Raw genomic sequence first — 115,343 nt, forward strand, 5'->3', positions numbered from 1 at the left:
TCACTTCAAACAGCCGCTTATCAACAAAAAGACTCAAATTAAGGATATCTTCACGCAGCTTTATCGGCAACGGATTCTCTGGATCAGACAGCTCTGCCTGAAAAAAACTCCACACCTTCTGATTAAACTTAATCGCCTCCAACAGTTTTTCATCACGATCTTGTGCTGACCAGCTTTCCTGCACCTGCTTTAACATCAGACCTGCACGAGTAAGAACCGATGCCTCAAGTTCACGTCCGGAAAGGGTCTCTTTCTGCATGGTAGTATAGGCGTTAGCAGGATTCTGGTACATGGGTTAGGAGCTCCTCTTCATACTGGATAAGTTGTTGTGCCTGTTTGAGAGCCTGATAATACTTGCCTTCAAGAATATAACTGGTAATGCCGGAAATCAAGTCTTTCGTGCCTGGTACGGCAACCAGTAAATCTGATGCAAGTTGGCTATACAGCTGTGCAAGATCCACATTCGGCACTTCAGCAAGATACATTAGCTGCACTGCCAGGTAAATTTTTTTACAGTAGGTGTCAGCCTGTGCTTCTGTGAGAATATCCTTCTCTCTCAAAACAGGGACATTATTCTCAACGGTAAATGCAGCTGCCGCAGAACCATTTGAAATGACAGCGCCGCCTATAATTACCCGCTCATTAGGCTTCAGGCTAAGCTTAAGTGCCATTAGGATTGCACCAATGCCTGAGTTACATCCGTACTTAAATCAGACAACTGCTGTATTGTTCTGCCCAGCAGATCAGAAGTGGCCTGAACCTGCTTATCACTACTGCCATTTTCCAGAGGTGGCACTGCCGAAGCCTGAATCTGACCATTTTGTGCAAACATTGCAGCCCACATGGACTTAACTTTGTCATATACCGGCTGCGGGGGCGCAGGCACCATCAAATTTTCAATTTCCTTACGCAGCGACATATAACTCATCAACAAATCTCTGCGTTCCATGCTCTCAATAGGATAGGGAGGATAATTTTTCACAATGGTCATCAGGCTCCCCTGCATTTGAGACACCTGGTCAACAGCCCTGTTCAGCTCTTCGTTGGTTTGTCGAACCCCTTTTACTAAATCATTCAACCTGGCATGCATCTGCTCAATTGCCTTAACCGTATCAAGATTTTTCAGCGTCACGGTTGATTTAATCTGTACCGTATCACCGACAGCAGACCTTTCCAACCCCTGCTGTTTATACGCCTGTAATGCGGCTGATGAGCCTATTTCAGCCTCCCGAGCAACTATTGGCTGCTGCTCAGGTTGTGGCTGTTGCACTTGATCAACTGACTTTGGTTGTTGGTACATTGATGCTGTACTGCCTTGAATTGTAGTGATTTCCATCAAATCGCCCTCCGCACACGCATCAAAACAAAACAGGGGGGAACCGAAATCCCCCCCTGTCACTACTACGTACTGTCAAGATGCGCTGCCTTCCGTTAGAACAGTCTCAGAACAGACTGAGCGGCCTGGGAAGAGAGTGACAGAGCTGTAGTACCCAGGTTCTGACGGGTCTGCAGCATCAGCATGTTGGCACCTTCCTGGTTCATATCAGCCAGAGTCAGGTTATCAGCGCCGGTCTGAAGGGTACCGATCATGTTGTCAGTGAAGTTCTGACGGGTAGAAATGATGTTCAGGTTGTTAGCCAGTGTCTTTGACTGGGAACGCAACTGGTCAGATGCCTTCTTCAGGTCTGACTGGGTTGTGGTGATATCTGCGGAGCCTGCCCAGCTATTAGTGGCATTATTCATGGAAAGGCCTGTTGCAGTAGCATTGAAACCGTTAACGGTCAACGATGCAGTAGCATCTTCGTTAAAGTTAACGGTCAGGTTCTGGCTGTTCAGCAGGTTAGTTCCACGATAGCCTGAATCACTGGCCATACTGGTTACCTGAGCCTGGATGGTGGCATACTGGGTTGCAAAAGATGCGCGGTCTACCGTGCTGGCAGTACCAAGGGCTGCCTCTGCCAAACCTTTAGCGGCATCAACCAGTGCTGAAATTGCGGTAATACCGGCATCTGAAGCCTTAACGGTCTGAATACCTTCTGCCATACCGTCTTTACGTACGGCAAAGTCAGAAGCGCGGTTCATGTGGGCCTGGGCTGCAAAAAAGTTGGTTGGGTTGTCAAGGGCGCTGTTTACCTGCTTACCGGTTGAAAGCCGCTCTTGTGTGCGGTCGATCAGCTTGCTGGTGCCTTGCAATTGAAGCAGGTTGCTGCGCATACCGGCGGTCAAGGAAATGTCGTTTACTGCCATGGTCGTATCCCCCTTCTGGGTTTTTTAATATGGCCTTCTGGCCTTACTGCTCTCATCGTCAGTAGCTGGACAAACTTTAACTCTTTTTTTATGATCGTCAAGCATGAGCGCTAATTTTTCTCTCACCCCGGAAATAACGGCATCCCAATTTCCGGTTTGCGGCTGTCTAAACAACACAGCGCTATGGTACCAAGGAGAATCTGAGCAGCCAAGCGACCACCGCCAGTCTGGCGCGTACTTTAACATAATCCAGACCGGTACCCCAAGAGCCCCGGCAAGATGCGCCACAGCCGTATCAATTGTTAACACCAGATCGAGACACGAAATAATTGCAGCAGTATCACCGAAATGGTTTATCTGACGTCCAAGATCCGTGATCTGCTCCTTATATGCTTCAAGCTGTTTTGCGTCGTCGCCAACCTGAAGACTGTACCAACGAATGCCAGGCAGATCAAACAAACATTCCAGTTGCCTTAGCTGAAGCGAGCGGTTGGCATTCAGGCTGTTTTTGTTCCCCCCCCACACTAGACCGACATTAAGTACCGTTGGATCATCTATTTGCCGTTGCCAGAGTGCCACATCGGCGACTGGCTGTTTCAGGTAGCCTTCAGGACTAGGAATGGTTGAAAGATCTGTTTTAAACAGGCATGGAAGAGATGCTAGCGGGATTTGACAATCAGCTACCGCCAAGGCATCTCCCCTGGCACCGATCTCCACACCGCGAATGCCGTTTAGCGCATGAACAACAGACCGGTTCTGACATTCAAACAAGATCTGCCCTTCTGCCATACCAGCAAGAAGCGGCAAATACCGCACAAACTGAAAGGTATCACCAAAACCCTGTTCAGATTGCACCAGGAGTCTCTTGCCTTTTAACGGTCCCCCATCCCAACGTGCCAGCTGTAGGTTGCCAAGGCGCGGAGGGTTTACCGTACTAAATCGGGCTTCATAGTCTTCCCAGGCTTCCGGCAGTTCATTACGCGTCAAGCGGGCGCAGCCACGGTTAAACCTGACCTGGCCATTACCTGGATCAATAGCAAGGGCTCGATCAAACATCTCAATGGCTTCATCCAGCCGATTTTGGGAGCGAAGGACCGTCCCCAGATTATTTATAGCAGAGACTCGACCGGACTCAATAGCCAGTACTTTACGATAGCACGATTCCGCACGTTCTAGCTCTTCCAGTTCATGTAAAACTGTTCCCAATGTTTCAAGGGCCAGTAAATGCTCTGGCTGCTTACTAAGCACCGCTTCAAAACAGCAAACCGACTCTTGAAAACGACCAAGTTCAGCATACAGTGCACCCAAAGCACAAAAATTTTCTATATCGAACGGCTCAAGTCGGGTCAGATTCTCAAAGCATTCAACAGCCTCCATAGACGCATTCCGGGCAACATATACCATTGCCAGACTTCTCCAAGCCTCCACAAAACTCGGATCCTCCTGTACAACCTGAATCAGATGTTTCTCTGCCTCTGCCTCCCTCGCCAGATGCCTGAGCGAATTGGCAAGATTGTAGCGTACACCGGTCAAGCCAGGCTTGTGGCACAAAGCCTTATGATAGTAGACAACCGCTTCCCCATGGCGTCCCAAGCGATCAAGAGTAGTACCTATCCGATTAAGCAGTTCAGGATTAAGTGGCTGATATTGAAGCAGGGCGGTATAGATAGCATACGCCTCTGTGTAGCGTTCCTCCTTAAAAAGGCCATCTGCATCATCGCAACTTTGTTCACGGCTTATGATGGCTATACTGTCAGCAAGCTTTCGCTCTGTATACAACTTCAACCCCAACTCATAGAACTTGCGGGCAGCAGTCTGCCAACGCAACTGCTGCATACCTGCTGCTGCAGATGCAGCTTTCATCTGCCGTGCCATAGCATCTGCATAGGCACGTTCAAGTTTTTCCACCACATCATCAATCTGTGCTTCCTGCCAGATACCGGTTACCCTGCCATTAGTTAAGGCTTCCACCGGGCAGTAGACTGAAAGAGGCCAGGCATTATCTACGCCAATGACATCCGCCTGTCCCGTACGGTCAGAAGCAATCACAGGTCGCCCGCAGGCCATGTATTCACACATAACCATATTAGTGCCGCCTTCGCAGCGATTCGGAAACAGACCAATATCACTTTCAGCATAAATGAACGGCATCCGGTTATTATCAAAGGCAGGATGTAACAACACACGTCCTGAATCAATCCCGTTACGCTCAACTGCTTCGCGTATCACCTGATCACCATCGCCAGGTCGCCAGTCAAACGCAATCAGTTTACTTTGTTCCATGGTCTTCAGTGACTGCGGCCAACTGTTATGCCAGGCACAGGACAACCAGACATCGTGATGCCGTTGCATAAAGACACGCATAGCAGCAATGACAATATCCTGCCCTTTCCGAAATTCAAATTTTCCACCGGAAAAGACAATAAAACGACCATCAGCAGGACGAAGGGGCTGCATCGTAAAACGCCCGGTATCAACGCCTTGCAGAATAGTACATACACTTGAAACACCACCGCATCTTAATTGCTGCTCACACCAACTGGAACCCGCCACAATATAATTCCAACGCTGAGCAGCAACAGCCATAAACGGTGCCGTACGCAGCTCATGCTCAAAAAAACAGTAACCTATATTGATAGCATCCCAGGCAGATTTATCAAACGGGCTAAGATCATGCCCTGCTATACAGTGCAGGGTGACCCCTTCGAGTTGGGGCAACCTGGCCAGCTCGGCACGAAGGTAGCTGCCGGCTATTCCCCAGCCGTGGCTGGTTCCTGTAGGCATTGAAACTTTCATCAACTCCTCATGAAGTGATTAGCAGTGGCTGCTCGCACAGCCTGCGCCATAAAACGTTCCAAAGCTCGGACAGGAGTCTGATCGCCATAGACCTTACACTTGTTGGCAGCGATTTTTTGAGAAATCATCCTTCGCCACTCCAGGTCATTGGCCAAACGCACGGCAATTCGCACATAATCATCTTTGTCGCTGGCGATCGTTTCATGCACCTCCATCATCGTCAATATGGCTGCAGTATGCCTGCCTCGCATAAAATCACCCGGCAATGTCACAATCGGTTTATCAAAGGGCAACGATTCAAACGTAGTATTTCCTCCTGACCAACCGATGCTATCAAGATAAATAGTGACCTCGGCATTCAATACAGCATACGTCAAGGAATTCACTAACGGATAGAAGACTAGATGTTTTTCCGCCTCAAGCCCGTAACGTAGAAATGCCTCCTTGAGGCGCCCTTGAAAGCAATCAAGATGTGTTTGTGAAAATTTCAGGAAGATGAATTTCGCAGTGGGCACCTGACACGCGATGGCAGGGAAAATATCATCGTATTGCGGCAGATACTTCATCAGGTTTTGACAGCATAAAAACGTGATATCACCCTCATTGATACCTGGCAGTTTGGTAGGAGGTAGAGGGCCGGGTAGTGGTAACGGCTCATAACAGACCGACAGATTTGGCAACCGCACCAGTTTTTCAGTATAATGCTGCTCGCCGTCTGACGGTTCCATCAAATCACTACTGATGTAGTAATCCATTGTCGGCAAACCTGATGTCACGGGATGCCCCCAGGATACGCACTGAACCGGCGCAAGCCTTAGAGCAGCAAGTCGTGAGCTCTGGGGTTCCATACTAAGGCCGGGATAAATCAGAAGGTGTGGTTTGTGCCGGCTAATTATCTCCGCCATGGCACCCACACTGGATTCTTTAATCAACACATCTGAAAACAAACGGACATCGTCGGTAGCAGCGTCGCTGATATCGCCAGTATGGTAGCTAAACAGCATAAATTTGCTGTGATCAAGATACTTACACCAGCCACGTGCAACTATTTTCCAGACTGAATGATTAAACAGATGACCGGAAACCAGGCCAATGCGCAGTTTTTCACCTAGAGCAGGCGGCTGAGCGTACAGTTTTTGGTACTGGGGAAATTTAGCCGCCATAATCCGACACAGCCAGCTACCATATAGTTCTTGAAGTTCCCGGTCATCTCTCCCCTGATAGGGAAGAAAAAATGTTGACATTATACCAACCGCCTCAAAGGCCCGGTCAATGTTTTCCTGAGTATCCAGGATGACACTCTGAGTAAGCTCCCTCAAAGCTGCTTCATAGGCCTTCCGCCCGTTTTCAAGCTCAGCCGTTCCTGAAAACATTTCAAGCCTGCTCATACAAAGACACAGCCGGGCAGACAGATTAGCAGGTTCAATTGCAAGCACCCGGTTGAAAGCCGCCTTCGCCTCGTCCCAAAAGTGAGATTCCAGTGCCGTAATACCGGCCATCAGGTGCACCACCGGCAAGCCGGGGGCCAGGCGTTGCGCCTGCCTGAAGAAATGCAAAGCCTCTTTCGGTTTTTTAAGCCGGTGAAGAGCTCTGCCCAACATGAGCAGTGCTGATGCGTCTACCGGATTTAGCGCCAGCTGCTGCCTGAAACAGTTGGCAGCTTCCTCAATCCGACCTGCATCAAACAGCAAATTCCCGTATTCGTACCGCAGATCCGCATTGTCCGGAGCCTGTTCAAGACAGTCTTTCAAAATAGCAAGCGCCTCATCAAGTGCTCCAGTTGAAGCACGCTCCAGTGCCTGACTGATTCTAGATGCAAAAAAGGGATTAACGTTGGCAGCCATTGGCCGCCTCCTCACCAAGCATATATGGCTCAAGATAGCCGATACGGTTCTGACGGAGTCCCAACCCATACCTGGCTGCTATCTTTTCAAAGTAACTGTTGTCCTTTCGAAAACTGTTCAGTCCAAAATTATCCTGGACAAGCCCCTCTGTGTAGACGGCAAAGCGCCCTTTACCTATTTTGGGCGACTTTAGCTCTGCCAGCCTCTGCAGGTTGCTGTAACTGATGTCGTCAATACCATCGGTATCTTTTCTCGCCTTAAGGTGGTAGGGAGCACCACATCTGACACAAGCACGCTCCATCTGCTCAACATAGTCTTTTGGTGTCTTTTTCCACCAGTCCTGTTCTACCGGCCAGCCCCCCGGCCCCTGAAATTGATTGTCCAATGCTGCTGCAACCTCGCAAAAAAAGGCTCCTTTAGGCGTTATTGAGGCACTCCAGCTGTTCTGTATCCAACAGTGGTCAATGCAGTACCACTGGGTAAATGTATCCAGGCCAAGATCGTCTCCAGAAACCAAAATTGGTCCATGAAACAGGTCCCCATGGGTATGATCGTTTAGCAACACGCTTCCAAAAGTCTGGGCTATAAGCGAGGCAAACCGCTCTCTACCCGCAGGCAATGTTGTCCAGAGTCCGCACCGTTCACGGGGAATTCTGCTACGAAGATAGGCGCAAAATTCTTCAAACTGCGGATGGATTAACGGTTCTCCCCCCATAACGCCAACCATCTTGGGAAAGTCGATTAATGAATCAACAGCATTGCGGAACTGTTCCATGGCCATCATAAACGGCTTTGAATGCCCCACAAGCCGGGTACAATTTGCGCATTCATGGACACAGGCATTGGTTATTTCAATCTGAATAGTATCCATATCAAGAAGCGGTCTCATACATCCTCTCTTTCTTCAAACATCCGCACATATGCCTGCTCAACCTCAGCGGTTACACCACCAGCATCCATCAACGCGGAATGGGCCATCATCATACGCAAATTCTCACGCAGAAAAAGCAATCGCTGTTGGTCATGTGCCAATAAAGCTGCCTTGGCGACGTAATTTCCTGAGGAATCAGCAATCAACTCTTCGCGGCCAACTGCTTGCAACAATGAAACGCCAACACGCGAAACATGCGCCTTGCCAGCCAGAGTAATGACCGGTACTCCCATCCAAAGTGCCTCACAGGTTGTTGTGGTGCCATGGTACGGATAGGTATCAAGCGCAATATCAATCCTACCGTACAGCGCCAGATGTTCGTCACGCGTTCCGGCCAAGCCGAGTAATTCCAGGCGATCCTCAGTAATGCCATGTTGTGCAAAGAGGCCCAACAGCTGCTGTCGAATCTCCAGATCATCAAGTTTTGGACCTTTGATTAAAAACCTGGATCGAGGCACTTTATTCAGAAGGTCTGACCACCACAAAATCAACGGTTCGTTTATTTTTGCTACGCTGTTGAAGCAGCCAAAGGTTATGTAACCCTGCAGCATACATGGTGCCTTTACTACCTGGGGAAACGTAACCGGCGGCAGATAACAACTGAATATGCGTGGCAGGCGCACCAATTTTTCACTATACAGTTGATCCGTCACCCCAGGCGGATCACACCATGCATCTGTCAGATAGTAGTCAATCTGAGACAGCCCCGTGGTATTGGGGTGACCAATCCAGCTAACCTGGACCGGCGCTGGGCGGTAGACACACACGCCAAGACGGTTACCGGCCGTATGGCCGGAAAGATCCACCAGAATATCAATCCCATCAGTAGCAATCATTTCGGCGACATGTTCGTCGGAAATACCAACAATAATTCGCCAGGCAACGCTCAACCCCTTTAGGCGCTCCGTTGTTTCATCCACAACAGTCCCGCTGGAGTAGCAATAAATTGAAAAGCGGGAACGATCATGGCACTGCATAATCGGTTCAAGAAAAAATGCAACTGAATGAGCATACAGATCCGCCGAAAGGTAGCCAATGCGCAATGGATCACCCTGATTTCTGCGCCGCACCTGGCGTTGCCATTTCTTTCGAGGGTAGTAACAGCGAGGAGCATACTCTTTATATTTGCTGGAAATATATTCGGGATCAAGACCGGCTACATAATTCAACTGATAAAGATAATTACTGGTCAAGGACTGGTTTTCAGGGTCGATATCCAGACCACGTTGGTACCATTGCAATGATTCTTCAGCCTTCCCAATGCCACAAATACGGCCAAGATTATTAATCACATTCACTGAATCAGGATCGCGTTCCAGGGCTTGGTGCAGTACCTTGCGCGCCTCACTGATATGACCTGTTGCCGTAAGCAGAACACCGAGGCTGCATAGCACCCCTTGATGCTCCGGCTCAATCCGAAGCACCTCCAGGTATTCTTTATAAGCCTCTTCATAGCAACGCTTATCAGCCAAGAGTAAGCCAATACGATGATGCACTTCTGACAGATCCGGACACTGGGCCAGCACTTCACGTAAACAGCTGATCGCCTCGTCATGTTGACCCAATTCACCATACATCATACCCAGCAGCAGCCAACCTTCCAGGAAATCAGGGGCAAGCCTGACCAATTCCTGAAAATGTCTTAATGCGGCCTGATTATCAAGAAACTCCATACAGAGCATGCCAAGCTCATACTGAAGAGCAGGGTCACCAGATGATCTGTCTGCCAACTCCTGAAGACATTCTCGCGCCAGCAGAACATGTCCATGTTGATAGCTCTCTTTTGCCTTAGCAAAAAGTATGTTGCGGTGCCTATCTTCCATTACGTGACATCTCAAAAAAACCTTCCAGTTCACGTACTGCCTGTACATCATCAAACAGAAGGTGGCTTCTCTGGTTGATTTTTTGTCGCAATGCTTCCCGCCGAGCGGCATCTGTTGCCAGCTGTAAGGCAATCTGAACATACTCTTCCAGACTTTGGGCGATGCAGTCAGTAATCCCGATCCTGCGGTACCAGGCGTAGGTCAAGCGTCCCTTCAGAAACGGCGAAGGCAGTGTTACAACAACGGCCCCTACAGCAAGGGCTTCAACTGTTGAGTTTCCTCCAGAAAAATGCGGCGTATCCAAAACTACATCGGCAAGTTCAAACATTCTTATATAATCGGCAAAAGGCAGTGGGTCTATAAATCTGATTCTATTCTTTTCGGTATTTGGCAGATGTGCCCACCTTTGCCACAGCAATTGCTCAGTTCCCGGAGTAACACCACGCAAAAGAAGCACCAGGCCATTTGGATCTCTTGAAAGAATACCATGCAAAACCTGATCAAAGTCTGGGTGCAGTTTGAATGGCGGCTGAGGACAATAGTAAAGGTTCCAACCGTCTTCAATGCCATAGGCAGCGCGGGTGGAGTCTAGTTTGGGAAGAGTTGGTCTCGCATAGCAGGTGCAGGCAGCTTTAGCACTTAGGCAAAATAGTTTTTCAGTATAGGACGCCCGACTCTCTTCCGTCTCGCAAACAGCATGTGAAATGAAGTAGTCCACCGTATCAATGCCGGTGGTGGCAGGGTGCCCCCAGGTGACACATTGCAAAGGGGCAAGCCGCGAAAATGCAAGGAAATAGCTATAGGGTTCCATGCCGATATCAGTATAGAGCAAGATATCAAGATGTTGTGCTGCAATCTGCTCTCGGACTGAGTGAAACGATCCTTTAAGAAGCAGAAAAGTGTCTGCAGCAGCCTGAAAACGATGGGACATGGCATCAGGCAGAGCTCCGGGGAGAACCAACACGGTTACATGAAAACGGTCACGGTTCAGGTGCTCAACATAGCCTATATTGAGCTTAGCAATGGTGTGGTTATAAAAAAAACGAGAAATAAAACCCACTTTCAGTCTTTTGTCTCGCAGGTTTCGCTTCTCAGGATTAACCAGATGAGGTGCAAGCCATGTCAAATCAGGAGAGGCTTTCCGATATATTTGGGCAATCAGCTCGTGGAACGATCGATCATTTTGCCCATGGTAGGCAAGGTAGAAAAAAACACGCCCACGCTCCCACGGGGTTTCTATAGCCAGGCCTTTACGCTGTAAAACCTGTAGTGCATTCCAAAGGCTGTTTCTTGAAAGCTGTATAGACTCCCGTGATTGCTGGACTACAGGCAACACGGTTTCCATTTTAAGGGCGACCGCATCATCAGGTTTCAGGGCAAGCGCCATCTTGTATTCCAGACAGGCATTCAGACTATCTGCTGCCTGCTCCAAAAGTTCAGCCAGACGACAGTGCACATCAAACTGATAAGGATTCAAGTCTATAGACTTCTTAAACCACTTGATGGCATCGCACAAGTGCTGCTGCCGCTTATAGCAAAGGGCCAGACTATTACAGATATCAATTCTTTCGGGAGCAATAGATAAGGCTTTTTGATAACAATCCACAGCTTTTGCAGGATCAACCGTATCCCATGCTGTTCCTAAATTATTCCAGGCATCTGCAAAATCCGGGGAGATTTCAAGTGCACGATTAAAACAGCGTAGTGCTTCTTGGACATCACCCAGCGCTAAACATACTACGCCGTAGTTTGACCATATAACATGATGAGCCGGGTTTGATTCAAGCAGCTGTTGGTAAATAGCGCGCGCAGCATGTCGGTTGCCTGCTTGATATGTAATAACACCCAGAAGATGCAAGGCATCCTGATCACCAGGACGCAGCATAAGGACCTTCTTGCACAGGATCTCGGCCTGGGCAGAACGCCCCAATGCCATCATGTTCCGGGCGACATCAATCATACATTCAAGCAAACACCTACCTCGATCCTCTGACAAATCCCCTGCATTGCGACAAGTCAGCCGGGCTGTCGGTTAGCTTCCAACCCTGAACATCCTCAAAACCGGCTGATTTAACCATATAGCCAAGACACGCCAGAGTTGGTACCCACCAATTTGTTTCATTATTGCCGTACTGGCGTCCCGGGTAAAACTCCATAACCATCTGCCCCCCGGCATACCCGGCGCCTGCGCCCCCTCTGTAAGGGCTAAAATCGTCCAGTATGGCAGACTCCACATACAGCTGTTCCTTGCAGACAGCAGCAAGGCGGTCCAGCGCCAGCAAGGGATGACGCAGATGATAAATTGTGCCAAAGAAAAAAATAATGTCGAAATGCCCAAACAGCTCTGGCCGCAGATCATATACCGACATATCAAAACGAGGACACTGCCACTCGCTGTAGCCCAGTACTTCACGGCACAGGTCAAAACTCTCCCAGGCACGCCGATCCCTACCATCCAAACTGCCCAGATAGTCAGAAAAGTCATCAATAGCAACAACCTGAGAGGCGCCCCGCTTAAGGGCCTCAAAAGTCCAAAACCCATCCCAGGCACCTACATCCAGCACCCTCTTTCCGTCAAGACGTTCCGGGATCCCATACGCCTCTTGATTTATCGGAGCCCATCCAGGGGTCACAATCCCTTCTTGCAGCTCAATTTTGTGATACCAGAACGGAAATGCGGCAATCCGTGCCTTTACCTCATCTGTAGTCATTATTCGCTCCTACCACTCATCAACCTACCAGTTCAGCAACACAGGTGTGCAAAGCACTACCTCTTCTAAGATCATACTGCTTGAAGCAGCAGTACGAGACATCCGGGCTGTCATACAAGAAGGCCAGCACCCCCATTTTCAACACCATTTCATCTGACATTTTTTCCAACCCGGCCTGATCACGCAGGTACATCGCATCTGCCCACAAATGCTGCGTAGCAAACGTACTATCATCATTAATGACAAGTGGTTCAAGTGTTCTCCCTGCCAGATTTAAAAACTTGTGAAAGGTTATTTTTTGCTCAGACAGAAATGAACAGACATCCCCAAATAGTGGTTGATTAACATAAAGCGGTAAAAACTCCACCTCGCTGACAACGCCTACAACGCTACGTAACGTTTCAATCCCTCCCCTGAACACCTCCAGCTCTGCGCCCTGAATGTCAATCTTAATAAAATCAGGCACAAACTGCTGTAAGCGGACAAACTCATCCAGTCCGCTGGTTTGAATGGTGGAAACCGACACAGGCATGGCCACCTCCAACCCGTTAAAACGTTGCAATAATTCCGTATCAGGACGCAGCAGAGAGCTGCACATAGGATGCTTGGTTTCAAATAAAATGCGCTTTTCATTTTTCAAACCAAGAGCAACAGGGAAATAGTGAATCCCCGGTTTTGCCTGCTGGTTAAGGCGTTTACACAGCTCTGCATCCAGTTCAAAAGCGACAACCCGGGAACCTGAAAAAATACTGGGGAAATCATGGAACGGCTCTCCGGCTTCACCAAGTGGCACAGCACCTATTTCAAAAATGGTAAACACCAAAGGGCCATAAGACTCACAAATCAAACCTGCAATTTTTTCAAGCTTCTGACTTTTGTTCATGAAGGCCACCGTCAGCGCAAGCCGCTACCTAACATTAGAATACCTTCCGAGACTATCCTGGCGCGTTCAAATGCCCCTATCTTTTCCAACAGATGTATCCGGGCCATGACATAGTCTTTAACGGCGTAGTTACTGCTCTTTAATTTCTCAAGATAGACAAACGCACTTTCAGCATGCCCTGCGGCAAGATACAGCACCAGCAAAACAGCCGTCAATAACGGGTAGTCGCTGTATTTTTCTGCCAGCGATACGAGCTTCTTAATAGCTTCCTGCGGATCTCCCACATACAATTCACAGGTACCGTAGTTAAAGGCTGCCTCCTTATGATCAGGATCCAACTCTAGGGCCCGGTACGAATGCGCAAGAGCTTCGTCATACTGCTGCAGCCCCATCAGGCAATAGCCCTTATTGAACAGTGCCTCAACATAGTCGGGATAATGCTGTAGCACCCGGTCCCATAAGCCTACTGCCTCTTCAAAACGTCCCAATTCACCGGCCTGTACTGCCAGTTCGCAGATTGCTGCCATATCGTCAGGATATTGGTCAAGCTTCTGCATACCGATTTCAAAATAGTGTTGTTTCTTATCGATCAACTTGACAGGATCCTGATCCAACTCACCATAATGGTGTACCACAAAAGACGCATGCTGAATATTGACACTGGCTTCACGTAACGACGCTTCTACCATTTCATGCACGTCACCACGAAAACGAAATCTGGCGTCATTGGAGAACAATCGAACCTTCCAACTGGGCCGCCAACCGTCAGCCCGTTCTTCTTCTGGATAACTGCCATCGTTGGCGGTCCAACCCTGAGCCTGCACCATTGTGGTATAGTTCCGCGTAACAACGCTAAATGCAGATGGCTTCTCAACAGCAGATGTCGCCGCCAAAAGCGCTTTATGGTCTTGCAAGGAGATCACTTCGTCAGCATCCAGCACCAGTATCCATGCCCCTTTTGCCTGCTCCAGACCATAATTGCGGGCATCTGAAAAGCTGCCGTTCCAGGAAAAATGCAGCAGCCGCGCACCAAAGGCCGTGGCAATGGCTACAGTTCTGTCACTGGAACCGGTATCCACAACCACCAGTTCATGCACCACCGACTTGACGCTAGCCAGACAGCGAACCAGGCAGCCCTCTTCATTCTTGACGATCATGCACAGCGAAACAGATGCTGCACCACCTTCGGCCAAACGGTCGTAGGTGCCGACCCGACTGCTGAACTGTTGAGTTAAACTCAGCAGTTCAGCATCAACGCCGAAACGGACAAAAAACCGCTCACAGGCCTTAAGTACCTCTGCATTCCGGTTGCATTGAACCAGCAATTTCGCATGATTTAATGCCAGATGACGGGCATCGGGATACGACTGAACCGTTGTTGAAAGAATTTGTAAAGCAGTTGACTGGCAATCCATGCGCTCTGCCATATCCCCCAAAATACTCACTGCCTCAGTATTCAGTGGATCAACCACCACAGCCTGCTTCACCGCCTGCCAAGCATCTTCCTGCTTTCCTTGCCCCCACAGCAGCATCCCCAGTGACAGCCAACCGTTACCACAGTTGGGGGCTGCAGTTATCACCTGCCGAAAGTACGACTCTGCCAGTTGCAGATCACCTTGCCTGGCAGCTAACGTACCCAGTACTACCTGAGCACGAGGCTGCTTAACTATCTGATCAGCAGCATTACGAGCAGCTCTATCTTCACCCAGGGCACAGTAGCAAACCGCTTCAAATTCTTTTTTAGTTTCTTCAACAACTGTTGCAGGCATCTCCGACAGCACTTCAAGGGCATCCAGATAGCGTCCGGCACGGATCAAAATTTCAGTCAACTCAACATAGAGCAGCGGGTTATCAGGATTCGCTCTGATCCCCTGATTCAGCAGTAGCTGTATTGCCTGATCAACCTTCCCGGATTGCGCCAAACGATCTGCCTGATCACAGACAAGTATCAAAGCGTTCTTTTTTGCCTCTATGACCCTCACTCCGCCGTACGAATCCGTCGCATTGACGGCAAAACGACGAACCGGCCGCTTCGCCACGGCCCTCAACCGTTCATCAGCAATCCTGGCCGCATGTTCCCAGGTATAGTTTTCACGAATAAAAGCAGCTGCAGCCTTTCCGCGCCTGTGAACTTCTTCCGGATTATTCGCAACATGCCGAAGCATCGACACCAGCAGATCAAAATCCGGCTCTGCCAGCCAAGGGTAATCCACCGTTTCGAGCTGCCCGACCTTCTTGACCGGTAGCTTCTCCACTATGGCTGGAAGTAACCAGGCGATCTCAGGCGGACAGAAATCAAGAGCAGCGCCATAACCGGTAACGATCGGCGCCAGACCGCAGGCCATGGTCTCGGCAATCGGCAGTCCAAACCCTTCCCCACGGTAAGGGTGTACCAGACAGTGGCAGGCAGTGTACAAACCCGCCATATCGTTGGTACTAAAATCCGTATCAATATATTCAATCTCTGGCGCCTGCGGATCAGATTGGAACCGCCCAATCAGTTCCTGCGCGGTCTGCCCCTGGTAAAATGAATTGCCCCCCATATCCTTGATCACCAGGCAGACGTCATCGGCTACGCTGAAAGCGGTGCGATAGGCCCCCAGCAGCAGATCAATCCCCTTGCGGTGGATGGTGCCACCTACAAACAGGAAGCGGAAGCCTTTAGCCGTTTTCAAGTACAGCGGAGGTGCTTCAGGTGATAAGGTCGAGGTATCAACACCGTTGGGCACCACCTGTATCCGCGCTGCCTCAACACCGCTGGTAATGTAGCACTCTTTAACGTAGTTGGACGGCACCCATACCTCGTCCACCACCGTATTCATCGGTTCAATCCAATTTTTAGGTAGGCTGCCGAACTCCCAGGGCTGGATCATAATAAAATGACCTGACATGGGTGGCGTAAAGTCAGGTGGCCACTGGTGGCGGATGGTGATGTCAACCAATTTCAGAACGAGATTTTCAATCGCTTTCAATCGGTTGAAGCGGGGATCGTCGGATGGGTTGAGGCTGTCAGGCTCTGTGGGATCAAAAGTGATAGCAAACCCTTTATCTATAAGTCGCAGAGCAAGTTCACGGTTGACATGGGCCAATGAATGATTGGCAAAGAGGTCGCCCTGCCAGGAAATCGTTACATTCTTTTCAACCATTTCGGTAAGCCCGTTTTTGGTAGTTTGCAATGAAGCGCCGCAAACCTTCGGCAAGGTCAGGCACACCGTTTATTTCAGCTATTTCGATCTCCAATGCCAATAAGCCTTGACCGGCCTCAAGGTTGATGAGCGTCTCAAAAACATCCAATGCCTTCTTTTTATCTTTCTCTGTTGTAAACATTTTATACAGCACATCTGCGGCTATAAACTCCCGTACCGAAATAGGCTTACCTATTCTAGCACTGATCCATCCAACAAACTCTTCCACCATATCACCAATAAAATATGGATGAAGTGTCATTACCGGAGGAGATCCCTCTAACGCGTCGACGCGAAAGAAGCCATGGCGAACGTATGTGCTGGTCGGGGTGAGGGCACATCCGAACAGGCTCTGAACGTATTGATCGAACCAAGTATTGTGACAACCGACAAAAATAAACGGGCGCAGCAGTACGCCTTTTTGCAGAGCTTGCTGCTCACGTTCAGCATAGTGCTTGATTGTACGGCTGATCATACGGGCAAACTCACCAACAATCCTGCAATGTTCCGGCACCCGAAACCCGTCGTAATTAATTCTGGAAGGGAAGTTTTTCATTCCAAAATCAAACACAAAGGTCTCGCACGTACGATAGATGTCCTCTTCATTGAGAGGACAACAGGTTTCAGGCACATGAAGATTGCGATTCGTCCCTTCCAAAAGCAGCAAATCCTCCATGTAGCTTATTATGCCTAGGTGACCCAAGCCTTTTCGGAAGTCTGCAAGCATCTGAAGCATGGCCAGATTGTTGCCAAGGTAACCGACATTTGACGACGGGGGGGAGTTAACTATAATATCAGCAAGATAGGGAAACACATGTTGATCGTCGTAATAAAGGCTGGCGTCAAACGCATTACCTGCAATCGCGATGTGCGACAAAGGCTGTTGCATACCAGGCAGTATCCCCTCAAGGACTATTGCCATCCGTTTCGTATAGCTATCTAGCAACCGGAACTCTTCAACCGGCTCTTCCGGCATGCCCCAACAAAAAGCCTGCTCAGGAATATACGGTGTCTTCACATTGGTGAAAAAATCATCGATACTGTTGGCAGTCGATTTACCAGCCACATGATATACGGTCTGGATACGTGTATGGTCGCAGTGGAATGCGTACATCCGATCAAGAATAGTTCGGGTCTCGCCATTCAAAAGCCACATCCGCTTACAAAGATTGCTGTCCACATGCCAGCCCAGCACCATCTGCTCATTCATGCCGTGAATATCTATAAGCTGACTACGCAGGCAGAGTTGAAAATCTCCAGGGCCGTCAAACAGAATCTCCTTGCCGGCCGTGATTACTTCGTTGATATGGAGCCGCAAGCCCCACAGTCTGAAATGGTCAATAGTTTCAGCTGGGTTCATGCGGTCTGTGGACTCCCACAGGGATTCAGGCATCTCAAATCGGGGCAGTTCGTAAAAACCATCTGACAGATCGGCGACTAGCCGCGAGAGGGAGGTATTGGGCTGAAGCGGGGTAAACACCATATCTGTGTTGGTGTTCAAAATCCAGCGATTGGCGGGGTTGCTCCTGCGAATGGCGATGTTGCGGCACAGGGGTTCCAGCACCTTGAATTTCGAGCCGTTCTTGCCTCGCTCGTATTGGTCCGGCCGAACTCGCAACACCCGCAACAGCTGTTTTGCCTTTGTTGTCAGAGTATCAGCTATTGACTCAGGGAATGTCGGTATGTCGTTGGGGGTATTGCAGTCGACAAAAATAATCTCGTCATCGCGATCATCAAGTAGGTGGGCAATACAGTTGATGCTGAGTGCAGCCCGTTTTGCCAGGTTGTACCCATAGGAATCATTGCGACCGTAAGTAATTACAGACACCATATTAACCCGTCCCCCGACTTGCTAAGATTTTATTTTCTTATATATACTCATCATACGTTGTAAAATCGATGTGTTAATAACGCTATCCCGTTCACACACACGGACTTCCGAATGGGTTTCCAGGTATTTGGCAATAAAATAGTCAAGCCGCTCAGGTGGAGGGTTAAAATGGCAAGCGGCTATGATCATTTCACCGGCTTCAGTGCATCTACCAATAGCGAGGAAATTCTCCGCCATCCATAGATATTGCCCGGCAATAAATTGCCTTTTGGCCTCTGTTTTACTGCCCCTGAAATCTTCACTATTCAAGAATGCATCCAGCACCTCCAATCTACCGGGTAAATTCACAATGAAATCAGATACAGTTGATGTATTGGAACCAGGATGCCTCCTGAAATTTGCTATGAACTCCTGCATATATACGATTTTATAGCGTCCACCCAATCGTAGCCATATATCGAACTCGCCACATTCGTTGTAATGATCGTATCCAATGGTATTGAAATATTTTGACTGGAAAAACGTCGCGCAGAAAGGGGGTACAACCTCGCAGCGAAGATATTTTTCAAGACTCCATGTATTTGAACGAGTTGACTGAATAATAGCACTATGTTCGTCAATTACATAGGCGTCACCATAAATTACAGCGGCATCGGGGTGGTGATTGAATCCATTGACAGCCCATGAAATGGCATGTGGCAACAGCTCTTCATCAGAAAGACAACTACCCCAAATGCTCCCTTGAATTCGCTTGATTACCTTGACAAAAGCCTCTCCTGGGCCAGAATCAGCCTCAGAAACCAGCTTAATACGGTCATCCTGATATTCACGTATAATTTCAGTAGTGCCATCGGTTGATGCACCATCCTGAATCAAGAATTCAAAATTTGTGTAGTCTTGTCTAAGCACACTCTCAATACATTGTCTGATAAAAATTTTTCTGTTTTTACAGATGCAAATAATTGATACCAAAGGATTATCCATTTTCAATCCTGTTATCTCTGTCTGTATTGACAAAATACATGGTAATCTTCAGGAATGCCAATATCAGTGAAAAAGCCATGCTGTTTTAACCCAAACAACCTCAAACCGACCATACCTTGCAGTACATCAGTCTCAAATGAGCAAGCATCTTTAGAGAAGAAATTCATGGTTTCCCGTTCCAGCACATATACACCGGCGTTTACTGCTCCACGGCCTGTCACTCCCTTTTCTGTGAAATGAGTAATCATACCGTCCGCATCAAGTTTAACAGCGCCGTACCTGTCAGTATCAGAAACCTCTGCCAACGCCATTGTAATCAGAGCTTTTTTTGCTTGATGATATAATACAAGCTCCGGCAAATCATTTTCAAAAAAAGAGTCCCCATTCATAATCAGGTAACGTTCAGCATAGAAGCGCTCCATAGCCAGTTTAATGGCACCACCTGTACCAAGCTGTGTCGCCTCAATCGAATAGTTAATGGTCACGCCCCAGTTGGCTCCATTGCCGAAATAATCTTGTATACATTCTCGCCTATAGCCCACAGCAAGAACTATATCGGTAATACTGGATTGCTTCAATTTGTTAACAAGAATCTCAAGAAAGGGACGGCCATTTATTGGGGCCATCGGTTTTGGCAAATCTTTTACAACGCCTTGCAGGCGTGTGCCTAAACCACCTGCAAGAATAATTGCCTTCATTTTGTTGCCCCACAAGATGTTAACTGGCCAAAAGTGATTGTAACATAAGAAAGAAGCGTAATATCTGGCAGAAGTGGAATTTTCTGGGAGTTTATAGCTTGAAAAGCCTCTTCCCTGCTCAAAGCCACAAGTTCGCACTCTTCCATATCATTTACCAGCGGCTCGGCTGTGCCAGTCAGGCCATCAGCATAAAAGAGATGTGCCGTACAAATTCCACGCGTACCATCAACTGTAAACGCCCCCACCTGTATCCAAACTGAAGCAGTATATCCTGTTTCCTCAAGTAGCTCCCGTTTTGCGGCTTCCAGCGGCTCTTCATCGGCATTAATGCCACCTGAAGGCGCTGTCAGGATGAAGCGCTTCAAACACTGCTTATACTGGCGCTCAAACAGAATCTTGCCATCTGGCAAAACAGCATGAATAAGTACATAGTCAGGCGACTCAATCCGATAATAGTCGTTAACAATCCTGGAGCTCGGCAACTTGAGGGTATCCTTAACTACCGAAAACCACGGTTTAAACTCTGCACATTTTTCGGTTGTTATGGTCACCCATGGTTTTAATGGCATCTGTATCATTCCTCAGTAAAGTAGATAACCTGGCTGCCAAGTGTATCAAACCTGAACGGCACATACAGAAGGGATGAAAGATCGCTGACAAGTTTTTCCCTATGCTCAGGCAGCACAAAAAAAAGGATAAATCCGCCGCCGCCAGCCCCAAGTATTTTTCCGCCAAGTGCCCCTGATCGAAGTCCCTGTTCATATACATCATCAATAAATTGTGTTGTAACCTTGCTCGAAAGCCGTTTCTTCAGCATCCAGCTCTCATGCATAAGTTTACCGAATTCATTATATTGTTCGATATCCCCATCTAAAACAGAACTCGCCACATCAACAATCGATTGCATCAGCGACAATTCATGTTTTTTATTATCCAGTTGCCTCAACTTATCTTCTTCAATCTGTGCAGCAAACCTCGCGAATCCGGTAAAAAAGAGCACCAGACAACTCTGAAGGTAGCTTGATTTTTCTGCTGCTATGGTAAACGGGCGTACTTCTATATTCTGGGGTGAAAACTCAATCCTGTTTAAGCCTCCGAATGCAGAGGCAACTTGGTCCTGTGACCCAACCGCCTCTTTTATCATATCCTGCTCTATATGAATTGCCTCAAGAGCTAACCGCTTTTTTGAGGCCATTTTCCCCTGAAGAGCATACAGAGCATGTAACAACCCAACCGTGAACGCAGAACTGGAGCCTAGCCCGGAATGAGATGGCAGGTCACCATCATGCTGCATAACCAAACCCTCTTGTACCTCCATAAAACGATAAGTCTCACGCACCGATGGGTGCTGAATCTCATCAATATTGTTAAAGGCTTCCTGCTTGGAAAAAAAAACCGTCTTGTGTCTATAGTCAAAAAAGGGGGGCAGTTTGCGCAAGCTTACATAGCAGAACTTGTCAATGGAAGTGGAAAGTACCGATCCTCCGTTCTCCCGATACCAGAGTGGAAAATCAGTACCCCCACCGAAAAATGAAATTCGGAAAGGTGTTCGTGTAATAATCATGGTATAGATCCTACCTCAGTGTATATTATGAGTGTAGCCTGAATATCTTATTCTCAATGTAATACCGATAAATTATCTGCCGTATTTTTTTGAAAATAACATTTGAGGGAATCACCTTGATCATTCGTATAGCCAACACATCCAAAGGAAAAGGTAATTTACACATCAAAGCTCCAAGTAGAAAGATATTAAATCTGACATCCTTCTCCCTTGCCGAAAAACAGGTTAGTGCCGATCGCTCTGAACAACCTTTCAGATCAGAACTGTGGCTGCTAATATCAAGCAGGCCATGTGCTACACAATAGTCATAAAGTTCTGTTCCGTACATAGGAACTGTAGTGGAATAGCTCGGGTAGGTCACCTTACCTTTTTTACACATTTGAATACTGGCTAGTTCATCTTCAAGTGTCGATTCAGGCGCTGCAAGCATGAAGTTTACCCATGTATTTATGCCGTATGAGTGTATTTTTTTTAAAGTTGCTTCAATATCAATATCACGCATATTTCGCTTGAGAATTTTCTCGCGCACATGCTTTGACGTACTATCTACTGATAGATGAACAGAATAACAGCCCGCCTTCTTGAGTAACCTCAACAAATCATCATCAACTGTGTCAAGCCGGAGATAACAATTAAAAGGAATAGCAATACGTTTAGAATATTTGTCAGCAAACTCTTCGACCCATGAGTCTGCTTTAAGGGAAAAACAGTCATCACCAAACTTTACAAAATCTGTTCGATATCTTGATTTTACATATTCAATCTCGGCGATAACCCGTTCCACAGAAAACCTACGGACAAATTGCCCTTTGCCACGATAGAGCTCGTGATAATGGTTGTTACAGCAATATGTGCATTTGTATGGACAGCCCCGTGTTGCATAAAAGGTTTTTTTGGGAGTGTCCTTAAGGTATGAATGTGACAGGGTAATATCGCGGTCGGGCAATGGGAGGGCATCCAGATTGCTTATTAACGAACGGACAGGATTTGTCGTATTTTTTGTAATCAGATTGGGGATGTCATCATACGATCGTCCACTTTTAATTCTATCGAGCAACTCTCCAAAAGCCTCTTCACCCTCTCCAACGCAGTATACATCCATTTTACTTTGATTGAATGTCTCAGGTGAAAATGTTGCTTGTGGCCCCCCTAGGATGGATATGAAATCAAAGTGTCTGCTGGCGGTTTCGTGTGCCGATATGATTGAATTAAAGCCAACAACATTCGCAGAATAAGCGACAACTTCTGGCATCAAAATATTTAAGATTGATTCAAAATTATCACTATCCAGAACGCAGAGAGATGTTTGCCAGCCGCGTTGTTTAGCTATTGCTGAAAGAAAAGGTACTGCTATATGGTCTGCGTAGTCTAGCTGCGCAATAACAAAGAGAACATTCATTTCAGCCAAGGGAAACCCCATCTATCATACAAAACGTCCTTCCTCGTCACGGCGGGATATGATCGGATTTTTGACAGGCCACCATATATTAAGTTTCGGATCATTCCAGGTGTAGGTAAATTGCCCCTTGGGATTATAGTAGGTAGTCTGTTTGTAATGGAATATTGTTGATTCACTAATAACAAGATGTCCATTGCCATGTTTGGGGGGGACAAGAATTTGCCAGCGGTTTTTGTCAGAGAGGGTAAATGATTGCCACTTGCCGAAATCCGATGACTCTGTATCGCAATTAACTACGACAAAATAGAATTTCCCATGCAAACACGAAATCAATTTCCAGGTCTCGGCATCACCGTGGATACCTCTAATTACGTTTTGAGTTGAAATAGAGATATCGTCCTGAATGAATTTACATGTAATCCCCTTGGAAATATATTCGCTTTCATTGTAGGTTTCCACGTATTCGCCGCGAAAGTCTTCAAAAAACTGTGGTTTAATCAACATAACGCCAGCCAATTGAGTTGTTTCGACTTCCATTGCTAGCTCCTGAAATAGTTTTTCTTTTTTTGATATTCGTTTTGATTGGATAAAAACCACTCCCATGTCTCTTTTAATCCATCTACAAGTGACGTTTTTGGAGCATATCCGATTGAAAGCTTTGCTAACGATATGTCCATTACCCGAACAGGCGCGCCGGATGGTTTCGTAATATCAAATTCATAATTAAAATTGATGAAGCTGCGGAGAGCTTCCACAAGCTCTTTTACAGAATACCCTTTCCCGCTGCCAAGGTTGACAAACCCTCCTTTAGTCCCATGATATAAGGCAAGGATTACACCTTCAGCAACATCACGGCTGTATGCAAAATCTCTGATTGCAGTCCCATCTCCCCAAATTTTGACAGGGTTCTCGCCGTTATGAATTCGACACATGATTGAGGGGATTACCATAGCGTTTTCCGGGTCGAAATTGTCACCTGGACCATAGACATTGCAAGGGCGGACAATCGCAAAATTCTCCATGTCATACTGAACCTTGTATGCATAAACCTGTAGTTCAGCCACTCTCTTTGCCCATCCGGCAAAATCCATCGGTTCACTGTCAAGACGATAATCAGATTCTCGAAATACCTCCGCATTCGAGTAAGCTCCAATCGAGCTTGTATATACAAGTTTTGATACGTTGTTAATTCTCGATGCTTCCAACATATTGGTATTCATCATCAAGGTTGGGACAAAATGGCTCGCCAATTGTGTGCGCGAAACCTCAATAGAACCCTTTATGCCGGCGAGGTGGAAAACGAAATCAACTCCATTTGTTATCTCCTTGCAAAAGTTATAATCGGTAATGTCACCTAGAATGTGTTCAGCATGATCATGAACTATCACTTTGTCGAGCGAGACAATTTTTACTCTAGCACCAGCATCACACAGAATGCCTACAACCTGTCTACCGATTAAGCCTGTGCCACCAGTTACAAGAATTTTTTTCCCTATAAATTCTTCTGATACTGTTTTATCTAACATTATCAATCACCCTAACGAAAAAGGAATTAACTAACCGACACAAATCTCACAAGACGTTTTTGAATCTTATTCAAAAATACAATATGACGTTCTTGATGTGTAAGGATACCTCTTTAATTTTATATTATTGAGACCGATAACTTCGTTGAGAGCAACCGTTTCACCAGGGCAATCATGGTCATTTAATTCATCAAAAGCCAGTAAGCTTCCTTTAACAAGATGTGGTTTGATCGCCTCAAGACAATTTTTTGTTGGCTCATATAAATCAACATCAAAAAAAGCCATTGCTACAATTGTCTCGGGATTTTCTTTCAGATATTTTACTATTTCTTCAGAAGCATCTCCTACCCTGATGTCATATTTTTTTATGTGTGAGAGAGGATTATCATTTTCTTGGTACTGCATAATACGGTCTAAATATTCATAATAATTGTCCGTACACGATAAACTTCCTTCACTAATCAGTGCACATCCACGATTGTCCTTGTCGCTTACAGTTGGAAATCCTGTAAAAGTGTCAAATCCGACAACTTTACGCATTCTATTGAACGGCTCATAAATCCCACGTAATGCAGAAAAAAGTGAGAGATTCTGACCCCATCGCGTACCAAATTCTATAACAATACCTTGTACATCAACAATTTGTTTGTAGATGTGATCCATAAAAAGAATCCTGGAAAGGTTTTTAGAGCTAAGGAATAAACCTAAATTAGATAATATTGCGCTGTCTGGGATAGGACAATCATAGAATTGTTTCACAAAGTTATTGCGAATTTCATCTTCAGATGGACTTCTATAAAGTTCCTGAGCACCAATATTCTTTTCCATTCCATTCTCCTTGTTTGTTTGTTGACTATATATCTATTACTCTCGGATCAATGCCCTCACAGCTACATTGCCATTATACGCAATTTGCCAGGCCCAATATCTTAGTTTACCTTCAAACAGTTCATATTCAAAAACAGGATCATCTATCTTAACAACTCGTATTGGTTTTATCGGTACACCCTTCGCGATTAACTTGGCTAAATCATTCGCCGAAGGTACGAAACCATCTAGCCCTTTTGTGTCAACTTTGATTCTGCCTGTTGGAATTTCTAAAATCTCTGTAAGAAAAGTAGTAGTAATAAAGTCATAATCAGCCGTATTTAGCTCTAAATCCGTTGAGGCTGAGTTAGATAGTAGATGAGATGCGTTGCGGCTCATCGGGATTGCCACAATATTGTTATTCTCTGTGAGCCACTTGAGAGCTAATTGTGAAACGTTTGTATTGTATTTATGAGCAATTCTGAGCAGATCATCTTGTTTTGATTTATCATAAGTAATCTTTCCTGAACACAATGGAGTGTACGCTAAAACAGTTATTTTGTTCTGAGTGCAAAATGGAATCAGATCCTGTTCTGCTGTTCTATCAAAAAGATTGTATTCAACCTGGACGGAGGCAATATTGCCGACAGATAGTAAAGCTTCTTCAAGTTCCGGTACTGAAAAGTTACTCACGCCAATAGCTCTGATTTTTCCATCTGCTTGTAATTTAATCATAGCTTCTAATGTTTCAGAAACCGGAATAGTTGGGTTTGGCCAATGGATCTGATATAAGTCAATGTAATCAGTTCTCAGGCGTTTCAAACTATTCTCTGCAGAAGCGATAACATTGTCGTAGTGAAGATGTTCCGGCGATACTTTGGTCGCAATAACGACTTTGTCTCTCTGCCCCTTGGTCGCAATACCCACGAGCTCCTCAGAATGTCCTTTTCCATATGCTTCTGCAGTATCGATAAAACTCATGCCAAGCTCAATCCCTTGTTTTAACACTTTGATGGCTTGATTATCGTTAGTGTCATCACGGGAAAAATAGCCCCCAATACCCATGGTCCCCATGCCGATTGCAGGAATAAGGGTATTTGTATTACCAAGCTGCTTATACTGCATGATCAATAGCACTCATTATTTCTGATACAACGGTGTCCACATCAGTACCGTCAAGTCGACGCATAAACTCTCTTGATCCAACATCACGACGAGACACATCTGGAATTCCAAACATTTTTACAGGAATCATAATGTTATTTGTTACAAGAGTTTCAGCTATAATTGATCCAATCCCACCAATTATCGTGTGCTCTTCAAGCGTAAAAACACCTTTGAATTTCCTAAGCATTTCTACCAGCCCCTTCGTATTTACAGGTTTTAAACGGTAGAGGTCGATGACAGCTATGGCAATCCCTCGTTTTTCGCATTCTTTTGCAATGAATTGTGCCTGATTTACCATAATACCTGTGGCAATAATTGCGTAATCTATACCCGCCGTTATTTCGGAAACGCCAGAAGAAAAATCAGTGTCCGGTTGATATATTTGATCGAATGGACCTTTATCAAAGCGGATATAGCAGGGACCTTGACTGTTATAGGCAATGTGGATTGATGCCGCACATAGAGAACAGTCGGATGGACTCAGGATGGTAATCCCCGGAATGGCCCGCATAACTGCAACATCTTCGGTAATATGGTGTGTGGGGCCATCTGAGCTATACACGTAACCTGTTCCCATACCAATTATGGTAACAGGACGCTGCATGCAGCAGATGTCGATTTTGATCTGCTCCAGGCAACGCAAGGTGACAAAGTTTGAAATGCCATACACAAATACTTTTTTCCCGCTCATAGATAAGCCAGCAGCAACACTCATCATGTTTTGTTCAGCGATTCCAACATTATAAAACTGCTCTGGAATATTTTTCTTGAATAGAGTGAGCATATATGCGCCGGTATCAGCACTTAGAACAATGACATCTTTGTCCTTGAGAGCAAGCTCATAGAGCTCTTCGAATATGGCATCTCTTGCATCTTCGTAAATTTTCATCGTCCAAGCTCCTCTATCGCCTGCGCTATAAACTCACCTTTAGGCAATGTATGATGAGCTTGGGGGGTGTTTTCAAGCGAAGATATTCCCTTGCCTTTTATCGTCTGGGCAATAATCATTCGAGGCTTCCCTGTCTGCTCAAGATTACGTAAAATATTTATTACTTGTTCGATAGAATGTCCGTCCTGAATGATTGTTACTTCCCAACCAAATGCTTTCCACTTGTCAGCAAGAGGCTCGAGTCCGGCATTGTTTTCGGTAAACTCTTCAGACCCGAGAAGATTGCGGTCGGTAATGGCAATCAGATTGCTCAACTTGTGGTGTGCAGCGAACATGGCCGCTTCCCAAACAGAGCCTTCCTGAGATTCACCATCGCCAATTATGACATATATCCGATATTCCTTACTGTCCAGCTTGGCACCTAAAGCAATTCCAGCAGCGACACCGAGTCCATGTCCGAGCGAACCTGAAATAATTTCTATTCCAGACACATGACTGTCACAATGCCCTCCAAGCAAGCTGCCATCCTGAGTATAAGAATCCAGATCGGATTCTTTTATTAAGCCAAGATCTGCAAGAATTACATAGAGCGTATTATTGGAATGCCCTTTACTCATGATGAATCGGTCTCTATCTGGGTGCATGGGATTATTAGGATCAAAATTTAATATCCCGCCATAATAGAGGGCAACCAGCAGCTCTGTGCTTGAGAGGGAACCTCCGAGGTGCCCCTTACCTGCATGCAGTACAACCTCAAAGGCTCGTTTACGGATGTATTTTGCTTTTTGTACGAGTTGTTCGCTAGTCATGTGTTGTCCCTTCAAGACAGTGTACTCTTGTACCAGTTAATCGTCTTTTCAAGTCCTTCTCTAAACGATATTTTCGAAGAAAAATTGAGTACATTCAGCGCTTTTGTATTATCTATTTTCCTTTGCTTGATCGTCATTGGTTTTGTTGAATTGAAAGAGTATTTTCCGTCATAGTGTGTTAATTCACTGATATTTTCGACCGCTTCTCCAATTGTTTGCAATGATCCGGCAGCAATGTTGTAAACTTCAAAACCGGAAGTTTTTTCGAAGGCTAGCAATACTCCCCTGACAAAATCATCAATATAAATAAAATCCCGTACAACGTCCGGAGTACCCCAAACTTCAATTGGATTTTGTTTTTCAACAAACTTTCGTATAAGAGCAGGTAGCACATGAGATGCAATGAGGTCAAAACTGCTGTAAGGGCCATATGCATTAGATGGCCTAATAATAAGGATCTCCATTCCATACCACTTATAATAGAACTCTGCGAGTTTTTCGGAATATCTCTTCATCCAGGCCGGACCGAAATAGTTGCCCGGGGGATCATCAAGGAATGCATCTTCTTCTTTCAAAGGACGCTCATACTCAGGGTATACGGCAGAGCTACTAATAAAAACGAATTTTTTGACTTTTGCTTTTGCAGCAGCATCTAAAACATGTGAGTTTATAAATACGTTTTCTGTAATTTGTGCTACCGGATTTGTTGCCATTTCATGTGCACCTGATGTGTGTGCAGCGCAGTGGAAAAAATAATCGATTCCTTCAGGAAGTTCGGCGCTTTTGCTAAAATCACATATTATCTCGGTAACATTTTCAGTATTTGCTTTCCAAAAGCTCTGCTTATCTTTATGCAGGGATTGGACATAAACCTTTGCACCTCTGCTCAATAATTCTTTGGCAAAATTTGTTCCTAAGAAACCAGTTCTACCGCCTGAAATATATACATTCTTGCCATTAAACATTTGCTGTCTCCCCCTATGGCTATAGCCTCTCTATGAGATAAGTATCACTTTATCTTGTCAAAAAGGTTTTTTCAGACATAACTTTTCCACGCCAGTAATCGAGAAGATCCTGCATGGTCTTCTCGAACGATATCTCAGGTTTCCACCCGGTGTGGGTCCAAAATTTAGTAGTATCAGGCACCTGGAGATCCGCATCAAGCGGGCGCAGTCGAGCCTGTTCAGTCTCTACACGGATGCTGTCCCGACAAGTTGATATAGAAATAAGATGCTTTAACATATCCTCCACAGTACATGAAAATGCCCCTCCGACATTGTAGTACGCGCCGGGAACAGGATTAACAGTCACAAGCATATAGTAGGCTCGTACAGCATCGCGCACATCCGCCCATGTCCTCATGGACTGAAGATTACCGGTCTTTACTATCGGCGGGATCAGCCCCCTCTCGATCATGGCTACCTGTTTTGCAAAGGTGGATTCGGCAAATACATCCCCTCGTCGTGGTCCGGTATGGGTAAACATGCGTGTAACAAGTACTTTCTGTCCATAGGCCTCGGCATGAAACCGCCCTACCAGATCGGTGCCAGTTTTGGAAATGGCATAAGGCGAAGCCGGGTGAAACGAGCACTCCTCATCAATAGGTAGTTTATCTTGCGAGACACGCCCAAAAACTTCTGAAGAGGAACAAACATGAATAATAGGGTCTATCCCTGGGCAACGGCGTAGCGCCTCTAAGAGGCGTTCCGTTCCAAGGATATTAGTGTCAAGCGTTTGGATCGGGGCAGTAAAGCTTGTGGATGGATAACTTTGGGCTGCTAGATGAAATACGTAATCAGGCCGGGTTTCCTCAACTGCATTGACCAGTGAAACGTAGTCACAAAGATCGCCATTGATAAAGTGTACCCGCTCTTTACGGTTGGCCCGGTCAAGCAGATGCTCGACGTTATCCAGCGGACTGCGCCATCGGCACATTCCGTAAATGATCCAGTCAGTGTTTTCGAGGAGAAAATCAGCCAGGTGTGATCCGACCATGCCGGTTATGCCGGTTATCAGGACATTCATGATGTTTGCTCCCTGTTTACCATAACAAAAGCAGTACCAAGTTATCGAAATCTCCGGAGTGCTTCAAAGATTAATATTGTTTTGAACTAAATCAATGAAAATCCTATTTGCCCCAATCCCTCGAATACCTGAAATCCCGATCAATGGTCCGGTTAGACACTTTTGCGATGACCGGTAGCCGCCGCTTGAAGTGGGAGTTTTGGACCTTTTTGTAGATATCGTCAACAAAGTCCACTTCGAGGCCTTCCGCCAGCAGCTCCTCTGTGATCTTTCGCTGATCCACCATACGGTAGAGCAGTTCATCAACCTGACGGTACGAGAATCCCAGTTCTTCCTCGTCGGTCTGACCGGCCCAGAGATCGGCCGAGGGGTTCTTCTCGATCACTTCTTTGGGGACTCCCATTGCCTCTGACAACTGCCAGACCTGACTCTTGTAGAGGTCGCCGATCGGGTTGAGGGCTGAAGCCATGTCGCCGTAGAGGGTGCCGTAGCCGAGCAACAGTTCGGTTTTGTTGCTGGTGCCCAGCACCAGGGCCGAGAGCAGGGCCGAGTGGTCGAACAGGATGGTCATGCGTTCGCGGGCCATCTTGTTGCCGCGCCGCATGTTGTTTGCCTCCGGGAACATATCGAAGTAGGAGTCAACCATCGGGGTGATTGGCACAACGCTGAAGTTAACACCGCAAGCCTGAGCCACCAGTCGTGCGTGGGTCTCGCTTTCCGGGTTGCTGGACTTGTAGGGCATGCAGATGGCGTGGACATTCTCCGGACCCAGGGCCTCGGCGGCTATGAAGACCACCAGGGCCGAGTCGATACCGCCCGACAACCCCAGGACGGCTTTCTGTACCCCTACCTTATGCACCTCATCCTTGACAAAGCCGACCAGAATCTTTCGTAACAGGTCTGTGTTGGCTGAAAGTCCTCCCATTACTGCCCCCTTTTAGATTCGATGCGCCGCAGTTCCTGCATAGTGACGAACAGGTTCTCATCCCGCAGCATTGGGAAGAAAATCCTTTCGCGACGCAAGGCCCCTTCATCGAGAGTAGCCCTGACAGAATCCTCTTCAAGGATTTTTCCGCGAATTACGGATTCTCCCGAGGGTGCGATGTATTCCGACCCGCCCCAGAAGTTGACACCGTCTTCGTAGCCGACCCGGTTACAGTAGAGTACTCGGCAGTTCAGGAACATGGCAGTGGTGGAGGTCAACTGCTGCCAGGCGCGGGCCGACCCAAGGATTTCGCCTTCAATCCCCCGGCCGGGACTGCTGGAGAGGCAGATCAGTATTGAGGCGCCATCCATGGCCAGGATGTAAGAGCTGGAGAGATGCCACATGTCTTCGCAGATGAGCAGTCCCATGCGGCCAAACTTGGTATCGAAGGCGCGGAACCGCTCCCCCCGGGCCAGGTAGCGCTGTTCGTCGAACAGGCCGTAGGTGGGGAGGTAGACCTTACGGTGCAGATGTCTGATTTCGCCGTCTTCAAGATAGAGGGCCGTGTTGTAAAAACGGTAATCGTCAGTTACTTCCACTAGGCCGATTGCAATGGAGATTTGTCGGGAGAGTTCTTTGAGGTGTGTGATCTCGGAAGAGTCGATCCTGAGTGCCACTTCAGGTACTAGATCTTTAAGGAAATAGCCGGTGACGGCCAGTTCAGGAAAGACAATCAGGTCAACCTTATCAGCAGCAGCTTTCTTGATTCGTTCTTCAATGAGCACCAGGTTTTCTGCAACGCAACCGAGCTTAGGTTTGAGTTGTGCAAGAGTTACGCTGATACCGGTCATCGCCTAGGCCTTTCGTGCTGTCACGCACAGATGCCAACCCCAGCGCTGTTCCATCCAACGGAAAAGTGAGTGTGGCAGGCAACTGAAATACCAGACCATCTTGTACTGGTAGTTTCTGTATTCGGGGATGCTATAAGGGAATATATGATCGATGCGGGTGTCTATGATTTTGAAACCTTTGAGGAAGTCTTTCACAGTCTCTGTTGTATAGGAGTAGGTGACCGGACAACCTGTTTCCGCTTCGGAATAGCGTGCGATCAGTTCGTCCAGGGTCTCGCCCGGTTTTTTACCGTATTTCAGTTGCATCCAGAAGACCTTCCAGGAGGTGCGGTAGTAGACCATGATCTTGAAGATGCTGTCCTTGTCCATGTATTTGTGGATCTGCTCGATGACTCGTTCTGGATGAGGCGTGTGGTGAATGACGCCGAAGGAATAGACTAGGTCGTAGCGCTCGACCGGGACGTAATCACTCAGTTGTTCCGCATTGGCCTGATAGAAGGTTATGTTGTTCAGCCCGAATACCTCGGCCCGTTTCTTTGCCAAGGCAAGTGATTCGGTTGAGAGATCGACTGCCGTAACCTGGGCACCGGCCCGGGCAAAGTTGATGGTATCGGTTCCCAATCCGCAGCCGATCTCCAGCACTTTTTTACCCCTCCACTTTTCGAATTCGGCGAAGAGCGGTATGTGCGGCTCAACATAATACTTGCGGGCCTCTACCTCATCGAAATACTGCTGTGTGCCGACCGGGCTGGGCGAATGCCTGACATTGCAGGGACGTGCATTCCAGTAGCTCTGGACTTTTTCCAGCTCAATGTTGCTGAAAGGGTTGTTGGTGCTCATATCGGATCATTCCTTTGAGGGGATGCCGACACCAAGAGGAATATAGGTGAAGGCTGAAAGATTCTTATCCAGAGCGATGCGCCAGCTGTCGATGACGATGCTGTAGGCCGGAACGAGCGCGGCAATCCGGCTCCAGTCCAGTTCCCGATACTCTGGCCAGTCGGTCAGTAGGGCAATCGCCGATGCTCCCGACAGGCAGTCATAGGGGCTGAGTGTGCATGTCACATGGTCTCCCAGCACAGCGCGGGCTGCATCGAGTGCCCTGGGGTCGTGCAGGGTTACCTGGTAGCCGACTGTGGAGAGGAGCTTTGCCAGCATGATGGAGTGTGATTCCTCGATAATATGGGTGTCGGCCTTGTAGGAGAGGCCCAGCAGGGCAACCTTGGCCGGAGGTGCGCAGTGGGTGGAGATCTTTTGGAAGATCCGCTCCGGGATGCTGTTATTGACCGCTACGACCGCCTTGCCCAGCAGTGCTTCGCCGCCGAACTCCTCGGCAAAGGATTGGAAGGCGAGGTTGTCCCGGGGAAAGCAGGGTCCGCCGAAACCGAGCCCGCCTTTGAGGTACTTGTTCCCCACCCGGCTGTCGGCCCCAATGGCTGCGGTGATGGTATCCACATCAGCACCCGGCACCTGTTCGCAGATGGCCGCCAGACCGTTGGCGTAGCTGATCTTCATAGTGACGTAGCAGTTGAGGCTGATCTTAGTGATCTCGGCATTGACCAGCGACATGACCGCCATGGTTGGCTTCGTCTTGCAGGTGGATGCATAAAGTTCTCGCACGGTGGAGCCGGAGCGTTCATCAGATGCGCCGATCAGGACCATGTCCGGGTTGAGGAAATTGCGGACGACTGAGCCGAGGGCGATGAACTCGGGATTATAGACCAGTCCAAAATCCCTGCCGCACAGTTTGCCGGTGGCTTGTTCCAATAGTGGCTTGAAGATGCCGTCGCAGGAACCGGGCATGACCGTTGACACCACATCAACAATATGAAAGCTGTCCTTGGCCTTGATTGCCGGTGCCAGCCCTTCCAATACCGTGATCAAGTATTCATTGGTAAATCTACCGTCTGAAAGGCTTGGTGTGGGGACAATGATAAGGGTCGCATCAGATGCCTGGACGGCAGCATCGTAACTATCGACAATATGCAAGGTGTCCCACCCTGACATTAGAAGTTCAGACAGTCCGGTTTCGTCAATGGGGTTGCGATGGGCCTTCAGCTCGTTTCTGAAATAATCGCTGAGATCGTAGCCATAGACATGGTGGCCCGCTGCGGCGAAGCAGGCAGCCGTGCAAAGCCCCAGCTTGCCGAGGCCGATGACGGAAATATTCATGTGTTTCCTCGCGGAGTCAGATAAATTTATAGGTCATGCTGTCATTAAGGATAACCTGTTCGTAGATCTCATTGTGCGGCTGGTAGGTACAGCGGGGACACTCACCTCGAATCTTGATCCGGTCGTGAATCTTCCAGTGATCTTCGCTGCCCCATAATCTGTTAATCTGATTGACGTCGGTCAGATTACTGCCAAGTTCTAACTTGGCATCACCACGCCGGTCGCAGCAGAGACCGAGGGTGAAGGCGTCTTTGTCGGCAGCCTTACCAAGTGGTGGCATAATAACTGCTGTCATAAAAACGGCGTAGCATTTTTGAAAATGGTTTGAAGCGTCGAACTGTGAGTTAAACTTATGGGTAATGCCATACACGTTAAAAGTTTCATCGTCGAGCTCAAGCGTTTTAGATATCTGCTCATTGAAAAGCTGGATATCTTCTTGAGTAAATTTAATTGTGTTTGTAGAATTTCCTACATTGTCCCAAGTCGTACCGGCCGGCCGAAAGTGGATATTCTTACAGCCGATCTCCTTGGCAAGCTTGGCGGCCTGATAGATCTCCCCGATATTATCCTTGTAAAGCAGATACTTGTAGCTGACTCCGTAGGCGGGATGCTTTGAACCAAGACGGTGATTGTGACGCCTTGCATAATCAACCAACGTAGCAATATTATTGACGATAGTCTCAAACGTATTGAGCTCCGGTTTCAGCTCTTTAAGCTTGTTAAGTGTCTCCGGTGTCCCCGCATCGACCGACACACCGACCCAGGTACAGTGGGAAAGACTGTCCATAACCGGATAGATCAGGCTGCCATTGGTGACGACGCCAACTTCTACACCGTTCGCAATGACTCGATCAATAAAGGGGGCGGTGGCAGGATTGAGCAGGGGTTCGCCGCCACCTGCCACACAGATGGCCTCCACCCCCGGCTTCCAAACAGTATTTCCTTCACCCCAGCGGGGCAGGAAGTCTGCGATGTTCATAAGGGCCTGCTCAGACAGGCTACCCTTTCGATGGGTACGAACAAATGCCGCATTGCACCAGGCACAACCAAAATTACAGGCATTGGTCGGATCAACCGTTATCAGAACGGGAGGGGGAATTGGTTTACCACGCCTGATCTGTCGCCACCGATGGACGTGAGAGAGAAGTTTATAGCTGTTAAATGGATTCCAACGTTTGGAGGCCGCCCACTCTTGCGGGCTTGGAACTTGTGATGAGGTAGGCTGATCTTTCTCGTTGGCTGCCAAGTGTGTTCCTCCGCTTGTTAAGGTAATATCAGAAAAATGATTAGAGAGAGCAGGACTACCGTTGTAACATTTCTCTCACTTCACAGTTCCACGGTTCAACTTCCAGCGCACGCCTGTAGAAACTCCTGGCCTCATCCGGGCGTCCGACAGCCTGGCAGATCTGCCCAAGGGCAGACAGAATTTCAATATCACGAGGATTTTGCCGGAACAGATGAAGATAGATATAAATGGCGTCATCAGGCCGACCGACTGCTACGAAGTACAGGTCTGCCAGGTTCTTACGAAAGTTGTTATTTGCCGGGTCCAGTTTAACCGCCTGCTCGTAGGCCACCTGCGCAGCGCCAACATCTCCCATGCTGTAAGCCACCACCCCCAGGTCATTATGGGCAACCGCATTGTATGGATTCTGGGCAATGGCCTGTTCCAAAAGGTTTCGGGCCGCTAAATATTCCCCCTGTGGCATAAGTGCACGTGCCTCAGTAATCAGCTCATCCACAGATTTAACCGGTTGGGTGAGTGGTTGCTGCTGCACGGTTTGCTGCAGGCCTGCCAGTGCCTGACGTGCATCCGTATTCCAGGGTTCTATCTCAAGTGCTCGACGATAGAAACTTTTAGCCTCATCCGGGCGACCGACAGAACTGCAGATATGCCCAATATTTATCAGTGTTTCAACATCGCGGGGCTGATTATGAAGCAGTTCCAGATAGATATGAATTGCCTCATCGATCATGTTCAATTCGGCAAAATACAGATCCGCCAGGTTTCTTGCAAAAATGCTGTTGTCTGGTTGCAGTCTGTGTGCATCTTCATAATGCCGTTGTGCAGCTTGACAATCACCCGACTTGTAGCGGATAACGCCCAGATCATTCTGATACAGCGCATTGCCGGGATAGCGTGCTGCCAGCAGTTCAAGCTGTTCACGGGCAGCGGCCAAGTCGCCCTGACTAATGGACTTTTGAGCATCCTGATACAACTCTTCTTCGCTTTTTTGCGGTGTCTCCGGCGGCAGTGAAAAGGCTGGCGTTGTCATCTCGACCTGAAAGTGCGCCGATGACGTATCTAAACGTCCTGAACCAGCCATGGCAGTGCCCAGCTGTCCTAATGCGATCAACGCCTCAATATCACGTGGGTTGCGTTTAACAACCTCAAGATAGATATCAACCGCATCTTCAATCCAACCCAGCTCTACGGCATAGAAGTCAGCGAGGTTTTTACGTAATAGTGTATTATCAGGCTGAAGTCTGGCCGCCTTTTCATAGTGGGCCAAGGCTAGTGTAGGGTTGCCGGACTGGTGATACAGCACCCCGAGATCGTTGTGGGCCAAGGCAAAAGAAGGAAATGTCACCAGAAACTCTTTTACCTTTAAAATTGCTTCCTGCTTGGGCATTCCTTGAACGGATGCGGAAAGGCGGTCATAGAGCGCCCCTTCTTCTTGTGATAGTGATTCAGAAACCACGATGCTGTTCACATGCCTCTCCTTAACGCGTTATCAGAATGCCTTCAGTGCATAACCATCTATTTCATCTGCAGAGCTGTCCATACTCCGCCCGGAAGCATCTTTGCCCTTAAACGAAAAGACCAGATGTGAGGGATCAATGGTGGCTGTTCCGTCTGAATTTTGGTTCAGACGGAATTTTATTGTCGCTTCATTGGTTAGATCATTATAGGTAACCGAAAGTGGAAATTTGGGTATTGAAGCCTCTTTTGAGGTAACCGGCATGGTATTATTATAATAGCCTGCCGTACCACCTTTGGCGCGCGTAATCGACCAGTTGAGCGGGTTACTTACCGAGGCGATGTCCATCTTTTCAGAAAAAGTGAAGGTAATTGAGAATTCCTTGGAGCTGTCCGGTTCAAGCAGTGTCGGATCCAAAGCCCAGAGCGGAGTGCCAGCCCCCAGCAACTCAACAAAACCACCGCTCTTTGCGGTATCCATGCTGACTATTTTGGGCTTATTGATGACATACTTAAGATCTTGAGCCAGCGAATAATCCGTGCTATTAAGTATACTTAGCTGTTCCTGAGCCTTGTCAGTCTCGCCCATGCCATGATAAGCAACTCCCAACTCATAGTTGGCTGAAGAAAAGTTTTTTTTAAGTGTTAGAGCTTTTTCAAGATTTTTTGCAGCCTCTTCATATTTGCCCTGCTTGTTATACAATGTCCCCAAGCTATAGAAGACGTTTCCGTCCCTTGGTGAAATTTTCTCCGCTTTTCTGAACTGAGCCTCTGCTTCATTAAGTCGATCAGTATTCAAGTACAGATGGCCCAATGTATAATCCGGTACAGGGTTCAGTGGATCCATCCGGGCTGCTTTTTTTAGCGATTTCTCTGCTTCAGTATAGTTTTTATCCTGCAGATAGGCATTGCCAAGGTTCACCAGCGAGTTGACCGAGAGCGGCTGCAGCCGCACTGATTCCTTAAACTCTTTAATTGCTTCCTTTGTTTTATCTTGAGAAAGGTAAATATTACCCAAATAGGTATGGGCCGTATCATTTTCAGGATCAAATGCCAGTGCTTTTTTAAACTCCTTAATTGCCGATTCATTATTATTGTTTTGCAGATGATACGCAGCCTGCTGTAGAGCGTAGTTAGCAAGATTAGTCCTTTGGCTCTGGGCAGAAAGCGCCCCAGAGAAAATGGCATCAGAACTTTGGTCAAATAGTGAACTCATACCTATACCCTCCTTCCAATAGGGTGCAGTATACTTTTCGGCAGTTTATCTTATTTAGTTAAACCCTATCGCCTTTTTTCCGGCTTCTCAATCCCATGCTTATCAATCCGATATTGCAATGTTTTATAGGAAAGCCCTAAAATAGGTGCCGCCTTGCCGATCACCCAGTCGGCCCGCTCCATGGCTTTCAGGATCAAAGCCTTTTCCATTTCTTCAAAATTAATCCCTTCCGGCGGCAGTTCAAAGGGGACCATAGCCCCTTCGGACAGACTACTGATCTCACTCGGCAGGTCCTCCGGCTGGATGATGCTGCCCTCTGCCATCAGAACGGCCCGCTCGATTACCGACTCCAGCTGACGCACGTTGCCCGGCCAGGTGTAGTTCATCAGCTGTTTAAGGGCTGGCTTGGACATCCCTTCAACAGCGATCCCTGAAGCCTCACGGTATTTTACCACAAAGAAATTTGCCAGGGTGGCGATATCACTGCCACGCTCCCGCAGTGGCGGCAGGTTGATCCGAATCACATTCAGGCGATAGTAGAGATCTTCACGGAAGGCCCCTTTTTTTATCTCCTGTTCAAGATCCCGGTTGGTTGCTGAAATAATCCGCACATCCAGCGGCAAGTTGATCTTACCTCCCACCCGGCGGATCTCTTTTTCCTGGATGGCACGCAACAGCTTGGCCTGCATGGAGACGTTCATCTCGCCGATTTCATCCAGGAAAACCGTACCTCCGTTGGCTGCCTCCAGAATACCAATCTCACGGGCATTGGCGCCGGTGAAACTTCCTTTTTCATGTCCAAACAGTTCACTCTCGATCAGGGTTTCCGGTATGGCAGCGCAGTTAATGGCCATAAACGGCTGACCTTTACGGGGGGAACGGTCATGCACGGCACGAGCCACTAACTCCTTACCGGTACCTGACTCTCCATAGACCAATACGGTTGAGGAGGTGGCAGCGATCTTGGTGACAACCCGGTAAACCTCTTTCATTTTTGGATGTTCACCAATAATCGAAGGAATCCGCTCAATCTCAGCGACCCGCTTTTGCAGCACCCGGTTTTCCCGCACCAGAGTAATCCGTTCAAAGGCCCGCTTCAGGGTTAACAGCAGATTTTCCCGCTCAAGCGGCTTTTCCAGATAATCAAAAGCACCGCGCTTCATGGCCCCTACGGCAGAATCCACCGTGCCATGGGCGGTCATCATAATCACACACTGCTGTGGATCATCGGCCATGACCTGCTCAAGCAGGTCCAGCCCGGACTGTCCCTGCATCTTCAAATCGGTCAGAACTAGATCGAACTCCCGTTTACCCAACAGGGCAAGTGCTTCCTCTACACCGGGGGCTTCAGCAGTGTCATAACCGACCCCCTGCAGAATCATGGTCAGAATTTCGCGCTGACCTTTTTCATCATCGACAATCAGAATGCTTCCGTTCATCCCTTTGCGTCCTCCATCGGCAACCGTACGGTAAACGTGGTTCCTTCACCGGGGCTGCTGGCCACCAGTATTTCGCCACCATGGGCCTTTACAATCCGTTCGGTGATGGCCAATCCCAGACCAATCCCCACATCCTTGGTGGTAAAGTAGGGTTGAAAGACCTTTTCAAGATCTTCTTCAGCAATGCCGCAGCCCTGATCCTTAAAATCAAGCCGCACCCAGCCAGACTCTTGATCAAGCTCTGCTCCCAGTACAATTATGCCTCCATGGGACATGGCCTGGGCCGCATTGGTAATAAAGTTGGTAATACAATTACGCATCAATTCTGGATCAAGTGACAACACCGGCAGATCAGCGGCAATCCTCTTCTCAACCGTCACCTTCTGCTCAGCCAAACGTTCATATAACACCGAAAGGGTCCGCTCCAGCAACTGCTCGTACGTTATCTCACTCTTACGCAGCTTCAGAGGACGGCCGTAATTCATAAAGTTAATCACCATGTAGTTAGCACGGCGAACCTCTTCCCGAATTTTATCGGCCAGCGCAGTCACCTCATCGGCCCGCTCAGGACACTGCTCAACCACTTCGCTACGCAGGTGATCAATGGCCAGACTGATATAATTCAGCGGGTTACGAATTTCATGGGCAATGCCTGAGGCCAACTGTCCTACCTTTGAGAGATGCTCTGCCTCGTACAGACGCTTCTCCAGAACCTCCCGCTCTCGCAGCTTCTCCACCATTTCGTTAAAGCCCTTGGCAAGCTCGCCAACCTCGTCAGTGCTTTCAACAGGAATGGTAACCGACAGATCGCCGCTGGATACCTTTTTAAAATCCTGCACCAGCCGGTGGATCGGATCAGTATAACGTCGGGAAAGATAGATTGAAAAGGCGATGCCAACCGTAAAGACCATACCGGTTGCCGCCAACCGCTTGATAAAATTGGAATGCTGGATACTCTGGATGTTATCCAGCAACATATTAACCTGTACATAGCCCAGATGTTCATCACCAACAATAACCGGCACCACCACATCATACGGTTTTTGAGAAAGGATTGTACCGCCCTCAGCCTTACGTGGGGCTGACCTGACCCCTTTTTCCAGCTTTTTCAGGTCTTTCAGTTTGCCAATTTTTTCAGGATTGGTGGAATCAATGATCTCCCCTTCACTGTTGATGATATTGATCTCGTTAATCCCTTTTTGACGGGCGCCCTCAAAATAGTCCGAAAGTCTGGAGGTTTCTGTTTCAGAGGTCAAATCCGCAATACTAAGCTGCACCGCCTTTGATATTTCTCGGGAACTCTCCTGAATTTCATGTACCAAAGCGGTCTGGGAGAACTGGTTAAGGGTAAAAAGCGTCACCCCCGCCAGTACCAGCAGCGATATCATGATCAAGACCAGGCGGGTATTCAGGTTCATCAGACAACTCCGACTGAGGGAAAGTGTTGCCAGAGTACCAGCAAACCCCTGCTCTTGCAAGGAGGCCATCTGATCTCTGAAAATATTGACACCCTCCTGCAGGCGGTGTAGAACCTCCTCGATGAAAACTCTACCTTCTCATAGCAAAACGTTTCGGAACTATTTTTCCGGACTTGCATATACCCTTGCATTTATTCTCGTTTTAAGCGGCTGCACCACAGTCATACCCCGTGCTGATCTGCCCTTGATCACCAACGAATCCTGCGGTGAGCAGGTCAAGGTGGTGACGGTGCCGTTGCCAGTGATTGCCACCTCTCCCAATGAGGGGATTACCGCCGGCGCCCTGTCGGCCTTCCTGATCCACAACCAGAAGGATGAAGTCTATTCGCTGCTGGCCCCCCAGATTAACCACAACAAAAACTTTGGTTTTACCGGCACCCTGTATGGCTCCGTCAATCCCACCGCTGAGCAGAATATCGAATTCAACCTTTCGCAATCACAAAAGAAAAATTTTGATTATGAGGCCAGAATACGTGACACCAGCTTTCTGAACGGCAATCTTGAACTGAAAGGCTTTCTGGGCTGGTTTGCCGATGGTTCTTCCCGTTTCTTTGGCTTCCATGCCCGTACCCCCAATGAGCTGGAGACCAACTATACCAACCGTGAGATCACCTATAACCTGTCTGCCACCTGGTTTCTTGGGCGGCGCTACTATCTGGAACTGGGGCACCGCTTCCGCTCGGTCTCCATCAGCCAGGGTGCCATCAAATCAGTACCGTTCATCACCGACAAATTTTCACAGCAGGATGTTCCAGGGGTGGATGGTTTTACTACCCATGCCCCGCGCATCTCACTGATTTACAGCAGCTACGACAGCAAGACACTGCCCACCTATGGCGGCTATGCCCGGATCACCTTTGAGCCCACCATCAAGGCATTAGGTGGTGCAGAGGACTATCGCCACTATGAGGTAGAGTTAAAGGGCTACGTCCCCCATGATGAGGCAAAACGATTCATCTCCGTCTTCAGGCTGATGTACAATCAGACCTTGGGGGATACGGACAACAGTAAGGTACCATTTCTTGAACAAAGTATCCTGGGTGGGGAAAACACACTGCGGGGCTATGGCAGAAACCGCTTTATCGACAACAGCTTTCTGCTCTTGAACCTGGAAGAACGTATCCGTCTGTTCCGCTGGGAGATCTTTAATGTAACCGCTGATTGGGAACTGGCCCCCTTTATTGATCTTGGAGCCGTGATGGAGAGATTTGACAAAGCCAGCTCACGGAATTTTGAGTTCAACCCCGGCATCGGCTTCAGGGCTACCGTGCGCCCCAATATTGTTGGTCGTGTTGATGTGGGAGTAGGCAAGGATGGGCCAGCAGTCTACGTGGGTCTAGGATACCCCTTCTAACTTCACCCTTCACCCTTGCTTCAAGCCCCCCTGCATCCTGGCTAGCTCGGCATACCGCCCACCCAGCTGTAACAGCTCAGAAGGCGTGCCCTGTTCCACAATCCTGCCTTCATCAAGCACCAGTATCCGCTGGCAATCCCGAAAGGCCGACAGACGCTGTGAGACCATCAGCACCGTCTTGTCCTGCCAGCTTTCAGCCAAAGCCTCCAGTATTTCTTCTTCTCGACCGGCATCCACGGAGGCCAACGGGTCATCCAAAAGCAGTAATTTCGGTTCTCGCACCAGCGCCCGAGCCAAGGCCACCCGTTGACGCTGCCCACCTGAAAGCGTCACCCCTCGCTCCCCTACCACCGTGGCAAGTCCGGCACTGAACCCCTGCAGGTCTGAGACAAGTCCGGCCCGTTGCAACGCCAATTCCAGAGAGCCAGTACCACCGTAGGCAACGTTATCTGCAATGCTCCGCGAGAAAAGCGCTGTTTCCTGTGGCAGATAGCCGATCAACCGCCGCAATGAAGCCAGTTCCAGCCCATTCACGTCCTGACCATCAACGAACAACATGCCGTCAGCCAGTGGCAACAGACGCGGCATCAGACGCAGCAGGGTTGATTTACCGCAACCCACCGGTCCGGTGATCCCGACCCGCTCGCCTGGGGTAATGGTAAAGCAGATATCATGCAGTATCTGCCGGTCTCCATAGCTGAAGCACAGTCCCCGTGCCTCAAGCCCCTGCCCCAGGCCATCGGCCTGTCCGGCATCAGGTCTTTCCACCACAGCCGGACTACTTTGCAACAGCTCATTCAGACGAGCCATGGAGGCGGCACCCCGCTGAACCAGAGTCAAGATCCAGCCCAGCACCGCTGTGGGCCAGGCCAAGAGCGCCAGATAGCCGGAAAAAGCAACAAACTGCCCCAGGCTGATCTGGCCGGTTATCACCAACCGCCCGCCAAGATAGAGCACGGCCAAGGTGCCAGCCCCGGTTGCCAGCGCCATGATCGGCATTACCAACCCGCGCAGCCGTGCCAGTTCAAGATTCTTTGCAAGACATTGCCCTGAAATACAGTCAAACTGCTCTGCAACAGACGCCTCGCGGCAATAACTCTTGATCAGCCGGATAGCCCCGACTGATTCCTCGGTCAGACTGGAAAGCCGGGCAAGCTCATCCTGCGCCTGCCGAGAGACGGAAAAAATCCTGCTGCTCATGGCACGCACCGCCAGCACCATCAGCGGTAGTGGAGCCACTGCAGCCAGAGTCAGGCAGGGGTTGATCCGCACCATCAGCCAGATGCCGGCCAGATAAATCACCGTTGTGTTCAGGAGACTCATAACCCCAAAACCGGTCAGCATCCGTACATTAGTCAGGTCATTGGCAAAGCGGGAGAGGATGTCACCGGTCCGTTCACGAGAAAAATAACCCAGATCAAGGGTCAGCAACCGGGCAAACAGCGCTTCCCGGATCTGAAACTCAAGTAACCGTGCAGCATTCAGCACCACGGTCCGGGAGAAGATTCTAACCAGGGCATACCCGGCAGCGACCAGTGCGATCAGAGCCGCTGCCCGGCTTGATGAGAGAGCCACCTGATCAGGATGCTGCAACCCGTCAATCACCAGCTTCAGCAGCCAGGGGATCAGCAGGGCACAGCCGTTGGTCAGCACCAGCAGAAAGGCTCCGATGGCATATCGCCAGCGAAGCCCCTGCAGAAAAGGAATCAATGTTATTAAGGCAGCCATGCCGGTACGTTACAGCCCATTACGGCACCGTCTCTTTAGTCACCACCAGATCCGTACCGCCCTTACCGTTCGGCTTTAGAATCGAGATTACTTTATGGGGCGGCAGTGATGGATGGGTTGTCAGCGATCGGCCTGATTTTTCAAACAGCTGATTCAACTGCTCTATCAGGTCATGATCCGTGATCAGCTCTTCTGTTTTACCTTTCGGAAGCAACCAGTCACCACTACTTTTTCTCAGCAGACGCTGTTCAGCAGCACCTCCACGGAGACGGTTAAGTTTGCTCTGGATTGATTCCTTATTGATGGTCTCCCGCTCATGCTTGAGCTCACTGCCAACCAGTGTTGCAAACTGCTTATCAAACTCAGCCTGACGCTTGTTCTGGGCCTCTACCGCCTGGATTGCCAGGTGGGAGACCTTATCCTGCCGTTGCTGCAACTGCATCTGACTGACACCAAGATACCCCACCCCACCCAGCAGGGCTACAAGCACCACAATTGCAAGTATCAAAAATGTCTTTGAAAGCGGGCTGACCAGTCTGGTGGACTCAGACCAGGCCACGGTCCGCTCTGTTTCCTCTGACACCTTTTGCAGTTGCACGGTCAAGACGGCGACGGCCTTAGACAGTTCCGTAACCTTTTCACTTACGTCAAAGGCTGTGGATGCGATGTATTCCAGCTTGCTCTGCTGATCCTGAACCGCTGCCAGCACAGTCGGGTCCTGACGAATCTGCTCCCTGAGGTAGGTCATCTCATTCTCTGCACGCTGCAGATCATCCTCTATCTCGGCTCTGGCATTAAAACGCTCCGATAGAGACATTGTCTCTGCAGCCGATGTTGCCAGTGGCAGTTCATCACCATCCTCGTCATCATCTTCAGTCTGTTTTAGCTGTTGCTCAGATTCAATCACAGACGGTTTCTCGCCATCTGTCATAACAGGTGTCAGCCCTTCAGCCTCCTTGCCGTCCAGCTCTGGCTGTGGAACAGGCTCAACAGAAGGTGGCACCTCGATATCCGGATCAGATGCAGTATCGTCAGCCGCAGCAGATTCCTGTTCCGAAGGGGACATATCAGTTGACAGTTCTGCTTCCAAAGTTGATAGGGTAGCCTTGTCAGTCTCTTCAGACGCTACTGCAGATGGTTCGGATATAGACGGCTGTGTATCATTCTGGTCACTCATGGCAAATCCTCATTCAGATTAATGATTTCACCAGACTGGTAAAAATTTCCTTTTACAGCATAGCACTTAAGAACTCTCTGTAAAGACAAACAGAGCATAAAACCGAAGTCTTATGCTCTGTTTTAAACAGATCCAAAAGGGTTCCATTAAAATGGAATATCATCATCCTGGAACGGTGGTTCATCATAACTTACCGTGGTATCGGCCACCCCACCGGCAGCTGGACGACGTGCTCCGCCACCACCACCACTGCCAGCGCCATCACCCTTACCACCCAGCATCTGCATCTTATCGCCAACAATCTCGGTGGTATATTTATCATTGCCGTCCCGGTCAGTCCACTTACGGGTCTGCAGACGGCCTTCAATATAGACGGTCTTGCCTTTTGCCAGATATTCACCAGCAATTTCAGCAAGCTTTCCCCACAGGGTCACCCGGTGCCATTCAGTCCGTTCTTCCCAGTCACCGCTCTTGTTCTTGAACTTTTCACTGGTGGCCAGGTTAAAACTTGCAACTGCCTGACCTGAGGTGGTGTAGCGCACCTCTGGATCTTTACCCAAATTTCCGATCAGCATAACTTTATTAAGACTTGCCATGAAACCCTCCTGAATGTTACGGCGTGGTGCCTTATATAGCATCCTGCCGGTAACGGCGCAAGACAATCGGGTGCAGCTTGACCTTACCGCCTAAAATAGCTACACTTCCGCAGCATTTTTTAGGGAGTCTCTCTGTGGCGCTGATCCGTGGCTTGCTTTATATGTCTGTTTTCTTTCCCCTGACCTTTCTGCTTGCTGCTGCAGCAATCCTGTCTACGCTGCTGGAGCGCCGTTATTACGCGTGGTTTGCCCGTTTTTGGGGTCGCCTGGGCATTACCATGGCCGGCATCACCATGACCGTCGTTGGCGAGGAACAGCTCCCTGATGGCCCGATCATCGTGATGAGCAACCATGCCAGCAATTTTGATATTCTGGCCATGCAGGGCTATTTCCCCCGCCCTCTTTCCTGGATCGCCAAAAAAGAACTCTTCTCCATTCCGGTCTTTGGCTGGTCTATGCGACGAGGAGGTTATATCCCGCTTGATCGTGGCGATGGCCGCAAGGCGTTAAAAAGCATGGATGAAGCAGCCAGCCAGATCAGAAACGGCACCAGTGTTATCCTCTTCCCGGAAGGGACCCGCACACGGGATGGCCAACTCCTGCCATTCAAGCGGGGCGGCTTTCTGTTGGCGGTTAAAGCCGGCGTACCGGTGGTACCGGTCAGTATTGTGGGTAGCTTTGCCATCAATCCCGGTGGCAGCCTGGGGCTGAACCTTGGCCGTGCGGTGCAACTCAGGATTCATGCGCCGATCACCCTGCCGACAGGCCTGAAAAGGGCAGAAACAGAGGATCTGTTGATGCAGCAGGTCCATACCGCCATTGTCGGTGGTCTGACATGAAGGGTCCCCAGTACCTGTTGCTTATTCTGGCCGGTCTGGCAGCCTGTGGCTGGGGATTTCCTGCTGCCCACCGCTGGCCTTCTCCCCGCAACCTGCTGCCAAGTCTGGTGGTACTGCTGGGTATTATCATGCTGATGCTGGGAGCGCTGCTTACCTTCCTGCCCCGTTTTTTTCAGGAGTAACCGATGGCCCGCCCCCTGATTACCATCCTGACCGCTCTGCTACTGAGTATGCTACTGCTGATTGCCAACGTTAATCACCGCCAGAAGACCCAGTATCTTGAAGGGGTCAAGGGTGAAAAAGCAGGTGATTTCATGGTGGCCCTGACCGGCTATGAATCAGCCATCAGGATGTACCTCCCCTTCTCATCCCGCATTGAAGCGTCTGCGACCCGCATCTGGGCATTAGGCGAAGCTGCCGAACGTCGCGGCGATATTGATCAGGCGCTGGCTGCCTACCGCTCTCTGCGCAGCGCCTTCTATGGCACCCGCTGGCTACGACAGCCCGGCGCAGACTGGATCAGCCGCTGCGATAAAAAGATTGCGGCACTGGTGCCGATACGCAAAGGAAATCAACCATGAATGCTGACAGTAAAGAAACGGCAGCGGTGTATTCGGGCGGCGAGCAAGGCGGCAAGGAAGAGGCAACGCAGGCGTACCCAGCAGTACGTCAAGGAGCCTCTGACGAAGCCAACGCCGCTCCCCGTTCGAATTCGCCTCTGCGGATAGTGGCATTGGGCGGCCTGGGTGAGATCGGCATAAACTGCATGGCCTATGAATATGGTGATGACCTGATTCTGGTGGATGCCGGCCTGATGTTTCCTGATGCCGACATGCCGGGGGTGGACTATGTCATCCCTGACTTCAGCTGGCTGCGAGAACGGGCCGACAAGCTGCGCGGCATCCTGCTGACCCACGGTCATGAAGACCATATTGGTGCCCTGCCGTTCCTGCTGCGTGAATTCCCGACCCCCATCTACGGCACCGCCCTGACCCTGGGAATTCTGGAAGGCAAACTGCTGGAATACAAGGTCGAGGCAGACCTGAACCCGGTGCAGCCCCGGGATACCGTCACCCTGGGTTGCTTCCAAATTGAATTCATCCGGGTGGCCCACTCGGTGGTGGATGGCTGCGCCCTGGCGATCCGTTCACCAGAGGGGGTGGTGATCCATACCGGCGACTTCAAGCTGGACCAGACCCCGGTTGATGGCGAGGTCACTGACCTGGGCACCTTTGCCCGCTACGGCGATCAAGGGGTGCTGGCGCTACTGTCCGACTCCACCAATGTGGAACGGGAAGGCTACACCATCTCTGAGCGTTACGTGGGGGAGGCATTGGGCGACCTGTTCCCCAAATGCAAGGGCCGGATCATTGTGGCTGCTTTTTCCAGCAACATCCATCGCGTCCAGCAGGTGGCTGATGTGGCTGCTGCCAGTGGCCGCAAGGTGTTGCTCAATGGCCGCTCCATGGTCAACAACGTGCGGATAGCCCGCAACCTGGGTTACCTGACCATTAGCGACGACCTGCTGATGGATATCCGGGAGTTGAACCACCTGCCACCTGAACAGGTCTGCATCATCTCCACCGGCAGCCAGGGGGAGCCGATGTCAGCCCTGGTGCGGATCGCCATGGACGATCACAAACAGATCAAGCTGGAAAAAGGTGACACCGTCATCCTCTCCTCCCGTAATATCCCCGGTAATGAACGGACCATTTCAGAGCTGATTAACCACCTCTACCGCCGTGGCGCTGACGTTCACCACGAAAAGGTATCCGAGGTGCATGTCTCCGGCCACGCCTCTCAGGAAGAGTTAAAGCTGATGATGAATATCACCCAGCCCCGCTTTTTCCTGCCGATTCACGGCGAGTACCGCCATCTGGTACTGCACCGCAGACTGGCCATGAAGGTGGGGATACCGGAAGAGCGCTGCCTGCTGGCGGTCAATGGCGAGGTGGTCAGCTTCTACAACAACACCGCCTGCATTGAAGAAACCGTGGAAACCGGGCGGGTTTTTGTGGATGGCAAAGGGGTTGGGGATGTGGGTGAAGTGGTGTTGAAGGATCGCCGCCATCTGGCTGAAGACGGGATGGTGCTGGTCATCATCGGGATCAACCAGCACACCGGCGAGTTCATCTACGGCCCGGAGATCGTGTCACGAGGTTTTGTGTTTGAGGATGAAAGTCAGGCCTACCTGCAGACCGCTAAGGAGATGGTCAGGGAGGCCCTGAAAGAGCTGAGCGTTGAATTTCTGGCTGACCGGGATGAGGTGCGCCAGATTGTACGCCAGACCTTGAAGCGGTTCTTCAAAAAGAGCATTGAACGCAGGCCGATGGTACTGCCGGTGATACTGGAGATGTAATTCTTAAGGCAACCTATTGAGAGAAAAATACCTCTTTCAGAGATATTTTTCTCTCAATGCCACCTTGTTGACCTTACCCACGCTGGTCTTGTCAATCGCCTCCACCAACTTAACCTTCAGCAGCACCACCTGCTTGGTGACCACCCCTTTATCGGCATATTCCCGCACCAGATGGGTCAGTTCCTTCTCAGTTACCGCATTATCAGGCTTGGCCACCACCAGAGCCAAGGGGCGCTCACCCCATTTCTCATCGGGCTGGCCGATCACTGCCACCTCAGCCACGCCAGGATGGTGAGCAATGATATCCTCCAACTCCAGTGACGAGACCCATTCTCCCGAAACCTTCAGCACATCCTTGGTCCGGTCGGTGATCTTGACGTAGCCCAGCTCATCCCGCACCGCCACATCACCGGTGTGCAGGTAGCCGCCTTCCCAAAGCCGTTCCGAGGCCTTGTGATCCTTCAGGTAGCCCTGGGTCAGCCAGGGTGCCCGCACCACGATCTCACCGGCACTCTTGCCGTCGCGAGCCTGTTCCTGCCGGGCGCTATCCACAATCTTCAGATCCACCAGCGGCAGGGAACAACCGGTCTTGCAACGGATAACCGCCTGTTCCTCTGCTGAAAGCTCCAGCATATCCGGCGTCAGATGGGAGATGGTCAGGATCGGACAGGTCTCGGACATGCCGTAGCCGGTAAACAGGTCAATCCCGCGCTGCATCGCATCAAGACACAATGCCCGCGACATGGCTGCCCCGCCGATAATGACCTTCCAGCCGGACAGGTCCATCCGTCCGGCATGGGGATGTTTCAGCAGCATATGCAGGATGGTGGGGACGCAGTGGGAAAAGGTGACCTTTTCCCTGTCAATCAGTTCCAGCAGGTGATCCGGCAGATAACGACCAGGGTAGACCTGTTTAACCCCCAGCATGGTGGCCACGTAGGGCAGCCCCCAGGCATGGACATGGAACATCGGAGTGATCGGCATATAGACATCCTGGCGATGAAAATTGCCCTGACCAACCGCAGAGCCCAGTACACTCATCACCCCCATGGTATGCAGCACCAGCTGGCGATGGCTAAAGTAGACCCCCTTGGGCATGCCGGTGGTACCAGTGGTGTAAAAGGTGGTGGCGCGGGTGTTTTCATCAAAATCAGCAAAGTTGAACTGATCTGAGGCTGCTGCCAGCAACGCCTCATATTCACCGCTAAAGGGGATGTGGCTTTCAGGCACTGTTGGCTCATCATTCAGCAGCACAAAACTTTTAACCGTATCCATCCGGCCCCGGATCTGTTCCAGAATCGGTAAAAATTCACTATTGACCAGCAGCACATCATCTTCAGCATGGTCAATGGTGTAGAGAATCTGCTCCGGCGAGAGCCTGACGTTGATGGTGTGCAGCACCGCACCTATCATCGGCACCGCAAAGAAGCATTCCAGGTAACGATGGGAATCCCAGTCCATCACCGCCACTGTATCGCCCCGCTTGACCCCGAGACTGGTCAGGGCATTGGCCAGACAGGCCACCCGCTGCCGCAGATCACGGTAGGTAAAGCGATGGGAACGGTAGACAATCTCCTGCTGCGGGGCATCGACCACCGGGCAGAACAGCAGGTTTTTGATCAGCAGAGGATAGTCGTAGGCAGAGGGGGTACGGGTAATCAGGGCGTCAGGCATGGGAAACTCCAGCAATGAAGTATATCTATAAAAACTATTGGCCGCAAAAGAACGCAAGGAACACAAAGATTGACGTGGAACGACAACAGTTAAAACCGCCTTTAAAACCAATTGAATTGGTTGCTTAAGAATTGGTTTTCTTTTGTATCTTTGTGCTCTTTTGCGGCTTACTGCTGTTTCAAAATTATTCGGCACCTTTCCAGGCGGTAATAATATAGACCGGATTGTGAGCCTCAAACAGCTTGAATTCAGTCAACGGCTTGGTACGGGAGACGTTGATACAGACCACCTCTATCTGATAGCCGTGGTACTCAAGCGCCTCAATGCTCTTAGTCAGGGTATCCAGCGTAACCGCGTTGATCACGATCAGGCCATCCCCCTTCAGCCGCCGGTCAACCTGTTCGAGGATCTCCTCCAGATTGCCGCCTGCCCCACCGATAAAGACCCGGTCAGGGTCCGGCAGATCATCCAGCCCTTCCGGCGCATAGGCCTCCACCAGCTTAACATTGCGAGCGCAGAACTTATCCAGGTTCTGCTTCAGGAAGGTAACGTACTGGCTGTTCTTTTCAATGGCAAACAGCTTGCCGTTGGGGATCAGGTTGGATGCCTCAATGGAAACCGAGCCGGAACCGGCACCGATATCCCACAGTACCAGGTCATTCTGCAGCTTCAGCTTGGCCAGGGTAACCGCCCGCACTTCCTGGCGGGTAAACAGCTTCTTGAACGAGGCAAATTCCTCATCCTCAATACCGATCAGCGGATACTGGGCCAGGTTTGGCTCCCAGGTACGGATCAGGATCAGGATGTTCAGCTCTGAATGCTGCAGGGTCAACAGCCCTTTAACATCGGTGCGGGTAAACTTTTCGGCAGGCATCCCCAGATCTTCACAAACCCAGGCCTCGTACCCTTCAGCGCCACGATTCAACAGCCCACGTGCAATGGCTGCCGGTGTATTCACCTCATCGGTCAGGATACAGGCCTTTTCCGCTGCCACAATCTTGTCAATCGAGGCCCCCATGCCACGCCCCTGCAGCGAAAGAAAGATGGCATCATCCCAGGGCTCTTTGATCCGGGCAAAGGCATACTGCATGCTGGTGACATTGGCAAAGATCTCCAACCGATCCTTGGGCAAGTTACGCAGCAGAAAGCGACCGGTGCCAAAGAAGTTAGGATCACCAGATGCCAGCACCGCCACCCGTTTGTCGGTGGACTGCAGAAAGGCCAGCAGCGGCGGCAGTTCACCCAGCACCATCTTTTGGCCTGGAAAATCTGGGAACCGGTCCAGGTGGCGCTGTCTTCCCACCAGTACCTCTACCGATGCCACGGCCTCCAGCGCCTTGGCACTTAAACCTTCGCATCCGGCAATACCGGCCCCGATTAGATAGATGGTGTTCTGTGACATGATGCCCCCTGAGTTACAACCTGTGTGCGACGGCGAAAGTATAGTGCAACTTTCCTGCTGCCGCAAACAGAAGAATAAAAAAACGGCATTACCTTGAAGGCAATGCCGTTTTTTAGCAATCTGCTGCAGAACTTACTTTGCTACCCCGCCTCCCAGTACCTTGTAGGTAGTTGTCTGGTTGCTTAAAAGGGCCAGTCGAACCGTAATCAGATTCTGCTGGGCAGCATAGAGGGAACGTTGTGCCACAATCACCGCCAAATAGTTGTCCACCCCTCTGTCGTAGCGGGCCTGCGAAAGGCGGTAGCTTTCAGTTGTTGCATCAGTCAGCGACTGCTGGGCAGCCAGCTGTTCATTAATGGTACCACGCTGGGCCAAGGTATCAGCAACCTCACGAAAAGCGGTCTGGATCGCCTTTTCATACTGGACCACGGCGATATCACGATCTGCCTTGCTGACATCCAGACCGGCAATATTCCGTCCGGTGTCGAACAGCGGCACACTGACCTGGGGCATAAAGTTCCAGGCAACGGAGCCGGGCTGAAACAGATCGGTCAGTTTTGCACTGGCCGTACCAAAGCTGGCACTTAAGCCGATACGGGGGAAGAAGGCGGCCCGTGCAGCGCCGATATTGGCGTTGGCACCTTTCAGACGAAGTTCAGCGGCCAGGACATCTGGGCGTTTTAACAACACCTCAGAGGGCAGTCCTGCCGAAACTTCCTGCAACGCCGTTACCGTACCTAGCTCCGTTGGCAACAGGTCAGCCGGTACCGTTTTGCCCACCAGCAGGGCAAGGGCGTTCTGATCCTGAGCCACCAGGGTGGTGTAACGGGCACTGTCCAGCTTGGCCGTATCAACCGCGGTCTGAGCCTGATACAAGTCAAGGGCGGTGGTGATTCCGGCATCAAAGCGATGCTTCATGATCTGGTAGTATTCCTGCTGACTTGCCAGGGTATCACGGGCTATCTTCAGCCGTTCACGGTCAGCTGCCAGGGTCAGCCAGGCATTGGCGGTTTCGGCCACCAGGCTGATCTGGATACTGTTGCGGGCCTGTTCTGTTGCAAGATACTGCTGCAGGGCCTGATCCTTCAGACTCTGCACCCGCCCAAACAGGTCCAGCTCGTAATTACTGACTCCAAGACCTACGTTGTATTGCCGGTTGATCACCGCATGACCGGAACTGTTCAAATCCCCCGGAACCCTTTGAATAGTGGCACCGGCGGTACCGTTAACCGTCGGCAGCAGGTCAGCCCGCTGAATCTGGTACTGGGCACGGGTCTTCTCAATGGTCAGGGCAGCCACCCGCAGATCGCGGTTGTTGTCCAGGGCCAGCTCAATTACCTTTTGCAGGCGGGGTTCTATAAAGAACTCCCGCCAGGGAACCTCAGACAGGGGCTTCTGGTCCGGCTTGGCAGTCTCGGCCTTGTAGGCCTCGCCGCTGGGCCAGTTGGTCGTAACCGGCGCATCAGGCCGGGTATAGCTGGGGGCCATGGTGCAACCAGATACAAATAGTATGAGCGCACCTGCCATAACTGCATTTTTGACGTTCATATCAATGCCCCTCCACAACAGCGGCAACAGCAGGTTCGCCATCATGCTTCTTGTACTTTTTCCTGCCAAACAGCCGCGATACCATCACAAAAAAGAACGGAATAAAAATCAGGTCAATAAAGGTGGCTGAAAGCAGACCGCCGGTTACGGCAGTACCGATGGCGTTCTGGGCCGCAGCGCCAGCCCCTTTGGTCAATGCCAGCGGCAGGGTACCGAAGAAGAAGGCCAGTGAAGTCATGATAACCGGACGCAGCCGGATCTTGACCGCCGACAGGGTCGCATCAACCAGTTCATGCCCCTGATGCATCTGTTCTTTGATGAACTGGATGATCAGAATGGCGTTCTTGGTGGAAAGTCCCACCGTGGTCAGTAGACCGATCTGCAGGTAGACGTCATTGGGCAGCAACCGCAGGGTAACGGCGGTAACAGCACCCACCAGCCCCAACGGCAGCATCAGCAAGTTAACAAACGGAATGGTCCAGCTTTCATAGAGGGCCGCCACTGCCAGGAACACCACCAGCAGCGAGATGGCGTACAGTGCCGGTGCCTGTGCTCCGGCATTTTTTTCTTCATAGGAAAGACCGGTCCATTCATAGCCGATACCAGGGGGCAGTTTGGCCGCCATCTGCTCCATCTCTTTCATTGCCTCACCGGTACTGATACCCGGTGCAGCCTGCCCCATAACCTCTACCGAGGGAATGCCGTTATAACGTTCCAGACGGGGTGAACCATACTGCCAGCGGGCCGTGGCAAAGGCAGTAAACGGCACCATGTCACCCTTGCTGTTACGGACATACCACTTGCCAATATCCTCCGGCAGCATCCGGTATTTGGAATCAGCCTGGAGATAGACCTTCTTGACCCGGCCATTCTGGATAAAATCGTTGACGTAGGAACTGCCCCAGGCGGTTGCCAGTACTTCGTTGATATTTGCCAGCGAAACCCCTAATGCGCCGGCCCGGACATCGTCAATATCCAGCTTGAACTGGGGAGAGTCGTCCTGACCGTTTGGCCGCACGGCGATCAGCTTCTTGTTCTGCATGGCCATGCCCAAGAGCATGTTGCGTGCCTCCATCAGCTTGTCGTGACCAAGACCGCCGCGATCCTGCAGTTGGAAGTCAAAACCATTGGCCTGGCCCAGCTCCACCACTGCCGGTGGTGAGAAGGCAAAGGCCATACCATCTTTAATCCTGGAAAATGCCCCCATAGCCCTGCCGGCAACCGCTGGAGCCTTCAGATCCTTGGTAGGACGCAGCTTCCAATCCTTTAGCTTCACAAAGGCAAGTCCCATGTTCTGGCCACGACCGGCAAAGCTGAAGCCAGCCACGGTAATAATGGCATCAACCGTCTTTTTTTCCTTTTCCAGAAAATGGTGTTCAAGTTGCTCAATCACCTTCAGGGTCCGCTCCTGGGTGGCACCGGCAGGCAACTGCACCTGACAGATGATAAAGCCTTGATCCTCATCGGGCAGGAAGGCGGTGGGGAGACGCATGAAAAAAACCACCATGGCAGCAACAATACTGCCGTACACCACCAGATAGCGGATCGGCTTGTTAAATGAACGCCCGACAATCCCCTCATACTTGTCTCTGCCGCGATCAAACCAGCTGTTGAACCAGCGGAAGAATTTGCAGAACCAACCACATTCACCGGGATGATGTCCTTTTTCAACCGGCTTCAGCAATGTTGAGCAGAGAGCCGGGGTCAAGATCAACGCCACCAGCACCGACAGGATCATGGCCGAGATGATGGTAATGGAGAACTGACGGTAAATGACTCCGGTGGAGCCGCCGAAAAAGGCCATGGGCAGAAAGACCGCCGACAGCACGGTGGCAATACCCACCAGGGCGCTGGTGATCTGGCCCATGGATTTGATGGTGGCATCATGGGGGGATAACCCCTCTTCGGACATAATCCGTTCCACGTTTTCAACCACCACAATGGCGTCATCCACCAGCAGGCCGATGACAATGACCAGGGCAAACATGGTCAGGGTGTTGATTGAGAATCCGGCAGCCGATAAGACCCCCATGGTGCCCAACAGCACCACCGGCACGGCAATGGTGGGGATCAGGGTGGCGCGGATGTTCTGCAGGAACAGGAACATGATGATAAAGACCAGCAGCACAGCCTCAATCAGGGTACGCACAACCTCTTCAATCGATACCTTGACAAAGGGGGTTGTGTCATAGGGATAGACCACCTGTACCCCGGCAGGAAAAAACTTGGACAGCTCCGCCATTTTGGCCTTGACCCGGTTGGCAGTATCCAGGGCATTGGCCCCGGCTGCCAGACGGATCGCCATACCTGCCAGCGGCTTGCCTTTGTAACGGGCGATAACATCATAATTTTCCGTGCCGATCTTGCTTTCCGCCACATCCTTCAGCCGCACCGTTGAACCATCAGGATTGGTACGCAGAATAATGGCATCGAACTGCTCTGGCGTCTGCAGCAGGGTACGGGCCGTGATGGTGGCATTCAGCTGTTGCCCCTGAGACGAAGGGGTTCCACCGAACTGACCGGCAGAAACCTGCGCATTTTGTGCCTGTAGCGCAGTGATCACATCATTGCTGGTCAGACGGTAACTGTTCAGTTTTGTCGGATTCAACCAGATCCGCATGGCGTTCTGGGTACCAAACTGCTGCAGTTCGCCCACCCCTTCCACCCGGCTGACAATATCCTGCAGGTTTGAGACCATGTAATCGGTTAGGGCGTTGCGATCCATGGAGCCATCTTCCGAGATCAAACCAATGATCAGCAGGAAGTTTTTGGTGGACTTAACTACCTGAATCCCCTGCTTTTGCACCACCTGCGGCAACAGCGGCGTAGCCAGCTGCAGTTTGTTCTGAACCTGCACCTGGGCAATGTTCGGATCAGTACCGGCCTTGAAGGTCAGGTTGATTGAAACTGAACCGGCAGAGTCACTGGTGGATGACATATAGATCAGGTTATCAATGCCGTTCAGCTTTTGTTCGATCACCTGGGTGACCGTATCCTGCACCGTCTGGGCCGATGCCCCCGGATAGACGGCGTTAATGGTAATCTGTGGCGGCGCGATCGGCGGATACTGGGAGACCGGCAGGGTCTTGATCGCCAGCAGACCGGCCAGCATGACCAGAATGGCGATAACCCAGGCAAAGATCGGGCGGTCTATGAAAAACTTGGCCATGGTACGGCTCCTTTACTTTGTAGCGGCTGCTGGTTGCTTGGCTGCTGAAGGTGCTGCAGGCGTTGATGTCCCAAACGGCACCGCCTTAACCGGGGTGCCGGGGCGGGCCTTCTGAAGTCCTTCCAGAATTATTCGATCTCCCGTTTTCAAGCCATCGGAGACCAGCCAGTTTTCACCAACGGTCCGTACCACCTTGATTACACGCGGCTCCACTTTCTCTTCTGTCCCCACCACCATCACCATCGCATCTCCCTTGGGATTACGGGTTACACCACGCTGGGGAACCAGGATCGCCTGCTCATCAACCCCCTCCTCCAGCAGGGCACGTACAAACATACCGGGCAACAGCACCTGTTTCGGGTTGAGAAAGGTTGCCCGCAGGGTGATTGAGCCGGTGCTCTGATCTACGGTTACTTCAGAAAATTTGAGGATACCCGGCAACGGATAGGCACTGCCATCTTCCAGCAACAGCTTGACCTTGGCCTGGGCCGTTGCACTATCCTTCTTCAACTGGCCGGAGGCCAGATTTTGCTTTAACTTCAGCAGTTCAGCACTTGATTGCGTGACATCAACATACATGGTTCCCAACTGCTGAATAGTAGCTAAAGCTGCGGCCTGATTGCCGGTCACCAAGGCACCGTCAGTTACTGTTGAACGCCCGATGCGACCTGATATCGGTGCAACCACCTTGGTGTAGGCCAGGTTGATCCGGGCTGTTTCCACTGCCGCCTTGGCAGCGGCCAGCTCTGCCTCGGCCAGCTTAAGGGATGCCTGGGCATCATCATTATCCTGCTGGCTGACCGCCTTGATCTTAACCAGGTCCTGATAACGCTCTGCCTTGAGACGTACCGAGCCCAGAGTTGCCTCTGCCTTGCCCTGACCCGCCTTTGCACTGGCATAGGCAGCCTGATAACTGGCTGGATCAATCTGGTACAGCACCTGACCAGCCTTTACGTCACTGCCTTCCACAAAGACCCGCTTCTGGATAATGCCACTCACCTGTGGCCGTACCTCTGCAACCATCTGTGCTGAGGTACGCCCTGACAGCTCGGTGGTCAGGGCAACACGCTGGGTTTGCACCGTGATTACACCGACTTCAGGCGGGCCGCCCTGCGGCTTTGGCGCCTGCTTTTTGCCACAGGCAGAAAGGGTTAAACCGGCCGCCAACAGCAGGGCGGCAGCTATTAATCGGGAACTGTTAATCTGCAACATAGTTGATACCTCTCGTTCTATTGTTCTTATCTAAAACTGTTCAGACAGATTATTCGTGCCGCTTAAGAGAATCCCAGCATGCCCTTGCTATCTGCTGTATCAGCAGATCATCCAGCTGGATAAAACCTAAAATATGGTTGCGGGCCACCGACACAACCGGACCAAAGGCCAGATCAAAAAGCACCGGCATTGGCAGATCTTTGATCACCTGCAACTCCACCCCTTCGGTAAATAACCGCTTGTAGATGTCGCACTTGCAGCTTGAGTCACTGCTCTCCGTATTCCCCAGCAGCTTATCGCGGCGAAAATCCGTACCATAGGGCGAATTATGAAATTGCTCGATATACTTGAATTCTAGCGGATGCGTAATGAAATAGTCCAGAACGCCCATGGCAAGATGCATAAAACGGTCACAAATCGGCCTGTCTGCGACATAGCCTTCCATAAGCCGGGTGGTAATACGGCTTTCAAGCTCTGCATACAACGCAACAATCAGGACATCCTTGTTCTCAAAATAGCGGTAGATCGTACCTGTTGCCACCCCGGCCTGTTCGGCTATGGCTGCGCAGGGCGCTCCGTGAAAGCCCTGTTTGGCAACCAGTTCCAGCGTTGCCTGAAGCAATAGCTCCCGTTTGTCATCTCGTGCCATGATACTCCCCAAACAAAAATGAATGATCGTTCATTCATTACGCTTTTCTCTTTTGCCGGTCAAGAGGAAATATCTGCATCACGCTATACCGATACAACGTATCTCTACCGTTAAAGTATGAAGATAGTATGAACTGTTTGTGAAATTTTCAGCAGATTGCACATATCTGACAGCATCCCATCCAACCGTTTCGATACCTGACGTCCAACTAGCGTCTATCCTCATATTTTTGCTTGTTTTAAATAAGTGACCGGTCGTATACTAATTTCATGAGTAGACCTAAAAATCCTGACATGATTCGATCACGGCTGCTTGATGCCGGACTTGCCGCCTTTGCCAAACGTGGTTATCACGGCACCGGCATCAAGGAAATAGTCGATACTGCCCAGATCCCCAAAGGCTCATTTTACAACTATTTCAAGAGCAAGGAAGAGTTCGGCTTGGCAATCGTATTGCGCCATTCTGAAGAGTTCTGGCAAAAATGGCATGATAGCATTGATGCAACCCAGCCTGATCCGCTCGTTGCCCTGCGCACCTGTTTCAACCTCATGTTAACGGAACACCTCTGCTGTGCGGTTAACACCTGCAGCGTGGTCGTTCACCTGGCTGGTGAGATCTGCGAAGGCAGTGAACTCTGCCGCTCCACCATGAGTGCCGTAGTACAGGAGTGGTCTAAAAATCTGGCTGTGCTCATTCGACAGGCACAACTTGCTGGAACCATACGGCAAGATATTGATGCACCGCAACTGGCCACACTCTTTTGGGATGCCTGGCTGGGGGCGATGCAACGGATGAAGATGAATGACTCGGTAGAGCCGCTTAACCAACTGGTGGAGTTGATGTTTGGCACCCTTTTGAAGGCGTAATTTTTTTTGCCCGCTACTTAAGACGACCGGTCATATTAAAAGGTGACACCATGGCCATTAAACGAGAACCGGAAAAACATGCCAATCATGAGCGCTGGCTGGTTTCCTATGGAGACTTTCTAACCCTGCTGTTTGCAGTGTTTGTTGCCATGTACGCCATGGGACAGACCGACAAGAAAAAGGCTGAAGAGCTTACGCAATCCCTGCGGGAATCCTTCGGTTACTCCACCCGCGCCTCTGCCGGACAGAAAGGCGTGCTGCAATCCCAGGACATCAAGCCGATACCGGCCATCAAGCCGGAAATGGCGGTGATTCCAATCACACCGAAAATGCCGCCAGCCGGACCACGGCAGGGTAACGACGGTGGTGGTGCAGGTTCAAAACAGCTGGCAGGAGAAAACGAGTTTCGTGAAATGGCCTCCTCAATAGAGGCCTATCTGGTTAAACAAGGCTTCCAGAACAAGGTGACGCTCTCGATTACCCAACGCGGGCTGGTGATCAGCCTGAAAGAAGCAGGCTTCTTTGATTCCGGCAGCGCAAAACTGAAGCAAGACTCCATATCAACATTACGGGGTATTGCCGCAGGACTGCAGCAATACACCAACCGGTTCCGGGTAGAAGGACACACCGACTCCGTACCGATCCGATCATCGGAATTCCGCTCCAACTGGGAACTTTCAACGGCGCGGGCCACCAATGTGATTCATTTTCTGGTTGATTCAGCCGGTCTTAGTCCAAATTCGTTATCTGCAGTGGGGTACGGTGAGTTTCAGCCGCTTGTTGATAACAGCACACCGGAACAGCGGGCAAAGAACCGACGGGTAGATATTGTGGTGTTGGCTGCAGAGGCAGCATCGGGGGAGGCGAAGCCGGAAACCATCAACCTCCACTAAGAGCCTGACATGTATCGATCCAACTCCATCTTACGAGGCACGTTGCCGTAGGTTTGTAATGTCCCGCAACGGTGGCGCACCAAACAATCGACTATACTCGCGACTGAACTGGGAAGGGCTTTCATAGCCGACTTCAAAAGCTGCCGTGGCCGCATCAAGCTGTTCTGCCAACATCCGTCGTCTGGCTTCATGCAAACGCAGATGTTTCTGGTACTGCAATGGACTTAAGGCGGTCATTGAACGGAAGTGATGATGAAAGGTTGAGCTGCTCATGCTGGCCTTGTCAGCCAAATCCTCAATCCGTAACGACTGCGTGTAGTTTTCTTTCAACCATTCAATAACCCTGGCTATCTGCTGGCTCTGACTTCCAGCCACCGCTATCTGGCGCAGACGTGTCCCCTGGTCACCCACCAGCAGACGATAGATAATCTCCCGCTGGATAACCGGCGCCAGAATCGGAATATCCTGCTCTTCATCCAATAACTCCACCAGCCTCTGAAAAACAGTCAGCAACGGTATGGTCACCTCTCCGGTAGCCATACCACGGTTTGCTTGCTGTTCACGCGGTGCCGGCAGTTTACTGTCTACCATCAACTGTGAAACCACCTGCAGGTCAAGCTTGAGCGACAGTCCCAGGCACGGCTTTGCCGGGCTTGCCTCAACCACCTGAATGATTGTAGGCAATTGCACCGACGTAAGCAGATAATGCCGGGCATCATAGACAAAGCTATCATCACCCAGCAGTATCCGCTTGGCCCCCTGGGTGATCAGGCAGATGCTTGGTTCATACAAACCACTGAACGGCTCAGTCGGTCCATCCACCCTGAAAAGTGTAAGTTCCGGGATGGCAGTTGCAGACAACTCTCCATGGCTGGTTAATCGGGCAATTTTCTCCCCTAGGACATCACGAACAGATTCACTGGCATTTTGCATAGCCCCTCCTAATTTCGTGCATATACAACAATTTCATCAATTCATATTTTCATTTGAGTATATCGGCCAGATCGCATCAGAACAATATTTATGAGGGCACCTGCAGGATCGTGCAAGAAACAAAGAGGATCGTTCTACTGGGTTTGCTTACGTAGGAGTAGAATAGTTTCATCAAAAAATCTTATCGGTTGTTCGCAGTAACAGCCAACAAGGAGATGGAGATGAACTTTGAATATTACAATCCAACCCGTCTGATCTTTTCGAGCGGTTCACTTAAGCGCCTGGGGGAGGTAAGTGTTCAGTACGGTAAACGCGCCTTGCTGGTAACCGGCGGCGGCAGCGTCAAACGTAACGGTGTATTTGATCGTGCAGTGGCGAGCCTTGAACAGGCCGGTATCGCTGTCGCGGAATGTTCCGGTGTCGAGCCCAACCCGAGAATCACCACCGTCAGACGAGGCGCCAGGATCGCCCGGGACGAAGGCTGTGATCTGATCATCGCCCTGGGCGGCGGCAGCGTAATGGACGCAGCCAAGGTCATGGCCGCCGCGCATTACTATAATGGCGATCCGTGGGACATGATCTACCACGGCCAGCCCAAGCCGTATCTCCCAACCCGTGCACTGCCGGTTATAACAGTGCCGACCCTGGCCGCCACCGGTTCCGAGATGAACATGGGGGCGGTCATTTCCAACGAGGAGACCTGCGAAAAGTCTTTTGTCCAGGCCGAGTGCCTGTATCCCGTGACCGCTTTGGTAGACCCAGAACTAACGATCAGTGTGCCTCAGGATCAAACCGCATACGGCATCTGCGATATCATCACCCATGTCACTGAAGCGTATTTTAACGGTGTTGACGGCACGCCGGTTCAAGACCGCTTTGCCGAAGGGACCATCCTGACGACCATACAATACGGACAACGAGCACTGGCAGACGGCAATGATCTGGAAGCCCGCGCTCAGGTGCAGTGGGCCTCGATTGTCGCACTGAACGGCTGGGTTAACGCGGGTACCAACGGTGGGTTTCCCGTTCACATGATCGAGCATACCTTGTCCGCCTATCATGATGTCACCCACGGAGCCGGGCTGGCAGTGGTCAATCCGGCATGGATGCGTTTTGCTGCCAGACACAGGCCGGAAAAGTTCGTGCAGTTTGCCGAACGCATTTTCGGTCTCAGAGGCAAAGATGCCGATAACCTGGATTGCGCACTGGAAGGAATCAAGCGTTTTGAAACGTACCTGCACTCCATCGGCTGCCCGACCCGTCTGTCAGAGCTGAAGATCGACGACACCCTGATCACACGGTATGCCCAGGATACCCTGCGTATTATCCACGACAAACACGGCAACCTGCCCGGACGTCCGCCACTGAGTGGAAGCGATATTGAGCAAATACTGCGCTCAGCACTGTAATCTGTACAACAAAAGGAGGAGTTAGACATGATTAACCGAAGCATTATTACTTTTTGCTTTTGCATCCTCACAGTAATAACCCAGGGTTTAACCGGCGTTGGCATTGCATCAGCGGCAGACCTGTCCAATGGAGCAGACAATTTTTACAAGAGCACCAAGGTAACCATGCAGAAGGTTACGTTTAAGAATCAGTACAATATGAAGGTCGCGGGAAATCTTTTTATTCCCAAAGGCTTGAAAAAGAACAGCAAAAATCCCGCGATCATTGTCGGGCATCCCATGGGTGCAGTGAAGGAGCAAAGCGCCAATCTGTATGCCCAGAAAATAGCTGAACAGGGATTTGTCACTCTGTCTCTGGATCTGTCTTTCTGGGGAGAGAGTGAAGGGCAGCCTCGCAACGTTGTTGCACCGGACATCTATGCCGAGGATTTCAGTGCTGCGGTGGATTTTCTGGGCACCCGACCGTTTGTTGACAGATCCCGGATTGGGGCCATCGGGGTTTGCGGCAGCGGGAGCTTTGTAATCAGCGCAGCCAAGATCGACCCGCGCATGAAAGCAATTGCGACCGTCAGCATGTACGACATGGGCGCTGCCAACCGCAATGCGCTGAAACATTCGCAGACCCTTCAGCAGAGGAAGCAGATCATTGCAGAGGCAGCCGAACAACGTTATCTGGAGTTCAAGGGCGGTAATACCAAGTACACCAGTGGGACCGTGCATGAGCTGAAGGATGATACTCACCCCATTCAGCGAGAGTTTTACGACTTCTACCGCACGCCACGGGGGGAATTTACGCCGAAAGGTTCATCACGCAAGCTGACCACCCACCCAACGCTGACCAGCAACGTCAAGTTCATGAACTTCTATCCGTTTAATGACATCGAGACGATCTCACCCCGCCCCATGCTGTTCATCACCGGTGAGAACGCCCATTCCAGAGAGTTTAGTGAAGAGGCATACAAACTTGCAGCAGAACCGAAGGAGCTCTACATTGTTCCGGGCGCCGGGCATGTGGATCTGTACGACCGGGTGAACCTGATTCCGTGGGATAAGCTGGCAGCGTTTTTTACCAGCCACCTAAAATAACAAAAGGCCGGGTTTCCCCGGCCTTTTCAGCTACTATATCGTCTCTATTACTTGTTTTTCTTTTTCCGCTGGTTCGGATCCAGTTCCTTCTTACGCAGACGAACCGAAGAGGGGGTTACCTCCACCAGCTCATCATCATCAATAAATTCAAGCGCCTGCTCCAGGGTCATGCTGCGGGGTGGGGTCAGCTTAATGGCATCATCCGAACCGGAAGCCCGCACGTTGGTCAGCTTCTTGCCTCTGCAGGAGTTAACCTCCAGGTCGTTATCACGGGCATGTTCACCAATGATCATACCGCCGTACACCTCAACACCGGCGCCGATGAACAGCGTACCACGGGGTTGCAGGGCGTCCAGCGAATAGGCGGTGGTTTCACCATGCTCCATGGCGATCAGCACGCCGTTTTTACGGCCAGGAATTTCACCCTTGTAGGGGGCATACTCGTGGAAGGTATGGGTCATGACCGCCGTACCACGGGTATCGGTCAGCACCTCACCACGCAGGCCGATCAGACCACGGGCAGGCACGATAAACTCCAGACGAACCATCTCGCCCATCGGATGCATGGCCACCATTTCACCTTTACGGGGGCCCATCTTCTCGATGATTGCACCCTGGAACTCAGTGGCCACATCCACCACCAGATATTCCATCGGCTCCATCTTGACGCCGTCTTTTTCACGGACAATAACCTCTGGCTTGGAGACTGCCAGCTCAAACCCTTCACGACGCATATTCTCGATCAGGATTGACAGGTGCAGCTCACCACGACCAGATATCTTGAAGGTATCAGGGGAGTCGGTATCCTCAACCCGCAGGGAGACGTTGGTACGCAGCTCTTTGGTCAGACGCTCGCGGATGTTACGGGAGGTAACCCACTTGCCTTCGCGACCGGCAAAGGGGGAGGTGTTAACGATGAAGTTCATGGCCAGGGTCGGCTCATCAATGGAGACATAGGGCACTGCTATTGGATTCTCAGCCGAGGCCAGGGTCTCGCCGATACTGACCTCATCAAAGCCTGCCACGGTGACGATATCACCGGTGCCAGCCTCCTGGATCTCCACCTGCTTCAGGCCTTCATAGCCCAGCAGTTTGGTGATCCGGCTGCGGCTGACCGTGCCGTCCTGCTTGATCATGGCCACGGTCTCTCCAGCCTTGACCTGACCATTAAAGATCCGGCCAGTAGCGATCCGGCCGATATACTCATTATAGTCGATGTTGGCGATCAACATCTGGAATGGCGCTTTTGAGTCACCCTTGGGAGGACGTACATTTGACTCAACCACGGCAAACAGCGGTTCCATGCTGTTGGACTCAACACTCACATCCAGTTTGGCATAGCCCATCTTGGCGCTGGTGTAGACCACCGGAAAGTCAAGCTGCTCGTCACTGGCTTCCAGTTCGCAGAACAGGTCAAAGACCATGTTCAAGACTTCATCAGGCCGTGAACCGGGACGGTCAATCTTGTTGATGACCACAATCGGCTTCAAGCCAAGATCCAGAGACTTCTTCAACACGAAACGGGTCTGGGGCATCGGCCCGTCCAGCGCATCAACCAGCAGCAGCACCGAGTCAACCATCTTCAAGACCCGCTCCACCTCGCCGCCGAAGTCGGCGTGGCCGGGGGTATCCACAATATTGATCTTGTACTGACCGTGGTGGATCGAGAGGTTTTTTGCCAGGATGGTGATGCCACGCTCTTTTTCAAGGTCGTTGCTGTCCATGACCCGCTCGGTAATGGCTTCATGTTCCCGGTAGACACCGGCGTGCTTTAACATGGCGTCAACCAGGGTGGTCTTGCCGTGGTCAACGTGGGCGATAATGGCGATATTACGAATTCGTTCCTGCATGGGGTGTTCTCCTCGAACAAAAATAAACGGACGGGCATGAAGCCCGTCCGATGCAGTACACTTATTACAGAATTTCAATATTTAGGCAAGGGGTTTATGGAAACAGCCTACAGTGGACGATAGGCATCATCTGTTTCCGATTTAAGCCTGAAGAAAACTTCAGTCTTCTCAGAATTAGCGGCAAATACGCGGTCGCCCTTCTTATGCAGAAAAGTCATGACATATGATTTACGATCCGAAGCACGTTCGTAACTGACCGTAACGTCCTGCGCAGGCTTAAACCCGGCCTGTTCAAGGTTGTCTGGATAAAACTGGTTGCTGGCGAAATACGATTCGCAGTTTATTTTTGCATTGCGTATGTCTGCAGCAGCGATGCTGTTTGATCCCTTGACCTGATAGGTATGATACTGCGGAATAGCAATGGCCGCCAAAATACCGATCACCGGGATACTGCCAACCACCAGCACAATCACCAGGATCAGACCGACAGAGGTCTTTTTGGCAGGCGTACCAAGCCTGCTGCCGCCTGTCATCTGGGCGATACCACACTGCGGGCAGTACAACGCACCTTCTACATCGGGAATTTCTTTACCACACTTGGTGCAATACATAGAATTTCTCCAAGCCTACGGCTGCATGAACGGTATTAGTTGACGCACAAAGGACGGGCAGCAAGCCCGTCCTTTGTGTACAGAGAGTAAAAACAAAGAGATTAACCCTGAAAGCGCTCATCTCCAAACCCAAGCATCGGATAGAACACAAAGGGAAGGAAAACCATACCGACGGCAAAACCGCCGCCCTTGCCGAACTTTTCTGCCAAAGCGATCGAGACCATAATCAGGATGACGATGTTGATCAGCGGAATCAGCAGTAACACAATCCACCAGACGGGCTTGTTGACGATCTGCAGCAAAATAAACAGGTTATAGATCGGCACAATAGCGGCCCAGCCAGGCTGACCAGCCTTTTCAAATACCTTCCACATGCCCGCAATAGCCGCTACAATCATCACCAGATACAACAAACTTACAATGGCGCCCATCTCCTACTCCTTTCTCTTCTGAAAATCGGTTCAAAAAACCTGATATCTTTTGTTTAACATAATTTTTCAAATGTTCAAGCGGACCAAATAAATATTTTTTATCTTAATACGCCCTAATTCATGTGCGGCCATTACATCTACACCGCTTGAACAGCCCTAAACCCTGAGAAAGACTAGCTGTTGCCGCTTTTCACGCACGCTCTACCAGCCTGCTTTGCGGCATACATCAAAACATCCGCTCGCTGTACTAACTGTTCTACCGTATCGCCGGGCTTTGAAACGGCCACTCCGAAGCTGGCAGTTACACAGCCTACCCCCTTCACGGTTGACGTGCGCAAATCCTCCAGCAAACCTTCAGCAAGGGCAGTGGCCGCAGAAAGACCGGTGTGGGGCAAGAGCAGTACAAATTCTTCCCCTCCCCAACGAGCCAGACAATCGGAACTCCGTACCCGCTTCTGAATCAAGGCCACCAGAGATTGAAGCACCTGATCACCCGCATCATGCCCGTAGCGATCATTAATCTGTTTAAAGTGATCAATATCCAGCATAACCAGACTGAATGGCTCTCCATGACGCTCGGCCCGATACAGCTCCTTTAACAAGGTTTCCTGCAGAAAGCGGCGGTTATAGACACCAGTCAACGGGTCGGTAATGGATAACAGTCGCAACTGTTCCTCAAGCTGCTTCTGCTCGGTGATATCACGGAAAACCGTAACTGAGCCGACCACCCGCCCGCTCTTCAACATCGGCTGGCTGGCAACCTGCACCGTTAACAGACTGCCATCCTTATGGGCAAACTGCTCTTCCCCCTCATAACGCCCTCTAGTCTGAATCACCCGATAAATCGGACATTCTTCCAGCGGAGTATGATTACCGCCGCCATGACGATGAAACAGATCATGGGCAATAGTGCCCAACAATTCATCTTCAGCAAAGCCCAGCAGCTCTGAAGCCCGTAGATTGGCAAAAGTGATTTTCCCATTGCCGTCAATAACATACACGCCATCAGCGATGTTCGAGGTAATCAGGGCCAGACGTTGTTCCTGCTCAAGCACGGTCTGCAGACTGCTCAGAAACAGGTAGAGTGCGGTTCCACCGAACAACGTCATGATGGTGAAAATCAGCAGGTTAGCCCGATGGCTGCCAAAAAGACTTTCAAGCTCAGGTGCCCGGACAAAGGTGAGCATTACGGCGCTGGTAACACCATCGGTATCATGCAGCGGGATCAAGCTAATCTGATAGGTATGACCAGCATGCCTTACCGAAACAGAATCCGGCTTTTCTGCGGCCAATACAGAAAGAAACTCCTGATTGTTTTTGAGTAATTTGCACAGTTCCTGGGATACAGGAGCAAGCGGAGGAGAGGAGTCTGACAGTTCTCGCCGCGGATCTTCCACCAACCATTTTTGGCTGAATGGTGATGGGGCATAATGCTTCTTATGCTCATCAAACAACTTGGGTAACAGGACCTCCCCTTTCAGAAGCAGCAGATAATCCTTGGCGGGATCAAGATCATGCAACCCTTTACGCACCGCCTCAAAGGGCTGGGACAGCTCAACACTACCCAGATGCTGGCCTTGCCAGATAATCGGAAAAACATTGCGAAACCCGATAATCACCCGGCCGGTTTCAAAACCAAAAATCGGTTTGCGGGTCCGATTGGCCTCAACCACAGAAGGACGGCTGGCAACCAGAGAATCCCCCGAGTTGTGGGGAGAGTGAAAACGGAGGAACGAACGGTTATCAGGCGTATGAAAGTGCAACTGCCGCACATCACGCTGGCGAAACTGTTCGTAAACAGGAGAAAGCTTTCTATACAACCTGACCCGCTCAATATCCTGCCGGGAGCGGTCATCTGTCCGGGCAGTCTGCAGAATTGACAACACCGCTGGCTGCATAATGTAGCTGTCAAAATAGGCCTGCATGGCAGTGCGATGTGCTGTTGTAACCGCCTGCCACGCTACTTCTTGAGCGTGGGTCTGGCCGGCAAGCTGCAATTTCTTCTGCATATGCCATTCATGACGCAGGTAGGCAGCACCGCAGATCCAAAAAAGCAGAGACAGCATGCACACACTTAAAAAAGTTCGTTTATGATGGATACTGGGCATTTTCATCTACTTATTACCGGGAGAACCTCATGTTTTGACGAATTAAATCGTAATGGGCGTCAACAACAGGTGCAAAACCATGCCGCCCCAATATTAGGGTAGCACGGTCCTTCGATGAGGAAGAAAGCAGAGCCCTGCTAATCTCCTTAATCTGATCAGGAGTCAGGGTTGTCTTGTTTGCAACCAGTACAAAACCAGGAAACGGTGGTGTCTCTTCAATCACCCGCAAGGTAAGGTTAGCGTATTTTTTTGCCACAGCGGTCTTCATGGTGCCAACCTCATAGTTCCCCTTAACCACCGACAGCGCCACCTGATCCTGGTTACCAAGGTACTCATGATGCAGTGCCTCCAGTTTAACACCATATTTTGCCAGCAGATAGCCTGCTGTCAGGTGACCACAGGTTGAGAGTGGTTGTGAAAAAGCGATTGAGCGATGCACCTGCCTGACTGAGGTCGGTCCATCAAAGGCGGTTACCATGGCGCAGGTATAGCTGGCCTTCCCATCCGGTTCATTAATAGCAGCCACCGGCTCTGCCTGGGGATAACTGCTTTTCAAAATAACATAGGGCAGCGGCCCCAAATGGACGATATCAATCTGACCCAGCTTGAAAAGACGCAGGATTTCCTCGTAGCTTTTTTCATATCGGATGGTGACAGGAGTTTTAAGCTGTTTTGACAAATAGGAAACCAGCGGGCGATTGGCATCAAGAACGGTTTCAGGCTGCTCAATCGGCAATGGCGTATAGACCAGCTCTCGGGCTGAAACATAACCTGATGATATAATCTGACCTGACACCAGGACAACAGCAAGCCAAGCCAGTCTGCTCCATTTCAGCTTTGCCATATACAACCCCAAGTAAATTAGTAAATTACAAAACAGGACTTTTTATATCGCATTTGGTCGCATGTCAACTACAGGCAGACATTTCATTACTACTAGTATAGAGTACACCTGTCATGTCAGATTTCAAGCTAGCAACTACGTACACTCCCAGCGGAGACCAGCCCCAGGCAATTGATGAGCTGGTGGCCGGGTTAAATCGGGGCGACAAGCACCAGGTACTGCTGGGGGTGACCGGCTCCGGCAAGACCTTCACCGTGGCCAACGTGATCGCCCGCACCGGCCGTCCTGCCCTGGTGCTGGCCCCCAACAAGACCCTGGCTGCCCAGTTGTACGGCGAGTTCAAGGAGCTGTTCCCGGATAATGCCGTGGAATACTTTGTCTCCTACTACGACTACTACCAGCCCGAGGCCTACCTGCCAAACACCGATACCTTCATTGATAAGGACTCATCAATCAATGACGAGATCGACAAGCTGCGCCACTCTGCCACCATGTCACTGCTGACCCGTTCTGATGTAATCATCGTGGCGTCGGTCTCCTGCATCTATGGTATCGGCTCGCCCGATGCCTATCAGGCCATGCATATCTTCTTTCACCAGGGCGATGACTATGGCCGCGATACCCTGCTGAAAAAACTGGTGGAGATCCAGTATGAACGGAACGACACCGACTTCCACCGTGGCACCTTTCGGGTGCGGGGGGATGTGATCGAGATCTTTCCGGCCTACGACAGTGAACGTGCCCTACGGATCGAGTTCTTTGGTGATGAAGTGGAGGCGATCTCCCAGATTGACCCACTGCGTGGCGTGGTGCTGCAGAAGCTGACCAAGGTATCCATCTTCCCGGCTTCGCACTATGTCTCCAGCAAAGAAAATCTTGAGCGTTCAGTGGCCCAGATCCGGCTGGACCTGGAGGAGCGGATCAGGCTGTTCAAGGATCAGAACAAGCTGGTGGAGGCCCAGCGGATTGAACAGCGCACCTACTATGATATCGAGATGATGGATGAGATGGGCTTCTGCCAGGGGATTGAAAACTATTCCCGCTATCTGGACAACCGCCAGGCCGGTGAGCCCCCCTTTACCCTGATCGACTACTTCCCCAAGGATTTTATCCTGTTTGTGGATGAATCCCACATCACCAACGCACAGGTTGGCGGCATGTACCGGGGCGACCGCAGCCGCAAGGAAACCCTGGTGGAGTACGGATTCCGCCTGCCTGCCGCACTGGATAACCGTCCGCTTAATTTTCAGGAGTTTGAATCGCGCATCAATCAAGCCGTGCATGTCTCTGCTACCCCGGCAGATTATGAACTGCAGCAGGCAGGCGGGGCTTTTGTGGAACAGGTCATCCGCCCCACCGGCCTGGTTGACCCGCTGATCGAGATCCGCCCCGTAACGCCCCACCCTGATGCTGGGGGGGTAGGCCAGGTGGATGATCTGCTGCATGAGGTACGCCTGACCGTGGCAAAAGGGGACCGCGTCCTGGTTACCACCCTGACCAAGCGGATGGCAGAAGAGCTGACCAACTACTACAAGGAACTGGGGGTACGGGTACGCTACCTGCACTCCGACATTGATACCATCGAGCGGATGCAGATCCTGCGTTCACTGCGCCTGGGAGAGTTTGACGTACTGGTGGGGATCAACCTGCTGCGGGAGGGACTGGATCTGCCGGAGGTCTCGCTGGTGGCGATCCTGGATGCAGACAAGGAAGGGTTCCTGCGTTCTGCCCGCTCTCTGATCCAGACCTGCGGCCGGGCTGCCCGGAACGTGGATGGCCGGGTGCTGATGTATGCCGACCAGGTCACCCGCTCCATGCAAGCCTGTCTTGATGAAACTGAACGCCGCCGCACCAAACAGCTGGCCTACAACACAGAACATGGCATCACCCCGGAGACCGTCAAGAAGGGGATGCGCAGCATACTTGAATCAATTGCTGAAAAGGATTATGTCACCCCGCCGGTGGTGGCGGATGTTCAGGAAACCTACGGCATAGAGTTGAGGGAGATTCCCAAGCTGATCAAGAAGATGCGCAAGGAGATGCTGGCTGCTGCAAAAGAGCTGGACTTTGAAAAGGCGGCAGAACTGCGGGACCGGATCAAGCAGCTGGAAGATGCGGAGCTGAAACTGGGGTAAAACAGTAAACCATTTTGCCGCTAAAGAACGCAAGGAGCGCAAAAAAACAATCTGCGAACCACTAATCCCCCCAAAACAGTTGCACACGGAGAGCAAAGTCATATAGTTACAACATGTTACCAATTTAACCCGTCGGCTTATTACTTATTTTAGGTTTTCTCCGCGAGCTTCGCGGCTTCGCGTGAGTAACTGCCGTTTTCAGGTTAATCGAAAACCTTACCTCGTTACTCGTGACACCCAATGCCTTTACCTCTTTGCGTTCTTTTGCGGCAAAAAGATTACTCCCCAACCGCCGCCTTAAACTCTTCCAATTGCTGTTTAAGTTTCTCAAGACCCGCCGGAGCCCCCGTGATATCACCGGCCTTGGCATCGGCCTCAATGGCTGCTGCGGTCTCCCGCATCTGCATGGCACCGATATTGGCAGACGATCCTTTAATGGCGTGGGAACTGGTCCGTACCTTGTCCGGGTTCCCTTCTGCAATCGCCTCTTCCAGGGCCACCATGTTCGGTTCAACCCCCTTAAAGAAGAGCCCCATAAAACGGGGGATCAACGCCTCGGCGCCCCCCAGCCGTTCCAGCAGATCCGCCTTGGCATAGACCGGAATTCCATCGTCAACAGCTGGTGCAGGAACAGACGTTGCGGTGGCCTCCGGCACCGGCTCAGCAACAGCAGAACCACAGTAGCGCTGCAGCATCTCCAGCATCTGGGCCGGCTTAACCGGCTTGGACAGATAATCATCCATGCCGGCAGACAGACATTTGTCTCGATCATCCTTACCGGCATAGGCGGTCATGGCAACAATCGGTGTCCGTCCGTCACCCCGTTCTTGCTCCAGCTTCCTGATTGCAGTGGCGGCCTGCAGGCCATCCATTTCCGGCATCTGCACATCCATCAGCACAATGGCAAACCGACCAGCAGCAAAGGCGTCAAAAGCCTCCTGACCGTTGGTTGCCTCAGTGATACGATGTCCATAGCGTTCCAGCACCGCCTTGGCCAGCTCCCGGTTTACCTCTACATCGTCAGCCAGCAATACGGCCAGCCCTTTGGGTGGTTCCTGGGACAGGGCAGCCGGGGTGCCTTCCCCTTCAATCACCACATCCTCAGCAACCGCTGCCAGCAAGGCCGTAAAAATGAATCTGCTTCCCTGTCCAGGCTCACTTTCCACCCAGATTCGGCCGCCCATCAGTTCTGCCAGGCGGCGACAGATGGTCAGGCCCAGACCGGTACCGCCAAACTTTTTGGTGGTGGTAACATCGGCCTGCTCAAAGGTTTCAAAGATGCGTGACTGCGCCACAAGCGGAATACCTATCCCCTGATCAGCCACGCAGAACCGCACCAGCAGCCCGGCATCCAACTGCTGCTCAAGCTGCGCCGAAACGGTGATTGCACCTCTTTCACTGAATTTCAGTGCATTACCCACCAGATTAACCAGAATCTGGCGCAGCTTATAGATGTCACCATCCAGGCGATCAGGCAGTGCCGCATCCACCTGAATTACCAGCTGCAACCCTTTCTGTTCTGCCTTCAGCCCTAGAGAGTACAGGCCTTGTTCAAGATTTTTTCGTAACAGGAACGGCCCGCAGCACAGCTCCAGCTTGCCTGCCTCAATCTTGGAAAAATCAAGAATATCATTAATAATTACCATCAGATTGTCGGCAGAATCCCGGATTGCCAGCAACTGTTTGCGCTGCTGCTCCGGTGTAAAGCCTCCCTCAAGCAACAGCTCGGTCATCCCCATCACACCGTTCATCGGGGTGCGGATTTCATGGGACATGTTAGCCAGAAACTCGCTCTTGGCCCGGCTGGCTGCCTCTGCCTTTTCCCGAGCCACTGCCAACTCACGGGTCCGCTCCTCAACCCGTTGTTCCAACGTTGCCATATGTTCCTGCAGCAGGCCTCGCAGACTGGCACTTTCCAGGGCATAGGCAGCGGCATTCAGCAAAATAGAGAGGGCATTCAGGGAGGGGGCATCAATGGTGGCCGAGTGACCCGGCACCAGACCAACAAACATACCGTGGATTCGTGAGCGGGTAGTAATGCTCTGCATCAAAAGCGTTACATTCTCCTGGGCCGGTACCATCACCGCCTGGTTGCGATTCAAGGCCCAGGCAAAGGCACCATCCTGAATGGCAACATCAACAGCCTCCTGCAACGTGGCACTGCAGGGTATGCTGTCACAGGAGGTCAGTTCAAAGCTGCCGTCGTCCATCGACTCCAGGATACCGGCCAGGGAAAACGGGATAAGGCGCCGAACCTGGGCCAGCGTGGCCTGAAAAATAGCCTGCAACCCTTCAGCACGTGCCAGGTCAGCCTGAAAATCACCACTGCTGGCCAACATCTCAAAGATGGCAATATAGCGGCGGTTTGACTCTTCAAGGTAGCTGACCCGTTCCTGCAAAAATCCGACATCATCTGCAAGCTCTTCCTGCCGTGTCATACACCCTCCGACAGAATGGCAAAGGTCTCTTCAATCTGTGGTTCAGCCTGTTTCAGCACCGCTCCCAATTCATGGGGCGACATCCCCAGCCGCTCCCAGGCAGCGCCATCAAGGGGAGGGACAAACCGCTCGCAGCTCTGGCCCAGTTCAAAGGCCTGACAGATTATATCTGAAAGATGGATCAGGGAAACTTCCATAGGAAACTGCTCTGCCCGTGACGGTCGATGGTGAAAAGCGACCGGATCAGCAATATTTGCTGGGATTTTCCACTCCTTCAGTAGGGCTCCACCCGCCTCGGCATGGTCAAATCCGATCCGTTTCAGCTCAACATCAAAATAGAGCAGACCTTCTGACTGGGTCTCTTCAATCATCTGCCGCACCAGATCGCCCAGCACGGTTGCCATAATCAACTGCCCCACATCATGGAGCATACCAGCCACAAAGAACCGCTCCACATTGGCTTCCCGACGCCAGGTAGCCAAGGCCCGGGCAATGATGCCGCAGGCAATGGAGTGGCGCCAGAAGGTGGCCATGCTCATCAACTCTTCAGGAATCCCCTTGAAGATCCCCATCACTGAGGCAGCCAGGGCAAGGTCCCGTAACTGCTGGGTACCGATAATGGTAACCGCCTTGCTGATGGAATCCACCTTGCCAAAGTAGCCGAACATCGGGCTGTTAGCCAGCCGCAGCAGGCGGGCCGTTAACCCCTGGTCTTCAGTTATAATTTTACCGATATCATCAATGGAGGTGCGGGGATGGTTGATCGCCTCATTAAGCCGATCATAGAACAGTGGCAGGGAATAAACGGTACTGGTGCGGTCTATCAGCCATTGAACCGTATAGGTGGGAGCATCAGCAAAGGCCATGCTGAATCCTCCTGATAGCGGCCAACCGCAGCAGTTCCCGCAGGGCGGGGTGTTCGGTGCCGGAATGTATGAAGTGCGGCAACAACGCCTCTTCAGCCGCTGCCAGCGCTGCAGGATCTATCTCAGCCGGTAGTGGCGGCTCATTATCCACATAATCAATACCGGCTATGTCGGCTTCTGCCACACCCCAAGTACGGAAGATGGTCAGGTGTTTCTGGTTCAGCTCCGCCCCGGCCCCCAACAGCATACGACCGTTGCGGTCAAGCACATCGCTTGCCAGTACCATCCCGATCTCAAGATTATCAAGTGCCACCAGTCCCATGCTTTTGGCCTATCCTGTTCTCTGAAGTTCTATTAGAATACCATCTTTACAGGGCAACTCAAGGATTAGTCTCCTTTTTCATCTTTTTGACCGTTGTCATGCCACTACCGCCAAAATCCAGGCAGGATAGGATTCATGCAAAACGAACCGACTGCGCAACAGCTCAAAGATATCAAGATCATCGCCAAGTTCACCGAAGTCTGGTGTGTAGGGCAGCAGCATAGCGGCCAGCAGCCGGTAGCCGCCTACCCTGAGCTGCAGCCGCTGACACTCTGCCCTGATTGCGCGGCATTTTTGGACTATGCGGTGAAAAAGCGCCTCAACTGCCCGCTTGAAGCAGAAAAACCGACCTGCCGACGCTGCCGGATTCATTGCTATGCCCCGCAACAACGGGCCTTGGTCAAGCAGATCATGGCCTGGTCTGGCCGGAAAATGATTATGCGGGGTCGGCTGGATTACCTGTGGCACTATTTCTTTTGACGTCCCTGGCTAGCTCAGGATGACATAGACAACGCGCTGTGCCATTTTTCTGTGACAAAGCCTGGAATCAACAGTTTTCCGCACTGGTCAGCAGGCAGCGGGCGTGCATAATAGTAGCCCTGCATCTCATGACATCCCCTGGCAAGCAGGAATTCAACATGCTCTTGGGTCTCAACCCCTTCGGCAATCACCTGCATCCGCATGTTGTTTGCAAGTGAAATGACCGTCTCAACAATAGCTGCATCGTCATTATTGGTCGTGGCTTCATTCACAAAAGAACGGTCAATTTTAATCCGGTCAATCGGAAAGAGCTTCAGGTAGCTGAGTGAAGAATAACCGGTACCAAAATCATCCAGAGCCAGCCATACCCCCAGTTTTTTCAACTCTAGTAGTTTCTGCTTTGCGTCATCAGGGCGGTGCATGATAGCACTTTCGGTCAACTCAAGCTCAATATAGTCTGGCGATAAATCATTCTTCTGTAGTGCATCCTGCACCAGCTGCACCAATCCTGGTTCCTCAAATTGAACCGCCGAGAGATTAATGGCCAGTCGGGGCGTTGCCAGACCCTCATGTTGCCATTGGCGTAGCTGTCTGCAGGCCGTATGAAAGACCCATTCGCCGATTGGAATGATCAGACCGTTTTTTTCTGCAATAGTTATAATCTGCAATGGTGACAGATACGGGGTGCCATCGGAATTATTCCAGCGCAGCAATGCCTCCAGGCCGATAACCGTTCCTGTGCGGGCATCTAATTGGGGTTGGTAAACCAATGAAAGGAGATTATCAGCCACGGCATGCCGTAAGGCGGTTTCTATCTCCAGGCGTTCTACGGCCCGTTCCTGCAACTGCTTTGCATAATAGTGATAGCGATTGCGCCCCTGTTCTTTTGCCGCGTACATAGCCATATCAGCATTTTTAAGCAGTGTACTCGCATCCTCAGCATCGTCAGGATAGATTGAAATCCCAAGGCTGCCGTTTATGAATAGCTCTCTGCCAGAAATCCAGAACGGCTCATCCAGACAGCTGAGGATAGTGGTGGCAACCAGGGAGGCATTCATTTCATCGTGCAGCCCCATGGTTATGATCACAAACTCATCTCCACCGGTACGCGCAATGGTGTCTGATTGTCGAATACCACTTTCAAGGCGCTCGGCAACAGCCTGCAATAGCAGATCCCCAACAGCATGCCCCAGGCTGTCGTTCACTGCCTTAAAATGGTCGAGATCCAGAAAAAAGACTGCGATTTTACACTTATGGCGCCCACAGGCAAGCATCGCCTGCTTAAGACGATCATTAAGCAGGGCACGATTAGGAAGGCCCGTTAAAAAATCAAACGAGGCCAGTTGCTGCACCTGACGTTCTGCAGCACGATGCTCGGTAACATCAGAAAAGATGATAGCAAGACGTCCTTTTCCTGCTGGAGTAACCGAAATCTCCACAACCTTGTCCAGGCCAGGCAGTTCTTTCTCAACAGAGACCGTTACTTCATTTTGCAGCACCTGTTGAAAGAGCCCCATCAACTCTTGATGCAGTTCGCCAAACACCTGGACTGATTGCAACCCCACCAGACTTGGAAAACAGCTAAAAAACAGATGATTACATGCAGGATTAACCTCTACAACAGTTGCATCCGCAAGATCATCTCCAAACTCCATTAAAAGCACCGCTTCATGTATGCCAAGAAAGAGATTGCGATACTTTTGTTCGCTTTCAGCAAGAGAACGCTGAGCTGCAGCTACTGCCCGTGTAGGGAGCACCTGAATGGCACGAAACACAAACACGGCAATACCGGCGCACCCCAGAAACACAAAAAAGACCTTGAAAATAATTGGGCGTAATGACTGAACAATCTCAATCCTTGCCACCGGAACACCTGCATCATGTATCAGAAAGACACCTTTAATGCTTGGCCCTTGCGGTAGGTCGCCCTTTTCAGCGATCACCTGTCCCTCTAAATCCGTAATCCTGCGCAACTGGGCTTTGCCCATACCGGGACGACGCTCAAGTAGCTCATCAAGCCTGATTTTCTGAAATTTCCAGTCATCAGGAGCTGCAATGACTAAATCAGCAACATGCTCTGCCTCAAGCTCTGCAATTGCTGTCAATACCCCCTGCTGATAGCGGCTTGCCAGCCCGAAATACCCAATCGGTGGTAGAACGGCAGCCAAAAGCGCAGCAGTGCCTGCCAAAAACATGATTACCTTTTTAAGGTGGCGCCGGGCTTCCATCTAACGTTGCTCCACAGACAGGCAATGTAAGGCCTTAAAGAGTGAGGCTCCCTTGGCTGAACGTGCAAAATTGATAAAATTTTGTGCTGTAGCACTGACAGGAGTCCTCGCAACCAGATAATAGTCACGCACAAGCGGGTAGCGTCCCTGTACAAGCGCCTGAAGAGTCGGCTCAACACCGTTAAAACTGACTAACTGGACCTTTGCCTGCTCAGCAGTTACCATGGCCAGGCTAGTCAGGCCAAAGGCACCCGGTGTCTTTTGTATCACTTTGAGGTTATCCTGATCCGTAACTGCCATGATCATGCCAGGGCGAGCCTTGGCCAACGTTAAAGCCTGATCAATTGCTGGCGAAATACCACGCAGCATCTTTGTGGTGGTCTCTGCTTCTGGACGTAGCACCACCCTGACCCGCCCCCCATCTGGCCAGGTTTGAGAGACATTGCCATACAGTTGCACAAGATCACCGGCGTTAATGTTAGAAATTGACGTAGCTGGATTAACGGCAAACACGAGAGGAGTTCGACAGAGCTGAATACTTTCAACTCCTTTTTCCTCTGGCTTGACAGGACGGGCAGTTATGGCAAGATCAAGTGCACCTGCCTGCAGCGCCTTGATACCACCGGTGCTCCCCAGACTGGGAACAATTTGAACATTAAGGTTTTTGTGTTGCTTGGCATATAGATTACCAAGTTGGCGTACCAGTTCCAGTCCACTACCGGTACCCCCGAATTTCATTTTTTCATTTGCATGGACAGGAAGTGCAACAAGAAGCATCAAAATAAAAATTAGTCTCGCCAACATTTCCTCCTTTATTGTGCGTAAACAGGATTTAGTTATACAAAAACAGTTGCTTGTTGGCAATCATATAGAACGTAACAGTTGTATTACATTGTGTACGGAGTACGACTCAATGAATAGTAATAGACCTCTTATCGCCATAACCATGGGAGACCCGTGCGGGGTCGGACCTGAAATCATTGTTGCGGCCCTGACCAATCCGGCTATCCGTGCCGCCTGCAGGCCGCTGGTGCTGGGTGACCGACGGGCCATGCAGCGGGCGCTGACCGTTTGCAACAGCGAGCTAGAACTGGTCACGGTTGCTTCTCCTTCCGAGGCAGCCGACCTGTCGGATAATGTGATTCCCCTGCTGGAACTATCCAACCTTGCTGATGCTGATATTAGCTACGGCAGACCTTCAGAGCTGGCTGGCGATGCGGTTTACCGCTATATCCGCCACGCAGCCGAGCTGTGCCTGACCGGTGAGGTGGCAGCCATGGCAACCGCACCGATCTGCAAGGAAGCGATGCACCGGGCTGGTCACCACTACCCGGGTCATACTGAGCTGCTGGCTGAGCTGTGCCGCTGCGACCAGTTTGTGATGATGCTGGCAGGCGATATCCTGCGGGTGGCGTTGGTGACCATCCATGAGGCGATTGCCAATGTCCCTGGCCTGATCAGCACTGAACAGGTACTCAAGACCATCCGGGTGACGGCCACGGGTGTTGCCCCGCTCTGCGGCTGCCGTTCACCACGGATTGCGGTACTGGCACTGAATCCCCACTGCGGTGAAGGCGGCATGTTTGGCACTGAAGAGCAAGAATCCATCATCCCGGCTATTACGGCAGCAAAGGCCGAGGGGATGGATGTCAGCGGCCCGTTCTCCGCTGACACCTTCTTTCATTTTGCCGTGCAGGAACCTGCCCCCTATGATGCGGTGGTGGCCATGTACCATGATCAGGGGCTGATCCCGCTCAAGATGCGGCACTTTGATGACGGCATCAACATCACCCTGGGTCTGCCGATCATCCGGACCTCGGTTGATCACGGCACCGCCTACAACCTGGCTGGCACTGCTACCGCTTCGGCAACCAGCATGAAGGCATCCATCAGAATTGCTGCAAAATTGGCAGCTGGCCGATGAAACTACCAGAGCTGATCCCCGGCAGACTGATCAAACGCTACAAACGTTTTCTGGCTGATATTGAGCTTGAGGACGGTTCCGTAGTCACCGCCCACTGCCCCAACTCCGGCAGCATGCTGGGCTGCAACCGGCCTGGCAGCCTGGTGCTGCTCTCCCTGAGCCCGAACCCCAACCGCAAGCTGGCCTACACCTGGGAACTGCTGCAGGTTGATGGTTTCTGGGTGGGGTTGAACACCATGCTGCCCAACCGGCTGGCTGAAGAGGCGATTCTGGACGGGACCATTGTTGAGTTGCAGGGTTATCCAAACCTGCGACGGGAAGTTGCCTATGGCAGTGAGCGCAGCCGGATCGATATCCTGCTGGAAGGGGATGGCAGGCGATGCTACGTTGAGGTCAAGAATGTGACCCTGGTGGAAGACGGGCTGGCGCTCTTTCCTGATGCAGTTACCACACGGGGGCAGAAACATCTGCGTGAGCTGATGGAGATGGTTAGAAACGGTGATCGCGGGGTACTGCTGTTTACCGTACAGCGGGGTGATGGCAACGCTGTTGCTCCGGCTGACCGGATAGATCCTGAATATGGCAGGCTATTGCGTGAGGCGGTTGCAAACGGTGTAGAGGCGCTGGCCTACCGAGCCGAGGTCAGGCCGGAGCAGATCCGGCTGACCGAACGGCTGGCAGTAGTACTGGATTAGCCTTCAAAATCCACAGCCACAATTGAGCTGCAGTTTGCCTTCATGAACGGCACCACCTCACCGGCATGGTAGGGGTGGACCTGATAGGTCTGCAGATCAGCCAAAGAATCAAACTTGGTAATCAGGGCCACGTCATAGGAGCGCTCAGAGCGAATCACGTCAATTCCCGCCTCAAGATGACGCAGTTCCGCAATCTTCCCTTCCATAGACAGCAGTTTATCCCGCACTGCAGCGATCTTCTCCGGGGTCTGCTCGGCCAGTTTAAAAAAGACGATATGGGTTACCATGGGTATTCCTCCTTAGCATTCATTTGAGCCTCTTTCAAAATGTCACGAGGAAGGTCGGATACAAGGCGCACGGCGCGCAGCGACTGAGACATAACACCCAGTTAGGCGAAGAAGCGAGCACCGCGCAACGCAGTAGACGGCCTCCGCAGTAGTTTTGCAAGAGGCTCATGTTCTGTTCAGATACCCCGAGTAAGCTGTTTCTGTCAACCAGTCCCCTTGAGAGTTGTAAAATTGGTGGTACAGTTACCTTTGTATATCCGTCGAACTCATCCAGGAGGTGCTGCCATGTCTGAATCCAAACTCATTCCATCCATCGACAACCGTTTGGGGGCCTTGCTTGAGGTAGCACGACGGCAAAATGCCCTCCGTCCCGAGGAAGAGCAGCAGAAACCAACCATCACCATTTCACGGGAGTTCGGTTGTGAGGCCTACCCCATGGCTGAACTGCTGCGCCAGCAGCTTGAAAAGCGGACCAAAGAGTCCTGGACCTTAATGGACAAGGCGTTGCTGGATGAGGTTGCCAAACACCACAGCCTTTCTGATCAGGTCTTGCAAAACATTGGCGATAAAAACCGCTTTCTTGATGATTTCCTCTCCACCTTTTCCAACCGCTGGAAAAGCGATAAAGACTACTACCGGCTGCTGTCACGTCAGATTATCGCCCTGGCAGAACAGGGCAACGTGATCCTGGTGGGGCGGGGCGCACCAATTGTTACCCGCAACATGAAGAACTGCTTTCATTTCAGGATCTATGCCTCAGAGAAGTTCAAGATTACCTCCATAGCCAAGCGGCTGGGACTTGATGAAGGGGAGGCCCGGACACTGGTGGAGCGTCGCCAGAAAGAACGGGATCGCTTTATCCGTGATTTTCTGGATCGCGACCCCTATGACCTGAGTGTCTACCACCTGGCATTTAACAATGATCGTAATGATGCTGCAAAGATGGCCCTGACGATTATGGAGTACCTGCTGCAACCGCAGGTATAGCGGTCTGTTCAGAACAAGGGTGAAGAGGTCGGTTCTGCCGGCCTTTTTACTTGGCGGTTTCCGTGCCCCCTGTTTTCATGCTATACACTGCTTAAAATTGTATCAGCGTCGATTGGAGGGTCCTGTGAAGAAGTTCCTGCTGGGAATCGGCATTATCATCATACTGTATCTTGGCTATGTGGTTATCTCATTGGCACTGTTGCCTCCAGTGAAAAGCCTTGCCGACAAGAAACTGAACCTGAACATCGACGTACGCGACTGGCAGGGCAACGAGCACCCCTTTCTGCTGGGGCCGAAAAACCGGCGTTGGACCCCCTCCAACCGGATACCGCCTGAAATGAAATGGGCGGTGATCCTGGCTGAAGACAGCAATTTCTATAAGCATGACGGGATTGACGTTAAGGCGATCAAAGAAGCGATCAAGTATGACCTGGAAAAGCAGAGCATGGCCCGTGGCGCCTCCACCATCACCCAGCAGGTGGCGAAAAACGTATTTCTATCCCGCGAAAAGACCATTACCCGCAAGCTGAAAGAGGTCTATCTGGCCTGGCGGATGGAGCAGGAGCTGACCAAGGGACGCATCCTTGAGCTGTATCTGAACGTGGTTGAACTGGGACCGATGGTGTACGGTATCGGCCATGGTTCCCAATACTACTTTGGCAAACCGGCCTCAGCCATGACCCCGCGTGAATGCGCCTTTCTGGCAGCCATGCTGCCCGGCCCCCGCGTGGCCTACAACCCCTACCGCAATCTGGGCAAAGTCTTAAGCCGTTCCAACATGATCCTGCGCAAGCTGCGCAGCAAAGGGGTGATCAGCTCTGATGAGCTTCAGGCTGCACTGGGAACAGCCCCCAACATTGCCGGCCTGCAACGCAAGGTGGATACCGCAATCCAACAGGAAGCGGTCATGAAGCCGATCTCCTCGGCGGTTGTACCTGCTGCGCCACAGGAACCAGCTGATTCTGAACCAGTCAGCCCAAAACCGGAACCAGCACCCCAAGAGCAACCAACAGCCCCTGCAGCTGAAGGAAAGCCCTGACCATGTCGCCCCGTCGTCATCAGGAACGGTTTCCGCGCCTGATACGGCATCTGCGCCACCATGGCACGGCTTTGCTGCCGATGCCGGTAGGGGCGGGACAGGTAACGCTGCTGCCGGATGGTCCCCACTTCTTTGAGGCGCTGTTCAACGATCTGAAAAACGCCCAACAGCTGATCTGCCTGGAATATTACCGCATCCGGGCCGACGTGACCGGACAACGTTTTGCCGATCTGCTGATTGAGGCTGCCGTGCGGGGGGTCAAGGTCTTTCTGATCTATGACGCCATCGGCTGCCATGTTACGCCGGACAGTTACTTCCAGCGTCTGCAGACCGCAGGGGTCTCCTGCCTGGCGTTTAATCCTCTCTCCCTCAGCCGAATCCACTGGTTTGATCGTCGTAATCATCGCAAGCTGGCACTGATTGATAACCGGGTGGCCTACCTGGGCGGCCTGAATATCAGCGATGCCTATGCCGGACTGACCGATGAACAGCTCCGGTTCCGTGATGTCGGCTTCAGTCTTGGTGGCGCTGCCCTGGCAGCCCTGCAGGAGCTGTTTGCTGACACCTGGCAGATGGAACGGGGCGAGCGCCCTGCGCTGCCGCTCCCTGCTCTGTCCAGCGCCACTCCCGATGACACTGAGGTAACCCTGATCAACGGTGGTCCTCACCAGCGGCGATCAGCCATCCGCACCGCCTTTCGGGTTTCCATGGCCTCATCCTCGGATGAACTTCTAATTGCCAACCCGTATTTTATTCCCGGTCCACGGATTCTGCGCTCCCTGCTGCGGGCCGCCAAACGCGGGGTGCAGGTCAGACTGCTTCTGCCTGCCCGCAACGACGTGCCGGTGGTGCGGGTCCTCAGCCGCAGCTATTATGAAGTATTGCTCAAGGCTGGCATTGAGATCTATGAACTGGAGCGGCAACTGCTGCATGCCAAGCTGATGCTCATCGACGGAGAACAGACCGTGATCGGCTCCGCCAATCTTGATCAACGCAGCTTCCACCGCAACTTTGAGATTAACGTTATTGTGCGCAGCCAGCCCTTTGGCGCCCAGGTTCGCAACCTGTTTGAACAGGATTTTACCGGTTCCCGACGTATCACCCTTGATGGACATTCCCGCCGAGGAGTTGGCGTGCGTCTGCTTGAACTGCTGCTCAGGCCGATCAGCTGGTTTCTCTGATAACCATGCTGATTGATACCCACTGCCACCTTGATCTACCCCCGTTGATCGACCAGCTTGATCAGCTGCTGGCTGAGGCCCGTGCTGTTGAAATCAGTAAATGGATTGTACCGGCAGTACATCCTGATGGTTGGCAGCAGATTTCTGAGCTGTCAGTTCAGCATCCTGCCCTGCGGCCAGCGTACGGTATTCATCCCCTGCATGCCGCTACCGCCACCACTGAGCAGTTGCAGCAGCTAAGAGTCCTGGCGCCAACAGCTGTTGCCATCGGGGAGATCGGTATGGATGCCAGCTATGGTAATCTTGATAAACAGGAAGCGCTGTTTCGTGAGCAACTGAGAATTGCGCGGCTACACCAACTGCCGGTACTGATCCATTGCCGCAAGGCGATTGGACGCACCCTGACAATCCTGCGCGAAGAGCAGGCCGATCAGATCGGTGGTATCATGCATGCCTTTTCCGGCTCACTGGAATCAGCACATGAGTTCATCAAGCTTGGCTTTGTCATCTCACTCAGCGCGGCCCTGACGCGAAGTACTGCTGTACGCCCGGCCCTGCTTGCAGGTCAACTACCGCTTAATCAGCTGGTACTTGAAACCGATGCACCTGATCTACCACCCTCTGGTCATCAGGGATGTTTTAACCGGCCAGCCTGGTTACACGAAACAGCTTGCAAACTGGCAGCGATTAAGGGAACAATCATCACGGAGATAGCCCGACAGACAACCGCTACAGCGCAACGGGTAATTCCCAAACTCTGAAACGGGCCTTGTTCAGCAGACCGCTGCGTGCTACAGTGCCGTAAAGGAGATCAGCTATGAAACAGTTTCTGCCTGCTATCTTTCTCTTGATTCTGGCCCTGCCGGGCTGCAGCATGTTCACGGCCTGGAAGAGCATTCCTCCACCGGGCGGCTGCGACCAATGCCACTCAACAGAACTGTCTGCCAACTGGAGAGTCGCCTACCAAGCCGCAACAGTAGCTGATGAGCGCGGCCAGCTGGCCTTCCAGACCCCGCAGCACAACACCCCGATCAGAAAAAACCAGCCATCTTCTGCACTGGATCTGCGCAAGTCGGAAGATTCACGCTGTTTTGATTGCCACAGCGCGCCAACACCTGCCCATAAAGAGCGTAAAGGCAAGTTCCACCACGGGCAATAAAAAAAATATTGACATTATTATCGCGCTGAGTATAGTTTCCCTTTGTTGCTTACACTGCCCTGTCGTTACAGGGTTAAATAACCCAAGAGGTGAAATCACATGAAAAAAATGCTCTCCCTGTCCCTGGTACTGGCTCTGGCTCTCGGCGTTGCCGCTGGCTGCAAGAAAAAAGAAGAAGCAGCTGCTCCTGCTGCTCCTGCTGCAGAAGCTCCTAAGGCTCCTGAAGCTCAGAAGCCTATGTCTTCTGTAAAAGCTGCTCCTGCTGCTGCCGCTCCTGCTGCTGCTCCTGCTGCTGCTCCTGCAAAAGAAGAGAAGAAGCACTAATTCTCATTTTTTGTTCATTAAGGCCTGTCAGGGTAACCTGGCAGGCCTTTTTTTGTTTCAGGAGCATGAGTTATGCATGAAATGTCCCTTACCCAGGGAATCGTTGATATCTGCCTGCAGCACAGTGGCGGCCAGCGGATCACCACTGTTGTCATCGAAATCGGGACACTGTCCGGTGTTGTACCTGAAGCGGTTGAGTTTTGTTTCTCTGCCTGCAGCAGCGACACCCTGGCAGAATCAGCACGGCTTGAAATACGTCGTTTAGAGGCGCAGGGACGCTGCCTGGATTGCTCCACTCTGCAGCCGGTTGAACGCCTTTACGACCCCTGCCGACACTGCGGCAGCTATGCCCTGGAGATACTTAGCGGCGAGGAGATGCGGGTGGTGGAAATAGAAGTTGATGACTAAAAAGGGCTGACCCGTTACCGGACCAGCCCTTTTGCTTATTGCATCTTAAGCTCTCGAATTTCAGATCAACAAAGCTAGCGCCTTGAGCTGGAATTCGATTACTCATTCCAGCCTTCAGGATGGACCTCACCAATCTGCTCCCAATGCTCTGGTGAACGCCAGAGTGAGGAGAGAATCAGCTCACGCATATGCAGGAACTCCTTGGGAAGCCGGTCATACATCTTGATGAACAGCTCATCATGGGAGACCAGCTCATTCTGCCAGACATCACGATCAACGGACATCAGGTCGTTGAACTTCTCGCGGGACATGTCAGTACCTTCCCACTCCATATCCTCGTAGCGGGGCATCCAGCCCAGCGGTGATTCAACTGCACCGGTCTTGCCCTGTACCCGCTCAACAATCCACTTCAGCACCCGCATGTTATCGCCATAGCCTGGCCAGATAAACTTGCCGTCGGCATCCTTACGGAACCAGTTAACACTGAAGATCCGTGGCGGACGGGCAATGCTGCGACCAAACTGCAGCCAGTGAGCAAAGTAATCAGCCATATGGTAGCCACAGAACGGCAGCATGGCAAACGGGTCACGACGGACGTTGCCGGTGGCGCCAACTGCAGCGGCAGTGGTTTCAGATCCAAGGGTTGAGGCCAGGTAGACACCAAAGTTCCAGTTAAAGGCCTGATAGACCAACGGAACGGTATCTTTACGACGACCGCCAAAGATAAAGGCGCTCATCGGCACACCTTTAGGGTTTTCCCAATCTGCATCAATACTTGGACACTGGGAAGCCGGTGCGGTAAAGCGTGAGTTAGGGTGTGCAGCAGGACGGCCACAGCCTGGGTTCCAGGGGTTACCCTGCCAGTCGGTCAGCTTTGCTGGTGGCTCATCGGTCATCCCTTCCCACCAGACATCGCCATCTTCAGTCAGTGCCACGTTAGTAAAGATGGAATTCTTCTCGCAGGAGATCATTGCGTTGGGGTTGGTCTTGTAGTTGGTTCCTGGAGCAACACCAAAATAACCGAACTCAGGGTTAATGGCATAGACCTGGCCATCATTACCTGGCTTGATCCAGGCGATATCATCGCCGATGGTGGTTACCTTCCAGCCCTTGTCCTGGAACGGCTTGGGCGGGATCAGCATGGCAAAGTTGGTCTTGCCGCAGGCACTGGGGAAGGCAGCTCCCACATAGGATTTTTCGCCGGTGGGGGACTCAACACCCAGGATCAGCATATGCTCAGCCAACCAGCCTTCATCCTTACCCTGCTTGGAGGCGATCCGCAGGGCCAGACATTTCTTGCCCAGCAGGGCGTTGCCGCCGTAGCCTGAACCGAAGGACCAGATCGCACGCTCTTCAGGAAAATGAACGATGTATTTTTCCTTGTTGCAGGGCCAGGATACATCCTTTTGGCCTGGCTCAAGGGGCATACCAACTGAGTGCAGACAGGGTACAAACTCACCATTGCCCAGCACATCCAGTACCTGCTTACCCATACGGGTCATGATCTTCATATTGACCACAACATAGGGGGAGTCGGTAATCTCAACCCCGATCTTGGCGATGTTGGAACCAAGTGGGCCCATGCTGAACGGGATCACGTACATGGTACGTCCCTTCATGCAACCTTTGAACAGACCCTTCAGGGTTTCCTTCATCTCTTTGGGGGCAACCCAGTTATTGGTAGGACCAGCATCCTGCTTGGAGAGGGAACAGATAAAGGTACGATCTTCAACGCGGGCTACATCGATTGGATCTGAAAAGGCCAGATAACAGTTGGGACGTTTCTCTGGATTAAGCTTTTTAAAGGTGCCACTTGCCACCATCTGAGTACAAAGCCGGTCATATTCTTCCTGCGAACCATCACACCAGTGAATCTCGGCTGGCTCACACATTGCCGCTACTTCATATACCCATGCCTTCAGCTGCTCGTTCTTTACCTCATAACTCATGTCTGCTGCCTCCCCTTCAGGAAATAGAAATTGACCTGTGTCACAAGCATCAAAATTTTAATGACACTTATGTAACATAAGAGAGGCTAAAACAAAAGGGGCTAACAAAAGTTTAGAGGGTTTTTTAGATATCCAGCGAATAACCGACCTGTGCAGATTGAAACGCAGCCGGGAACTCCTGCTTCAGACGAGCCGCAGCTGCAAAGCCGGTACAGTGACTTACCGCTAACTTCCTGATCTGCCACTGTTTCAGCAGGGTAATAGTCTGGTCAAGCTGCTGAGCGGTACAAAATCCCAGATGGGTGCCACCAATAACGGCATGGATATCACGGCGGCCGGTCTTGGCTGCAATATGCTCAAGGGTATTGATCAACCCGGCATGACAGCAACCCAGCAACACCACCAGACCCTTATCAGTGGTAATCACCAGTGACTGGTCATCGTCAAACGGATCACGGCTACAGCCACAGGTATCGGTAAACAGGCCGCTGTCGCCGGTTTCAAAGTCTGTCGTCCGCGCCACCTGCCCGGTCATGCAGATACTGGGTAGAATTTCCCGAAACTGGTCAGACAGATCAAATTGAGCCCCCTGGCCTTCAAGATATTCTTTAGGATAGGGCATACCCAAGGAAAGGGATTCTCCAGTGTCTTTATGGCGGTAACGGGGTGTAAAGATGGCCGGATGACCAAAGACCTGCTTGGGGCCGCAGGTACGCAAGAGTGGCAGCAGACCACCGGAGTGGTCATAATGGCCATGGGACAACGCCACCTGCTGCAGCCCATGCAGGTTCTTGTTCATCCGCTGGGCATTGTGCAGCAGGGTAAAGCCCTGGCCGGTGTCCCAAAGCAGCGCACCGTCATTCCATTCGATCAGGGCGCTGAAGCCATGTTCACCCAGGGTACCGGAGATCGGCCCGACAGAATTTTCACAGAGAATGGTGATACGATATGACATATACCCCCCGCTTGAAATCTTCAGACAACACCTTTAACGCAGAGCAAGCAGAGAGTGCGGGGGCGCAGAGAAAACCGAACACATCTGAAAGCAATCAAAAATCCACTGGTGTTCTCTGTGTCTCTGCTCCCCTGCATCTCTGCGTTAAGTTTTTACTTACAACAGGCATCCTTGGGAAACTTGGGCACACCCATCTTTTCCAGAATAGTGAACAGCGGGCAAAACTGGGTGAAACCGGACTGAAACAGGTTCAAGCCGACAAAGCCGGTAAACCAGAGCCAGTTTTGATGATGAAAATGGGCCAGCAACAGCGAAATAACAATAAAAGCACCGGCTACGATCCTGACAATACGTTCAATATACATCTCACTCTCCTCTATACGTTCTGTTCAGCAGCTTCAGGCTGCCCGACATGATGACGTTCTTTCCAACCCTGTACCAGGAAGTACAGAATCGGAATGGTGACTCGTGACAGGGTGGTTGAAGCGATCTCGCCGCACATCATGGCAATGGCCAACCCCTGGAAGATCGGATCAAATACGATCACAAAGCTACCCACCACCACTGCAGCAGCGGTCAACAGCATGGGACGGAAACGGACCGCGCCAGCCTCGATGATCGCCTCATCCAGTTTCATCCCCTCTTTGCGCTTCATCTCGGCAAAATCGATCAGGATAATTGAGTTCCGCACAATGATCCCGGCCAGGGCGATAAAACCGATCATGGAGGTAGCCGTGAAAAAGGCGCCAAACAGGGCATGGCCCGGCAGAATACCGATCAGGGTCAACGGGATCGGCGCCATGATCACAATCGGGGTGGTAAAATCCTTGAACCAGGCCACCACCAGGATGTAAATCAGCACCATGACTGCGGCAAAGGCGATCCCCAGGTCGCGGAACACCTCATAGGTAATATGCCACTCGCCGTCCCACTTCATCCCCATCTTCTCTTCAGACCAGGGCTGGCGGGATGCCAGAATCTCGATCTTTGCACCATCCGGTGTGGGCAGGTCTGCAATCTGTTTCTGCATCTTCAAAATGGCATAGACCGGTGCCTCTATCACCCCGGCCACATCGCCGATTACATAGACCACATTCTTCAGATTTTTACGATAAAGGGTCTTTTCTTCACTGCCCTGGCTCGGCTTGACCAGTTGTGAAAGCGGCACGCTGCCTTTGGGACCGGGCAGATAGATGGAAGACAGGGCTGCCAGTGAACTACGCTGGGACTCAGCCAGACGCAGGTTGATGGTTACCGGCTCTTTTTCCTTGGGCAGATGCAGTATGCCCACATCCATACCTGCCAGGGCAACCCGCAGCGCCTTGGAAACCTCATCCACAGAAATACCGGACAGGGCAGCCTTTTCACGATCCACGGTCAGGGTCAGCTTGGGCTGATCAGACTCACGGTACCAATCAACGTCCACCACCCCTTTGGTCTTGGCAAAGATCCCCTTGATCTTCTCTGCAACAGATGCCCGAGCCGCGTCATTGGGTCCGTAGACCTCTGCCACCAACGTTGAGAGCACTGGCGGACCAGGCGGAATCTCAGCCACCTTGACCCGCGCGCCGTAGCGATCAGCCACTGCAGTCAAAAGCGGTCTGATCTTCTTGGCAATATCATGGGACTGGGCTTTGCGCTCGGTCTTGTGCTGCAGGTTAACCTGAATATCCGCCAGGTTGGGTCCTTTGCGCAGAAAGTAATGCCTGACCAGACCGTTAAAGTTAAAAGGAGCGCTGGTCCCCACGTAGCTTTGGAAGTCGGTTACTTCCGGCACGGACCGCAGGGCATCCCCCATCTCACGGGTCATTCGGGCGGTCTGCTCCAGCGGCGTTCCCTCAGGTGCGTCAATGATCACCTGCAGCTCGTTCTTGTTGTCAAACGGCAGCATCTTGACCGTGACCGCCTTGAAATAAATCAGGGAACAGGCAGCCAGCAGTAACACCACCACCAGGGCCAGAAAACCGCTGCGCAACTTGACATCATGCAGCAAGCGACCCATCCAGTGGCGGTAGAAGACCGTCAGCTTGGACTCTTTAAGCTCATCCTCAGACTCATGCTGCCCCTTCATCAGGCGATAGGCAAAATAGGGGGTAACGATAAAGGCGATGAACATAGAGAGCAGCATCGCCATGCTGGCCCCCACCGGAATAGGCCGCATGTACGGCCCCATCAGACCACCCACAAAGCCCATCGGCAGGATCGAGCCGATAACCGCAAAGGTGGCCAGCACCGTGGGGTTACCGATCTCATCCACGGCCTTGATCGCCGCATCCAGCGGCTTCATCACCGTGGTGGTGAAGTAGCGGTGAATGTTCTCCACCACCACAATCGCATCGTCCACCAGGATGCCGATGGAGAAGATCAGGGCAAACAGGGTAATCCGGTTCAAGGTATAGCCGATCAGATAGAAGATCAGCATGGTCAAGGCCAGGGTAACCGGGATAGCGATGGCTGCCACTGCACCGGCCCGCCAGCCCATGAAAAGTGCGATCAGGATCGTAACTGAAATGGCGGCCAGAAACATATGGAACAGCAGTTCGTTGTTCTTTTCCCTGGCAGTCTCACCGTAGTTACGGGTTACCGTCACCTGCACATCAGACGGGATCACCTTGCCCTTCATAAACTCAACTTTTTTAACCAGATCATCGGCCACCCAGGTGGCATTGGCGCCTTTGCGCTTGGCAACTGATACGGTAACTGCCGGGTAGTCCTGGGCACGATTGCCGGTCAGCCCTTTTTCTGCAGCAGCCAGCCCCATACCCATAAAGACATAGTCCTCAGGTTCCCTGGTGCTGTCTGCTATTTTTGCCACATCATCCAGATAGACCGGCTTACCGCCATAAACCCCCACCACCAGTTGGCGCAGTGAATCCTGGTTATTAAGAAATGAGCCGGTTTCCACCAGCATCTCTTTGTTGGCACCACTAAAGGCACCGGAGGGCAGCGCCTTGTTTCCGGCCTGCAGGGCACCAGCCACCTGCAGCGGTGACAGGCCGTAGCCTGCCAGGCGGGACGCATCAAGGACAACCCGCAGTTGTCGCGTCAAGCCACCCTTGATTTCTGCTTCCGAGACATTTTCACTCTTCTTAAGTTCATCACAGACTTCACGGGCCAGCTTGCGCAGCATGGTATGATCATAGCGATCTGACCAGAGGGTCAGGGCCAGAATCGGCACATCATCAATTGATTTGGCGACCACCAGCGGATCACCGGCGCCAGCAGGCAACAGGGCGCGATTACTCATCACCTTGTTGTACAGCTTGACCAGCGATTCCTCTGTGTTTTCGCCAACCTTGTAGCGTACCGTAATGATACCCATACCGGGACGGCTCATGGAGTAGAGGTACTCAACCCCTGAAATCTCCCACAGCTTCCCCTCAAACGGTTTGACTACCCGCTCTTGTATCTCCTGGGGGGAGGAACCGGGCATCGGCAGATAGACATCCACCATCGGCACCGAGATCTGCGGTTCCTCTTCTCGGGGAGTCATCTTGATGGCAAATACGCCCAGCAGCAGCGAAGCTGCCACAATCAGCGGTGTCAGTTTTGAATCGATAAAGGCGCGGGCGATCTTCCCCGCAAATCCCAGCTTAAGCATGATCTGTCCTCTACTTGCCGAATCCTGCAGTCTGTACCGAATCAAGCAGCCCATTTCTGAAGGTCAGGATATGCACCAGCCGGTGCGGCCCTTCGTTATAGGTCCATTCTTCCACAGAGACCAAAATAGTAGCCCCCTTGTAGCCAGCTTCACTCTCGGTCCGGCTATTCTTGTAGGTTGGCGGATCACATTTCATGGCCACTATCGATTGGCGATCACCGGTAGAGACAATCTCGCCATTGGGGCAGCGGAAGTTATCTGCAGCAGCAACAGAGGCAAGACTCAGCAGTAGAGCGGATAGCAGCAGAGATATTTTCATCATTTTGCCCCTCCTGAAACCGTTTGCAGGCGGGCACCATCGACCGCCTTTTCCATACCGGCGGTCACGATCCGGTCACCATCAGCCAACCCGGACAGGATCTCAATACTGTCCCCCACAATACGACCGGTCTTTACCAGACGCATTCTGACAATCTCATCCGTGCCGACCGACCAGACTGCAGTCAATGCACCACGTTCAAAGACCGCCGAACGGGGAACCCGAACCCCCTTGACCGAACTGCCCAGCGCAATGCTGCCCCGCCCGAACATCCCGCTGCGCACCCCTTTTTGCGGAATTGCTACCTTGGCGGTATAGGTCCTGCTGGCTGGGTCACTGGTTGGCACCACCTCTGCCACCCGTGCTGAAAAACTGCCGCCGGTTGCATCAATCTGCACCTGAACGACAGTACCACTATGAACAGCCCGCACCTGTGATTCAGGGATGGCAAGTTCCAGCTGGTAGCTGCCTTCATCATCAATGGTCATCAAGGGTTGCCCAGGAAAGACCGAGGAGCCCAGATCAGCCTGTTTTGCCACAATGACGCCTGATATTGGCGCCACAATCTTGGTGTAGTCAGCCATGGCACCTGCAGCCCGCGATGCCTCCTGAGTCTGACGCAAGCGGGCTTCTGCCCGTGCCACCGCCTGATGAGCCAGATCACGTTCGGTCTGACGGGTATCAAACTCCTGACGGGTTAGCGCCTGCTCATCATACAGCTTTTTGAAGCGGGCAAAGGTGCTATCGGCCAACCTCTGCCGGGCCTGAGCCTCTTCCACGCCACGTTTTGCCTCATCGATTGCCGCAACAGCGCCGGTGGCCTGAGCCAGATTCTCCTTGGAATCAAGCTGCCCCAGCACCTGACCTTTGCGCACCCGATCTCCTTCGCGCACATGCAGTACACTGACGGTACCGGGAATCCGGGCTGAAACCATTGCACTGGTTCGTGCGCGGACAGTACCAACCACATCCAGCGTTTCCGGCAGATCAGAGACCTTCACAGCGGTTACGGTCAAGCCGCTGACCGTTGCAGGAGCTGACGTCACCCCATGTTTGCTGTCCGAACAACCGGTTATTGCCAGGCCAACCATAACAAGACAAACGAACGCTCTGCTATATGAACGATTCATTACTGAACCTCCTTCAAAAAGATGCCGGCAGCATGATACAGACGTCCGGTGGCCAACATCAGATTGGCATCACTTTCCACCAGATTGGCCCGGGCTTGATTCAAGGCGCTCTGGGCATCCAGCAACTCAACCATGGTTGCCAGCGCATTGTCAAAACGCTTTGCCAGCAGCCGGGTAGCCTCATCAGCAGCAGCAACAGCAGAGCTGGCCACTTCACGACGTTTGTCTGCCTCTACCCTGCGCAGCCAGGCCTCATGCACCTGATAACTGACCTCTTTTCTGGTCTGCTCCAGCAGCTCGTTAGCGGCTGATCGTGAGGCCTGGGCCTGACCACTGCCATACCAGGTACGAAAACCATCAAAGACATTCCAGCGCAGGGAAACCCCGACCATCCAGGCATCATGATCTCTACTAAACGGGCTGTTCTTATCATTCATCTGCCAGGCCCCAACAGCGCCCACCGCTGGCAGAAACCCTGAACGAGCCTGCAGCAAGGCAGCATCGGCCTGCTCTTTTCCCCGCTCCGACGCCCGCAGATCACGGCGCTCCTGCTGGGCCAATCCAATCAGGCCAGCCAATTCCTGTTCTGGACGCTTCAGTTGTACCGCCTCTGCCGCATCCAGTTCATCACCTGGCTGCCCACCTGTTGCCAATGCAAGCTGCATCCTGGCCAGGGTCAGGTTATTTGCGGCACTGATATTCTGCTGTTCCATGGCTGCCAGCTGGGTTGCGGCCCGCAGTTCATCGGACTTAAGCCCGAGACCTGCTGCGGTCCTGACCGTTGCCTGACGTTTACTTTCCCGGGCCTCATCCAGCGCTTTTACCGCCGCCTGCAGTTGGGCATGGGCCTTTTGTACCTCAAGATAGAGCTGGAAAACCTGGAAGGCGATCTGTTGCCGGGTCTGCTCGGTCACCGCTTCCTGCCGCTCCGCCCCACGCTGCGCCACCTTTTGGCCAGCCCAGGCAGCTGGCACCAGGATTGGCTGTTCAACGGAGACAACGGTTCTAAAATCGCTTACCGGCGCAGGGTTATTCAACTTGGCTGCATCAAAATCCTGGTTGGTGAAGCGGCCCTGGTTCAGCTTCATCATAAAGGTATTGACTGGCACATCTGACCGGGACCAGGCCTCTTCAACGGTTACACTGGGCAGATAGTGTAATGAAGCGGCTGTAGCACCGGACCGGGCTGAGGCTGCCTGAAATTTGGCGGCCCGAGCCTGATTATTCCGTTCAAGCCCCTGCGTAATCGCCTCACGTAACGTCATTCGCTGTATCTCAGCGGCATGAGCGTTTGCGCCGGCTATCAGTGAAATCAGCCCCACCAACATGATCTGCTTTACCTGCATTGTTCCACCCCACTTCTTAATATATATAAATCAATATATATCAAAATCCAAAATGTCAAGCATCCCTTGCATAAAAAAAATGCACCGGCACCGGGGAAATTCCGGCTACCGGTGCATTCAGTTTTCATGCACTGGAGTGGGGCGCCTACTTGACGATTACAAACTCAGCGCGACGGTTTTTGGACCATGCTGCCTCATCACTACCCTGAACAGCAGGCTTCTCTTTGCCATAGCTGATGGTGCTGATCCGGTCAGCCTTCACACCAAGGGTGGTCAGGTACTTGGCAACTGACTTGGCACGACGCTCACCCAGAGCCAGGTTGTACTCGTCTGAACCGCGCTCGTCGCAATGACCTGCAACCTGAATCTTTGCATCAGCCACCTGCTTCAGCAGCGCCTCAGCGTTCTTTGAAAGCACGTCACGGGAGTCCTTGCGCAGGTCAGACTTGTCAAAATCAAAGTAGACCGTCTCAAGGGCAACAGCCGCAGATGCCTTGGCAGCAGTGCCTTCTTCCTGCTTTGGAGCTGCTTTCTGCTGTTCTTCCTGCTTGACCGGCTCTACCTGCTTGACCGGCTCCTGCTGCTTGACGGTCTGTTGCTGAACAACCGGCTCGTCCTTCTTGACTACTTCTTCCTTGGCGCAACCTGCTGCCATCATTGCAACAACACCAAGGGCCACCACCATCCCTTTAAATCCGTTCCGCATCACTGCCTCCTTGTAACCACGGTATTCAACGGCCTTGTGAGCCTGATAAAACTACGCATGAACGGGATTATACATCCCCTGAATCTTTTTGCAACAACATGAGATTTTTTTATTGCCCTCGTGGAGTCCAGACCGGATGCTGGCTGTTCCCTTTGGTTCGACTGACCTTGGTCTGCCCGGAACCATCAGCACGCATGACGTAGATCGCCTCCTGCCCGCCACGGCGAGAGCTGAAGCTGATCAACCGGCCATCGGGAGACCAGCGGGGCCGCTCATTGTTTCCCTCAAAGGTCAGTTGGGTTTCACCGCTGCCGTCGGCATTGGCTACAAAGATCTGGAATCCGCCAGCAGAACGGGCAAAGGCAAGTTTATCGCCCTTGGGGGACCAGGAGGGATTGACATTGTATGAACCGCTGGTGATCAGTCGTTTGACATTACCGCCACTGGCATCCATGACAAAAATCTGTGGTTTACCCAGCCGGTCAGACACAAAAGCCAGCCTGCTTCCATCAGGAGTCCAGGCCGGTGAAACGTTGGCGGCATGACTGACAGTCAAGCGGGTAGGTGATGAGCCATCTTTGGCCACTGTATAGATTTCAGTATTACCATCTTTGGATAGCGCCAGGGCTATTCTGGAGCCGTTGGGTGACCAGGATCCGGTGATATTCAGGCCTGACCGGCTGGAAACCGGCACTTCGAGGTTACTGGACAAGGCCCGCTTGTACAGATCAGGGTTGCCCCGCTTGTAGGAGGTAAAGATAACCTCCCGTCCATCCGGCGAAACATCCGGCGAGATATTGATTGAGCGGTTGCTGGTCAACTGCTGGGGGTTAAAACCATCCCAATCCATTAAAAAAAGCTCTTTGTTGCCGGTCTGATTGGAGACATACAGAATCTTTGAGGTAAAGCTCCCCTTTTCTCCGGTCAAGGCCCGTAAAACCTCATCGCTAAAGCTGTGGGCGTAGCGCCGCAGATCTTTTTCACGTCCCAGAAAGCGCTTCGAGGTCAACAGCTTCTTGGCAACCACATCGTACAACCTGAACTCAAGGGTCAGCTCCTGACCACGCAGCTCATATTCGCCACGAATCAGCAGGTCATACCCGGCAGAAAGCCAGGGTACAAAGTCAACCGGCGTCAACGACAGCCCGTTCAGCAACGGTGCGGCATCACGTCGTTCAGCCGCAAACAGGCCAGACATGGTCAGATCAAAGGAATGCAGTTCTGCGGCCTCATTTGCCAGTTCAGGACGGATCACCGCACCCATCGGCTGGGGCGGTACCACGGCAAGCTTTAACAGACGGTTTCCCGCTGCCGTAACCTCAATATAGTTGGCTGCCTCGCTGCTATGCTGAACAACAAATACCAGCAGGCAGACAAGGAATATACGCTGTAAAAAGCTCATCGCTGAGTAACTCCCTGGGGCTTAAAAACAAAGGCCCCTTCATACACCGTCCTGGAAGGCGGTGGTACTATGGCCTGCTCTGCCAGTGTAATCGCACGTGCCACTGAAAGCTCAAAGGCCTTATCACCGGTACTTTTTTCAATCCGTGTCCTGATAATCCGGCCATCACCATCTATAGTAATGCGCACCATCACAAAGGGGTTCTTGGTCTGGTAACTGATGGTATCGCGAAAGGCATCCTTTAACCGTGAATGCAGGTAGGCGGTATAATCACTGCCAGCCTCTGTTCCGGTGCCTTTGGGCATGCCGACCTTACCCCGCGCAGCAACTTTTTTGCGCAGCTCCTCAAAGGTAGCGGTCTGACGCTGGGCATCCACCTTACCCTCCAGTTTTGCCATCCGTTCCTGAAAGGCAGCCGATTCCGTTGTAGGGGTAGTTGTTGGCTTCTTGCCCGGCGCTTTTTTTGTTGGAGCTTTCGGCACAGCCATGGTCGGAGGAGTTGGGGCAGGCGGAGCAGGCATTTTTTCATTGCCGGTCTCGGTGGGACTACCAGCACGCGGGTTTGCCACCGGCAGGTTGACCACATCAACGTAATAGGTGGTCTGCACCGGTCCCAGATCTGGCATCAACTGTTGCCACCAGACCAGAAAAGCAAACGCCGCCACGTGTAACGTGACGGACAGTGCTGTTGTGACACCCAATCCGGTGTCTTTGCGGGCTACAAGTTGATACATAGACCTTATTTCTGGGCCGGCTCCGTTACCATACCCAACCGCTCAATCCCGGCACCTTTGATCTCAGCCATGGCCCGTACCACTTCACCATAGGGGACACCGGCATCTGCCTTCAAAAAGACCTCTTTTTTGGTGCGGGTTGCAAACATCTCGGACAGCCGCTTACGCAGATCACTGCCCGGCACCTCATCCTTGTTGATAAAGGTACGACCGTTTTTGTCAACGGCCACAATTACCGTATCTTCCTGGGCATTCATCCCTTTGGTGTCAGCCTTGGGCAGATTAACCTGCACCCCCTGCTGCATCATCGGGGCGGTTACCATAAAGATCACCAACAGCACCAGCATAACGTCAACCAGCGGGGTGACGTTAATCTGCGCCATCATGCCCCGTTCATCATCACCACCACCCATGGCCATGGCGTCCCCCTACTTCCCGGCTATGTTGCGCTGCACAATGTTCAGGAATTCAGTGGAAAAGCTATCCATTTCCTTCACCAGAACCCTGATCTTGTGCTGAAAATGGTTGTAAGCCATAACCGCAGGAATAGCGGCCACCAGACCAACCGCAGTGGCGATCAACGCCTCGGCAATGCCGGGAGCGACAACCGCCAGCGAGGCGGAACCGGTCTTGCCGATTCCTTCAAAGGCCACCATGATCCCCCAGACCGTACCGAACAGACCGATAAAAGGTGAGGTAGAACCGGTGGTTGCCAGGAAGGTGGTATACTTCTCCAGCCGGTTGACCTCCAGGTTGGTGGCCCGGCGCAGAGCGCGGGTGACGTTGGCAACCCCGCCCAGATCGGTACTGAGCCCGCCATGATCCGGCTTACCGCCTTCAGCCTCCATCAATTGCTTCAATTCGCTATAGCCTTCGTTAAACAGGGCGGTCAACGGAGAGCTGCCAAAACGATCCACCTGTGATGCAATCGCGTCAAACCGTTTGGTCTTCCAGAAAAAATCCATAAAACGCCCGGACTCACTGAACGCCTTCTGGATCTGAAAAAACTTGAACATAATGATGGCCCAGGAAACCACTGAAAACATGATCAGCAGCAGCAACACACCCTTCACCACCAGACCGGTACTGCTAAAAAACATTTCTAATCCCACGGGATAGAACCTCCTGAGAAAATATTTCTAAACCTAGTCCTTCATACACAGGCCGTCAAGCAACAATGCGGTATCAATACAATTCAGGCCGACGGTCGCTAAAACAGGGGATCTGCGCCCGCCAGGCATCCATAGCCTGCCAGTCCAACGTTGCAGAGATCTCACAGACCGCCTCTCCCCCATCGGCCAGCACCTCTCCTTTGGGATCAATCACCATACTCATACCAAAGAAATCCAGCTTACCGATCTGACCGCAGGCATTGCAGGAAACAACATAGAGCTGATTTTCAATCGCCCTGGCCCGCAGCAGGGTCCTCCAATGTTCCTGGCGGGGCTTTGGCCATTGGGCCGGTACGCAGATCACACGTGCCCCCTCCAACGCTAGTCGGCGGGACAGCTCCGGAAAGCGCAGGTCGTAACAGATAATCACACCCACCTTGCCGATGGAGGTCTCTGCCAGACACCAACTGTCGCCTCCCTTGAACGCCTTGTCCTCACCCAACAACGAAAACAGGTGCAGCTTACGGTAGCGAGCCACCACCTGGCCATTATCAACAACATGGATGGTGTTGTAGACCCGACCATCATCAGCCGGTTCAGGCTGGCTGCCCACAATCACTAACTTGTGCTGCGCCGAAAGTTCGCACAGTTCCGCAACCACTCCTTCCGTCCGCTGGGCCAGCTCGTTCAGGGTCTTGTAGGCAAAACCGGTGGACCACATCTCCGGCAGCACAGCCAGATTGGCCCCCTGTTCTGTAACCCGCTGCAGGGCAGCACGGACATAGCTCAGGTTGGCATCAAGGTCACCTTGGGTAACGTTGAACTGAATTGCGGCGGCGGTGATCGTCTGTGGCTCTGGCATTGCTACCTCGTCAGTTGTGAATTCAGGTAGGCGTTGATGATATCCATATAGATCTCACGGGGTTTGCTGGTGCCGTCGCTGGGGGCGATCATCCCCTCCCGCTCCATCATCTCAACAATCCGGGCCGCCCGATTGTAGCCGATCCGCAGCCGGCGCTGCACCATGGAAATGCTGGCCTGCTTGGTTTCAGCCACCAGACGCAGGGCATCTTCCCAGCGATCATCCTGTTCTTCATCATCACCGGCACTGCCTTTGTCATCCGTATCCTTCATCTCAAGGATCGATTTTTCATAGACCGGCTTGCCCTGTTTTTTGAGAAAGTCAACCACCCGCTGTACCTCGGCATCAGAGACAAAGGCACCATGCACCCGCTGTAGACGGCCGGTGCCGGGGGGCAGATAGAGCATGTCACCCATCCCCAGCAACGCCTCGGCCCCGTTGCAATCCAGGATGGTACGGGAGTCAACCTTGGAAGAGACCTGGAACGAGATCCGGGACGGCAGGTTGGCCTTGATCAGGCCGGTGATCACATCCACCGATGGCCGTTGGGTGGCCAGGATCAGGTGAATACCGGCTGCCCGGGCCTTCTGGGCCAGACGGGCGATATGCTCCTCCACCTCGCGCCCGGCCACCATCATCAGGTCAGCCAGCTCATCCACAATCACCACGATATAGGGCAGATGGCTGTGCTCCAGTTCATCCACCTCATCATCAACCACAAACGGCAGCGGCTCATCCAGTACTGCCGGATCTTCACCCTCAATCACCTCTTCCAGCTCTTCGATGATATCCTCATCATCCAAATCATGGACCGCCAGCTCTTCTTCCTCAACCGCCAGCTTGCGATTGTAGGATTCAATATTACGAACCCCCTTGTCTGCCAGCAGGCGGTAACGGCGCTCCATCTCATTCACCGCCCATTTCAGGGCCAGGGAGGCCTTCTTCGGTTCGGTCACCACCGGCAGCAGCAGGTGCGGAATCCCTTCATACATGGAGAATTCCAGCATCTTGGGGTCAACCATAATGAAACGGACGTCACGGGGGGTGGCGGTGTAGAGCAGGGACAGGATCATGGTGTTAACTGACACCGATTTACCGGAACCGGTGGAGCCGGCCACCAGCAGGTGCGGGGCCTTGGCCAGATCAGTCAGGGAAGGCAGACCGGCGATATCCTTGCCCAGTACCAGCGGCAGCTTCATCCGGCTTTGCAGAAAATCATCACAGGTAAAGATCTCCCGCAGGTAGACCGTCTCACGATCACGGTTCGGGACCTCAATCCCCACCACCCCTTTGCCGGGGATCGGAGCAACAATCCGGATCGAAAGCGCCTGCAGTGCCATGGTCAGGTCATCGGACAGACCGGCGATCCGGCTGATCTTGATGCCGGGGGCCGGGGCAAACTCATACATGGTGATGACCGGGCCGGGGCAGATCTCCTTCACCTCGCCATCTATCCCGAAATCCAGCAGCTTCTTTTCCAGCAGACGGGCGTTCATCTCCAACGCCTCACGGTCAATCCGACGCTCTGTGGTGGGTGGCGGGTCAAGCAGTGACAAAGGCGGAGTGATAAAATCCCCCTCTTGCTTGATGAAGTCGAACGACTCCTGTACCGCCTTATCCTTGGCCGCCTCCTTTTTCTTTTCCTTTTTAAAGAAATTAGGACGGGCCGTAGGGGGTGGTGGAGCTGAATCCTTAATCACCGGCCCACTAGCAGGCACAGCTTTACCTTCAGCCAACGCCTTGTCCCGCTCACGGCCCTCTTTGGCATGGGCAGTACGTTCCTTGCGGGCTGCCCACTTGGTGCGCAGATTTTCCAGCCACCAGGAGGCAAACAGGACAAAGGAGAACCCGGATAGGATCATGATTGAAGCCGCCAGCAGCGGCAGTAACACCAGCAGGGCACCAAAGGCGTTCATGCTGCCCCGCAGCATCAAGACCGTCCCCCGTCCGATCAAGCCGCCGGTGGGAATCTGCTGCCCCATAAAGTTTGTGGATTCAATGCTGAAGGCAAACAGTGATGCCAACGAGAAGAGCAGGCCGATAAAGGCGGCAACCTTGTAAAAACGGAGGCGGGGTTCCTTGAAGCGCAGCAGGTTGTAGGAGATAAACAGCAATGCCCCCGGCAGCAGGTATGATGCCAGACCGAACAGCATAAAGAACAGATCGGCAACCTGGGCTCCCAGGCGTCCCCCTAAGTTGCGAATCCCGCCTTCGGTTGACCAGCTGTTCAACGACTGATCTGCCGAGCTGAAGGTGATAAAGGCCAGCAGGATGAACAGGCCAACAGCCCCGATACCGATCCCCTGGAGTTCCTTGGTTAATTTTGCTTTACGTGTTTCGTCCACGGCGGCCTTTATAGTACCTGATAATCAACAACAAATTCGGGTGGATGCATGATCGCCTTTTTAACGGAGCACAGTTCAGCCGCCTTGACAATCGCCTTCTGGTAGCGTTCAGGAAACTCTGGTGGCAGGTTGATGGTCATGCTCACCTTGCTGAGCCGCCGCTTCCCCTGCGGATCAAGTTCAAATTCAATGTTCTGGGTCAGTGACACCTTCTCGGTCGGAATCTTGCGGGCATTGCAAAACTCAAGCACATAGATACCGGCACAGGTACCGATGGAACCAAGAAAGTAGGCAAAGGGCGAAGGGGCGGCACCAGGGTTACCGTCAGCACCTGGCTGGTCAGTTAACATCTGCAGGCCGTCCGGAAAGTTGGCAGCCACCTTCTGGCCGCCTTCAAAGCTGATATCTATCTTCACTTTTTGGTCTCCTGTTCATCCTTCTTTGGTGCAGGTGGCGCCGGCTTGCGATCCTTGTCAATCTCCAGCATGGAGGTCATATCTTCAAACTGGCTCATGTACAGCTCTACCTCCGGGGTTTCACGGCGCAACAGGTCCAGACGCCTTTTTTCAAGGGAACGCCGAATCCCCTCCAAGGTCTTGAACTTGACCTGTACGCGGGGGCTCATATTGGCCTTGGCCTCGTCAAAATCAGGATACTGCAGATTCATCAACGGGTTGTACGAAAGGGTCCGCTGCCGGAAATTGGGGTATTCCCACAAAATGGTGGCCTTGGCATCCACAATCTGGGCCGTCATGACCAGAAAATTGTAGTCGGTTGTCAGAGAGTCCAGCAGGTTGGAGGAAGAGATCTTGTCCGGGCGGGTAATGCCACTGACAATAACAAACATCACCGCATCCAGACTGTTTTTACGCATGAAATCAGCCAGGGCATCTTCTTTCCAGAAATACTTATTGTACTGAATAGCCGCATCGTCACGGCGTTCACGTCGGAACAGTGTGCTGGAAAAAACCGCCTTGGGGTCTGCATCAAGCAGGGTAACCGTGTAAAAACTGTTGGTATTTTTCACCAGCCGCAGCAGATCCCGCTCAAAGGAGCGGTTAACATTGGTCAGCAGGGTAATCAGCTCCTCGCGCTGTGGGTGACGGATATCTGAGTCGGTATCAACAATAATCGGCACTACTCCCAGCACCTTCACTTTTTCAGCCACTGCATCCTGCGGCAGATTATAGTAGTTATGGGCACAGCCCCCTAAAAGCGGCAGTAATAACAGCCCCATCAGCAGCACCAACCGTTGCATAGTTCCTCCCGGTTCCATCGTATCAGAGTAGTTTGTCTGGTCCATAAATCCTGATCGTTATACCAGATGGCAACGGCATTTTCCAGAGCTATCCAATCCGACGATAACCCGCTCAATTTACATTGACTCTCTGGGATCATTCACGTATTTTACCGGCCACAACCTGCTTATCAAGAGTGGTGGAGGGATAAGGCCCGACGAAACCACAGCAACCGGTCCCGGTAGGGGCGTCAGGTGCTAAATCCTGCCGAAAGGCGAAGATGAGCGAGGATCTTGACGTTACTCAAGGCCCCTGCTCCCATACAAAGCAGGGGCTTTTGTTGTTTCGGGGTGATCATGTCCATCGGCGTTGTGCACGAACAGACCATAACCTTTGAATCCGGCATCCGCCTGGAAAGTGGTCGGATACTTGCGCCGATCACCCTGGTCTATGAACTCTACGGCACCCTGAATGCTGACCGTTCCAACCTGATCATGGTGGAGCATGCCTGGACCGGTGACGCCCATCTGGCGGGCAAACGCAGCGAAGAAGAGACCAAACCGGGCTGGTGGGATGCCATTGTCGGCCCCGGCAAACTGCTGGACACTGACCACTACTGCGTACTCTGTTCAAATGTGATCGGCTCCTGTTACGGTTCCACCGGCCCGGCCTCTATCAACCCCAAGACCGGCAAGCGCTACAACCTTACCTTTCCGGTTATCACCGTGCGCGACATGGTCCGCGCCCAGGAACTGCTACTGGATCACCTGGGGGTCAAACGGCTGCTCTGCGTCATGGGGGGCAGTATGGGGGGCATGCAGGCCCTGGAATGGGCAACCCAGTACCCGGAGCGGGTCGCCTCCGTCATTGCCCTGGCCACCACACCACGCCCGTCACCCCAGGCAATCTCCCTGAACGCCGTGGCACGCTGGGCCATCTATAATGACCCCACCTGGAAAAAAGGGGAGTACAAGCACAACCCCAAGGACGGTCTTGCCCTGGCCCGTGGCATCGGGCACATCACCTTCCTGTCCGATGAATCAATGTGGCAAAAGTTTGATCGCCGCTTCTCAGCCAAGGACGGCCTGTTTGATTTTTTTGGCCAGTTTGAGGTGGAGCGCTACCTGAACTACAACGGCTACAACTTTGTGGATCGTTTTGACGCCAACTGCTTCCTCTATCTTGCCAAAGCGCTTGACCTCTACGATGTGGCCTGGGGCTATGAATCCATGGCCGATGCCTTTAGCCAGGTGCAGGCACCGATCCAGTTTTTTGCCTTCAGCTCTGACTGGCTCTACCCCCCCTATCAGACTGAAGAGATGGTCACCTGCCTGCAAGGGTTGGGCAAAGAGGTGGAATACCACCTGATCCAATCCGCCTACGGCCATGATGCCTTTCTGCTGGAGCACGAAACCTTCAGCCCGATGGTCCGTTCCTTGCTGGAACGGGTCGCCCCCTAACCGATGTCCTGCCCCGCTGGTGTTGATCCTAAGCTCTGGCGTTCCCTACGCAACGGCATTGGCAGGGCTATTGGCGACTTTGGTCTGATCAAGGATGGCGACCGGATCTGCGTTGGTGTCTCCGGCGGCAAGGACTCCCTGCTCCTGCTGATGCTGCTGGTTGAGATGCAACGTCGCGCCCCGATCAGCTACCAGCTGGTGCCGGTTACGGTGGATGCCGGATTCCCCGGCTTTGACACCGCCAACATCCGTAACTTTGTCGCAGACCTAGGCCTTGAGCTGGTTATCGAGCAGACAGACCATGTTGACCTGATCAACGCCAAGCTGCGCCCCGGTTCCTCCTACTGCTCCTTTTGTGCCCGGCTCAAACGCGGTGCGTTATATGGTGCTGCCCGTCGACTGGGCTGCAACCTGCTGGCCCTGGGACACCACCGGGATGACTTTATCGAAACCCTGCTGCTGAACCAGTTTTTCATCGGCACCCTCAAGGCGATGGCTGCCAAGACCGTCTGTGATACCGGCGATATTACGGTGATCCGTCCCCTGGTCTATGTTGCTGAAGATGATATTATCACTACCGTACAGCAGGCCGGGATCAAGACCGTCAGCTGTAACTGCCCGGTGGCCGATGCAGATCATCAGCGGCAGCGGATGAAACAACTGCTGCGTCAGCTTGAACAAGAGATCCCCCAAATCAAAAACAGCCTGCTGGCAGCGCTGGGCAACGTACAGCCCCGGCACCTGCTGGATCGGCAGTTAAGCAAGGAAGGTACCGAATGCGTATAGGACATGGCTATGATGTCCACCGTCTGGTGGAAGGCAGAAAACTGATCATGGGGGGTGTGGATATCCCCTATGAAAAAGGACTGTTGGGACATTCCGATGCAGACGTGCTGCTGCACGCCATCGCCGATGCTCTGCTGGGGGCACTGGCCATGGGTGATATCGGCAAACATTTTCCCGATACTGACCCTGCCTTCAAAGGGGCGGATTCCATGAAGCTGCTGGAGCATGTGGTTGGCCTGATCGGAGCAAAAGGCTACTGCGTGGGCAATCTGGATGCCACCATCATCGCCCAGAAGCCCAAAATGGCTCCGCACATTCAGACCATGCGGGAGAACATTGCACGGGCCTGCGGGGTTGAGACGGACCGGATCAACGTCAAGGCCACTACTGAGGAAGGCTTAGGCTTTACCGGTACTGGCGAAGGGATCTCGGCCCATGCCGTGGTGCTACTGACTCTTACATGACCATCGAAACCATTCTTGTAGCGGAGGGACCAGCCATGGCACAGCAGACTATTCTGATTGTTGAAGATGATGAAATGACCTCGGCAATGCTGGAAATGATTGCAGATGAGGCCGGGTATCACACCCTGATCGCTGCCGATGGCGTGACCGCCATAGAGCTCTACCAACAGCACCTGCCAGCCATTGTTCTGTTGGACATTAACCTGCCCCAGCTGAATGGCTACTCCATTGCCTCGCTGGTCAGGAACTTCTCAGGCCATAAGCCACGGATTATCGTGGTGACCTCAACCCCGGCTGATTACGAACAACACCTGAAAGAATTAGCGGATGGCTGTCTGACCAAGCCGATCAAACGGCAGGAGCTGCTGGACCTGCTTGCATAAAAGTTCGTGCGTTTTTTATTTAAAAACGCTATACGAGACAAATGTCGTCCCATTAACCGGATGCAGATTACTTATCAAATAGAAGGAGATACAACCATGATTGAAAAAGTTCAGGCAGTACTTGATCAGGTCCGCCCCATGCTGCAGCGTGACGGTGGCGATGTTGAGCTTATCGAAGTAGTTGATGGCATTGTAAAGGTTAAGCTGCAGGGTGCTTGCGGTTCCTGCCCCATGTCCACCATGACCCTTAAGATGGGGATTGAAAAGGCGATTAAAGAGCAGATTCCTGAGATCGTTGAGGTTCAGCAGGTTCGTTAACCGTTGCTGACTTACTCTGAAAACAGAAAGACCCGGTTTTGGCCGGGTCTTTCTGTTTCTGCTGATTTTTAATCGGATTAACCGATCAATTTACCACCGATATGGCTCAGTGCCGGCCAGGCAACGTTCAGGGCAGCGCCTGCTGCGAAGAGGCCGAACACGCCAAGCACCCTTCCAATATATTTCCTGTCATCTAAATCGGAATAACTGACTTTAACTTTCATGATACGTTCCCCCTATAAATGTAGTTAGTTAGGTTGGTTAGTTGAACAGACTCATCAAGCCACTGACCGTACCGGCTGCTGACCAAGTGATAAAGCCACCAAGGAATACTGCTGCCCCTGCGAAGATTGCCAGACTACCTTTTGCGGTGGTTTCTGCCAACAGAACTGAGAAATTGTTTTTTGCTTTCATGGCGATTCTCCTTTGTTTGTGTTTTTATGGTGCGTGTCGTATAACTGGGATCTTGGTGTGGCACTCTGTGATGTGCCGTTGTTGATTTTCTTAATTACAGTTTACGTGCCAACACAGACAATAAATTTATTTATTTTTTATTGTTGATTTATTTCAGTATGTTAGTCATGTAATCAACGCATCTGCCCACTTGCTGGATGGATCGCTTTTCAGGCCATGTTGCAAACAGTACTGCAACAATCAAGCAGACCACACTGCAAGCATAACATATAAATACAGTACGTTACACACTGTTGCATGCAACAGTGTTGCGTTGCATCATCATATTACGCACTCGCAACAAAGGAAACAACAGCTCCTCCATGAAAATCAAACGGCTCTAGCGGGTTTCAGATTCTAATCTTCAAACTAGCTATTATATTTGATTATTTTTTTGCAGTTTTTTGGGTAGTGTCTCTATAGTGGCGAGCGTGAAAGCAAAAAGAGGGGGTAGGCACCAAGCCACCCCCTCTTTTTTATCCCCCAATTCATGGGTTGGGCCTGCTCATTTTTCGCCTTCGCAAAGCGGTGTTAAGTTCAGCCAGAACATCCATAGGGGCGCTAACCGGATAACTGCCACCACCGACATCCAGGCTGATGCTGCCCAGGTTCGGGATCGGGCCAGCTGCAGCCGCTGACGGAACGGCAACAGACTTTGAAAGCATCCCCTGCAGAGCCCTGCCAGCGCCACTGAACGGGGCATTGATAGCAGCCAGCAGGTTGTCACCCCAAAAGCCTGAAGCCTTGTTGTTAATCACCCATTCGTTGCTGGCCAGCATAGCATGCACCGAATCCCGCAGGGGAGATCCATTGATTACCTTGCCGCCGGCAAAAAAACCATCCAGCGATACATCAGGATATGATTCGTACTTGTTATAATCTGGGCCAACCTGAGTGGATATAAGACCGGAATTGATAGCTGCCAACCTTAACAGGGCCTCCCTAGTCGCTTGATAGCTTGCTGAATCAATCTTTACATCAACAACCACCGGCTTTTTCTCTTCTGCTGTGATTTTTTCTATTTGCACCTGCGCAGCCTGTAGCGAAGGCTCATCCAGTACAATCTTCAGAAACTTGTCATTTAATGGTTGAGCATCTATTTCTTTCAGCTTGTTCAGGGCCTGCTGAGGAGCGTCTTTCTTGGCTTCAAGTATAGATTCACCTTGACTCAGTACGCGCTTTAACCCTTCTGTTGCAACAGCAACATTGCTGTCAAGTCGGCTGGCAAGGTCTTCTGCCTGCTTGTTGTATTTCATGGCCTCATCATACAGCCCCTGTGCCTTTAACGCTTCTGCCTTGGCCAGGGCTTCATTCATGCGACGCTGGTTGTCGGCAAACTTCTGGGCATCGGTCATGTTCTTCTGCTGCAGGTCGGCGATCTTCTGCTGAACAGACATGCGGAAGTCTTTTATCTGCTGGTCGATTGCCTTGATTTCATCGGCATACTTACGATAGGCAGCACTTGAAGTATCCAGATAGTTCTTGTGGGCGGTCGCCATGTCACCCAAGGCTGCACGGTACTGATCACTGTCTTTGGGATACAGTGCCGCAACATCCTGAAAATGAGCTGCTGCTGCCTGGTATCTGCGACGGCTGAAATCAATCTCCATCCGTTCAATTTCAACCTGGGCTGCATACTGGGCTTTAACATTATTCCCAGCAGCGGCAGTCAGTAGAGCAGCCTTTGATTCCATGATGCCTCGGTAGGCCTCAAGCTCTTTCTGGCCGGATTCATAACCACGCTGGGCAGCATCAAGGGCCTGTTTCTTTCTCAGCTGGTCAATAGCGTCTGCCTTCTCAGCCTCAAGCCCCACCAATACCTTACCACTGTCCCTGGCAGCGTCTTCAATGCCTTTGTAGTAGTCTTCAACCGCCTGCAGATCTGCCCGGTTCTTTGCGGCAATATCTAGGCCTTCGGCATCCTTGGTTTGGCCCAGTCGTTTCAGATGCTCAATCTTGTTTTTAAGTTCAGATGCGGCATTTCCTTCCTGTTCCTGTAAATCGGCTTTACGAATTTTATCAATGTCAGCATAGTAGGCATTTTCAACCTTCAGCTTATCATCCAACAGCTTATCAATGATCTTTTGTTCTTCAGCAGCATTGCCGTTGGCCGCTTTCAGATCCTGAGAAAACTTGGCCTCTACTGCTTTCAGGTCCTGATCATACTGGGACTTTCGCTTTGCCATCTGCCGTTCCAGCGATATCCCCACGGCTTTCTCATAACCGTCTTCAATCTGCTTGCGTTCAGCTGCTGCCTTTCTCATTTCTTCAGTAACCTGTTTGGTAGCCGCCGATGATCGGCCTGAAGCACCAGACGAATTGTCAAAGGCATTTGCCAGGGCAGACAGGGCGGCAATCACACCAACCAGTGCAGCACCGAAGGCCAGCACCAAGGGGTTAGCCAGCAGAGAAACAGAAAAAGCAGCAGTGGCCGTTGTGGCTGCCCAGGTTGCAGCTGCATAGACAGACTGGGCACTTGCAGCAATGGCAAGCGCCACCGAAGCAGCACCAAGCCCCACAGCCAGGCTTGAAAGCGATTGCCCCCAGGCATTGTGCGCCATCCAGTCAAGAGCAGACTTGGCAGCATTTGCCAGCCATGAAAGCGCACTGGCAAACTCACCAACCACCTGCATCGGCTTTTGCCCCAGTACCGCCATCAGTTCAAAAGTGGCGGTCTTCAGCCGGTTCAGCTGTGCAGCAGGGCTGTTGGCAGCATCCATGGCTGCAGCTCCGTACAGTTCATGCAGATGCTTGGCAAGTTTGGGCAACACATCAGAAGCAAGCAGGTTGCCCGCCTCCATCTGTTTCAGCATTTCGCCGGTGGTCATTCCCATACCGGCTGCAACCGCCTCATAGGTCCCGGGCAGAGATTCAGCCACTACCCGCAGATCCTGGGCAGACACCTTGTTTTTGCTCATCATCTGCTGCAGCTGGGTCATGATCCGGTCGGTTGCATCAGCAGGCAGCTGCAGGGCGGTGACCGCCTCAGACACTGACGTGAACACCTCTTTTGCCTTCTGGCCTTCCAGTGAGGTATTGCGGGACGCTGCATTAAACTTGGCAAACGATCCTGCCACATCCACAAAGGAAAGCCCCAAGCGGTTGGCCTCTGCCCTGACATAGGCCAGATCCTTGCCAGCCAGTTCTGCTGATCCGCTTGAGGCCTTAAACATGGCATTCAGGCGATTCATTTCCATGGCTGGCCCGGCAAGGTTCAGCAGCGCCTGCCAGGCTGAATCAATGGCAGTCTTGATGTTGTTGAAGTAAAAGGATGCTTTCCCCACCCCTTTAAAGATCTCGCTCAGGGTTGCACCGGACTTCTGGCCAGCTGCAGCGGTATTGGCAAGCTCCCCCTGCAGATCCTTCAACTTGCTCTGCAGTGCAGTCTGTGCCCGTGCAACCTCTTCAGCAGAGGCCTTGCCGGAATTCTTGATTTCATTGAAGGCGGCGATGATTTTGTCCTGCTCTGCCTTGATATCAAAGGCTGAACGGATATTAAGGGCCTTAAAGGCCTGTGCCGTCTGATCAGCTGCCTTTTGTGCCGTAGGCCCAAGCTGATCCATTGCCTTCTTTGCATTGGCCATACCGGCTATTACACCGTTCATCACCGCCGTGAACATATCCTGGGCGGTAATGGTAAAATCTACTTTTTGTCCTGTTGCCATGATTGATCACCCTATAAAGCCAAGTGGCTGGCTAAAACATAGCCAGCCACTTGCTCCATCCTTTCTCATCTGTTGAGGCCGCACGCACTGCTGTAGAGATCCGCTTCATCTGCTGCAACTCTTCATCTTCCAGCGCTTTCAGTGCGGCCTTGAAATAACTTAGGCCGTAGCCCCATGCACCGGGGCCATGTCCGGCAGCAATGAGCCTGCAGACAGTGCTGACAAGTTCTGTCTCACGGTCTCGATCACCATGTCTCTGTATCCCGCCAGAAGGACGTCCAGCGGGAGCAGGGCGAAAAAATCGGCGTTTACCTCCTTCACCTTCTCAAAGATGGTACGCAGTTCAGACGGGGTCAGGTTCAACAGAAAATCAGGGGTGGCATCGGTCAGCATGGTTACCAGCTCCTGCATGCCTGCCATCATATCAAGGGTAGAAAAGCGGTCCTTGAAATCCAGGATCTGACGCATGGTCAGCTCGTTGATGGTGATGACTCGTTCGTTAAGGGTTATGGTTGCAGTTTTTTTCATGGGTTGTTCCTTTCATGTATCTGGTGGCGCAATTTTGCGCCGGTTGTGGTTGTGGTTAATTTCTTATCTGAACATCAAGGTACTCGTTAAAGCCCTGCACAAGGCAAACATCAAACGCCTTATCGGTTTTAAGCCGTACAACATCTTCAAGCGAAACCTGCAGGGCTGCTGATTGCGGGGAAACGAAAACGGTTCTGCTTCTGCTGATCATCTGGCAGAAACCTTCCTCTTTGCTGGTACTCTGCCAGGCCATGCACTTGCTGGCCTCACACAGGCTTGAACGCTGCAGCGGGCATGATTTCTGTTTTGCTTCGGTTGTGGTCATAGGGTCTGGCCTTTCTGTCGCACGAGCATTGCTTCCAGGAAAACCGGCCTCCCGGAAGCAAAACGCTATATCGCCTTCATACGCTCGATGGACTCTGCCCGCTTACGATCAACAAACGCCTTCAACTTTTCAATATGGTCAGAAACTGTTTTTTGTTGATTGTTAAACTGCGCTTCAAGGTGACGCAGGTGCCATTCAGCATCATTTAATGACCAGTTTTCATCAATTATCAGGTTCATTTTGGTGTTATCCTTTCGTTATGAGAATATGCTGGTTACTGGTAAGCGGCCATTCGGGTTTAGCTTACGGGCCTTGAATTGCTCCAGCTGCTGAACTTCAGCCTTAATAGAATCGATTTTTGACAGGCGCTGTCTGATTTCGGAATCAATTTTATCAAGGCTCCAATCGTGATTTAAGAGCATTGCTGCGCCCCCTCAGGTGTCAGGTAGAGCTGTTCCGCCTCCAGCAAAAAGGGACGGGTGTTTTCTTCATGGGTAAAGCAGGCATCGGTGACAAAATCTTTTATATGTTGATGGCGATCCGTCACATAGTACGGCAGACCGGCTGAATAGATGGCGACCGCTTTTTGCAAGGCCGGGGTCAGTTCTGCAAGCATCAGCTTGGCAGCCGCTGCATACACCGCACTCTTCTTGTTGCCCAATTTTGATTCAAGCTGATCACGGCGTTTCGATTCCAGTGTCTGACGGGTAAGCAAAAGAATCTCGTCATAGTCAGCGGCCTGTCTTCTGGCCTGTGCCAGCTGATCGCCTATCTTGTCAGCTGCATTAATCGGCTGGTTGCCTGCCACAATATCGGCATGCAGGACAGAGCGTTGCTCTGTCAGAGACTTGATCCGGGCATCAATCAGGTTTATCTGCCTGGTAGCATCATCTACCCGGTCATCCAGCAGACTGATTTCTTTCAGCAGCTTTGCATGGTTCTCCATCTCCAAAAAATAGCGGTGTTGTGCTGTCTTCAATTCCTCTTGAATGTTTTGCATCGGTTTTTTCTCCTTGTGTGCCGGTCTGTGCCAGCGGTTTAAAATGGCCTCGTTTCAGTTCTATTGCCGATTGTCGATCTCGTCGTCGCTTTCCTCTTCGCATGTGCTGATCCTCTCAACATCCGCCTTCAGGATGTATGAACGTTTACTAAACCCAAACCGAAAGGCGGTAAGTTTTCCGTCTGCAATAAGTTTTTTCACCGTAGACGGCACTACCCCCAGGCGGTTTGCTACCATTGGGATGGTTACAAATTCACACTTTTTAAAGACCATTGTGCCCACCCAAAACTTAAAAAGTGCGCCGTGGAACCTTGTGCAGCAAAAAGGGAAAGGAGCCTCTCAACTGCATATTCAGCCGGGGAGGCGCTGCATCAGATGGCGGTGCCCACCTGATCCCCTGCTTTCACCGACACAACACCGGCAGCGGTGAAAGGTTCGGTTCAGACATTAGACTACTCTGCAGCTATCTCAGCCTGAATCTGTTCAATTTTGGCCTGCATACGGCAGGCTTGCTCTTGCGTCTTGTCGGCTATGTCCTCCAGGGCCTGCATGTAGCCCTTTAAAAACACCAGCCGGACCTTGCCTGGTAACTCTTCAAAATTCTGTGACATAGGTTTTTTCTCCTTTCTCTGGTTGGTTCGCTGCTATCAGGCAGCTTTCAGTTTTGATGCTGTGGCAGATGCTATCTGCTGCTGCAGCAGCTTTTGCTCCAGCCGGTCGTCTTCAGTTACTGCATCATCAGGTGCCAGCCATTTGATGATGTCATGCAGCATAAAGCTCAGGCCTTCGTATGGTGACGACCCATCGCTGTATTTCCTGTGTTGCAACCCAAGGCCATCAATGCCCAACTGAATGGCCCGCAATTGGTGGCAGGCCCGTTGCATTTCGTCAAAATCGTACACAACGCCTTGGCTGATATCTCGCTTGTCTTGCATGGGTTTAAGCCTCCTTTTCTTTCATTGCCTCAGTTAACCAGTGGTGACCCTCTCCAATATCTTCGCAAATGGCGTCAAAGATTCCACACAAGCCGCTAGATATTTGCAGGTCGCTTAGATTTATGTGGACAGGCGCATTGCCAAGGCTGGTCAGTAGCACTTTCATAACTTCAAGCCGTTCCAATGCCCCTTCAATCAGATCTAATGCATGTTCAGGTGCCAATGGTTTTCCCATGTTCGTTCCTTTCTGTTTGTGGTGTAAGTGGTGTGGTACCCGCCCACAGGGTGACAGTCCGCCTGCCCGTGGGGGCTGGCTGCGGCCTGGACCCTATGGACGGCTACAGTTCTTCCTCAGTTGCTGCAGCATCAAGATTGATGCGGTAGTATCTGGCAGATTTCAGGCCAGGAAGGCGTTGCATGGTGGCCTCTGCCTTGCCCTTGTAGAGCATCCCTTTTTCAGCCAGTATTCGGGCTGCCACACGGGGATCAAAGCCCTGCACGATTCGATTGAATGACTGGGGTAGCACGTAGTATTCGGTATGCCGTTCATCAACCAGATCGGTTGTCACCACCAGATCACGACGGTAGCCGTACATGTCGATCACCTTGTCCTCTACCAGTTTGTCTTGATAGAACCGCTTGAACCGGCTGTCACCGTGGGCCTCAAAAAAGCCCAGCACCTGCTTCAGCAGTTCTTGCGGTTCCTGCTGGCCTGCCCCGCCCCGGTGGGCAATCCAGGCCTTGAAACAGACACCGGCAGCCCAGAAGGCATCGCCCTTGTTCCAGCCGGTAATACCCCAGATGGTGGCCAGTTCTCCGGCTGCGGCTGCCAGTGCAAACCGGTTAAGCATCCGCAAGGCCTGCGAGGCGGCGTCTTTGGGGCGGTTGGCTGCTGAAAATTCAGCCATCAGTTTCTTGGCCTGCTCTTTGGCGGATTCAGGATCGGCAGCTATCTTTGCGACAAAGGTGGTAAAGGCGGTGCCATAGTGGCGGTGGGAGGCCTGTTTCAGTTCATCTGCAAGGGCCTGGGCAGAGGCACGGTTGTTGATGGTGTCAAAGATACCAAGGCCTTTTCCGGCATCTGCAGGGATATCTGCAAGGCGCTGTTCCTGCCCTGCGTACAGACGGCCACCTTTGGCGTTTGAGAGGTCTGCAAGGCCGATCTCACCAGAGGAGAGCAACACCAGCCGCCAACTACTCCCCCCCTTTGACCCG

109 protein-coding genes and 1 riboswitch (1 of these 110 cut by a window edge) are annotated in these 115,343 nt (G+C 51.7%); of the genes, 25 read left to right on the forward strand and 84 right to left on the reverse strand.

Annotated features, from left to right (window positions below):
• The 35 genes from flaF to B5D39_RS00720 all read right to left on the reverse strand — a co-directional run.
• Nucleotides 1-292: flagellar biosynthesis regulator FlaF (flaF, locus tag B5D39_RS00550; protein ID WP_078788431.1), on the reverse strand; the 292-nt coding region annotated here is incomplete at its 3' end.
• Entirely contained in the window at nt 273-671 is a 399-nt protein-coding gene (locus B5D39_RS00555; RefSeq protein ID WP_078788432.1) for a flagellar biosynthesis repressor FlbT, read from the reverse strand. The genes B5D39_RS00555 and flaF, both read right to left, overlap by 20 nt.
• Complete coding sequence (locus B5D39_RS00560) at nt 671-1,399, reverse strand: hypothetical protein (RefSeq protein ID WP_139366632.1); 729 nt, start codon at nt 1,397-1,399, stop codon at nt 671-673. Before B5D39_RS00560 ends, B5D39_RS00555 begins: the two co-directional genes overlap by 1 nt.
• A 32-nt stretch (nt 1,400-1,431) precedes the next feature.
• Nucleotides 1,432-2,247 (reverse strand): flagellin N-terminal helical domain-containing protein, encoded by an 816-nt coding sequence (locus B5D39_RS00565; protein ID WP_078788434.1) that lies wholly within the window; start codon nt 2,245-2,247, stop codon nt 1,432-1,434.
• Between the two features lie 24 nt (nt 2,248-2,271).
• The gene (locus B5D39_RS00570; RefSeq protein ID WP_244161315.1) at nt 2,272-4,965 is read right to left on the reverse strand and encodes a tetratricopeptide repeat protein; all 2,694 of its coding nucleotides are present in this window, start codon (nt 4,963-4,965) and stop codon (nt 2,272-2,274) included.
• A 77-nt stretch (nt 4,966-5,042) separates the two neighbouring features.
• Nucleotides 5,043-6,887 carry an O-linked N-acetylglucosamine transferase, SPINDLY family protein gene (locus B5D39_RS00575; protein WP_161947392.1) on the reverse strand — a complete coding sequence of 615 codons (1,845 nt, stop codon included), beginning with the start codon at nt 6,885-6,887 and terminating at the stop codon, nt 5,043-5,045.
• On the reverse strand, nt 6,871-7,776 hold the full coding sequence (locus B5D39_RS00580) for a radical SAM protein (protein WP_078788437.1): 906 nt from the start codon (nt 7,774-7,776) through the stop codon (nt 6,871-6,873). Before B5D39_RS00580 ends, B5D39_RS00575 begins: the two co-directional genes overlap by 17 nt.
• Nucleotides 7,773-9,641, reverse strand: a complete 1,869-nt coding sequence (locus B5D39_RS00585; protein WP_161947393.1) for an O-linked N-acetylglucosamine transferase, SPINDLY family protein — start codon at nt 9,639-9,641, stop codon at nt 7,773-7,775. The genes B5D39_RS00580 and B5D39_RS00585 overlap by 4 nt, the downstream gene beginning before the upstream one ends.
• Complete coding sequence (locus tag B5D39_RS00590) at nt 9,631-11,601, reverse strand: O-linked N-acetylglucosamine transferase, SPINDLY family protein (protein ID WP_078788439.1); 1,971 nt, start codon at nt 11,599-11,601, stop codon at nt 9,631-9,633. Before B5D39_RS00590 ends, B5D39_RS00585 begins: the two co-directional genes overlap by 11 nt.
• A gap of 16 nt (nt 11,602-11,617) precedes the next feature.
• Nucleotides 11,618-12,352 carry a DUF1698 domain-containing protein gene (locus B5D39_RS00595; protein WP_078788440.1) on the reverse strand — a complete coding sequence of 245 codons (735 nt, stop codon included), beginning with the start codon at nt 12,350-12,352 and terminating at the stop codon, nt 11,618-11,620.
• Nucleotides 12,353-12,371: 19 nt separating this feature from the next.
• Complete coding sequence (locus B5D39_RS00600; protein ID WP_078788441.1) at nt 12,372-13,235, reverse strand: FkbM family methyltransferase; 864 nt, start codon at nt 13,233-13,235, stop codon at nt 12,372-12,374.
• Between the two features lie 11 nt (nt 13,236-13,246).
• Complete coding sequence (locus B5D39_RS00605) at nt 13,247-16,381, reverse strand: tetratricopeptide repeat protein (protein WP_078788442.1); 3,135 nt, start codon at nt 16,379-16,381, stop codon at nt 13,247-13,249.
• Nucleotides 16,374-18,251: a hypothetical protein gene (locus tag B5D39_RS00610; protein WP_078788443.1), complete on the reverse strand. Its 1,878-nt coding sequence runs from the start codon at nt 18,249-18,251 to the stop codon at nt 16,374-16,376. Before B5D39_RS00610 ends, B5D39_RS00605 begins: the two co-directional genes overlap by 8 nt.
• 21 nt (nt 18,252-18,272) lie before the next feature.
• Nucleotides 18,273-19,235 (reverse strand): glycosyltransferase, encoded by a 963-nt coding sequence (locus B5D39_RS00615; protein ID WP_078788444.1) that lies wholly within the window; start codon nt 19,233-19,235, stop codon nt 18,273-18,275.
• Between the two features lie 11 nt (nt 19,236-19,246).
• A complete protein-coding gene (locus tag B5D39_RS00620; protein ID WP_078788445.1) occupies nt 19,247-19,933 on the reverse strand; it encodes a nucleotidyltransferase family protein in 687 nt (228 codons plus the stop codon).
• Nucleotides 19,930-20,502 (reverse strand): NUDIX hydrolase, encoded by a 573-nt coding sequence (locus B5D39_RS00625; protein ID WP_161947394.1) that lies wholly within the window; start codon nt 20,500-20,502, stop codon nt 19,930-19,932. Before B5D39_RS00625 ends, B5D39_RS00620 begins: the two co-directional genes overlap by 4 nt.
• A gap of 5 nt (nt 20,503-20,507) precedes the next feature.
• Nucleotides 20,508-21,497, reverse strand: a complete 990-nt coding sequence (locus tag B5D39_RS00630) for a GHMP family kinase ATP-binding protein (protein ID WP_078788447.1) — start codon at nt 21,495-21,497, stop codon at nt 20,508-20,510.
• A gap of 25 nt (nt 21,498-21,522) precedes the next feature.
• Complete coding sequence (locus tag B5D39_RS00635) at nt 21,523-22,896, reverse strand: B12-binding domain-containing radical SAM protein (RefSeq protein WP_244161339.1); 1,374 nt, start codon at nt 22,894-22,896, stop codon at nt 21,523-21,525.
• A gap of 24 nt (nt 22,897-22,920) precedes the next feature.
• A complete protein-coding gene (locus B5D39_RS00640) occupies nt 22,921-23,433 on the reverse strand; it encodes a dTDP-4-dehydrorhamnose 3,5-epimerase family protein (RefSeq protein WP_078788449.1) in 513 nt (170 codons plus the stop codon).
• Nucleotides 23,434-23,435: 2 nt separating this feature from the next.
• On the reverse strand, nt 23,436-24,422 hold the full coding sequence (locus B5D39_RS00645) for an NAD-dependent epimerase/dehydratase family protein (protein WP_078788450.1): 987 nt from the start codon (nt 24,420-24,422) through the stop codon (nt 23,436-23,438).
• A gap of 66 nt (nt 24,423-24,488) precedes the next feature.
• Nucleotides 24,489-25,250 carry a crotonobetainyl-CoA--carnitine CoA-transferase gene (locus tag B5D39_RS00650; protein WP_078788451.1) on the reverse strand — a complete coding sequence of 254 codons (762 nt, stop codon included), beginning with the start codon at nt 25,248-25,250 and terminating at the stop codon, nt 24,489-24,491.
• 36 nt (nt 25,251-25,286) lie between these two features.
• Nucleotides 25,287-26,354, reverse strand: coding sequence for an aldo/keto reductase (locus B5D39_RS00655; RefSeq protein ID WP_139366634.1), 1,068 nt, complete (start codon nt 26,352-26,354; stop codon nt 25,287-25,289).
• Nucleotides 26,344-27,285, reverse strand: coding sequence for a transketolase family protein (locus B5D39_RS00660; protein ID WP_078788453.1), 942 nt, complete (start codon nt 27,283-27,285; stop codon nt 26,344-26,346). Before B5D39_RS00660 ends, B5D39_RS00655 begins: the two co-directional genes overlap by 11 nt.
• Nucleotides 27,282-28,094, reverse strand: coding sequence for a transketolase (locus B5D39_RS00665; RefSeq protein ID WP_078788454.1), 813 nt, complete (start codon nt 28,092-28,094; stop codon nt 27,282-27,284). Before B5D39_RS00665 ends, B5D39_RS00660 begins: the two co-directional genes overlap by 4 nt.
• Nucleotides 28,095-28,105: 11 nt before the next feature.
• Nucleotides 28,106-29,059, reverse strand: a complete 954-nt coding sequence (locus B5D39_RS00670; RefSeq protein ID WP_078788455.1) for an NAD-dependent epimerase/dehydratase family protein — start codon at nt 29,057-29,059, stop codon at nt 28,106-28,108.
• Between the two features lie 49 nt (nt 29,060-29,108).
• A complete protein-coding gene (locus B5D39_RS00675; RefSeq protein ID WP_078788456.1) occupies nt 29,109-30,119 on the reverse strand; it encodes a GDP-mannose 4,6-dehydratase in 1,011 nt (336 codons plus the stop codon).
• A gap of 103 nt (nt 30,120-30,222) precedes the next feature.
• Nucleotides 30,223-31,044, reverse strand: a complete 822-nt coding sequence (locus tag B5D39_RS00680) for an NAD+ synthase (protein ID WP_078788457.1) — start codon at nt 31,042-31,044, stop codon at nt 30,223-30,225.
• A complete protein-coding gene (locus B5D39_RS00685; RefSeq protein WP_078788458.1) occupies nt 31,044-31,895 on the reverse strand; it encodes a nitrilase-related carbon-nitrogen hydrolase in 852 nt (283 codons plus the stop codon). The genes B5D39_RS00680 and B5D39_RS00685 overlap by 1 nt, the downstream gene beginning before the upstream one ends.
• Before the next feature lie 3 nt (nt 31,896-31,898).
• Nucleotides 31,899-32,735 carry a class I SAM-dependent methyltransferase gene (locus tag B5D39_RS00690; protein WP_078788459.1) on the reverse strand — a complete coding sequence of 279 codons (837 nt, stop codon included), beginning with the start codon at nt 32,733-32,735 and terminating at the stop codon, nt 31,899-31,901.
• Nucleotides 32,736-32,741: 6 nt separating this feature from the next.
• A complete protein-coding gene (locus B5D39_RS00695) occupies nt 32,742-34,067 on the reverse strand; it encodes a UDP-glucose dehydrogenase family protein (RefSeq protein WP_078788460.1) in 1,326 nt (441 codons plus the stop codon).
• Nucleotides 34,068-34,083: 16 nt separating this feature from the next.
• Nucleotides 34,084-35,313: a radical SAM protein gene (locus B5D39_RS00700; RefSeq protein ID WP_161947396.1), complete on the reverse strand. Its 1,230-nt coding sequence runs from the start codon at nt 35,311-35,313 to the stop codon at nt 34,084-34,086.
• A gap of 55 nt (nt 35,314-35,368) precedes the next feature.
• A complete protein-coding gene (locus B5D39_RS00705; protein ID WP_078788462.1) occupies nt 35,369-36,781 on the reverse strand; it encodes a tetratricopeptide repeat protein in 1,413 nt (470 codons plus the stop codon).
• A gap of 21 nt (nt 36,782-36,802) precedes the next feature.
• On the reverse strand, nt 36,803-37,984 hold the full coding sequence (locus B5D39_RS00710) for a tetratricopeptide repeat protein (RefSeq protein WP_078788463.1): 1,182 nt from the start codon (nt 37,982-37,984) through the stop codon (nt 36,803-36,805).
• Nucleotides 37,985-38,049: 65 nt separating this feature from the next.
• On the reverse strand, nt 38,050-39,423 hold the full coding sequence (locus B5D39_RS00715) for a sigma-54-dependent transcriptional regulator (protein ID WP_078788464.1): 1,374 nt from the start codon (nt 39,421-39,423) through the stop codon (nt 38,050-38,052).
• Nucleotides 39,420-40,841, reverse strand: coding sequence for a sensor histidine kinase (locus B5D39_RS00720; RefSeq protein ID WP_078788965.1), 1,422 nt, complete (start codon nt 40,839-40,841; stop codon nt 39,420-39,422). Before B5D39_RS00720 ends, B5D39_RS00715 begins: the two co-directional genes overlap by 4 nt.
• A 121-nt stretch (nt 40,842-40,962) precedes the next feature.
• On the opposite strand from B5D39_RS00720, the gene B5D39_RS00725 reads away from it, so the two are divergent.
• Nucleotides 40,963-42,255, forward strand: coding sequence for a BamA/TamA family outer membrane protein (locus B5D39_RS00725; protein ID WP_078788465.1), 1,293 nt, complete (start codon nt 40,963-40,965; stop codon nt 42,253-42,255).
• Nucleotides 42,256-42,264: 9 nt separating this feature from the next.
• Here the strand turns inward: B5D39_RS00725 and B5D39_RS00730 are convergent, their stop codons facing one another.
• From B5D39_RS00730 to B5D39_RS00740, 3 genes are all read right to left on the reverse strand, one after another.
• Nucleotides 42,265-43,983, reverse strand: a complete 1,719-nt coding sequence (locus B5D39_RS00730) for an ABC transporter ATP-binding protein (protein WP_078788466.1) — start codon at nt 43,981-43,983, stop codon at nt 42,265-42,267.
• Nucleotides 43,984-44,002: 19 nt separating this feature from the next.
• A complete protein-coding gene (locus B5D39_RS00735; protein WP_078788467.1) occupies nt 44,003-45,160 on the reverse strand; it encodes a hypothetical protein in 1,158 nt (385 codons plus the stop codon).
• 146 nt (nt 45,161-45,306) lie between these two features.
• Complete coding sequence (locus B5D39_RS00740; protein WP_078788468.1) at nt 45,307-45,756, reverse strand: single-stranded DNA-binding protein; 450 nt, start codon at nt 45,754-45,756, stop codon at nt 45,307-45,309.
• A gap of 134 nt (nt 45,757-45,890) precedes the next feature.
• On the opposite strand from B5D39_RS00740, the gene B5D39_RS00745 reads away from it, so the two are divergent.
• Genes B5D39_RS00745 through B5D39_RS00760 form a run of 4 tightly spaced genes read left to right on the forward strand, consistent with a single transcriptional unit; the run spans nt 45,891 to nt 48,954 of the window.
• Nucleotides 45,891-46,595 (forward strand): lysophospholipid acyltransferase family protein, encoded by a 705-nt coding sequence (locus tag B5D39_RS00745; protein WP_139366635.1) that lies wholly within the window; start codon nt 45,891-45,893, stop codon nt 46,593-46,595.
• Nucleotides 46,592-46,777: a hypothetical protein gene (locus tag B5D39_RS00750; RefSeq protein WP_078788469.1), complete on the forward strand. Its 186-nt coding sequence runs from the start codon at nt 46,592-46,594 to the stop codon at nt 46,775-46,777. Before B5D39_RS00745 ends, B5D39_RS00750 begins: the two co-directional genes overlap by 4 nt.
• A gap of 3 nt (nt 46,778-46,780) precedes the next feature.
• Entirely contained in the window at nt 46,781-47,176 is a 396-nt protein-coding gene (locus B5D39_RS00755; RefSeq protein WP_078788470.1) for a hypothetical protein, read from the forward strand.
• Complete coding sequence (locus tag B5D39_RS00760) at nt 47,173-48,954, forward strand: ribonuclease J (protein WP_139366636.1); 1,782 nt, start codon at nt 47,173-47,175, stop codon at nt 48,952-48,954. Before B5D39_RS00755 ends, B5D39_RS00760 begins: the two co-directional genes overlap by 4 nt.
• 36 nt (nt 48,955-48,990) lie before the next feature.
• Here the strand turns inward: B5D39_RS00760 and B5D39_RS00765 are convergent, their stop codons facing one another.
• The 6 genes from B5D39_RS00765 to B5D39_RS00790 form a co-directional block, all read right to left on the reverse strand.
• The gene (locus B5D39_RS00765) at nt 48,991-50,628 is read right to left on the reverse strand and encodes a fatty acid--CoA ligase (RefSeq protein WP_078788471.1); all 1,638 of its coding nucleotides are present in this window, start codon (nt 50,626-50,628) and stop codon (nt 48,991-48,993) included.
• 184 nt (nt 50,629-50,812) lie between these two features.
• Nucleotides 50,813-52,030 carry a precorrin-6y C5,15-methyltransferase (decarboxylating) subunit CbiE gene (cbiE, locus tag B5D39_RS00770; RefSeq protein ID WP_078788472.1) on the reverse strand — a complete coding sequence of 406 codons (1,218 nt, stop codon included), beginning with the start codon at nt 52,028-52,030 and terminating at the stop codon, nt 50,813-50,815.
• Nucleotides 52,031-52,162: 132 nt separating this feature from the next.
• Nucleotides 52,163-53,578, reverse strand: coding sequence for an AdeC/AdeK/OprM family multidrug efflux complex outer membrane factor (adeC, locus tag B5D39_RS00775; RefSeq protein ID WP_139366637.1), 1,416 nt, complete (start codon nt 53,576-53,578; stop codon nt 52,163-52,165).
• Between the two features lies 1 nt (nt 53,579).
• Nucleotides 53,580-56,747, reverse strand: a complete 3,168-nt coding sequence (locus B5D39_RS00780) for an efflux RND transporter permease subunit (protein WP_078788474.1) — start codon at nt 56,745-56,747, stop codon at nt 53,580-53,582.
• Between the two features lie 12 nt (nt 56,748-56,759).
• The gene (locus B5D39_RS00785) at nt 56,760-57,959 is read right to left on the reverse strand and encodes an efflux RND transporter periplasmic adaptor subunit (protein WP_078788475.1); all 1,200 of its coding nucleotides are present in this window, start codon (nt 57,957-57,959) and stop codon (nt 56,760-56,762) included.
• Between the two features lie 49 nt (nt 57,960-58,008).
• Nucleotides 58,009-58,608, reverse strand: a complete 600-nt coding sequence (locus B5D39_RS00790; protein WP_078788476.1) for a TetR/AcrR family transcriptional regulator — start codon at nt 58,606-58,608, stop codon at nt 58,009-58,011.
• A 269-nt stretch (nt 58,609-58,877) separates the two neighbouring features.
• On the opposite strand from B5D39_RS00790, the gene B5D39_RS00795 reads away from it, so the two are divergent.
• Both B5D39_RS00795 and B5D39_RS00800 read left to right on the forward strand, forming a co-directional pair.
• Nucleotides 58,878-59,474 (forward strand): TetR/AcrR family transcriptional regulator, encoded by a 597-nt coding sequence (locus B5D39_RS00795; protein ID WP_078788477.1) that lies wholly within the window; start codon nt 58,878-58,880, stop codon nt 59,472-59,474.
• A 50-nt stretch (nt 59,475-59,524) separates the two neighbouring features.
• Complete coding sequence (locus B5D39_RS00800; RefSeq protein WP_078788478.1) at nt 59,525-60,367, forward strand: OmpA family protein; 843 nt, start codon at nt 59,525-59,527, stop codon at nt 60,365-60,367.
• A gap of 30 nt (nt 60,368-60,397) precedes the next feature.
• On the opposite strand, the gene B5D39_RS00805 is transcribed toward B5D39_RS00800, so the two are convergent.
• Complete coding sequence (locus B5D39_RS00805) at nt 60,398-61,300, reverse strand: AraC family transcriptional regulator (RefSeq protein WP_078788479.1); 903 nt, start codon at nt 61,298-61,300, stop codon at nt 60,398-60,400.
• 221 nt (nt 61,301-61,521) lie between these two features.
• On the opposite strand from B5D39_RS00805, the gene B5D39_RS00810 reads away from it, so the two are divergent.
• On the forward strand, nt 61,522-62,709 hold the full coding sequence (locus B5D39_RS00810) for an iron-containing alcohol dehydrogenase (protein WP_078788480.1): 1,188 nt from the start codon (nt 61,522-61,524) through the stop codon (nt 62,707-62,709).
• Between the two features lie 27 nt (nt 62,710-62,736).
• Nucleotides 62,737-63,795: an alpha/beta hydrolase gene (locus B5D39_RS00815; RefSeq protein ID WP_078788481.1), complete on the forward strand. Its 1,059-nt coding sequence runs from the start codon at nt 62,737-62,739 to the stop codon at nt 63,793-63,795.
• Nucleotides 63,796-63,842: 47 nt separating this feature from the next.
• On the opposite strand, the gene typA is transcribed toward B5D39_RS00815, so the two are convergent.
• The 5 genes from typA to B5D39_RS00840 form a co-directional block, all read right to left on the reverse strand.
• Nucleotides 63,843-65,645, reverse strand: a complete 1,803-nt coding sequence (gene typA / locus B5D39_RS00820) for a translational GTPase TypA (RefSeq protein ID WP_078788482.1) — start codon at nt 65,643-65,645, stop codon at nt 63,843-63,845.
• A 107-nt stretch (nt 65,646-65,752) separates the two neighbouring features.
• The gene (locus B5D39_RS17180) at nt 65,753-66,256 is read right to left on the reverse strand and encodes a hypothetical protein (RefSeq protein ID WP_208610528.1); all 504 of its coding nucleotides are present in this window, start codon (nt 66,254-66,256) and stop codon (nt 65,753-65,755) included.
• Between the two features lie 101 nt (nt 66,257-66,357).
• Nucleotides 66,358-66,687, reverse strand: coding sequence for a DUF5684 domain-containing protein (locus B5D39_RS00830; protein ID WP_078788483.1), 330 nt, complete (start codon nt 66,685-66,687; stop codon nt 66,358-66,360).
• Between the two features lie 173 nt (nt 66,688-66,860).
• Nucleotides 66,861-68,753, reverse strand: coding sequence for a sensor domain-containing diguanylate cyclase (locus tag B5D39_RS00835; RefSeq protein WP_161947397.1), 1,893 nt, complete (start codon nt 68,751-68,753; stop codon nt 66,861-66,863).
• 55 nt (nt 68,754-68,808) lie between these two features.
• Nucleotides 68,809-69,639 carry a PhnD/SsuA/transferrin family substrate-binding protein gene (locus tag B5D39_RS00840; RefSeq protein ID WP_078788485.1) on the reverse strand — a complete coding sequence of 277 codons (831 nt, stop codon included), beginning with the start codon at nt 69,637-69,639 and terminating at the stop codon, nt 68,809-68,811.
• Nucleotides 69,640-69,752: 113 nt separating this feature from the next.
• On the opposite strand from B5D39_RS00840, the gene uvrB reads away from it, so the two are divergent.
• On the forward strand, nt 69,753-71,774 hold the full coding sequence (gene uvrB / locus B5D39_RS00845; protein ID WP_078788486.1) for an excinuclease ABC subunit UvrB: 2,022 nt from the start codon (nt 69,753-69,755) through the stop codon (nt 71,772-71,774).
• A 278-nt stretch (nt 71,775-72,052) separates the two neighbouring features.
• Here uvrB and B5D39_RS00850 read toward each other — a convergent pair whose 3' ends face one another.
• The 3 genes from B5D39_RS00850 to B5D39_RS00860 are packed head-to-tail and all read right to left on the reverse strand — an operon-like array spanning nt 72,053 to nt 75,400.
• A complete protein-coding gene (locus tag B5D39_RS00850) occupies nt 72,053-74,212 on the reverse strand; it encodes an ATP-binding protein (RefSeq protein ID WP_078788487.1) in 2,160 nt (719 codons plus the stop codon).
• On the reverse strand, nt 74,209-75,078 hold the full coding sequence (locus B5D39_RS00855) for an HDOD domain-containing protein (RefSeq protein WP_078788488.1): 870 nt from the start codon (nt 75,076-75,078) through the stop codon (nt 74,209-74,211). Before B5D39_RS00855 ends, B5D39_RS00850 begins: the two co-directional genes overlap by 4 nt.
• Nucleotides 75,065-75,400, reverse strand: a complete 336-nt coding sequence (locus tag B5D39_RS00860) for a hypothetical protein (RefSeq protein ID WP_078788490.1) — start codon at nt 75,398-75,400, stop codon at nt 75,065-75,067. The genes B5D39_RS00855 and B5D39_RS00860 overlap by 14 nt, the downstream gene beginning before the upstream one ends.
• A gap of 135 nt (nt 75,401-75,535) precedes the next feature.
• On the opposite strand from B5D39_RS00860, the gene B5D39_RS00865 reads away from it, so the two are divergent.
• Nucleotides 75,536-75,880 carry a nitrous oxide-stimulated promoter family protein gene (locus B5D39_RS00865; protein WP_078788491.1) on the forward strand — a complete coding sequence of 115 codons (345 nt, stop codon included), beginning with the start codon at nt 75,536-75,538 and terminating at the stop codon, nt 75,878-75,880.
• Nucleotides 75,881-75,894: 14 nt separating this feature from the next.
• Here the strand turns inward: B5D39_RS00865 and B5D39_RS00870 are convergent, their stop codons facing one another.
• A complete protein-coding gene (locus tag B5D39_RS00870) occupies nt 75,895-78,108 on the reverse strand; it encodes a putative bifunctional diguanylate cyclase/phosphodiesterase (protein WP_078788492.1) in 2,214 nt (737 codons plus the stop codon).
• A complete protein-coding gene (locus tag B5D39_RS00875) occupies nt 78,109-78,846 on the reverse strand; it encodes a substrate-binding domain-containing protein (protein WP_161947398.1) in 738 nt (245 codons plus the stop codon).
• Nucleotides 78,847-79,021: 175 nt separating this feature from the next.
• Between B5D39_RS00875 and pdxA the strand changes: the two genes are divergently transcribed.
• Together pdxA and sfsA are read left to right on the forward strand one after the other, a co-directional pair.
• Nucleotides 79,022-80,032, forward strand: a complete 1,011-nt coding sequence (gene pdxA / locus B5D39_RS00880) for a 4-hydroxythreonine-4-phosphate dehydrogenase PdxA (RefSeq protein ID WP_078788494.1) — start codon at nt 79,022-79,024, stop codon at nt 80,030-80,032.
• On the forward strand, nt 80,029-80,727 hold the full coding sequence (sfsA, locus tag B5D39_RS00885) for a DNA/RNA nuclease SfsA (protein WP_078788495.1): 699 nt from the start codon (nt 80,029-80,031) through the stop codon (nt 80,725-80,727). The genes pdxA and sfsA overlap by 4 nt, the downstream gene beginning before the upstream one ends.
• Here the strand turns inward: sfsA and B5D39_RS00890 are convergent.
• Nucleotides 80,724-81,014, reverse strand: a complete 291-nt coding sequence (locus B5D39_RS00890) for a Dabb family protein (protein ID WP_078788496.1) — start codon at nt 81,012-81,014, stop codon at nt 80,724-80,726. The genes sfsA and B5D39_RS00890 overlap by 4 nt on opposite strands.
• Before the next feature lie 285 nt (nt 81,015-81,299).
• Between B5D39_RS00890 and B5D39_RS00895 the strand changes: the two genes are divergently transcribed.
• The 7 genes from B5D39_RS00895 (at nt 81,300) to B5D39_RS00925 (ending at nt 86,112) form a co-directional block, all read left to right on the forward strand.
• Nucleotides 81,300-82,001, forward strand: coding sequence for a cytidylate kinase-like family protein (locus B5D39_RS00895; protein WP_078788497.1), 702 nt, complete (start codon nt 81,300-81,302; stop codon nt 81,999-82,001).
• A gap of 124 nt (nt 82,002-82,125) precedes the next feature.
• Nucleotides 82,126-83,040 (forward strand): transglycosylase domain-containing protein, encoded by a 915-nt coding sequence (locus tag B5D39_RS00900; protein ID WP_078788498.1) that lies wholly within the window; start codon nt 82,126-82,128, stop codon nt 83,038-83,040.
• 2 nt (nt 83,041-83,042) lie between these two features.
• Nucleotides 83,043-84,221 (forward strand): phospholipase D-like domain-containing protein, encoded by a 1,179-nt coding sequence (locus B5D39_RS00905; protein ID WP_078788499.1) that lies wholly within the window; start codon nt 83,043-83,045, stop codon nt 84,219-84,221.
• 5 nt (nt 84,222-84,226) lie between these two features.
• Nucleotides 84,227-84,982, forward strand: coding sequence for a TatD family hydrolase (locus B5D39_RS00910; RefSeq protein WP_078788500.1), 756 nt, complete (start codon nt 84,227-84,229; stop codon nt 84,980-84,982).
• 56 nt (nt 84,983-85,038) lie between these two features.
• Nucleotides 85,039-85,380 carry a cytochrome C gene (locus B5D39_RS00915; RefSeq protein WP_078788502.1) on the forward strand — a complete coding sequence of 114 codons (342 nt, stop codon included), beginning with the start codon at nt 85,039-85,041 and terminating at the stop codon, nt 85,378-85,380.
• Nucleotides 85,381-85,479: 99 nt separating this feature from the next.
• Nucleotides 85,480-85,704 (forward strand): hypothetical protein, encoded by a 225-nt coding sequence (locus B5D39_RS00920; protein WP_078788504.1) that lies wholly within the window; start codon nt 85,480-85,482, stop codon nt 85,702-85,704.
• A gap of 72 nt (nt 85,705-85,776) precedes the next feature.
• A complete protein-coding gene (locus tag B5D39_RS00925) occupies nt 85,777-86,112 on the forward strand; it encodes a hydrogenase maturation nickel metallochaperone HypA/HybF (protein WP_078788506.1) in 336 nt (111 codons plus the stop codon).
• Between the two features lie 98 nt (nt 86,113-86,210).
• Here the strand turns inward: B5D39_RS00925 and B5D39_RS00930 are convergent, their stop codons facing one another.
• The 16 genes from B5D39_RS00930 to B5D39_RS01005 all read right to left on the reverse strand — a co-directional run bounded on the left by B5D39_RS00930 (nt 86,211) and on the right by B5D39_RS01005 (nt 103,831).
• Nucleotides 86,211-88,061: a phosphoenolpyruvate carboxykinase (GTP) gene (locus B5D39_RS00930; RefSeq protein ID WP_078788507.1), complete on the reverse strand. Its 1,851-nt coding sequence runs from the start codon at nt 88,059-88,061 to the stop codon at nt 86,211-86,213.
• A 124-nt stretch (nt 88,062-88,185) separates the two neighbouring features.
• Nucleotides 88,186-89,016 (reverse strand): MBL fold metallo-hydrolase, encoded by an 831-nt coding sequence (locus B5D39_RS00935; RefSeq protein WP_078788508.1) that lies wholly within the window; start codon nt 89,014-89,016, stop codon nt 88,186-88,188.
• Between the two features lie 152 nt (nt 89,017-89,168).
• Nucleotides 89,169-89,381 (reverse strand): YgaP family membrane protein, encoded by a 213-nt coding sequence (locus B5D39_RS00940; RefSeq protein ID WP_078788509.1) that lies wholly within the window; start codon nt 89,379-89,381, stop codon nt 89,169-89,171.
• A gap of 11 nt (nt 89,382-89,392) precedes the next feature.
• Nucleotides 89,393-92,617 (reverse strand): efflux RND transporter permease subunit, encoded by a 3,225-nt coding sequence (locus B5D39_RS00945; RefSeq protein WP_078788510.1) that lies wholly within the window; start codon nt 92,615-92,617, stop codon nt 89,393-89,395.
• A 10-nt stretch (nt 92,618-92,627) separates the two neighbouring features.
• Nucleotides 92,628-92,939, reverse strand: coding sequence for a DUF2845 domain-containing protein (locus tag B5D39_RS00950; RefSeq protein ID WP_078788511.1), 312 nt, complete (start codon nt 92,937-92,939; stop codon nt 92,628-92,630).
• Entirely contained in the window at nt 92,936-94,066 is a 1,131-nt protein-coding gene (locus B5D39_RS00955) for an efflux RND transporter periplasmic adaptor subunit (protein ID WP_078788512.1), read from the reverse strand. The genes B5D39_RS00950 and B5D39_RS00955 overlap by 4 nt, the downstream gene beginning before the upstream one ends.
• On the reverse strand, nt 94,066-95,412 hold the full coding sequence (locus B5D39_RS00960) for a TolC family protein (protein ID WP_078788513.1): 1,347 nt from the start codon (nt 95,410-95,412) through the stop codon (nt 94,066-94,068). The genes B5D39_RS00955 and B5D39_RS00960 overlap by 1 nt, the downstream gene beginning before the upstream one ends.
• Before the next feature lie 145 nt (nt 95,413-95,557).
• Nucleotides 95,558-96,118 (reverse strand): peptidoglycan-associated lipoprotein Pal, encoded by a 561-nt coding sequence (gene pal, locus B5D39_RS00965; protein WP_078788514.1) that lies wholly within the window; start codon nt 96,116-96,118, stop codon nt 95,558-95,560.
• A 109-nt stretch (nt 96,119-96,227) separates the two neighbouring features.
• On the reverse strand, nt 96,228-97,520 hold the full coding sequence (tolB, locus tag B5D39_RS00970) for a Tol-Pal system beta propeller repeat protein TolB (RefSeq protein WP_078788515.1): 1,293 nt from the start codon (nt 97,518-97,520) through the stop codon (nt 96,228-96,230).
• On the reverse strand, nt 97,517-98,254 hold the full coding sequence (locus tag B5D39_RS00975; RefSeq protein WP_078788516.1) for an energy transducer TonB: 738 nt from the start codon (nt 98,252-98,254) through the stop codon (nt 97,517-97,519). The genes tolB and B5D39_RS00975 overlap by 4 nt, the downstream gene beginning before the upstream one ends.
• Before the next feature lie 5 nt (nt 98,255-98,259).
• Nucleotides 98,260-98,673 (reverse strand): protein TolR, encoded by a 414-nt coding sequence (tolR, locus tag B5D39_RS00980; RefSeq protein ID WP_078788517.1) that lies wholly within the window; start codon nt 98,671-98,673, stop codon nt 98,260-98,262.
• Between the two features lie 9 nt (nt 98,674-98,682).
• The gene (gene tolQ, locus B5D39_RS00985) at nt 98,683-99,354 is read right to left on the reverse strand and encodes a protein TolQ (protein WP_078788518.1); all 672 of its coding nucleotides are present in this window, start codon (nt 99,352-99,354) and stop codon (nt 98,683-98,685) included.
• An 85-nt stretch (nt 99,355-99,439) separates the two neighbouring features.
• Nucleotides 99,440-100,228: a carbon-nitrogen family hydrolase gene (locus B5D39_RS00990; protein WP_078788519.1), complete on the reverse strand. Its 789-nt coding sequence runs from the start codon at nt 100,226-100,228 to the stop codon at nt 99,440-99,442.
• Nucleotides 100,229-100,230: 2 nt separating this feature from the next.
• Nucleotides 100,231-102,573: a DNA translocase FtsK gene (locus tag B5D39_RS00995; RefSeq protein WP_078788520.1), complete on the reverse strand. Its 2,343-nt coding sequence runs from the start codon at nt 102,571-102,573 to the stop codon at nt 100,231-100,233.
• Nucleotides 102,574-102,581: 8 nt separating this feature from the next.
• Nucleotides 102,582-102,989, reverse strand: a complete 408-nt coding sequence (locus B5D39_RS01000; protein ID WP_078788521.1) for an OsmC family protein — start codon at nt 102,987-102,989, stop codon at nt 102,582-102,584.
• Entirely contained in the window at nt 102,986-103,831 is an 846-nt protein-coding gene (locus B5D39_RS01005; protein WP_078788522.1) for a hypothetical protein, read from the reverse strand. The genes B5D39_RS01000 and B5D39_RS01005 overlap by 4 nt, the downstream gene beginning before the upstream one ends.
• Before the next feature lie 164 nt (nt 103,832-103,995).
• Nucleotides 103,996-104,098, forward strand: a riboswitch (SAM riboswitch).
• A gap of 69 nt (nt 104,099-104,167) precedes the next feature.
• On the opposite strand from B5D39_RS01005, the gene metX reads away from it, so the two are divergent.
• The 5 genes from metX (at nt 104,168) to B5D39_RS01030 (ending at nt 107,222) form a co-directional block, all read left to right on the forward strand.
• Nucleotides 104,168-105,271 (forward strand): homoserine O-acetyltransferase MetX, encoded by a 1,104-nt coding sequence (gene metX / locus B5D39_RS01010; protein ID WP_078788523.1) that lies wholly within the window; start codon nt 104,168-104,170, stop codon nt 105,269-105,271.
• 3 nt (nt 105,272-105,274) lie between these two features.
• Complete coding sequence (gene ttcA, locus B5D39_RS01015; RefSeq protein WP_078788524.1) at nt 105,275-106,057, forward strand: tRNA 2-thiocytidine(32) synthetase TtcA; 783 nt, start codon at nt 105,275-105,277, stop codon at nt 106,055-106,057.
• Nucleotides 106,048-106,521, forward strand: a complete 474-nt coding sequence (ispF, locus tag B5D39_RS01020) for a 2-C-methyl-D-erythritol 2,4-cyclodiphosphate synthase (protein WP_078788525.1) — start codon at nt 106,048-106,050, stop codon at nt 106,519-106,521. Before ttcA ends, ispF begins: the two co-directional genes overlap by 10 nt.
• Nucleotides 106,522-106,556: 35 nt before the next feature.
• Nucleotides 106,557-106,904, forward strand: coding sequence for a response regulator (locus tag B5D39_RS01025; protein WP_161947399.1), 348 nt, complete (start codon nt 106,557-106,559; stop codon nt 106,902-106,904).
• Between the two features lie 96 nt (nt 106,905-107,000).
• Nucleotides 107,001-107,222, forward strand: coding sequence for a NifU family protein (locus B5D39_RS01030; protein WP_078788527.1), 222 nt, complete (start codon nt 107,001-107,003; stop codon nt 107,220-107,222).
• A gap of 77 nt (nt 107,223-107,299) precedes the next feature.
• Here B5D39_RS01030 and B5D39_RS17065 read toward each other — a convergent pair whose 3' ends face one another.
• The 12 genes from B5D39_RS17065 to B5D39_RS01070 all read right to left on the reverse strand — a co-directional run.
• Complete coding sequence (locus B5D39_RS17065) at nt 107,300-107,446, reverse strand: hypothetical protein (protein WP_012471508.1); 147 nt, start codon at nt 107,444-107,446, stop codon at nt 107,300-107,302.
• A gap of 37 nt (nt 107,447-107,483) precedes the next feature.
• Nucleotides 107,484-107,636, reverse strand: coding sequence for a hypothetical protein (locus tag B5D39_RS17070; RefSeq protein WP_167370378.1), 153 nt, complete (start codon nt 107,634-107,636; stop codon nt 107,484-107,486).
• 527 nt (nt 107,637-108,163) lie between these two features.
• A complete protein-coding gene (locus tag B5D39_RS01035) occupies nt 108,164-111,340 on the reverse strand; it encodes a tape measure protein (RefSeq protein ID WP_078788528.1) in 3,177 nt (1,058 codons plus the stop codon).
• A gap of 159 nt (nt 111,341-111,499) precedes the next feature.
• The gene (locus B5D39_RS01040; protein ID WP_078788529.1) at nt 111,500-111,868 is read right to left on the reverse strand and encodes a hypothetical protein; all 369 of its coding nucleotides are present in this window, start codon (nt 111,866-111,868) and stop codon (nt 111,500-111,502) included.
• Nucleotides 111,869-111,923: 55 nt separating this feature from the next.
• Nucleotides 111,924-112,193, reverse strand: coding sequence for a hypothetical protein (locus B5D39_RS01045; RefSeq protein ID WP_078788530.1), 270 nt, complete (start codon nt 112,191-112,193; stop codon nt 111,924-111,926).
• Between the two features lie 65 nt (nt 112,194-112,258).
• Nucleotides 112,259-112,432: a hypothetical protein gene (locus B5D39_RS16890; protein ID WP_153304298.1), complete on the reverse strand. Its 174-nt coding sequence runs from the start codon at nt 112,430-112,432 to the stop codon at nt 112,259-112,261.
• A 173-nt stretch (nt 112,433-112,605) separates the two neighbouring features.
• Nucleotides 112,606-113,193 carry a hypothetical protein gene (locus B5D39_RS01050; protein ID WP_078788531.1) on the reverse strand — a complete coding sequence of 196 codons (588 nt, stop codon included), beginning with the start codon at nt 113,191-113,193 and terminating at the stop codon, nt 112,606-112,608.
• A gap of 60 nt (nt 113,194-113,253) precedes the next feature.
• Complete coding sequence (locus B5D39_RS17185; protein ID WP_208610529.1) at nt 113,254-113,430, reverse strand: helix-turn-helix domain-containing protein; 177 nt, start codon at nt 113,428-113,430, stop codon at nt 113,254-113,256.
• Between the two features lie 215 nt (nt 113,431-113,645).
• On the reverse strand, nt 113,646-113,804 hold the full coding sequence (locus B5D39_RS16895; protein WP_153304299.1) for a hypothetical protein: 159 nt from the start codon (nt 113,802-113,804) through the stop codon (nt 113,646-113,648).
• A gap of 36 nt (nt 113,805-113,840) precedes the next feature.
• On the reverse strand, nt 113,841-114,128 hold the full coding sequence (locus B5D39_RS01060; RefSeq protein ID WP_078788533.1) for a hypothetical protein: 288 nt from the start codon (nt 114,126-114,128) through the stop codon (nt 113,841-113,843).
• A 4-nt stretch (nt 114,129-114,132) separates the two neighbouring features.
• Nucleotides 114,133-114,363 carry a hypothetical protein gene (locus B5D39_RS01065; protein WP_078788534.1) on the reverse strand — a complete coding sequence of 77 codons (231 nt, stop codon included), beginning with the start codon at nt 114,361-114,363 and terminating at the stop codon, nt 114,133-114,135.
• Nucleotides 114,364-114,466: 103 nt separating this feature from the next.
• A protein-coding gene (locus tag B5D39_RS01070; RefSeq protein WP_078788535.1) for a DUF927 domain-containing protein crosses the window boundary here: on the reverse strand, nt 114,467-115,343 show its end. 1,151 nt of this gene lie beyond the right edge of the window; only the last 877 of its 2,028 coding nucleotides appear in the window; its start codon lies beyond the right edge, outside the window; the stop codon is at nt 114,467-114,469.

It is taken from the genome of Trichlorobacter thiogenes, from assembly GCF_900167465.1.
Lineage (GTDB): Bacteria > Desulfobacterota > Desulfuromonadia > Geobacterales > Pseudopelobacteraceae > Trichlorobacter > Trichlorobacter thiogenes.

Coding starts and splice junctions, on each gene's coding strand:
- B5D39_RS00865 (WP_078788491.1), top strand. CDS start 75,536: ATGCAAAACGAACCGACTGCGCAACAGCTCAAAGATATCAAGATCATC.
- B5D39_RS01040 (WP_078788529.1), bottom strand. CDS start 111,868: ATGAAAAAAACTGCAACCATAACCCTTAACGAACGAGTCATCACCATC.
- B5D39_RS01050 (WP_078788531.1), bottom strand. CDS start 113,193: ATGCAAAACATTCAAGAGGAATTGAAGACAGCACAACACCGCTATTTT.
- B5D39_RS00630 (WP_078788447.1), bottom strand. CDS start 21,497: ATGATTATTACACGAACACCTTTCCGAATTTCATTTTTCGGTGGGGGT.
- B5D39_RS00640 (WP_078788449.1), bottom strand. CDS start 23,433: ATGGAAGTCGAAACAACTCAATTGGCTGGCGTTATGTTGATTAAACCA.
- B5D39_RS17180 (WP_208610528.1), bottom strand. CDS start 66,256: ATGTATTGCACCAAGTGTGGTAAAGAAATTCCCGATGTAGAAGGTGCG.
- B5D39_RS00620 (WP_078788445.1), bottom strand. CDS start 19,933: ATGAAGGCAATTATTCTTGCAGGTGGTTTAGGCACACGCCTGCAAGGC.
- B5D39_RS16895 (WP_153304299.1), bottom strand. CDS start 113,804: ATGTCACAGAATTTTGAAGAGTTACCAGGCAAGGTCCGGCTGGTGTTT.
- B5D39_RS00665 (WP_078788454.1), bottom strand. CDS start 28,094: ATGACTAGCGAACAACTCGTACAAAAAGCAAAATACATCCGTAAACGA.
- B5D39_RS00940 (WP_078788509.1), bottom strand. CDS start 89,381: ATGTATATTGAACGTATTGTCAGGATCGTAGCCGGTGCTTTTATTGTT.
- B5D39_RS00585 (WP_161947393.1), bottom strand. CDS start 9,641: ATGGAAGATAGGCACCGCAACATACTTTTTGCTAAGGCAAAAGAGAGC.
- B5D39_RS00590 (WP_078788439.1), bottom strand. CDS start 11,601: ATGATTGATGTCGCCCGGAACATGATGGCATTGGGGCGTTCTGCCCAG.
- B5D39_RS00790 (WP_078788476.1), bottom strand. CDS start 58,608: ATGGCACGAGATGACAAACGGGAGCTATTGCTTCAGGCAACGCTGGAA.
- sfsA (WP_078788495.1), top strand. CDS start 80,029: ATGAAACTACCAGAGCTGATCCCCGGCAGACTGATCAAACGCTACAAA.
- B5D39_RS00645 (WP_078788450.1), bottom strand. CDS start 24,422: ATGTTAGATAAAACAGTATCAGAAGAATTTATAGGGAAAAAAATTCTT.
- B5D39_RS00810 (WP_078788480.1), top strand. CDS start 61,522: ATGAACTTTGAATATTACAATCCAACCCGTCTGATCTTTTCGAGCGGT.
- B5D39_RS17070 (WP_167370378.1), bottom strand. CDS start 107,636: ATGAAAGCAAAAAACAATTTCTCAGTTCTGTTGGCAGAAACCACCGCA.
- B5D39_RS00960 (WP_078788513.1), bottom strand. CDS start 95,412: ATGCAGGTAAAGCAGATCATGTTGGTGGGGCTGATTTCACTGATAGCC.
- adeC (WP_139366637.1), bottom strand. CDS start 53,578: ATGAACGTCAAAAATGCAGTTATGGCAGGTGCGCTCATACTATTTGTA.
- B5D39_RS00615 (WP_078788444.1), bottom strand. CDS start 19,235: ATGGATAATCCTTTGGTATCAATTATTTGCATCTGTAAAAACAGAAAA.
- B5D39_RS01025 (WP_161947399.1), top strand. CDS start 106,557: ATGGCACAGCAGACTATTCTGATTGTTGAAGATGATGAAATGACCTCG.
- B5D39_RS00895 (WP_078788497.1), top strand. CDS start 81,300: ATGTCTGAATCCAAACTCATTCCATCCATCGACAACCGTTTGGGGGCC.
- B5D39_RS00795 (WP_078788477.1), top strand. CDS start 58,878: ATGAGTAGACCTAAAAATCCTGACATGATTCGATCACGGCTGCTTGAT.
- B5D39_RS01035 (WP_078788528.1), bottom strand. CDS start 111,340: ATGGCAACAGGACAAAAAGTAGATTTTACCATTACCGCCCAGGATATG.
- B5D39_RS00955 (WP_078788512.1), bottom strand. CDS start 94,066: ATGAATCGTTCATATAGCAGAGCGTTCGTTTGTCTTGTTATGGTTGGC.
- B5D39_RS00600 (WP_078788441.1), bottom strand. CDS start 13,235: ATGAACAAAAGTCAGAAGCTTGAAAAAATTGCAGGTTTGATTTGTGAG.
- B5D39_RS00785 (WP_078788475.1), bottom strand. CDS start 57,959: ATGTTGCAGATTAACAGTTCCCGATTAATAGCTGCCGCCCTGCTGTTG.
- B5D39_RS00750 (WP_078788469.1), top strand. CDS start 46,592: ATGAAGGGTCCCCAGTACCTGTTGCTTATTCTGGCCGGTCTGGCAGCC.
- B5D39_RS01065 (WP_078788534.1), bottom strand. CDS start 114,363: ATGGGAAAACCATTGGCACCTGAACATGCATTAGATCTGATTGAAGGG.
- B5D39_RS00735 (WP_078788467.1), bottom strand. CDS start 45,160: ATGAGTGACCAGAATGATACACAGCCGTCTATATCCGAACCATCTGCA.
- B5D39_RS00840 (WP_078788485.1), bottom strand. CDS start 69,639: ATGGCAAAGCTGAAATGGAGCAGACTGGCTTGGCTTGCTGTTGTCCTG.
- B5D39_RS00920 (WP_078788504.1), top strand. CDS start 85,480: ATGAAAAAAATGCTCTCCCTGTCCCTGGTACTGGCTCTGGCTCTCGGC.
- B5D39_RS00815 (WP_078788481.1), top strand. CDS start 62,737: ATGATTAACCGAAGCATTATTACTTTTTGCTTTTGCATCCTCACAGTA.
- B5D39_RS00855 (WP_078788488.1), bottom strand. CDS start 75,078: ATGGCCTTTGCTGATGCTCCCACCTATACGGTTCAATGGCTGATAGAC.
- pal (WP_078788514.1), bottom strand. CDS start 96,118: ATGCGGAACGGATTTAAAGGGATGGTGGTGGCCCTTGGTGTTGTTGCA.
- B5D39_RS01045 (WP_078788530.1), bottom strand. CDS start 112,193: ATGACCACAACCGAAGCAAAACAGAAATCATGCCCGCTGCAGCGTTCA.
- B5D39_RS00580 (WP_078788437.1), bottom strand. CDS start 7,776: ATGAGACCGCTTCTTGATATGGATACTATTCAGATTGAAATAACCAAT.
- cbiE (WP_078788472.1), bottom strand. CDS start 52,030: ATGTCACAGAACACCATCTATCTAATCGGGGCCGGTATTGCCGGATGC.
- B5D39_RS00730 (WP_078788466.1), bottom strand. CDS start 43,983: ATGGCTGCCTTAATAACATTGATTCCTTTTCTGCAGGGGCTTCGCTGG.
- B5D39_RS00755 (WP_078788470.1), top strand. CDS start 46,781: ATGGCCCGCCCCCTGATTACCATCCTGACCGCTCTGCTACTGAGTATG.
- B5D39_RS00950 (WP_078788511.1), bottom strand. CDS start 92,939: ATGATGAAAATATCTCTGCTGCTATCCGCTCTACTGCTGAGTCTTGCC.
- tolB (WP_078788515.1), bottom strand. CDS start 97,520: ATGAGCTTTTTACAGCGTATATTCCTTGTCTGCCTGCTGGTATTTGTT.
- B5D39_RS00695 (WP_078788460.1), bottom strand. CDS start 34,067: ATGAATATTTCCGTCATCGGCCTCGGCAAGCTGGGGCTTTGCACGGCT.
- B5D39_RS00875 (WP_161947398.1), bottom strand. CDS start 78,846: ATGAAATTCGGGGGTACCGGTAGTGGACTGGAACTGGTACGCCAACTT.
- B5D39_RS00660 (WP_078788453.1), bottom strand. CDS start 27,285: ATGAAAATTTACGAAGATGCAAGAGATGCCATATTCGAAGAGCTCTAT.
- B5D39_RS00780 (WP_078788474.1), bottom strand. CDS start 56,747: ATGGCCAAGTTTTTCATAGACCGCCCGATCTTTGCCTGGGTTATCGCC.
- B5D39_RS17065 (WP_012471508.1), bottom strand. CDS start 107,446: ATGAAAGTTAAAGTCAGTTATTCCGATTTAGATGACAGGAAATATATT.
- B5D39_RS00945 (WP_078788510.1), bottom strand. CDS start 92,617: ATGCTTAAGCTGGGATTTGCGGGGAAGATCGCCCGCGCCTTTATCGAT.
- B5D39_RS16890 (WP_153304298.1), bottom strand. CDS start 112,432: ATGAACCTGATAATTGATGAAAACTGGTCATTAAATGATGCTGAATGG.
- ispF (WP_078788525.1), top strand. CDS start 106,048: ATGCGTATAGGACATGGCTATGATGTCCACCGTCTGGTGGAAGGCAGA.
- B5D39_RS01060 (WP_078788533.1), bottom strand. CDS start 114,128: ATGCAAGACAAGCGAGATATCAGCCAAGGCGTTGTGTACGATTTTGAC.
- B5D39_RS00690 (WP_078788459.1), bottom strand. CDS start 32,735: ATGAGCACCAACAACCCTTTCAGCAACATTGAGCTGGAAAAAGTCCAG.
- B5D39_RS17185 (WP_208610529.1), bottom strand. CDS start 113,430: ATGGTAGCAAACCGCCTGGGGGTAGTGCCGTCTACGGTGAAAAAACTT.
- B5D39_RS00765 (WP_078788471.1), bottom strand. CDS start 50,628: ATGCCTGACGCCCTGATTACCCGTACCCCCTCTGCCTACGACTATCCT.
- B5D39_RS00650 (WP_078788451.1), bottom strand. CDS start 25,250: ATGGAAAAGAATATTGGTGCTCAGGAACTTTATAGAAGTCCATCTGAA.
- B5D39_RS01005 (WP_078788522.1), bottom strand. CDS start 103,831: ATGCAACGGTTGGTGCTGCTGATGGGGCTGTTATTACTGCCGCTTTTA.
- B5D39_RS00635 (WP_244161339.1), bottom strand. CDS start 22,896: ATGAATGTTCTCTTTGTTATTGCGCAGCTAGACTACGCAGACCATATA.
- B5D39_RS00850 (WP_078788487.1), bottom strand. CDS start 74,212: ATGACACGGCAGGAAGAGCTTGCAGATGATGTCGGATTTTTGCAGGAA.
- metX (WP_078788523.1), top strand. CDS start 104,168: ATGTCCATCGGCGTTGTGCACGAACAGACCATAACCTTTGAATCCGGC.
- B5D39_RS00725 (WP_078788465.1), top strand. CDS start 40,963: ATGAAAACTCTACCTTCTCATAGCAAAACGTTTCGGAACTATTTTTCC.
- uvrB (WP_078788486.1), top strand. CDS start 69,753: ATGTCAGATTTCAAGCTAGCAACTACGTACACTCCCAGCGGAGACCAG.
- B5D39_RS00595 (WP_078788440.1), bottom strand. CDS start 12,352: ATGACTACAGATGAGGTAAAGGCACGGATTGCCGCATTTCCGTTCTGG.
- B5D39_RS00680 (WP_078788457.1), bottom strand. CDS start 31,044: ATGGGAGGACTTTCAGCCAACACAGACCTGTTACGAAAGATTCTGGTC.
- B5D39_RS00565 (WP_078788434.1), bottom strand. CDS start 2,247: ATGGCAGTAAACGACATTTCCTTGACCGCCGGTATGCGCAGCAACCTG.
- B5D39_RS00715 (WP_078788464.1), bottom strand. CDS start 39,423: ATGAACGGAAGCATTCTGATTGTCGATGATGAAAAAGGTCAGCGCGAA.
- B5D39_RS00975 (WP_078788516.1), bottom strand. CDS start 98,254: ATGTATCAACTTGTAGCCCGCAAAGACACCGGATTGGGTGTCACAACA.
- B5D39_RS00675 (WP_078788456.1), bottom strand. CDS start 30,119: ATGAATGTCCTGATAACCGGCATAACCGGCATGGTCGGATCACACCTG.
- B5D39_RS00935 (WP_078788508.1), bottom strand. CDS start 89,016: ATGTCATATCGTATCACCATTCTCTGTGAAAATTCTGTCGGGCCGATC.
- B5D39_RS00890 (WP_078788496.1), bottom strand. CDS start 81,014: ATGGTAACCCATATCGTCTTTTTTAAACTGGCCGAGCAGACCCCGGAG.
- B5D39_RS00610 (WP_078788443.1), bottom strand. CDS start 18,251: ATGGTGTCTGTAATTACTTACGGTCGCAATGATTCCTATGGGTACAAC.
- B5D39_RS00925 (WP_078788506.1), top strand. CDS start 85,777: ATGCATGAAATGTCCCTTACCCAGGGAATCGTTGATATCTGCCTGCAG.
- B5D39_RS00575 (WP_161947392.1), bottom strand. CDS start 6,887: ATGGCTGCCAACGTTAATCCCTTTTTTGCATCTAGAATCAGTCAGGCA.
- B5D39_RS00655 (WP_139366634.1), bottom strand. CDS start 26,354: ATGCAGTATAAGCAGCTTGGTAATACAAATACCCTTATTCCTGCAATC.
- B5D39_RS00910 (WP_078788500.1), top strand. CDS start 84,227: ATGCTGATTGATACCCACTGCCACCTTGATCTACCCCCGTTGATCGAC.
- B5D39_RS00625 (WP_161947394.1), bottom strand. CDS start 20,502: ATGCCATTAAAACCATGGGTGACCATAACAACCGAAAAATGTGCAGAG.
- B5D39_RS00720 (WP_078788965.1), bottom strand. CDS start 40,841: ATGAACCTGAATACCCGCCTGGTCTTGATCATGATATCGCTGCTGGTA.
- B5D39_RS00760 (WP_139366636.1), top strand. CDS start 47,173: ATGAATGCTGACAGTAAAGAAACGGCAGCGGTGTATTCGGGCGGCGAG.
- typA (WP_078788482.1), bottom strand. CDS start 65,645: ATGCAGGAACGAATTCGTAATATCGCCATTATCGCCCACGTTGACCAC.
- tolQ (WP_078788518.1), bottom strand. CDS start 99,354: ATGTTTTTTAGCAGTACCGGTCTGGTGGTGAAGGGTGTGTTGCTGCTG.
- B5D39_RS01030 (WP_078788527.1), top strand. CDS start 107,001: ATGATTGAAAAAGTTCAGGCAGTACTTGATCAGGTCCGCCCCATGCTG.
- B5D39_RS00555 (WP_078788432.1), bottom strand. CDS start 671: ATGGCACTTAAGCTTAGCCTGAAGCCTAATGAGCGGGTAATTATAGGC.
- B5D39_RS00740 (WP_078788468.1), bottom strand. CDS start 45,756: ATGGCAAGTCTTAATAAAGTTATGCTGATCGGAAATTTGGGTAAAGAT.
- B5D39_RS00930 (WP_078788507.1), bottom strand. CDS start 88,061: ATGAGTTATGAGGTAAAGAACGAGCAGCTGAAGGCATGGGTATATGAA.
- B5D39_RS00830 (WP_078788483.1), bottom strand. CDS start 66,687: ATGGGCGCCATTGTAAGTTTGTTGTATCTGGTGATGATTGTAGCGGCT.
- tolR (WP_078788517.1), bottom strand. CDS start 98,673: ATGGCCATGGGTGGTGGTGATGATGAACGGGGCATGATGGCGCAGATT.
- B5D39_RS00710 (WP_078788463.1), bottom strand. CDS start 37,984: ATGAGTTCACTATTTGACCAAAGTTCTGATGCCATTTTCTCTGGGGCG.
- B5D39_RS00670 (WP_078788455.1), bottom strand. CDS start 29,059: ATGTTTAATGGCAAGAATGTATATATTTCAGGCGGTAGAACTGGTTTC.
- pdxA (WP_078788494.1), top strand. CDS start 79,022: ATGAATAGTAATAGACCTCTTATCGCCATAACCATGGGAGACCCGTGC.
- ttcA (WP_078788524.1), top strand. CDS start 105,275: ATGTCCTGCCCCGCTGGTGTTGATCCTAAGCTCTGGCGTTCCCTACGC.
- B5D39_RS00805 (WP_078788479.1), bottom strand. CDS start 61,300: ATGCAAAATGCCAGTGAATCTGTTCGTGATGTCCTAGGGGAGAAAATT.
- B5D39_RS00685 (WP_078788458.1), bottom strand. CDS start 31,895: ATGACCGGTATCAGCGTAACTCTTGCACAACTCAAACCTAAGCTCGGT.
- B5D39_RS00860 (WP_078788490.1), bottom strand. CDS start 75,400: ATGGGACTGGTGGCACTTGATAATCTTGAGATCGGGATGGTACTGGCA.
- B5D39_RS00605 (WP_078788442.1), bottom strand. CDS start 16,381: ATGGTTGAAAAGAATGTAACGATTTCCTGGCAGGGCGACCTCTTTGCC.
- B5D39_RS00870 (WP_078788492.1), bottom strand. CDS start 78,108: ATGGAAGCCCGGCGCCACCTTAAAAAGGTAATCATGTTTTTGGCAGGC.
- B5D39_RS00990 (WP_078788519.1), bottom strand. CDS start 100,228: ATGCCAGAGCCACAGACGATCACCGCCGCCGCAATTCAGTTCAACGTT.
- B5D39_RS00915 (WP_078788502.1), top strand. CDS start 85,039: ATGAAACAGTTTCTGCCTGCTATCTTTCTCTTGATTCTGGCCCTGCCG.
- B5D39_RS00835 (WP_161947397.1), bottom strand. CDS start 68,753: ATGCTGTCTCTGCTTTTTTGGATCTGCGGTGCTGCCTACCTGCGTCAT.
- B5D39_RS00800 (WP_078788478.1), top strand. CDS start 59,525: ATGGCCATTAAACGAGAACCGGAAAAACATGCCAATCATGAGCGCTGG.
- B5D39_RS00905 (WP_078788499.1), top strand. CDS start 83,043: ATGTCGCCCCGTCGTCATCAGGAACGGTTTCCGCGCCTGATACGGCAT.